Genomic DNA, 115343 nt, shown 5'->3' with positions numbered 1-115343 from the left:
ATTGGTTCACCAAAATTGGTGGAGAAAATTGTGAGTAAAATTGAAAATCCTATAATCGATTTTCCCAATATCATAGCTCCCGACACAATTATTATTGATCCGAACAATATATCGTTTGGTAAAGGAAATCTTATATGCACTGGTTGTCTTTTTTCTTGTAATGTGAATATCGGTAACTTCAATACATTCAACGGTTTTGTGACAGTAGGGCATGATGCTTCTTTTGGCGATTTTAATTCTGTGATGCCTGCAGTACGAATTTCAGGAGAAGTTAACGTTGGAAATAGGAACTTCTTAGGGGTTTCATCCGTGGTGTTGCAGCAGATTAAAATAGGTAACGACACAGTGATTGGAGCTAACAGTACAATACTTAGAAGGACAAAAGATGGGTATACCTATGTAGGTAATCCTGCTACTATAGTAAAATATTAATGACTAAAAAAATAGAAACATTATGGAATTAAACGAATTTATTGAAAATTTTGCTGTCCAATTTGATGAAACTGATGCAGCTGAAATCGCAGCAACAACAGTGTTTAAGGGGCTTGACGAGTGGTCATCCCTAATTGCACTTAGCATTATCGCTATGGCTGACGAGGAATATGGCGTTGCTCTAAAGGGTGAAGACATTCGTAATTCGAATACCATTGAAGATTTGTTTAAACTTGTTCAAAGCAGAATATAATAGATGTATAATCCATTTTCTTTAGAAGGGAAGACTATTCTTGTTACTGGAGCTTCTTCGGGTATAGGAGAAACAACAGCAATAGAATGTTCTAAATTAGGGGCCACTCTAATTATTACTGGAAGAAATGAAGAACGTCTAAAAGAAACGTTTGGAAATTTAGAAGGTAAAGAAAGAGCTCACCAACAGATTGTGGCAGATTTATCTATTTCGGCAGAAATTGAGAGGTTAGTATCACTATTACCAGTATTAGATGGATGTGTTAATAATGCAGGAATTTCAAATACTACACTTATTCAATTTTATAAAGAAGAAGAAATAAATAAGCAATATTCTATAAATGTTGTAGCTCCTATACTTTTAACAAAATTCTTAGTCAAGAAAAGAAAAATGAATAAGCATTCATCTATAGTGTTCACTTCTTCTATAGGAGGTGTTTACGTCTCTAGTATCGGGAATGGTATTTATGATACAACAAAAGCTGCTATTGCGTCTTTTGTTCGTACTTCTGCTTTAGAATTATCCACAAAAATGATACGCTGTAATAGTGTTCATCCTGGCATGGTTGAGACTCCTATGACAAAGGCTGACAAGTTATCACAAGAGCAAATAGATGACGATATCAAAAAATATCCTTTAAAAAGACATGGTCAACCAAAAGATATTGCACTTGCGATTATTTATTTACTATCAGATGCATCTTCGTGGGTAACAGGTACAGCATTAAAAGTTGATGGAGGATTTTCATTATAAAATAATTTAATTTATGGCATTTTTATCGGTAAATAACGTTGAAATAGTAGGCCTTGCAGCCGCTGTACCCAAGAATGTGGAGACGCTAGACAATCTCGAGTTCTTTGCACCAGGAGAAGCTGAGAAAGTTATGGCTTTAACGGGCATAAAAGAAAGACGCATAGCTCCCAGGGAAATGGTTTGCTCGGACTATTGTACTATTGCAGCAGAAAAATTAATGGATGAATTAAAATGGGACAAAGAAAGTATTGATACATTGGTATATGTATCAGTTTCTCGTGATTATATTGAGCCAAATACTGCTACAGTTATCCAAGGAAAGTTGGGACTTAAATCTGAATGTATCACGTTCGATATTCCCATGGCTTGTTCTGGATATTGTTATGGACTTTCGATAGTTGCATCTCTACTATCGTCAGGTTGCATAAAGCGTGCTTTATTGCTAGTTGGAGACACTCCATCAAAGATAATATCACCTTTGGACAAAACCCTTTGGCCAATACATGGCGATGCAGGAACAGCAACCGCTCTTGAATATAATATTTCAGCTAAGCCTATGTATTTTAATTTAATGAGTGATGGAACGCAATTTAATGCAATTATAGCTCCTTCAAGTGGTGTTAGAGAACCTATAACCATTGATTCTCTAAAGATTATAGAATTAGAACCTGGAATTGCAAGGAATAAAACTCATGTAGCAATGGACGGGATGGCTGTCTTTTCTTTTACAATAACAAGTGTTCCTAAATGCATAAAATCTTTATGTGAGCATTTCAATCTTGATATCCAAGATTTGGATTACTTACTATTACATCAGGCAAATAAGTATATCGATGAGAAAATTAGAAAGAAGCTAAAAGTTTCAGAAGATAAAGTTCCTTATTGCCTTGAATATTTTGGAAATACAAGCAGTGGAACAATTCCTATGACTATGGTTACACAGATTAGAGAAAAGTTATCAAATAGTCAGAATAGAATGGTGCTTTGCGGGTTCGGAGCTGGTTTGTCTTGGGCTTCAGTATATATTGAGACTAAAGATATAAAAGTATTACCACTTATTGAATATTAACAATGAAAGAGTTTTTAAATAAAGTTGTTTGCATTACTGGAAGCAATAGAGGTATAGGAAAAGAATTGGCAATAACATTTGCTAATGAAGGTGCTAATTTGATTTTATGTAGTAGAGAAGAAAATCCAGAAAGCACAGAATTCTATAAAGAATTAGCTTCAAGATATAAAATAACAGTTTATCCATGTTATTTTGATTTAGAAAGTGATGAATCTATCAAAAAAGGCTTATCTTTTATCAAATCACTAAAAATTAAGATCGATATTTTAGTGAACAATGCTGGTATCCCACATTTGGCGATTCTCCCTTTTACTAGAATTAGTGATGCTAGACGAGTATTTCAAGTTAATTATTTTGCTCAATTAATGATAACTCAATCTCTCTTGTCTATTATGACAAAAACAGGAGGCGCCGCTATTATTAATATGGCTTCAATAGCAGGGATTGACGGTGATATCGGAAATTGTGTTTATGGAGCAACAAAAGCATCGATGATTCTTTTCACTAAGGTATTAGCAAAAGAGGTAGCAAATAGTAAAATTAGAGTGAACGCTGTAGCTCCAGGATTGACCGACACCGATTTTGCGATTACTATGGGTGATAAAGCGATAACATCAATGAAAGAAATATCTACAATGCACAGATTAGGAACTGCACACGAAATATCAAATGCAGTTCTTTTCTTAGCTTCAGATAGAGCATCTTTTATAAATGGACAAGTGTTAAGAGTTGATGGATATATTAAGTAAAAAACGTAAATATTAAGTGATTATGGAAGTAGAAAACAAAATTTTTGAGATTGTGGCATCTGTATGTGAAACAGAAGTAAATAACATCAAGGGAGAAAGTACTATTGGTGATTTTCCTCAATGGGATTCAATGGGACATTTAGCTATATTATCAAAAGTAGAAGAAGCTTTTGATATCAATTTTGATCCTGAAGAAATGATGGATCTTGAAGATGTGAATGATATAGAAAAAGCAGTAAAGGCTAAGTTGTAAACTATTATGACTATTGAAGAAATCATTTATCAAAACTCGCTTAATGAACCTAATAAGATTGCTGTCATTTCAGGTGAAATATCATTGTCTTATTCAGATTTATGGCTAAAAATAGAGGAAGCTGCTTCATATTTTCTATTAAGAACAGACATTAATGCTGGCGATAGAATTATTATATCTGCCAGTAAAAACGTTAACTTCATATATTCTTATCTAGGAGCTCATTTGGCTAAGCTGATATGTGTTCCGATAGATACAGAAACTAACGAAGTAAGGTTAGAGCGTATATACAACCAGTCTCAGCCAAAACTAATCATAGGAGAATTAAGGGACTCAAAAGGTTTTGACGTAATTCCATTTGCTGAAGTATCATCAGAAACTAAACAAGTATATTCTTTTCCAGATGAAACGTCTATTGCAGATTTACTATTCACTACAGGAACTACAGGATTGCCAAAAGGAGTAGCTTTGTCATATAATAATCTTTTGTCGGCAGCTAAAAATATAAATTCCTTCATTGGCAATAACTCAAGTGATATTGAATTGTTGGCATTACCAATTAGTCATTCTTTCGGTCTAGGAAGATTGAGATGCACACTAGTGCAAGGCGCAACATTAGTTTTGCTTGGTAGCTTTGCAAGTATGAAGAAATTTTACAACGAAATTGAACGTTGTGGAGTTACTGGTTTTGGAATGGTTCCAGCTAGCTGGGCTTATATCAAGAAAATGAGCTCAGAAAGAATAGCAAAATACGCAGATCAACTGAAATACATTGAGATAGGAAGTGCGTTTATGCCAGTTGAAGATAAAAAACTATTAATGAACTTACTTCCTAAAACAAGGATATGTATGCACTATGGTTTGACTGAGGCGTCAAGAAGTGCCTTTATTAGTTTTCACGATGATATAGCACATCTAAATACTGTTGGAAAAAGTTCACCTAATACAGAAATAGAAGTTTATAGTGAAAAAGGAGAATTACTAGGACCTAATAAAGAAGGTGAAATTTGTGTAAAAGGAAATCATGTTTGTTCGGCCTATTGGGGTTTGCCTAAATCAGATTTTGATAATGATTTCAATGGAGAATTCTTCAAAACAGGCGATTGGGGATACAAAAATTTTGAAGGATACATATACTTAAAAAGTAGGAAGAAGGAGATTATCAATGTAGGTGGAAAGAAAGTAAGTCCAATAGAAGTTGAAGAATTTATCAATAAAATTGATGGCATTCTAGAGTCTGCTTGTATTGGAGTAAAAGACAATGTTTTCGGTGAAGTAGTAAAAGCTTTTATCGTGTGTGATAATGAAATCAAAGATGCTGAAATCAAAGAGATATTAAAGTCACAAATCGAAAACTACAAGATACCAGTTTATATTGAAAAAATATATGAAATACCCAAAACGAATTCGGGAAAGATTCAAAGATTAATGTTGAAATAATTTAATATGAATAATGTAACAAAAGTTGATTCTTTACTAAGTATGTCACCATACAATGATAGCGAAGAGAGCAACAATGCATATTGGGAAGCGTTATCAGAAGAATTGCAATTTCAATATCAGAATAATGAGATGTATCACAATTTTTGTGATAGAAAGGGTTTTAACCCAATGAATGGAATCAATTCTTTAGAGTCAATACCACCAGTGGCTGTTAGTGTTTTTAAGGAGTTGGGCTTCAAACTAAACTCTGTACCGCAAGAAGACCTAACAATGGCTTTGCAATCTTCAGCTACTTCAGGTATTCCTAGTACTATTGTTGTGGATAAGATAACATCAAAAAGACAAGCTAAAGCAATGGTAAAGGTCGTTAGTGAGTTCATTGGCAACGAGAGAATACCATTCCTAATAATGGATATTGATCCAAAGTCTACGTCAAGAAAAGTATTAGGAGCTAGATTTGCAGCAGTAACAGGGTATCTTAAGTTTGCTAGTAAAGTTGGGTATTTTTTAAAGACTGATGAGAATAATATCTCATATTTTGATGTTTATGGCATTTCTGAATATCTAGAGCAAATTGCAACAGGCCAACCAGTCATAGTATTTGGTTTTACATATATTTTATATCAGAATGTGTTAAAATCAATTAAAAATTCAAATATAAAATTTCAGTTGCCAAAAGGTTCAAAGGTGATACATATTGGGGGCTGGAAGAAATTGGAAAGTGAGAAAATCAGTAAAGAAGACTTCAATAAGGAACTATCTGATTGTTTTAGCATTGATCCAATAGATATAATTGATATTTACGGTTTTACGGAACAGATGGGATTGAATTACCCTGATTGCCCTTGTGGATGCAAGCATGCATCTTCTTATGTTAAGGTCTTAGTTAGAGATGTTGTTACTAGAGATATTTTACCAGTAGGAAAAGAAGGTATGCTTGAGTTTATTACTCCGATACCGCACTCTTATCCTGGCAATGCTGTATTGACAGATGACCTAGGAGAATTAGTAGAAGGAGAATGTCCTTACGGAAGATCTGGACAACGTTTCCTAATCAAAGGAAGACTTAAGAAAGCTGAAGTTAGGGGATGCGGTGATATACTTTCAAACAAACTAACATTCCAAAAGTCAAACAATTCTATTGATAATGAAGATTCAAAACTAGATATTCAATATTTCAAGAATGAAGTAATTGGAGAGCTTGGATATGCAAAATTAGATTCAATAATAGAACAATTAAAAAGCAAACTGAATTGGATTAGACAACAACCTATAGAATCGTTGATAGGTTTGATTGATTTAGCATCTAAGAGATGGATTAGCGACCCTAAATTTTCGTTCTTGAAAGACAAAGGGCTTCTGTTCTTAAGTAATTGGTGTAGCGCTACTCACCTTAATGATATTGCAAAGGAGGGCCTTCGTGGAAATATAGCTTATTGTGATACATTCCAACCATTTGCAAGTTCATCAAAGCATCTATTAAGAGCGAATTCGAGAGGATTGTGTGGACATTGGATGGCTGGAAATGTTCAGATTCTTGGCGTTTTTGCATTGGTTCAATGTATAATAACTAAGAATGTAAATCTTTTGAAAGTGTCAGGAAAAGATGATGGCGTTTTTGCAACATTACTGAGTGTCTTTGAAGGACTGGAATATACTTCAACTTCTGGTTATACAATATCGGGTAATGATTTGTTAGAAACTATAGCAGTTGTATATTTCTCAAGAAGCGCAGTTAAGTTAGGTGAAAAGATGTCAAAAGCATCAGATGTTAGAATAGCTTGGGGGGGAAAAGAATCCGTAGAAACAGTAGCAAACTATCCTTCAATGATTGATAGTGAGACTATCATATTTGGTCCTAAGTTATCTTATGCAGTTATTGCATCAGAAGAACTGTCATCAGAACAGGCTGCAAAGAAATTAGCTAGAAGGGTATCAGTTGATGTCTCTGTGTTTGATCAATCAGGCTGTGCATCTCCTCATAATTTATATATTGAGAAAAGCGGAACCGTTACTCCTGAAAGATTCTGTGAAATTCTTGCTGAATCATTTCCAAAAACAGAATTGCAGATTCCCAAACCAGCTATTTCACCTGAGCAAGTGTCTGCAATACATTCGGCTCGAGGAATATACGATTTCAAAGGTAAAGTATGGGGCAGTGATTCTATGAGTTGGTCTATTCTCTACGATGATGAGAATATTATCAATAAACCAGTATATTCACGAGTCTTAATAATTCATTCAGTTGACCATATTAATGATACGTTACAACATATTGGAGACTACATTCAAACAATAGGCATAGCTGCTCCTGAAGACAAAGCTATTGATTTCGCAAATAAGGCAACTATGGCTGGTGTAGCAAGATGCCCATTAATTGGCAGAATGTTGAATTTCGAAATGCCCTGGGATGGAATGTTCCTTATTGATAGGTTAGTTAAGTGGAATACATTATTTGGACCTTTATTATAAAATGCTGAAAATAGACACTATAGTTAATTCAATTTTCAACTCAAATACGTATATCATAAGTGACACAAAGTCTTCGGACGCTTGGCTGGTAGATTGCGGTGATCTTGAGCCTATCTTAACTGGATTAGAGAAAAGACAATTAGAACTAAAGGGTATTTTTATAACTCATACTCATTTCGACCATATCTATGGACTTAACAAGATTACTAAAGAATATCCCGAAACTATTATATATACGTCAGAAGTCGGTGTGGATGCATTGTCAGATAGTAAATTGAATTTGTCGAAATATCATGAAATGCCTTTCGTTTATGAAGGTTGTAATGATGTTGTCTGCAAAGAAGGCGATAATATTAAATTATTTTCTGAAGTTGATATGCAAGTAATAGAAACTCCAGGTCACAATCCGAGTTGTTTATCTTTTTACATCCCCATACAGAATGTGATATTTACTGGAGATTCATTAATACCAGGGATAAAGACAGTGACATATTTCCCTAAAAGTAATAAAACTCTAGCCAAAGAATCTGAAGTGAAAATTATGCATTTATGTAATCAATTTACGATTGTACATCCTGGACATAATGAATCTATTCTTCTGAAGTATTTAAAAGGATAATCATACTAAAATTAGCAACAACAACATGTTTTAATATTAAAAAACTTTTTTATATTTAATAATTCTATATACTAAAATAATAGAATGTATAATTTCAAATAACAAAAATATAGAGTACTAAAAACTAAGGTTCAGTTCTCTATGAGAACTTTTCTAATAATGTAAGAATTAATATCGAATATATTGATAATTAGGGCTTTATGAAAAATGTAAAGATTGTTATCTATTTAGTTCTTAGTAAATATTTAAACGATTAAATTTCAATATAAATGGAACATAAAAGAATTTATTTGTGCCTTGCTCACATGAGCGGCAATGAACAGAAGTATATTCAAGAGGCGTTCGACACTAACTGGGTGGTGCCTCTCGGACCAAACGTAAACGGATTTGAAAACGACCTTGCCGAATTTGTGGGCGGAGAGAAAGATATTGTTGCGCTTAGTTCGGGAACAGCAGCTGTACATTTGGCTCTTTTGGCTTGCGGTGTTGGTCAAGGTGATGAAGTTATTGTGCAGAGTTTTACTTTCTGTGCATCATCTCACCCCATTACTTATCTTGGTGCTACTCCTGTTTTTGTGGACAGTGAGGAAGATACTTGGAATATGGATCCTATACTTTTGAAAGAGGCTATTGTGGATAGAATTGCCAAGACTGGTAAGAAGCCTAAGGCTATTGTTCCAGTTTACCTTTATGGTATGCCAGCAAAGATAGACGAAATTATGGCGGTTGCCAATGAATTTGATATTCCTGTTATCGAAGATGCAGCCGAAGGGTTTGGCTCTAAGTATAAAGGTAAGGTCTGTGGCACATTTGGTAAATTTGGTGTCCTTTCTTTCAACGGCAACAAGATGATTACTACATCTGGTGGTGGTGCAATGATTTGTGAAAACAAAGCAGCTAAAGATGAAATTATGTTCTATGCTACACAAGCTCGTGAAGCATTCCCTTATTATCAACACGAGAAAATCGGTTACAATTACAGATTGTCAAATATCTGTGCTGGCATAGGTCGTGGCCAAATGACCGTTGCTGCAGAGCATATTGCGCATCACAAACACGTCTATGAGCTTTATTGCGAACTATTGAAGGATGTTGAAGGCATTAGCATTCATAAGAATGCTTTTGAAGGATGTGATAGTAATTTCTGGTTGAATACGATCACAATTGACCCATCTATTCGCGTGCAGGGTGAAGAAAACGCTTATGCCGTAGCCGTGCAAGGTGCTGTTGGTGGTGCAGCAGGTGTTACTCACAAATCTGGGTCTATCCATACTGATTGTGAACCAAACACAAACGTTGAAGCCATGAGAATTTACTTAGATGCAGCAGGCATTGAGTCAAGACCACTTTGGAAGCCAATGCACAAGCAACCTGTTTATGCTAAATCTCCAGCCTATGTGAATGGTGTGTCTGAAAGTCTATTCAAGAAAGGTATGTGCCTTCCTTCAGGACCAATGGTAACAGACGAAGATGTAAAATATATTGTTGGCAAAATAAAGGAATGTATTAAAATAGAGCAATATGGTACTTTAGTGGCATCAATTTTAAGTAAGACTCTGGTAAGGTAAGTCTCATAAATTATAAATTCTGTCAATTTTGACAAATTTCCCAGTATAATATTATCCTCAGTTGGTCATGTTTAGTCTTGACGACAGTAAACGCTACCTGCTGTGCAGTGAGCCGACGGATATGCAAAAAAGCTTTCACACGTTAAGTAAGTTTTTATATTTGCGGTCAAGAAATAGGTCGCATTATAATGAATATTGAAATTAACTATTTAAATCTATAAAAATGATTCCAAAAATCACCAATTGGTATTTCTCTAAGAAAGCACTTCCTTATTGGGGGGTACTTGCTTTGGATTGTCTTATTGTAATGTTCTCAGGATACGTTGCAAAGTATCTTGAAGTTGGAGGTTTAGAATTTGCTCAGTTATTCTGGCCAATGACAAATGGCATAATAATCAGCCTAGTGTTTTATGCTGTGTCATTTCGCCTATTTCGTACATACGCCGGTATTATCCGTTATTCATCGTTTATAGACCTTCAGCATGTAGCGTTCGCCGCATTTACAGGATCAGTGCTTACCTACATAGCCTCTTTTGCACTGGAATCTGTCAGGGGTGTCAATATGCCCGATCTTTTGGGCGTTTGTGCCATGTTCTTCGTCTCAACATTCCTGATGTGGTTGGAACGTGTGGCCGTGAAGCGTATGTTCGATGGGTTTCGTGCAGAGGATGCAACGCCTGTTGCCATCTATGGAACCAAGGCTGGTGGTATTAGCATTGCTTTCAGCATCATAAACGTAAAGGTAAAGAAATACCGTCTTGTGGCTTTCATCACAGATGGTGTGGAAATGAAGAATACTTATTTGCTGGGTAAGAAGGTTCTCTTAAATGGTAATGGTATTGCTGAAGATTTGAAGCAGATGGGCGTAAAAGTGCTCCTCGTTTCTCCGCTAAAAAGTGAGTTATTCCGCAAGAATGCAGACATGATCGATGAATTCCTTGCTGCTGGTATCAAAATCATGATGCCGTCTGCAGCGGAGGAATGGGATGGTAAGACTCCTCTGACTACCCAGAACCTCAAGGAAGTGGATATTGAAGACCTTCTACCTCGTGATAAGATTGAGGTGAATATGGATGCCATTGGTGCATTGCTCACCGGTAAGAAGATTCTTATTACGGGTGCTGCTGGTTCCATTGGCAGTGAGATGGTTCGCCAAGTGGCGGTGTACAAGCCTGCGAAGATGATTCTTATTGATCAGGCAGAGACTCCTATGCACACTGTACGTCTGATGATGGCTCGTGAGTTCGGTGACATTGAGAGTAAAACAATTGTTTCCAGCATTACTAATAAAAAACACATGGAGAAGATCTTTGCTGAGTATCAGCCGGATTACGTGTTTCATGCAGCTGCCTACAAGCATGTGCCAATGATGGAGAACAACCCTGCTATTGCTATTCAGAATAACATATATGGTACACGTTTAATTGCAGATCTTGCTGTGAAGTACGGCACCAGGAAGTTCGTGATGATCTCCACCGATAAGGCGGTTAACCCAACCAATGTAATGGGTTGCTCAAAGCGAATCTGTGAGATTTACTGTCAGTCACTCAATAAGGCTATTGTTGAGGGTAAGATGAAGGGGGTTACTCAGTTTGTAACCACTCGTTTCGGTAACGTGTTGGGAAGCAATGGCTCAGTAATTCCTCTGTTCCGTGAGCAGATTAAGAGGGGGGGGCCGCTTACCGTTACTCATCCGGATATTACTCGCTTCTTTATGCTGATTCCTGAGGCTTGTAAGCTCGTGCTTGAGGCCGGTACCATGGGTAAAGGTGGCGAAATCTTTGTTTTCGATATGGGTGAACCGGTAAAAATTACTCAACTTGCTACACGCATGATCAACCTTTGCGGAGCCAAGGATATTGAAATAAAGTTCACCGGACTTCGTGAAGGCGAGAAGCTTTACGAGGAGGTGCTGAATGATGAAGAGCAGACAAAGCCTACACACCATCCTAAGATTATGATTGCCAACGTTCGTGAATACGATTACGAGACTGCATGCCAAAACGAAACTCGTTTGCTGGAAGCATCCCGCTCGTTCGATGATATGGCCATTGTGAAGATAATGAAAGAAATTGTGCCGGAGTACAAGAGTAAATGCTCTAAGTATGAGGTTTTGGATAAAACCTTGAATGCGCAACTTATGACTGATATCTTATTAAAAATAAACTCGACCCATTGATAAGGAACAGCAAATAAAGGAATATAATCAAGAATAAAAAATAAGAGTGTTTAGTAACTAAATGCTCTTATTTTTAATAGATATACCACTAAATTAATCAGTTTTCAGCTTCTGTATAATCTGTGCGTAGAGCTGTTCAAGGAAATAGATAAAAAAGACAGTGCTGCAATTTATGAAAAAAACAAAGTTGCATATTTTATGTCTTTTTTTCTAGAATTTTCGGAATTGCAATCGTGCAGAAGACGAATTCAGTGTCATTTTCTCTGAACTAATATTTTCAATGCCAAAAGATTGAATGGTATCATTCATACCATAAGCTGCTACAGCTTTTTTGTTACTACTACGTATCACAAGATAAATTGAATCTCCTTTATGGCTAAAGGTGCCATGACATGTAGCTGCACCTTGCAACTGAACCATGTGTAGCTGGATGCAATAATAAAGCTGAACGGGCACTTCAGCCGGTTTATCTTTCTTCTCAATCTTCATTAATTGCCACATGCCATCCAAATCTCCGTTAATGGAAGCCTTCTGGCACGAGGTTATACTTATCAAAACAATAAAAGTCAGTAGAATATATTTCTTTTTCATCTTGTTCTTATTTTGTCAGTAGTCCTGTTTTGCGGATTGTAAGCATTGTACCGGTGTTATTACCCAGCAGACTACCACGATCTGTGGCACCTGAAGCGGTAAAGCTCCATCCGGTTAGTTTGCATGGTGAATAGGTTAGTTCCACTAGCGCTGAAGTATTTTTCTTAATATCTTTAAACGGTCTGTCATAAGTTCCCCAGTTGTCGCTGTGTGAAAGAAGTACTCTGTACTGCAATTCAGGGATTGGTTTGCCGGAGATACCCAGATGATGTGCTATAATGCGGTTATTAGTAAATGTAATCTGTCCGTTATTGTTATAAATAGGCGAAGTAAACAGTGGATTTCCTATTGCCATTCCCCAGTGTTGCCATCCGGTGTAAAAGCCATGATCGTAATAACCGTCACGGGCGCTGATCTGTTCATTGATCACATTGTTGTGATCCCAGTATACAGGTCCGCTTTGGTCTTTACTACCAATATATTCATAAACCACACCACTCACAAACGGATTGGCGGGAGGGGTTATCTCTATCCCAGCCATGCCATCTTTCCAGGGATACTGCATGAAGAGCATAGAATGGTCTTCAAAGTAATGCTCATAATAGGCATGCAAATTCCATCCTTTTACTTTATAGTTTAGTGAAAAATGCCAGCTTCCCAGTTGATTACCTTCAATGTTTTCCTGATCTGAAACCTGTGTCTTTTCTCCTCCGGCCATGGGTACAAATGCTTTAAAGTAATCTTCTATCCCGGAAGGCATCTTAAACATATTTCCGTTACTGTATTGTGTTCCTCCAAATTCAGATTCCATCTGCAACCCGAATTCAAATTTCAGCGGGCATATTTCTTCTTTCCCAATCTTTACATACATTGCTTTGGAATGATAAAGCACATCGGTGGTGCGTTTTCCAAGCGGTGTGGTAAACTCTTTTTGCCAGTTATCATCCGTAAAGCGACCGTAAGCTATATGTCCGCGGAAAGAGAGCCAGTGGTTGGTGCCCGGCACGGGGATATAATTGGGCAATCCGGCCCAGACTTGTGGAATGGGGCGTGCATTGCCCGAAATGGTGAGTCCGCCACTAGATAGTTGTGGGTTAACAAACTCGCCAGTGCGCTCTTTGCTTCCTATACTTAGCTCTAATTTGTGATATTTTACATCTACATAGGCTTGCTGGATAATAAAACTTGATGTGAAGTTATAGGCGCCTGCAAGTTCAAGACCGTAACCGTAAGAAATTATTTTGCTTGTATCCATTGGTTGGAATATGCCGGCTTCCATGTATCCGTTGTTCTTATTCAGTGAGGATAGGCCTTGTTTGTTGGCATTCAGCCATAAAGGGGAGTGGCTTCCGCTTGCAGTGGTTATTCCACTCTCAATGCTGTATGTAACTTTATCACTGCTTTGAGCCTGTGCTACTGTTGAGAGCAATGAAGCAGTAATAAGTATAGTTGTAATTTTTTTGATCATTTAGCAAAGATAACAACAATTTTCTTTTGTCTTGACACAAAAGAAACAAAAAGTCAAGGCTGCATTTTTTTTGCTAAAATAGTGATGCTTGTATCGGAAGGTGCTGAAACTCGCTTCGCTCAAACAGCAGCCCCTTCTTTTCGCTACAATCCTCACGATTTCTTCACGCAAAAAAAAAGAGGCCGGTCTTTCTGGTTCCTGAGCGTGCTACGGTTGTGGACCAATTAGCTTTGCTTCGCTCGCTTGTCACTTCGTGACGGTTTTTTGCTCGGCTTTGCCATTGTTTTGTACAGTAGTATATGATATATTTTTAATATTAGTAAGTAGCCTCTCATCACTGAGAGGCTTTTTTTGTTTATTCATCTTTCAGCTTCTGCATAATCTGTGCGTAGAGCTGTTCATAGTTTACCGGGCTTTCGTTATCGATCTGTTTTGTTACTTCGAAATAAACGAAAGGTTCGCAACATTCCTCTTGTTCACAACTGGTGGTGTAAATTACAGAGGGCACACGGGTGCCTTTTTGGGTGTTTCCATACATCTCTTTGTAACACCACGCCTCATGAAGAATTGGGTATTCCATGTTGGAGCTGTGAAACATTACATACCCGAATGGCGGTTTAATTTCTTCGCCGTACGTGCCGATCGGTTTCTCCGAGTAGAATTCTCTAAGCTCGCGTGGGAGGATGCTACGGATAAAAGTTGTCTTTCCTATGAATTGCTCGCCATAAATAAGTGGTACGAGGGTATTGCACTGTTTGCCGGAAAGTTCAGATTTTACCATACCACACAGCCATTTGGTAAGGGTTTCTATCCACAACGCCTGATTAGTGGTTTGCACGCGGTTAATAAAGGCTGTAAGGTGATCTGTACCGTCCCATTCAGGAAGGTTCTTGAAATAAACTTTTGGTGAAATAATTTTGTTCATTTTTTATATGTTTTTTAATACGCTTGCAAAGAAACAGGAATTGTTCCTGATAAAAAACGGCATTTTTGGTTTTCTTCTAAAGCCTTATAATTGTGTATATTACAACCAAAAAACTTAATGACAAGCGAGCGAAGCAAAGCTAATGAACGATGGCGCAGCCAAGTCCAACCCAAAAGCCGAGCGAGCAACGGCTACACGCTCCACAACCCCACCAAACGATGGCGAAGCCGAGTGACCAGCAAGACCGGCCTCATGAATTTAGCGTTAAGAAATCAGGGAGTGTGGACGTTAAGAAGGGGGTGCTGTTTGAGCGCAGCGAGTTTCAGCCCCTTTAGCTCCACGCTCCCTGATTTTAGTAAAATTCGTGCAGCCTTGATTTTTTGTTTCTTTTGCATCAAGGCAAAAGAAAAGAAGCAAGCCATTTCCAGACAGGGATAATTTCTATTGTTTTATCATTTTCCTGAATGGTTGATTCTTCATCCCAGGTTATGATCTCCATTTTTTTTGTAGCGTATACTTCAGAAAGTTTAATCAGGGCTTTTATCTCTCTTTGTCTTGTGGCATCGTCTGCAATACTGTAAGATACCTGGATGGCTCTCTTTTCGCCAGGCATGAAGAAGTCTACTTCTATGTTTTTGTTGTAGAAAAACAGTTCATCACCATAGTGCTTTTTCAGTGTGATGGCTACTATGTTTTCAAGCAATTTGGTCTCGGGATCAAACAGAAAGTTGTTTAGCAATCCGTTATCAAAGAAATATCTCTTTTTAAATGTTTCCTTGTCACTCAGTTTATCAGAGTAATTGGATATGCCAAACACTAAGTAGGCATCTTCCAGAAGCTGAAGATAATCTACCAAGGTATTGCGGGAAATGGTTGTTCCGGTTGAGTCAATGATATTTTTTATCCGGGCTAGTGATGAGGGTTGCATAACGCTTTCTGCCAGCTTCTTTACAAGAACTTTGATGGCATTCTCGTTTCTGATATCATTTCGTGAAATAACGTCGCCAAGAAGAATCTTCTGATAAAGTGAGTTCAGCCAGCTTCGTTTATCTTTCAAAGGGAATGATTCTGCAAAACCGCCAAAATAGAAATAATCATGAAAGGATTTTACTACTTGCAGACGAATGTTGCCATATTCCCAGTTACGATCTAAGGTGATTTGATGAAAGGTGAGGTATTCACTGAATGAAAAGGGGAACACTTCTTTTGCTATGAATCGGCCGCCAAGGGTGGTATGCATCTCTTTGCTGAGCATCTTTGCATTACTGCCGGTAATGAATACTCTGTATTTTGAATCGGCCAGACGGCGGGCGAACTTTTCCCAGCCATCTACATTCTGAATCTCATCCAGATAGATAATGGGTTTACCATCGAACATTTCATTATAACTCTCAATAAACAGGTTGAGTTCTTCCACTTTGACCGACGAAATTCGCTCGTCCTCAAAATTGATATACAGGATGTCTTCAATGGATGCTTGTTTTGTTTTAATCAGCGTTTGTATATGCTGATATAACAAATAGGATTTACCTGCGCGACGAAGCCCCACAAACACATAGTTGGCTGTTTCCTCCAACTCAAGTGGTCTTTCTACCAGCTCGATATTCAGAATTTCATTCTGTTTCTCAAGAATCAGACTTTTTATTACCCGCTTTTCCATAATTTATGCATCTTATTGATACAAATATAAGAATTATCTTTCAATATATTGATCAATAATATGCTTTTTCTTTTGGCTTGAACCAAAAGAAACAAAAGTTCAAGGCTGCATTTTTTTTGCTAAAATCGTGAGGCTTGTATCGGAAGGTGCTGAAACTCGCTTCGCTCAAACAGCAGCCCCTTCTTTTCGCTACAATCCTCCCAATTTCTTCACGCAAAAAAAATGAGGCCGGTCCTTCTGGTCGCTCGGCTGCGCCATCGCTCGGGTGGGGTTGTGGAATGGGTAGCTGTTGCTTCGCTTGGCTGTAGGAGGCTCGGCTTATCATATCACTTTAATAATGAGGCAATAAATAATGTGAAGTCAGTAATATCCCCATCAACACTTCCTTTTTCTATGGCTTTCATGTATTCTTGGCGTCTTTCAACAGGGACTATAGTCCAATTGTATCCGCCGGATATTAACATGGCATTCATCAAAAAACGTCCCATCCTGCCATTGCCATCCATGTAAGGGTGAATATATACAAATATAAAATGACCTAATACTGCACGGACACGTGCATCCTGTTCCTTTTTAAGCAATTCGAAAAGGACAGGCATTGCATCTCGTACTGCTTCAGGGTTTAGAGGTGTATGCAGTGAACCACGAATATAAACTTGCCCAGTACGATATCCAGCTAAATCGGTCGGCTTTAAGATTCCGGCAGTAACACTTGGAGCAAAAAGTTCTCGATACCATGTCCTATGATCGTTATCTATGACCTCTCCTGGATTTTCACCTTCCAATATGCGTTTTATACTACCTTTTACCGATTCAAAAGCCTGATAGTAACTACGGGCGGCCATTCTGAAGACTTTATGATTGCAAAACCACTCTCGTTCTGCAAATTTTGTAATACCTTCAACGATTTCGCTAGTTTTTCCTGAATTGCTGCCATATTTTTGTTATATTTTTAAAGCCCACCATTGCTTTTAAGGTCATTAAGAACATGATGTACACCCTTTAGTTTATCTTGTTGTTCAACTATTAGTTTATTCCGCTGTTTAATCATTAGTTTATCTTGTTGTTCAACTATTAGTTTATTCTGCAAATATACTATGAAATTACCAGTATAACAACCTGCTAAATCACTTTACAGCAACATAAAAAGTTAAAAATACCCTTTATGAATAAACGAAAGGTTCGCAACATTCCTCTTGGCGAATGCTGGTGGTGTAAAAGGATTACGAATATGGATGAAATAAAGTAAACAATGGCGCAGCCGAGCCCAACCCAAAAGCCGAGCGAAGCAACGGCTACATGCTCCACCACCGCAGCTCGCTCAGGAACCAAGAAAGACCGGCCTCATGAATTTTACGTTAAGAAATCTGGGAGTGTGGACGTTAAGAAGGGGGTGCTGTTTGAGCGTAGCGAGTTTCACCCCCTTTAGCTCCACGCTCACTGATTTTAGTAAAATTCGTGCAGCCTTGACCTTTTGTTTCTTTTCCGTCAAGGGAAAAGAAAAATCCCCATTACCAACAAATCAATGGTAACGGGGATTAAACTATTTAAGAGAGCTGTACTCCTTGCCAGCATCAAATGAAGGACAGGATTTCAGCCACTCATGACTCTCAATAACACCATCGCCATCGAGGTCGGGACTGAGGTCGCGATGACCCACTATTTTGCAACCGGGGTAATCCCTTAGAAGGGTGAGGAGCAGTACACGGAGTGAGTGGCGTTGCCATTCGGTGCGGGTGTCTGCCGGTTTTCCCAGTGCATTTAAGCCTCCCTCGTAACAGATGCCTATGCTGTGGGCATTATATCCCCTGGCATGTGCTCCGACTTTGTCCAACGGGCGGGTACTTTTTATACTGCCATCCCGGCGGATGTAGTAATGGTAACCGATGCCGTTGAAGCCTCTTTCCCTGTGGCTTCGCTCAAGATTGGCCTGGGTAAAGGGTTGGTCGGAGCGGGTGGCGGTGCAGTGTATCACTATCAGGTTTATCTCTCTCATACGCTACACAGGGTTTAGAGCACGCTCCTTGCAGGCGGGCACCAGGCATTGCTGCTTCAGCGCTTCGCTAAGGCGGGCGTTGAGGGTGATGATTTCCTGGTACATCTGCCGTACTTTCTCCGATAGCTCGAAGTAGTCGGTCTCAAAACGGGTTACCTGCTCCATCAGGTAGTCGAACTGGCTCTTTACCAGATCGGTGAACTCTTGCACCTCCCTGGCGCCCTTCTTCTTGAAGATGGGGAGCACCAGGGTGATTACATTCAGTAATTGGTCGATTACTTTCATTGCTGTTGTGCTTAACTAATTAATAACTGTGCCGCGATTAACCTACTTCGTTACCGCCATTGGTTACCTTCACCGGCAACTTAGGTACCTGGGTGTAATCCAGTGTTTTCAGCATTTTGCTGAGTGACTTGCCCGGGCGGAAGCTGATGCGCGCCTTTTTGATCAGGGAGCTGTTGAACTCTTCCTTGGTCACCGTACCGGTGCTGCTAACCGCGATCTGGAAGCTACCGAAGTCGCCCAGACGAATGATCTCACTTTTACCAAGTGATGTCTCCATAGTGGTGAGCAAAGCTTTAAGCACGGCTGCCACGTCGGCCGGTGTAGCGGTACATCGACTGTCTACATCTTTACAGATAGCGTCGAAGTCCATATCGCCGTGACCTTGCGCCTGTGCATAGAATTTTGCGGGTTCTGAACTTTTAGAGGGATTCTTTTTTGGAACTACAGAAAATCTTACTGCCATAATTGTTTGTTTTTTAAATGATTAATACTTTGTTTTTTGATTTCTGTACAAAGATAGGGCATGCGTATGCGGGGGGCACACGCATTGGGCAGTAATGGGTTTTTAGAGGTATTTTTTGAGCTTTTCTTTGTTCTTTTGTCTTGACACAAAAGAACCAAAAGGTCAAGGCTGCATTTTTTTTGCTAAAATTGTGAGGCTTGTATCGGAAGGTGCTGAAACTCGCTTCGCTCAAACAACAGCCCCTTCTTTACGCTACAATCCTCCCAATTTCTTCACGCAAAAAAAAAGAGGCCGGTCTTTCTGGTTCCTGAGTGTGCTGCAGTTGTGGACCAATTAGCGTTGCTTCGCTCGCTTGTCACTTCGTGACGGTTCTTTTTTGGCTCGGTTTCACCATCGCTTGGGTGGGGTTGTGGATCGTGTAGTCGTTGCTTCGCTTGGCTGGCTTCGCCATTGCTTGACTGTTCTGTACAATAAAAAAGGTGGAATCGGGTGCTTGGAAGAAAAGAAAATTATTTCCAGATTGGTTCGTGTTGCCAATTATTGAAAAAGCCTATCTTATAAATAGGAATGGTTGGATTGTCATTAAATAATTGCAGTAGTTTTGACTTTATGTGATTATTCGGGTCAATAGCATTGCAAAGATATAACATGGTAGTAATAACGTAGAATGGTTTTTTTGCTTGTACCTCAGTAATGCTGTATTGCAGCCATTGATGTGGTGGATTTAAAGGCGAAGTAGGACGCTTTACCATGTTGCGACTCCAGATGCGAGAATGGTGGGCTATAATATTACGCATATAGCTGATTGATTCTAACCAACTGGAAAGCTCGCTATGAAAGTTTAGCCCCATTTCATTTGCTATTATAGATTTTTGTGGAAGTTGATGTTTTAGGTTTTTATATATTTTTGAGAGGGTTCCCATAGTAGCAACTTCAAAAATAATCCATGCATCGGGATTAGCTTTTGGATGACGATTCCGAAAATCTTTAGCGAAAATTTCGCCACTGCGATTAAATTCGTTCTGTAACTCATCTAGCTGCTTGGTGAAAGTTTCTTTTTTTTCTACTAGATTGTCATTTTTGTACCATAATCCACCATAGGTTTGCGAAAGGTGATAAATCATTTTTGTGCGTAAGGCTATTTCTATAATTTCAATAGCATCAAATAATATTAATCGCAATTGACGATCAAAATTATAACGATCAATAGTGTCTTCAAAATAGGATCCGGGAGCAAATGTATGATTTACGCGGTCAAATTGCATATCCCACCAATAACCTTTAAGACGATAATAGCTGATGTGTTGTAGTTGCTTAAATGCTGCAGCTTCATCTCGGATAATCATTCCCCGGCTTTTTAGTAGAGCAATTTGCTCATCGATGCTTCTTGATTCTTTATTGGGCATAATAAAAAAATGACCCGATCGCAGATCTTACGGTATGCAGAACGGGTACTGTTATCTTTAAATGGGCAAAGCCCGATTTCTCTTTATGCAAAGATAGCATTAAAACTTTTATCATACAAGGAAACTAGTGCTTTTATTTTCTAAATTTATTTTTTATCATTTATATCGTTATCAAACGAAGGCAAAGCCGAACCTAACATAAAAGCCAAGCAAAGCAAAGGCAACGATGGCACAGCCAGCCGAGCGAAGCAATGACTAATTAGTACATAACCCAACCGAACGATGGCGCAGCCGAGTGACCAGCAGGACCGGCCTCATGAATTTTACGTTAAGAAATCTGGGAGTGTGGACGTTAAGAAGGGGGTGCTGTTTGAGCGCAGCGAGTTGGCCCAAAACAGCAGCTCGCTCAGGAACCAGCAGGATTGGCCTCATATTCGCAGCGTTAAACGGAATGAAAGGGTGGAGCGTTAAAAAGAAAAAGCTGTTTGAGCGAAGCGAGTTCTTTTTCTTTAGCGGAGACCTTTTATGGAGTAGCGGAGAATATGCAGCCTTGATTTTTTGTTTCTTTTGCATCAAGGCAAAAGAAAAAGTATTTGCATGAAGGCAAAAGAAAAAGCAGTTGCAATCAAGCAAAAAAGCATTTCAAAAAGTGCAAAATAGTAGCAAAAATACTAGGAAATCAACCTTTTATTTTGTAAATTTACTTCAAAATAAAAACAACCTTTATGGAGGAAAATAAAACCGAATTTAGAGTAAAAGCCTATGGAAAAGCCGAACTGGCAATGTTGTATAATCCGCAAATGTGTACGCGGGAAGCACTGCGGACACTAACCAGATGGATGGTAAGGAACGAAGAGCTGTATAGAGAGCTTCTTGTTATAGGCTATAAGAAGACCTGTAAGATTTTTACACCAAAAGAAGTCGGCATCATCACACACTACCTGGGAGAGCCGTAAAACTCCGACCGGATGTTGAACGAACTCCGACCGGAGTTGGAATGAAGTCCCGCCTGTGTTTTTGAAAAGCAGGCGGGACTTTTTTGTGTTTCTAATCGGTTGATTATCAATGCTGTTAGAAGCTGTTTTATAGCTTCATGAAGCTGCATTCCGGGACTTGCGGCAAGAAATGAATGTCGCTGTTTTTCTTAATAATGCAACCGGTTAGGGTGGGTTGGTTGGGTTAGGTTGGTTGTTTCTTATAACTTCCTATTTTTTTCTATTATATCATTCCTATAATAAGAACACTTATTCTATTTTTTTTCAGGAAAGTTATAGAATTATATCTAACCAACCCACCCAACCCACCCTGTAGTTTAATTCTCAGGGGTGTTGTAATTTAACTCCTGCTGTGTGGCATCGGGCTCTTTCTCTACCTCATCCTTGATGTGCAGGTTTAGCATAACCTCTTCATAACTAATAACATGCACCACGTATTTATAAACACCTCCCTTTGCCGGTATGCGCTCGTAGTCCTGGTCGTTCAATATCCGGCCGATGTTTACCTTTCCCCCATGATTGAGGACCAGACCAGTCCGGGTTTTAATCAGTATGGCAATTTGGCTCGCGGTGATATAGGAAATCTTGTCTCCCGTAAGTGGTTTACGAATGTTGGTGGCGATGAACTCCTCCTCTAAAGTTTGCTGCATGAAACTCTGATTGTGCTTGTTCACCTTCACCGACTCTTCCCTGGTAAACCAGTAGCGGAATTCCTCTACCATGAGCTTGTGCATTACGTGGGCATAGAGCTGTTCGTAATCCACGGCGCTGTTATTGTCGAAACTCAGTGCCTCGAAGCAGAGGTAACGGCGGTTCCCGGTTCTGTCCGTCAGTATATCATGGTTATTTGTGGTGGCAATAAACGAAGCCATGCGTTTACGCACCTGCATGATACGATCATACGGCAGGCGGATGTTCATCGTGGCACGGGTGATGAGGGCCTTGTACTGGTTCAGCTCGCGCCCGTTCATTGCCTCAATCTCCTCCGTGTTGATAAGCAGGCTTTGAAACACCTTTATCATGTCGTCCTTACTTTCTGTGTTGATTCTGTCCTCGCAATAGTAATCACGGAGAGCGGGTGGAAGTATGCTGCGCACGAAGGTGGTTTTACCCTGGCTCTGCGGACCTTCGAGGATAACCACGGTGTGATTCTGCACATTGGGCTTCACCACTGCTGCCACCATGGCACAAATCCATTTCTCGAAGCAATAAAACCAGTGATCCTGCCGGGTGGTTCTTACCTGCGAGGCAAACGCCCGGATGTTGTCCTTGCCGTTCCACGCGGGCAGGTTGAGGAAATATTCCTTCAGTGGGTTGTACGACGGACTGAAGTCGGAGTTGAGGATGGAGTAGAGCTGCTCTGCCGAACATTCCGATCCATGCTCGGCGAGCTCTACCCAGAGTGAGTTCCGGATGCGGTCGTCCACCGCCTCAAATACGGCATCGGGCTTGTTGGGGCAATACTCCAGTATTCCCTTGATTTCGTTGAACCGGAATTCGTACTTCTCCTTGAGGTAGCACTGTGCAAAGAGTACCCGGATTGCCTGACGGGTGAGCGGATGAATGCCGTGATTCTCCGTATTGCCGTATGCACTGCCTATAATGCTCTCCAATTCCTGTGTAGCAATGTCATCGTAACTGTTTGCCATGAGGTTGAAGAGAGCATCCTCGGGTATTCCTGCCTCGTTGCACTTGCATGCCAGGGTGAACAGGAAGTTATTACGGTTGCCGGGCTCATAGCTCTTGCTGCGTTGCAGCTGCATCTCGAGCACACGAAACAGCATGCTGCACGACTTCTTTGTCAGCTCACTTTTTCCCTTGTTTCTCTCAACGGGAAAATCTCCTGTATGGGTCTTTCCTGTTCCGCGGGCTCCTTTACCTCTTTTCCCGCTGTGTGCCCCCGCCTCCGGTGCAGAGGCAGAGAGGGGGAAGAACACGGAGTCCGGGTTGTAATAAGCTTCCGGATCGTGACACAGGTAGGTGATGCGGGGCAGGTCACTGCCCGAGGTATCTATCTTTACGCCTATCAGTGCTTCGTAATAGGGCACCAGTGAGCGGAACAGCCGCAAGTGATACTCGTTTATCACTGCTGTCTTCTCTTGCTGCGTGAGTGCTGCGGAATCGTCCAGTACCAGCGGTTCGCCGCACACAATAATCTTTACTCCCCGTTTGGGACTGGCATAGCGCACATGGGTATGCTTGTCCGCTTCAATTTTACGGCAAATTTCATCGAACTGTTCCGGCTTCACGCCGTCAACATCCAGCACGATACGTGATGCATACTCACTGATACACTCCGCCTTTCTCCTTCCCAGGAATGTGCCGGCGGGAGTGCAGCCCGGCAGCGTACCTTTCAGGCGGTTGGCCCCCTCGGTCTCGCCGGCACTGCTCAGCTGCCTTATCTGCGCTGTTTTTTCTTTGTGTTTGTCACTTCTGATCTCTGCCACGGCCTCTTCCATGGTGATCTGGGATACAATTTTTGAGTGGTTGATGATGTAACTCATCTTGCTCGAATTTTCCATGTTAAATGTGTTGTTATTTTAAGCTTTTTTAAAAGCTATTTTGTTTAATTGTGTGTTGCCGGTCAACGTTTGCAAAGTAACATTCTTTGTTTTTGATAAAAAACGGCATTTTTAATTATTTTCTAACACGCTTATTTTCATAGTTTAAATTGGCTTTTCCTTTTTTAATTCCCTCGTGAATGGCTGTGTGTTTAAGGTTTTCTTTCTTTCCATTTGCTCTTTTTACGTTTAAAATGCATGCTATAATAAGTCCGAAGTGATAGGAGTCTGTTCCTTTGTCATGAGTTATTAACCCACTGTGAATCAGTTCGGCAATGATTTCTCCGAACCTGTCGTTTGTGCCATGCCAGGTAATACATCCAAACTCTTTTTCAAGGTATTTTCTTGCTTTTGTTATTTTCTCGTGAAATTGTTTTGCATTGAGCCTTTTTTTCTTTTTACTTCTTTTGTTCATAGTTTGTTGATTGAATTAAAAAGGCAAATGTCTTGGTTTTTTTGTTCTTTTGGCTTGACTCCAAAATGCTTTTTCTTTTGGCTTGACTCCAACTGTCCTTTTCTTTTTGCTTGATCAAAAAGAAACAAAAAATCAAGGCTGCATTTTTTTTGCTAAAATTGTGAGGCTTGTATCGGAAGGTGCTGAAACTCGCTTCGCTCAAACAGCAGCCCCTTCTTTACGCTACAATCCTCCCAATTTCTTCACGCAAAAAAAAAGAGGCCGGTCCTGCTGGTCGCTCGGCTTCGCCATCGCTCGGGTGGGGTTGTGGGATATGTAGCCTTTGCTTCGCTCGGCTTGTCACTTCGTGACGGTTCTTTTTTCGCTCGGCTTCGCCATCGCTGCCGTTGCTTTGCTCGGCTTGTTTTTTAGTTTAATTATGTTACCTTTGTGGGCTAAAATTTTAATCAATACTATGGATAAATATCAGGAAATTTATATGCTTAGGAAGACAGATAAGGATAAGGCTTATGAGGTGGCAGTTGGTTATCATAAAAAGAATCCCGGGGATAAATATATAAGTGTTGCTTATGCATGGACTTTATATGATCAGGTGAAGAAAAGAATAGCGGAAAAAGCAGTGTATAAGGATGTTTCAATGTATATTGATGCTTATCTGGAGCTTGATTTAGAACGCCCATCTATGGTGCATTCTCAGTTTTTGTATCTTTTTGAAAAATTGCATTCAGATTTTCGCTTTCCATTAAGTAAGATTTTAGGCGGATATGAGAATTTTGATGATAATGATTGGAACTCGTCTATGTGGCAAGGAAAAAAGGTTTATGGAATAGCATACCGGATAACTGTTCTTTGGGCTAAAACTTTTTCAGCCAGAGGAAGAAATGATAATTTGCTTGATGTATTGGCTGAGGTTGAAACGGCTTTTGAAAAGGGTGAGTATAAAGATGAATTGAATCATCTCTATGTAAATTTGCTATTATTGGCAAGATGCTTTGACGAAGCAGAGGAATTTTGGATTTCTTATATAAAAAATAAAAACAAAATTGAAAACTACAAAGATTGGCTTACTCTTGCTGAAATCTACGCAGCAAAAAGGGAAGAAGAAAAAGAGATGTCTTGCTACTGTAAAGCACTTTCTTTTCAAGTAGATGAAAAATATCTGTCGAAAACAAAGAATAACTTCGGACAACTACTTTATCGTTTAAAAAAGTACGACGAAGCGAAAACTGAAATTGTTAAGTCGAAAAAAATCAGAGAGCTAAACATTGCCAAATATCAGACTTCATTTGTGTACAGTGATAAGTATAAATGGTTTAAAGAGGCAAATGAAAAAACAGACAACATTTCCTTTTATCATGAAAATAAAGAACTTGCTGAAAGTATTGTATATTCAGTAGAATAAAGAACACCACATAAAAGCCGAGCGAAGTAAAGCTAATTGGAGAACAATGGCGCAGCCAGCCGAGCGAAGCAAAGGCAGCGATGGCGTAGTCAAGTGACCAGAAGAATCGTCACGAAGTGACAAGCAAGCGAAGCAAAGCTAATTGGAGAACAATGGCGTAGCCAGCCGAGCGAAGCAAAGGCAGCGATGACGCAGCCAAGTGACCAGAAGAACCGTCACGAAGTGACAAGCGAGCGAAGCGAAGCTAATTGGTCCAAAACAGCAGCTCGCTCAGAAACCAGCAAGACCGGCCTCATGAATTTTACGTTAAGAAATCAGGGTGTGGGGAGCGTTAAGAAGGGGCTGCTGTTTGAGCGCAGCGAGTTTCAGCCCCTTTAGCTCCACGTTCACTGATTTTAGTAAAATTCGTGCAGCCTTGATTTTTTGTTTCTTTTGCATCAAGGCAAAAGAAAAGGACAATTGTATCAAGAGCCCAGAACTTTGTCTAAATTCCATGCTGATAGATGTTCGATACCCTCGTTTGTGGGAATTTTATAGTCGTCCATACTCACCACATATTTATCAAAATTATCATCTATGAGCTTCAACGAACGATATTCTCTTTCGACGGTCTGTTCTTCTGTCAATTGAAGTGTAACTTGTAAGTAAAGTTTTCTATCCCCCTTAATAGCTACGAAATCAACCTCTGCATCTTTAATTGTTCCTACGTAAACCTGATATCCTGCACGTCTTAAACTTAGATAGACAGCGTTTTCCAGGAGATAACCAAGACCATAGCCATACCCCGAATAAAGATAGTTGCGATAACTTAAATCATTGAGGTAGAATTTACAGTTGCCTGAAATGGTATCCTTTCCCTTGATATTATATCTCTCTGCACGATGCACTAAGAAAGAGTTTTCAAGATAGGTTATATATGTTGATAATGTTTCGTAATTGGTCTTTCTTTTTTTTGATGCAAAGAAATTTATGATGTTTGTAACCGACACGATGTTTGCAGCACTATTTACCAAATAGACAAACAGGTTATCCAATAGTTTGATATCTTTAACTTTATATCTACTCACAATGTCTCGCAACATAACAGTATCTTTAATTGAAGATATATAGTTCTGTTTCATCTCATCGCCGGATAAGTTAAAGAGCTCGGGCAAGGCTCCGCTTTGAAGATATTTTTTATAACTGTTAATACCTACTTCCTGCTCCGTTATTCCGCAATACTCTGTATAGCTAAATGGAAATACCTCAAACTTTACATAACGACCAGACAAAAGAGTTGCCAACTCACCCGACAGCAGATTGGAATTTGAGCCGCTAATGAATAGTTCACAAGGTTCGGCAAAATCTTGTGAATGGGAGTTTACAAATCGTTCCCACCCTTCAATATACTGTATTTCATCAATAAAAAGATAGACTTTACCCTCTGGCTTTAACTCCTGAAGGTATGCTTTGTATAATTCCTCTAATTCAATAACACTCCGTAGTGTTATAAGCTCCATATACTCTTTGTTTATGTAGAGTATATTTTCGCTTTTAACCCCTTGTGAGATTAGTTTAGATGCTATTTGACGCAAAATATAGCTTTTGCCTGCACGGCGTTGTCCAACCAATACTTTGATTAATTTATTGCCAATGCATTGCCCGATTTTGTCGGTATAGGCTGTACGTCTGTAACCTGTATCAACAGGGTTAGCATCCCAGAAATTATACTTTCTGATGGAGTTTATTAATTCAATCATAGCCGAATATTTTTTGTAAATATAGGAATTTTCAAATACACTTGAATATTTTAGATGGTTTTTTATTTGTGGTTTTTTGAATATTGCAACTGTCCTTTTCTTTTTGCTTGATCAAAAAGAAACAAAAAATCAAGGCTGCATTTTTTTTGCTAAAATCGTGAGGCTTGTATCGGAAGGTGCTGAAACTCGCTTCGCTCAAACAGCAGCCCCTTCTTTTCGCTACAATCCTCCCAATTTTTTCACGCAAAAAAAATGAGGCCGGTCCTGCTGGTTGCTCGGCTTCGCCATCGCTCGGGTGGGGGGTGTGGACCATGTAGCCTTTGCTTCGCTTGGCTTTTAGGTTAGACTCGGCTTCGCCATCGCTGCCTTTGCTTCGCTTGGCTTTTAGGTTAGACTCGGCTTCGCCATCGCTGCCTTTGCTTCGCTCGGCTTTTAGGTTAGACTCGGCTTCGCCTTTGCTTGGGTGGGGTTGTGGACCAATTAGCGTTGCTTCGCTCGGCTGTTACTTCGTGACTTTTTTTTGGTGAGTTTGTATTGTTATCGACTGAAGATGAACTTATTAAATGTACGGAAAATGCTAGGATGGTTAAATGGTAAGTTTAAAAAAAAATCCTCTGAATAAATCAAAGGATTTTTAAATAAATGAAAGATATTTTGCTGATTAGTTTGCTTCTTCTTTGTTCTTTTTTGCAGCCTTTTGATAAAGTTCTTCTTGTAGCATCATAAACTCTGCTATAAGTTCAATTGGTATACATGGGTCATTCTCGTCAACGGCATTACTCATCAAATGTTGAATTTCATCTGAGAGAGAGAGGTATTGCTGTATTTCCGGTTCAAAATGACTTAACGAACTTAATATTATTTCTTTTTTCACTGACTTTGTGTAATCCATTTTTTTTGTTTTTGTTTATTTAATTTTCGGCAAAGATATAATTATTTTTAAATTAAGCTATAAAAATAGATAAGTAATATTGATATTACAAAGATGCCAGAACTTCGTATAAATTGCCAGCCGAGCGAAGCAAAGGCAGCGATGGCGCAGCCAAGTGACCAGAAGAATCGTCACGAAGTGACGAGCGAGCGAAGCAAAGCTAATTGGAGAACAATGGCGCAGCCAGCCGAGCGAAACAAAGGCAGCGATGGCGCAGCCAAGTGACCAGAAGAACCGTCACGAAGTGACAAGCAAGCGAAGCAAAGCTAATTGGAGAACAATGGCGCAGCCAGCCGAGCGAAACAAAGGCAGCGATGGCGCAGCCAAGTGACCAGAAGAACCGTCACGAAGTGACAAGCAAGCGAAGCAAAGCTAATTGGAGAACAATGGCGCAGCCAGCCGAGCGAAGCAAAGGCTACACGCTCCAAAGCTGTAGCTCGTTCAGAAACCGGAAAGACCGGCCTCATGAATTTTACGTTAAGAAATCAGGGTGTGGGGAGCGTTAAGAAGGGGCTGCTGTTTGAGCGCAGCGAGTTTCAGCCCCTTTAGCTCCACGCTCACTGATTTTAGTAAAATTCGTGCAGCCTTGACCTTTTGTTTCTTTTCCGTCAAGGGAAAAGAAAAGAATATTTATATTTGTCATTGCTTTTCCAATGAAATGTTAATCCCAAATCTATATGAAAAAAATTGCATTGTTATTTACCTGTATAGTGCTAACTGCATTAATCTCGGTTGTAAAAGCTCAAACACCGTTTTCAAGAGGAGTGAACCTTACCGGATGGTTTCAGACGGCTTCAGCTCACGATATTCAGTTCTCAAAATACACAAAGAAAGATTTTGTTAATATCAAAAGTCTTGGATGTGACGTTATCCGCCTTCCCGTTAATCTGTTTTACATGACCAACGGAAATCCTGATTATACAGTGGATCCGCTGTTTTATGATTTTATGGACCAGGCGGTAAGTTGGGCTGAGGAGTTACAAATCTATCTGATTCTGGATAATCACTCCACCGATGATATTGCCAGCAAAAACCCTAATCTGGAGACGGCTCTTACAAAGGTGTGGTCTCAGGTGGCTATGCATTACAAGGATCGCTCTTCTTATATTCTATACGAGGTTTTGAATGAGCCCAACGGATTGACAACATCTGCCTGGGGAGCTATTCAGCAAAAAGCAATTACTGCTATCAGGGATGTTGATACTAAGCATACTGTTGTGGTGGGACCCTCCGGCTGGAATACCTATAGTGAGTTGAATCAATTGCCATACTATACTGATACGAACTTATTGTATACTTTCCATTTTTACGATCCGTTTGTCTTTACGCACCAGGGTGCCAGCTGGCCATCTCCGTCGATGACTTCCCTTGCCAATGTGCCTTTTCCATATAATGCGTCGGCTATGCCAACTGTTCCCGCCGATCTTGCCGGTACGTGGGTGGCCGGTTCGCTGAATAATTATAAGAATGAAGGTACGGTTGCTAAAGTTAAATCTCTGATTGATATTGCTGTGGCTTTTAAAACGGCACGTAATGTAAATTTGTATTGTGGTGAGTTTGGTGTGTATATTCCAAACAGCAATAATACTGACAGGGCGTATTGGTATGGACAGGTTAGCAGTTATCTACAGTCTAAAGGTATTGCCTGGACTACCTGGGATTATCAGGGAGGGTTTGGACTGTTTAACAAGGGTTCCAATCAGCAATTCGATTATGATTTGAATGTGCCGTTGCTTAATGCTCTTGGTCTGACAGTTCCCCCGCAGCAGGTTTATACGCTGAAACCCGACTCGGTGGGATTTGATATCTATACTGATTATACGGGTGAGAATATGCTGGAGTCGGGCGCTAATGGTGGGGCTGCAACTGATTTCTATTCCGATAGCAAACCTAACAATGGGAAGTACTGCCTGAGCTGGCGTGGTAGCAGTCAATATGGATCTGTGGGGGTGGATTTTGTGCCCGACAAGGATTTGTCGAAGCTCAGAGCACAAAATTATGCGTTGAGTATGCTTGTGAGAGGAAATACTCCGGGTACTAAATTTGATCTTCGGTTTATGGATACTAAGAAGGATGCTTCCGACCATCCGTGGCGTATGAATTTTACTATAGACGAAAATACCGTGAAATGGGATGGTAAATGGCATAAGGTATTTATTCCGCTAACCCGTTTTGTGGATGGTGGCTCGTGGGATAATGGTTGGTTTAATCCAACAGGGGCATTTGACTGGAGCGCAACGGATAGGTTTGAAATTGTGGCCGAACAAATGAATATGACGGGAAAAACGTTGTGGTTTGATAATATTCAGATTAGCAATATAGATAGTGCGCAGGTTTATGAATCGTCTGTTTTTACGGATATCAGGAGAATGCAGTCGGATGATTTACTTTTGAGAGTGTTTCCTAACCCTGTGCAAAACTCAACTGAGATAAGCTACACTCTTACTGGTGATGAAAAGGTGGATGTTGGTATTTACAACCTGAACGGACAAAAAGTAAGATCGCTTTTAAGTGCCCGGCAGTCATCGGGCAATCATCTGTTAGCCTGGAATGCAGATTCGGATGGCGGAAGCAGGCTCTCTAAAGGAATTTATTTTTGCCGGGTTATAATTTCCGGGCAAATTACTGTAGTTAAGGTTATTCTTTTGTAACTGGCCTTTTCTTTTTGCTTGATCAAAAAGAAACAAAAAATCAAGGCTGCATTTTTTTTTCTAAAATCGTGAGGATTGTAGCGGAAGGTGCTGAAACTCGCTTCGCTCAAACAGCAGCCCCTTCTTTTCGCTACAAACCTCCCAATTTCTTCACGCAAAAAAAAAGAGGCCGGTCCTGCTGGTTTCTGAGCGGGCTACGGTTGTGGAGCGTGTAGCCGTTGCTTCGCTTGGCTCTTAGGTTAGACTCGGCTTCGCCATCGCTGCCTTTGCTTCGCTCGGCTGTTGGGCTCGGCTTCGCCTTTGCCATTTGCGAAGGCTGAAAATAATTAAGTGAATTAATTGATAAACAGATTTGTTTATCAGGATTTTATTATTAGATTTGTGTCTACTAATAGAAATAATATGTTACCTAAAATAGAAAAAATAAAAGGGGTCCATCCTGGTGCTGTTCTTAGAAGGGAATTGAAACGAAGAGGGATAGAAAGTAAATTGTTTGCTTTATCTTTAGGTGAATATCCTCAAACAATTAATGCTATCAGTAAAGGTAGAAGAGGTATTAATCCGGCGTTGTCTATAAAATTAGGTCATGCGCTGGGTGTTGATGATGAATATTTTGCACTTTTACAAGCTTATTATGATATAGAGAAAGAGCGTAAAATGTTACTTGAAAACCAAACAAAACCTGACCTGGCAAAAATTCGCAAAATCTTATTTTGGGACACTGATATAAACAAAATTGACTGGCAAAAAAATAAACGAGCTATAATCAGACGAATTTTTGAACGTGGTAGTGATTCTGAAATAAAAGAAATTATTTCATTTTATGGAGAAGAGGTAGTAATTGGAGAATTAAAAGAACTACCTCAATTCTTACCAACACTTTCAATGAATGCAGATAAATATTTTGGCATAAACCTAATCTCCACTAATGATGCAAACAAAACTACATAAAGAAACAGTATCCGATGCACTTTGGTGGACATTAAAGCAATTAATGGAGATTGAAGTACTTTTACCTTTCAGGCTGGTTGGAGGAACTTCTTTAAGTCTTCAGTTAGGTCATAGAATATCTGTAGATATAGATTTATTTACTGATGTAGAATATGGAAGCATTGATTTCGATCAGATAGACAGAAAATTGCAGGACAAATTTTCTTTTGTAGAAATGCAGTATGAAGGAAATAATAGTTTTGGTAAAAGTTATTTTATAGGCCAAAATGAAGATGATATTGTAAAGGTTGATTTATTCTATACTGATAAATTCATTCGTCCAGTACTTGTCTATGATTCTATACGTATGGCTTCTATTGAAGAAATTACTGCAATGAAAATGGAGGTTATTGGACAAAATGGTAGAAAAAAGGATTTTTGGGATATCCATGAACTTATGGATGTTATGTCAATTAAACAAATGATTGAACTCCATTCAGAACGTTATCCGTATACTTTTACTCCAGAATATTTAAAAAATAAATTAATTGATTTTCAATATGCTGATGCTGATTTCGACCCTATCTGTTTGAAAGGGAAATATTGGGAGTTAATAAAACAAGATATTGAGGAGGAAGTCAGTCTTCTTTAAATACAATTACTGTTGTTATACCAAGAAATTAAGGATAGTTTGAGAACCATCACGAAGTGACAAGCCAGCGAAGTAAAGCTAATTGGAGAACAATGGCGCAGCCAGCCGAGCGAAGCAACGGCTAATGAACGATGGCGCAGCCAGCCAAGCGAAGCAACGGCTACTTCGTTCCCCAATCCCACCGAACGATGTCGCAGCCGAGTGCCCAGAAAGACCGGCCTCATGAATTTTACGTTAAGAAATCAGGGTGTGGGGAGCGTTAAGAAGGGGCTGCTGTTTGAGCGCAGCGAGTTTCAGACCCTTTAGCTCCACGCTCCCTGATTTTAGTAAAATTCGTGCAGCCTTGATTTTTTGTTTCTTTTGCATCAAGGCAAAAGAAAAAGCAGTTGCACATTTACATTAAAAGCAAATTATTAATCTTAAAACCTCTGTATAGTCTATTGGTGATATACTGAATATTTCTTGTAGATGAAAATTCTCTCGAAATAGATAAAAGGTTGATGTTAATTGGTGGTGATTATGGAGCAAAAAAATAGCACCAGATTGCTCTGATGCTATTTTTTTGTTTTAAGTTTCGATAAGTACCCATGCTACTAATGAAAAAAAGGTTACAGCTATAAGAAAGCCTGCTCCAATCATGAGATACTTTTCTAGTTTTTCGTGCTCTTTATTAATGAAGCCAGCTTCATTACGTTTATAGAGCCACTTGTTTAATTTACTCATCTCTACCTCGAATAATTTAGTTAATTTTTAGACTAAAATATCAGAGGGAGTTGTTCCTTCCAAATATTGAATGGTTATTTAACTAATTTTTAAGTTTTAGTAGTGGTTTTTGATTTAGTTAAGCCATTATTCGGCTTTTTCTTTATTATTGCGGTATTTTTGCCTTATTGAGCTTTGTCTCTTTCTTTCTTTTCAAAAAAATGAGCAATTGTATGAATGCAAACCAAATAATCATATCAATGGCAAATACGATATTGACATTTAAGATTTTAGTCAAGCTGATATTTAAAATAACAAATATCTCGGCACAGGTTACCAGCCATAAAATTGTTTAAAGAGATTTTCATTTGCATTATTGTTTTAGAGTTGTTCTTTTCTCTTCGCTCGGCTTAGCCATTGCTGGCTAGTTGTGGAGTATGAAATGACTATTATATATTATGTAAAGATGTTATTGCCAGTTTAAATAACATAACATAAAATAAATGATAATGTTATGACTAAATTCCTAGTATTTAAGGGTAAAATATATGCTATACATTATTATTGATATTATCAATTTGATTTACATTTAAAATATTTTTTTCACTTAAAAACTGTTAATATGGTTAACGGGTAATTCAAAAGTGCTATATTTGTCAAGAAAATAATCTTAAAAAGATACTAAAACATAATTATAGAATGAATAGTTTTGCGGAAAGATATGGTTATATAACACCAACTAAAATCTACCTCAGGGAAAAATTAACACCTGAATTAACAAATGCAATATGTAATAATATTGAACTGTTACGGGATAGAAACTATGCATTATTCTATAGTCTGGAAAGATATATGTGGTATAAGGTACTGAACAAGCGTTTAAAAGACTTTGGAAATATTACAAAGGGCTTTAAAACCGTTACCATTGAATATATAGAAAATCCGGCTTGTTTGTGGTATGAAAAGTTTAATTATCTCGAAAGATTTATTGCCTGCCTGAAAGAACAGGATGAAAAAGAATATATCTGGTTTACAAACCAATTAAATTCAAGCTTCAAATCTCAATATTTTGTTTACCGCATTAAGAATGGACTAATTGTAGAGATTAATCCGGATGAAGAGGATAATCTTCAAATTCCTCTCGCATTACCTCAATTACCTGTAAATAAAGGAAATTATATTCGAAATACGTTAAGAACTCTCTTTCAATTGTTGCCATTATAAATTTTTGCAACTGGCTTTTTCTTTTGGTTTGACTCCAAATACCTTTTCTTTTTGCTTGATCAAAAAGAAACAAAAAATCAAGGCTGCATTTTTTTTGCTAAAATTGTGAGGCTTGTAGCGGAAGGTGCTGAAACTCGCTTCGCTCAAACAGCAGCCCCTTCTTTTCGCTACAATCCTCCCAATTTCTTCACGCAAAAAAAAAGAGGCCAGTCCTTCTGGTCGCTCGGCTTCGCCATCGCTCGGGTAGGTTGTGGACTAATGAGCTTTGCTTCGCTCGCTTGTCACTTCGTGACGGTTTTTTGCTTGGCTGAGCCTTTGCTAGTGGGTTGTGGATCAATGAGCTTTGCTTCGCTTGCTGTCACTTTGTGACGGTTCTTCTTGGTTTGGCTGAGCCTTTGCTGGTGGGGATTGCTTTGCTCGACTGGCTTCCTTATTTCTCGGATTTACCATCGTTAGGACAATTTTTGCTTGTTTACTCCAGACAGAAAAAGATGATATGATGCTTGTTATTATGCTAAGTAAACATTATCTTTGCGAAACATAATTATTGCAGATATGAAATTTGTCGATAGAATAGAAGAGAGTGGGCGACTGACTAAAGCACTTGCAGCAGACAACACATCGTTTGTTGTTGTTTATGGTCGTAGACGTTTGGGTAAATCAACGCTGATAAAACGTGTTCTGACCTCAAAAGATGTCTATTATCTTGCAGACCAAACTGAGGCAATACACCAAAGAGAAGTGTTGGCTAAGATGATTGCTAGTGTTATTCCGGGGTTCGATAAAGTTATTTATCCGGATTGGGACTCCTTGTTAGATACATTGAATGACAGACTGGACAAACGGTTTACATTATGTATTGACGAGTTTCCATACCTTGTTTCGGCTTGTCCGGAGTTTCCGTCTATCCTGCAAAAGAAGTTGGATTCAAAGGCGTTAAAGTATAATTTAATCGTGTGTGGATCATCTCAACAGTTAATGTATGGATTGGTATTGGATAGCACATCTCCTTTATATGGGCGTGCAGATGTAATACTTAAAATTGCGCCAATTAAATTGCCATATATTCAGCAAGCACTGAAACTGTCAGACGTAGAGGCAGTAGAAGAGTATGCTGTATGGGGTGGTGTTCCCCGTTACTGGGAGTTGAGAGAGGGTGATAAAAATCTCCTTGATTCGATAAAGCATAATATGTTATCGGTAAACGGCACTTTATATGAGGAACCTATGAAGTTGTTTAAAGATGATATGAATGATATTGTAAAAACCGCTACCATCATGTCTTACGTAGGATTAGGAGCTAATAAGCTCTCTGAAATTGCGGGTCGGTGTGGGGAAGTTTCTACAAATCTTTCTCGTCCGTTATCTAAATTGATGTCTTTAGGTTATCTCGAAAAAGAGTTGCCATATGGGGAAGATGAAAAGAACTCCAAAAAAAGTCTCTATAAAATAAGTGACCCTTTCATGAATTTTTATTTTCGATTTATCGTACCCTATCGCTCTTTCATAGAGTTAGGAAGAATAACCCCTATCTTATCAGCTTATGAGAATCAATTTTCAGCCTTTGTGGCTCAGTATTGGGAAAAGTTATGTCGTGAATCTGTTTCCGGCAATGATATAGACGGTGTTACTTATGGTATAGCTCGCAGGTGGTGGGGGAATGTTTCCCGTACTGAAAAAATTGAGATAGATGTTGTTGCAGAATCGTTAGATAAGAAATATTTGTTCGTTGGTGAGTGTAAATGGACAGCAGGAGAAAATACTGACAGATTAATGTCTGAGTTGAAAAAGAAAGCTGAAAAATTGCCATTTGCCAAAAACCATATAATAGTGGCAAAACTATTTCTAAAAAATCACCCTTCCGGCGAAAGTAAAGATGTACTATCGCCGGCAGATGTAATACGCTTGATGAGACAATAGAATACTAAGCCGAGCAAAACAAAGAAAAAACAACGATGGCACAGCCGGGCCCAACCCAAAAGCCCAGCGAAGCAAAGGCTACACGCTCCAACCCCCATCAGCGATGGCGCAGCCGAGTGCCCAGAAAGACCGGCCTCATGAATTTTGCGTTAAGAAATCTGGGTGTGGGGAGCGTTAAGAAGGGGGTGCTGTTTGAGCGCAGCGAGTTTCACCCCCTTTAGCTCCACGCTCACAGATTTTAGTAAAATTCGTGCAGCCTTGATTTTTTGTTTCTTTTGCATCAAGGCAAAAGAAAAGGCATTTGCAATCAAGGCAAAAAGCAGTTGAAATCAAAAAAAAAGCAGTTTGACCCCAAGACCAAAAAAAGCCTAAAAAATCAAACTGCCAACTCAAAAAAATAAGATTATTTCTTTATAAGTAAAGACTCAATAGGATCATCATACTGAATCTGAAGTTTTACAAGCTCCTTTTTCAAAAGAGCGGTAATCTTCTCAACCCCCTTAGTACCATAAAGATTAACCATTTCGTGAGGATCATTCTTGAGATCATAAAGCTCCCATTTATCAATATCATTATAAAAATGAATAAGCTTATAACGTTCCGTGCGAACACCATAATGACGCTTCACAGCATGCTCTCCCGGATATTCGTAGAAGTGATAATAGAGCGACTTGCGCCAGTTTTTAGGCTTTTCACCTTTGAGCAGTGGTAACAGAGAAACGCCCTGTATGTCTTGCGGAATCTTAACGCCGGCCAACTCGAGGAACGTAGGAGCATAGTCGATGTTCTGCACCAGTTGAGGAATTTTTGCTCCTTTGCGTGCAGCAGAAGGATAGCGCATAAGTAGCGGGGTGCGGAAAGACTCCTCGTACATGAAACGTTTGTCGAACCATCCGTGTTCGCCCATATAGAATCCCTGGTCGGAAGTGTAGACGATAAGCGTGTTATCCAGCAAGCCTTCTTTCTTGAGGTAATCGAGCATGCGACCAATGTTGCGATCCACCGAACGGATTACGCTCAGGTAATCGTGCATGTAGCGCTGATATTTCCATTCTGCCAGTTCCTTTCCGGAGAGTTTTCTGGCTTTAAAATCCTTGATGATGGGTTCATAGTAAGCATCCCACTTTGCCTTTTGAGCAGAATCCAGGTTACTGTAGAGTGCACGTCCCCAGCCTTCCAGTGAGGTGTTTGAATGAATCTCATTTTCCTTATCCGCCATTTTAAGGTCGTAAACAATATCCATGTCTTTGAATATGCTCATTTCCTGTTCCGAGGCAGCCACCCTTCCCAGGTATTTGTCGTAGAAGTTTTCGGGTAGGGGGAATTTTACATCATCGAATGCACCCAGGTCGCAGGTATCGGGCATCCAGGTGCGGTGAGGTGCTTTGTGGTGCAGCAGCAGACAGAACGGTTTGCTCTTGTCTCGTTTTTCGCCAAGCCAGTCGATAGCCAGATCGGTGACAATATTGGTGGCATAGCCGTGAATCTGTTTTTTTACCCCGTTGTCTATAAAGTGTGGGTTGTAGTAATCTCCCTGTCCGATAAGGATGTTCCAGTAATCGAACCCGGTAGGATTGGAGGTGAGATGCCATTTTCCTACCACGGCAGTCTGGTATCCCGCTTTCTGTAACAGCTTGGGGAATGTTTGCTGACTGCCATCGAACTTATGTGCATTGTCTATAAATCCGTTTTTGTGACTGTGTTTGCCGGTGAGCATGCAAGCGCGACTGGGACCACTGATGGAATTGGCCACAAAGCTGTTGGTAAAAACGGCTCCATCGTTGCCAATACGGTCGATGTTGGGTGTTTCAATAAACCTGTGATCGTATGCACTGATGGTTTGAAAAGAGTGGTCATCGCTCATGATAAAGAGGATGTTCATGGGTTTTTTGGTGGCTTCTTTGTTGGTTGAAGCATGAGAGGTAGCAGCTACTGCTGTGATACCCATCAATAAAATCTGTTTTCTGTTCATTATGATATTAGTAACTAAATTAAGTTAGTGTTATGCTCCTTGTATGATGGTAACCGTAACGGGTGCAAGTCCGAAAGTTGGGTGAAATGTTACAGTCTGGGTGCGCGACTCACCGGTTTTATTTGCCGCAATGTAAATGGTAATGGTTTTATTGCCCGAGCCATAAATAGTGTAGGAGGTTACGGCAGCGTTAAAACCGCACCAACTACCGGTAGGCACATCAATCCACCAGCCATCTGTTCCGGCTGTAATGGTGGCTGTTATTTGGGTGGCTGCCGCACCAACGGTTGTGTTTTCATTGACCTTCACGCTGAACGGTGAAGGTTCTGGTTTGTAATTAACTGATTCGTCTTCGTTGCTGCAACTGCTCAATGCCAGGCAGGTGATAAGCGTTAGCAGGATGTATTTAAGATATGTCATTTTTACTCTTCTTTTAGTTATTAAACAATTACCAGCCCGGGTTTTGTTTCCACATATTTCCGGTTAATGCTATTTCGTCCAGACTGATGGGGTAGAGGTAGTCTCGGTTAACATTAAATGTCAGCCCATTGGGGCATACTCCCTTGTAAGGACTGATGTAGCGTTTGGCATCGCCGGGTTTACCCGATAAATAAAGGTTGTTGCCTGTTGGCTTGTCATAGATAAGGTTGCCTTTGAAGTATCCGCCGGCTGTATTGGCAGCTTCCATGTTACTGCCTGTGAAGAGAGCCCCAAGCATCTCTTTATTGGCAATTAAAATATCGGCAGCTGCCCAACGGAAGATATCGAACATGCGTATACCTTCGCAGGCAAGTTCGATGCGGCGTTCACGGCGAACCACCTGAAGCGTTGCCTCTAAATGATGGAAAGGATAGTCGGGATCGGTATTATATTCGCGTTGGAAATCGATGCCCGGCATGCCCACACGATCTCGCAAAGGCTGCAGCGCCTTAGCTATTTTCTCCTGAGCAGATGCACCTTCGAGCTCGGCAAGCGCTTCGGCATAATTGAGCAATACTTCTGCATAGCGGAACTGAATAGCCGGGCATTCGCCTTTAAGTTCATCATCGGCTGCTGCATCCGTGCAGTCTACTTCGATAAATTTCAGCAAGGAATAGCCTGTAGGGTTGGCCCACATAACCGGAAGGGCTATCTCGGTAATGATGGGGCTGAACTCCGGCATATAAATATAAGCAGCATTGGATGTGAGCGGACGCAAACGTTCGCCCGGACGAGCTACAGTCTGACACAGACGTGGATCACGAAGTGTCGGATCTAATTCCTTTCCGTAAGTTTTCTGAGCTTCATCACGCTCAGCTCCGGTAAAGATGCGGCCGTCTCGGGTTAGGTAATCATTTACCAGAGAAAGCGTGAGTCCGATGTTGCCTCCACCCTTGTTGCAATAACGGGTAACGTTGTTCCCGACCACTTTAGCATCGTATTTTTTCCAGAACAATACCTCGGAATTAGTGGAGAGATCTTTGGTGATAAACAGATTCTTGTAGTCAGTAAGCGGATTTGATGTGCTGTATATTTTCCATCTGCCACTCTGAATAACCGCCAGGGCGGCATCTCGTGCCTGCTCCAGGTAATTGTTAATCCGGGCATCGGTGATTCCGGCGGTAAAGAACGGATCGTTTTTTGCTTTGTGATATTTTTGCCAGGTACCTTCGAACAAAGCCACGCGCGACTTAAATGCAAGTGCTACATCCTTGTGAAGCCTCATGGTGGAGCTGTTGCTTTTTGTGCTTAAAAGATTGATGGCATTATCCAGATCACTTAAAATATGATCGATAACATCGGCACGTGAATCGCGTTTCAGTTTCATTTGTTCACTGCTTGCATCCAGCACTCTGTCTATCCAGGTGATATCGCCATATTTGCATACCATGTTGAAATAGTAATATGCGCGGAAGAAATAGGCTTCGCCGGTATACTGGTCGATATCTGCCTGATTGCCTTTGCAGTTGTTGATGTTTGCAAACAGGAAGTTCAGGCTGCGAATCTTTGTATATTCGGCAGGGCTTGCGGCAGAACTGACCGAACGGGTGCCATCGAGTAATGACGGAACCGACGAACAGGCCATATTATCACTATACTGATCGTCGAATGCTATACCGATAGTCTGCAGATTGGCTGGCTGTATTCTGAACGTTTCCTCGTAGAACTGATTTACATACTTCTGAAGTTCGGAAACGGAACTGATGGGGTTTGAAGATGTGAGTGCACCTTCCGGTTCCTGATTGAGGTCGGCACAACCGAACGATAAGGCTATTACCGCAAACAGTATCAGGTGTTTCATTATGTTTGTTTTCATCATCATCGCTTTATTTACAGGTTAATACTCAGTCCAAAGGAGAAAACTTTTGTTAAAGCATAATTCTTTCCTCCTTCATTGAATGTAAATACAGTTTCGGGATCGAACATTTTTGCCAGTTGGGTGAATGTGAGCAGGTTTTCACCGGTAACATATACATTTACCCGTTGCAGACCAATATTCCTGGTAATGGACGAGGGCAGTTCGTAGCTTAAAGTGAGGTTCTTTAAACGGAGATAAGCTGCATTCTGCAAATATCTGTCACACGCCTGATGAGTTTTGCCTGTATAAGAGCTAATGTTACCGGCTGTTGAAATGTATGGTCTGGGGTAATAGGCATCCCGATTATTTTCTGTCCAGTAATCCAGGTGCTGAGAGAAAACCGTAACCTGTGCTTTTGAATGGCACCCCCAGAAGTAAACTGAAGCCGAAGGATCGTAGTCGCGTTTTAAAACACCTTGCCACAACGTACTTAATGTGAGCCCTTTGTAACTGATGCTGCCGTTGAAAGAGTACTGGTAGCGCGGTGCCGAGTTGCCGATAATCTCTCTATCGCCCATATCGCCCACTTTATTACTGCCTGTATTGATGGCATTGTCTTTATTCAGATCGAGGTATTTTACATCTCCGGGAACCCACGCTCTGTTGGTGAGGTAACTGTGGTCTAACTGATTAAACTCATCGGCTTCTTGCTGATTCTGAATTAAGCCGGAAGCACGGTATCCCCATATTTCGCCAACCTTACGTCCCGGGTACCACAGATTTGAAGGGTTGAATTTTGAAGGATTGACGTAGTGCAGCACTTCGGCTGTATAATCGTAAATCATGCCACCAATGGAGTAGGTTATATCACTGTTGATGCGTCCTTTATAGTTGATGGAGAATTCCCAGCCCCTGTTGCGCATATCGGCATTGTTTGCCTCGGGAGCTGTGGTTCCGTACATGCTTGCCAGACTTTCGGTAGGGCCAAGCATGTCACGCGTGGTGCGCTGGAAAATATCCAGACTGCCTGTTAAGTTATTATTGAAGAATCCATAATCCAAACCAAAGTTTATGCTTTCTATTTTTTCCCAGGTAACATTGGAGTTATAGGACCCCGGTGCAAAAATAATCATCTGGCGGTTGGTACCATCAAAATACCAGGAGCCTTGAGTCTGGGTATTCATGGTTTGAGCAAATGTGTAAAGAGCAGCACCACTCTGGTTGCCCAGCAAGCCATAAGAAGCACGGAGTTTAAAATTGCTCACTGTTGCACTGAGTGGTTCCATAAAATTCTCCTGGGCAATGTTCCATCCCAGGGAGGCCGAAGGGAAAAAGCCCCAGCGGTTGTTGTGTGTAAATCGGGAAGAACCATCATAACGCCCGTTCAGCTCCAGCAGATACCGGCCCTGATAGTCGTAATTAATTCTGCCGAAGAAGCCTCTGGTTGCCCATCCGTTGCGGGTTTCGCCGGTAGTCTTATCGCCGGTGGCGGTGTTGATTCCCGGATTGTTGAAGTTGAGCAGATCTGTTACGTTGCTCCATAAAAAGGAGTATTTATTGTTCTCTTCCTGATAGCCGGCCATGATATTGAAATTGTGTGACTCCGCCAGTTTCAGAGAGTAATTGGAATATAGATTGAACGAATTATAGTCTGACTGTGACATGGAACGGTAATAACTACCGGTGATTGGAATTCCTAATTCCGTGCGGGTCATATAGGTTACCGAACCATCGAGCATGGTAATGGCAGCCGGTATAGCGGCTTGCTCGTTTTTAGCCGGGTTAGTGCGGTAGCTGTAGTCGAAGTTTATTTTCCAGTTTTTTACAGGCTCGGCCACTAAACCGACGGTGAGGCTGTAATTGCCTGAGTTATTGTCATTCCGGGAGCCGGATTGCAGGTATGGAACCTGAGACAATTCCGTAAAATTTCCATTCAGATCGTACATGGAATTGGTTGGCCGGGTACGAGCCAGGTTATGGAAGAACCCGATTTCATAAATAGCATGATCGCCAAACGGAGAGGTGGATATCTGTTTGTTATATTTGGTTTTTATATTAAACCTGAGCCAGTCTGTGATAGTGGAATTTATGTTTGCAGTAAAATTAAAGCGTTTAAAATTGATATCTGCATATCTGATAAGCCCCTGTTCCTGATACAATCCTCCGGAGGCATAATATTTAATTTTGTCTGTACCACCGGTTACCGAAACATTGTGATTTTGCCTGATGGCCGCATTTTTATAGAAGAGTTTAAAGTTATTGGTATTACCAATGCCTGTTGTGGAATTATCGGCTAAAAACTGGTTGGTTGACTGTTCCGGCCATTGGTTTATGCCTTTGGGATTTTCGCAGAACCGGCGAAGCTGTTCGATCTTTGCATCAGAATACTCCGGTGTGTGATCTGCATTAACCCAGCCCACATTGAAATATCGGGCAAATTCGTAGCTGTTGACCATATCCGGCAAACTAACAGCAGAGGTAGCTCCGATGTTGCCGTTATAGCTGATGGATGTTTTTCCTTCCTGACCCTTTTTGGTTGTAATCAGTATAACGCCATAAGCGGCACGCGCTCCATAAATGGAAGCTGCTGCCGCATCTTTTAGAATAGATATGTTTTCAATGTCATTGGGATTGACCATTGAGAGAGTGCCCTCCAGTCCGTCTATTAACACATAAGGTACATCCGAGTTGCTTAAGTTGCCCTGCCCGCGCAACTGAATGTTATAACTTGCGCCCGGCGTACCTCCTTTATTGGTTACATTGGTGGTTAAGCCCGGCACTACTCCCTGCAGACTCTGGGTGATATTCGCAACGGGCCTGTTTGCCAGCTCCTTACCATCGACAACAGCCACAGAACCGGAAAGGTTTACTTTTTTCTGTGTGCCATAGCCTACTACAACCACCTCATCGAGTCATTTGGAGTTCTCTTTTAAAACAATAAGAAGTTCACTTTTACCTTTGGTGTTGATACTTAGCGGAGCGAATCCGGTGAAGGAGACCTGAATTACCGGGTTATCTTCCAGATTCATGGAGAACCGGCCATTAATGTCGGAAATAGTTCCTTTGTTGGTTCCCTCTTCAATGATGTTGGCTCCGACGATTGTTTCTCCGTTTTCGTCAGTGATTCTACCGGTGATTCTTCTTGTTTGCTGCGACCTTTCAGGCTCATTGTTCTTATTCCTGTAAATATTGATGTACCGGTTCTTTATTTTGTAGATAAGTCCCGTTCCCTTTAAGGCTTCGTTCAATACATCGTTTATAGATTTATTCCGTGCCTGTACCCTGACATAGATATTCTGCACATCGGCATTTACGTAGAAGAATAGAAAATCGGTCTGTTTTTCAATTTGCGAGAAAAGCTGAGTGAGAGATATTTTATCGGCTACAACCGTTATTTTCCTGGAACTTGCATCAATATCTGCAGCCTTTATTTGCATCGGTTGCATAATCGATGCAATAATAAAAGCTAATTTTATCAACAGGTTTCGTTTAGTGTGTTTATTCATAGTTTATTTTTAAAAAAGGAACAAAGGTGTTGTTATACACAAATGGCATTCATTTATCGGATATAAAAAACATCCTCTTTTTTCTCCCATTTAACAGGCAGACTTCCGGAGATAACATCTAATGTTTCTTCAATGCTTTCTTCGCTGCTGAATGATCCGGAGACAATTATTTCCTTAATCTTTGGATTGAGAATAGCAATTTTAACGTTATAGAGTTGCTCTAAAGATTTTACGACATCGCCCAATGGAAGCGACTGGTATTTTATCAGTCCATCTTTCCATGCAGTGAAACAGCTGGTTTCCACATTCTCTACTCCAACTTTGCGGCTTTTACGGTTGAATTTGAGTTGCTGGGAAGGAGAGAGCTGAACTTTCTGCTCGCCGCTTTCGAAACGGATACATCCCTCTACCAAGGTTGCAACAATATCGTTCTGCAAATTGGTGTTTACGTTGAACTTAGTACCCAGTACCCTGATTGCCGCATCGTCCATTTGTACTTCGAACACACGTGACGGATCTTTAGTTACTTCAAAATAGGCCTCACCAGTTAACGTTACCCCACGAAGCTTTTCCCCAAATAGATTGGTGTAAGTAAGCTTGCTGTTTTTATTTAGCGTTACTTTGGTGTGGTCGGGCAAGGTAAAGGTGGATATATGGTTACCGCTTATATAGGTAAAATATTCAATAGGTTTGGATTCTTTTTCATGTTGCAGATAAAAAACAGAACTGATTAATAAAAACAGGGTTATTACCGCGGCTATGGGAGCAACTCTGATCCATAACTGCCTGTTCTTTTTGCGCTGATCGTTTTTGCCGATCTTCTCCTCAATCCGTTTCAGTTCCAGCGCCTGGCCAATGTGATTGGAGTAGGAGACTTCCGCATCCCAGTAATCTTTCAACTGACAGAACTCTGTTCTGTTTTTCTCATCCATCTGCAGCCATTCGCTGAATTTTAGAAAGTCGTCACTTGAAGACTCTCCCGAGAGGATGCGTGCAATTATGTTGTCAATATTATGAATCATGAAGTTGTAGTTTATATTTACTCAGTCGCATGAAAGTCAGAACTCCCTTAGTTACTGATTGTTATTTTAAAAATAGAAACTTATTTTAAATTTTTTTAAACAGAAATATCTCCCGAAAGAGTTTCTCTCAGCTTTTTTACTGCCGTGGTTATGTGAGCCTCCAGTGTTTTTACGGAGATTCCCAATAGCTCGGCAGCATCTTTGTATTTCATCTTGTCTTCCCGTACAAGCTTAAAGGAAAGCTTGCATTTATATGGCAATGAATTAATAGCGTTATTGAGTCGGGCAACATTCTCTTTGGAAATAAGATCCATTTCGGGAGTGGTCTCCGACTGTACAAAGAAATCGACCAGTGTTTCATCAATGTCTACGTTGGTTACATGCTGACTCCTGAAATATGAGATACATTTATTACGGACGATTGTATAGAGGTAAGAGTCGAAATTGGCGATATCCGGTAAACTCTTCCGACTTTCCCAAACTACCATAAATGTGTCTGATACAATCTCTTCGGCCACGGTAGTCAGTCCCGTTTGAAGGATAGCAAAGCGCATAAGTCTCCCATAATAGATCATGTATAATGACCTGAATGCCGTTTGTGAGTCGTTTGTGGCGAGCTCGCAAATAATTGATCTGATATTCCCGGAGGCGTTATTACTCAATAATGAACTGTTTTATTTAGGCTTCTTTAATAAAGGTCGCAGAATTAAATATTATCCCTTAGCCGGCAACTATTTTTTTCTTTTTTCTCTTTTAAAAAAAGAGCTCTTCTTGCTGCTATAACGACTTTTGATAAAGATGTATAACCGCTTAAAAGTTAAAAACGGGAATACTCCATTAAAAAAATACATTATCAACTAAGGGGTATTTTAATTATTTGCGTCTTAGTAAATGCAATATTAAATAATTAATTTAATAATATATCCATTTTAAATCTAATTTATATATTAATTAAAGTCTATTCACTATTGAAACTATGAAACAGAACACAACTAAAAGCAACTGAAACCTTGTTCTTTTTGTGTTTTTATAATAACTATAAATAATCTAATATGTTAAAACATCTAAAGTTAGTCGGTACGCTGCTTTTTCTCTCATCAATATGTGGGGAAACGGTTTACGCAGCATTAGCAAAAGAATCCGACATGGAAATCGTGCAGCAAAGCGGGAAGTGCACGGGAGTAGTAAAAGACAAAACAGGAGAGACCATTATTGGTGCATCTGTTGTAGTTAAAGGAACCACCAATGGTAGTGTTACCGGAATGAATGGTGAATTTTCGCTGAATAATGTTCCCCGCGGGAGTGTAATCGTAGTATCTTTTGTTGGTTTTCAGGCTCAGGAAGTGAAGTGGACAGGCGGTTCACTGAACGTTACGTTGAAAGACGACGAGAAAGTACTGGATGAAGTAGTTGTAGTAGGTTATGGCACACAGAAAAAGGTAAATGTGACCGGTGCCGTAAGTATGGTAGGTTCTGAAGTGTTGGAATCCAGACCGGTAGCAAATGTGACTCAGGCATTGCAGGGAACAATCCCAGGACTTAACCTCAACGCCAGTAGCAGTGGTGGTGACCTGAACTCGAGCATGAGTATTAATATACGTGGTACAGGATCTATCAGCTCGAGCGACAAACCGCTGATTCTGGTTGATGGAATTGAAGGCGACCTGAACCTGGTGAACCCGAATGATATTGAGAGCGTATCGGTACTGAAAGATGCTGCATCGGCTTCTATTTACGGTACAAGAGCTGCTTTCGGTGTGATTCTGGTAACTACAAAGAGTGGCAAATCGGGCAAAGTGAAAGTTGCTTACTCAGGCGATGTACGTTTCAGTACAGCTACACAGGTTCCTGAAATGGTAGACTCTTACAATTTTGCCTCTTATTTTAATGCTGCCAATACAAACGCGGGATCGGGTAACTTTTTCACCAATGAGATTATGGAGAAGATCCAGAATTTTATAGGTGGTAAATATACAGACCCCACACAACCAGAATATTACGGTACAACAGCAGGTACCGATGGAAAATGGTCGCTATATAGCGGATCGTTTGCCAATACCAACTGGTTTAATGAGTTCTATAAAAAGAATGTGCCTTCTACTCAGCACAACCTGAGCTTAAGCGGTGGTACAGAGAAACTGAACTGGAGCCTTAGTGGAAGTTTCTTCAATCAGAACGGATTGATAAAACATGGTCACGATGAGATGAGCCGTTACACCATGAATGCAAAAATTGGAGCGATGCTTGCTGACTGGATTAAGATGGAATATTCTACCAAGTGGACTCGTAAGGATTATACCAAACCACAATATCTTACTGGTTTGTTCTTCCACAACATAGCACGCAGATGGCCGACCTGTTTCGCGAAAGATCCTAACGGACACTGGGGTGAAGGTATGGAAATTGCTGAACTGGAAGATGGTGGTATCTATAAAGAAAACAACGACCTGTTTACACAACAGCTGAAGTTTATTTTTGAACCGGTGAAAAACTGGCACATCTACGCTGAAGGATCTATGAGGAACACTTACAATAAGACAACTCAGAACAAGATTCCGGTATATCACTACACAGTGAACAATACTCCGTTTATTCGCGATAGTGGGTATGGTACAGATACGTATGTGTACGACGACCGTTACAAACAGAATTACTATACCGTGAATGTTTACTCGGATTATGTAAAAAGCTTCGGTAAGCATAATACAAAGGTGATGGCGGGTGTGAACTATGAACGTTACGACCAGGACGACTTGTGGGGAAGCGGTACTACACTGACTACAGCAGAAAAACCTTACCTGAGCCAGACACAGGCTAACAAGAAAAACAGTGATAACTACTGGAACAGAGCTACAGCAGGTTATTTCGGACGTTTGAACTATGACTATGACGGACGTTACCTGCTTGAGTACAACATGCGTTACGATGGATCTTCACGTTTTGTTGGTGACAAACGTTGGGCATGGTTCCCTTCTGTATCTGTGGGATGGAACATTGCACGTGAGCAGTTCTTTGAAAAATTATCTGATAAGGTGAACTTACTGAAAGTACGTGGATCGTGGGGACAGTTAGGTAACACCAGTTCCAACTACGGATCGTTCAGCGATTGGTATCCGTTCTACCAGCAACAGGCTATCAGTTCGGCAACGGGTGGATGGCTGATTGGTGGAGCAAAACCTAATACAGCGTCTTTACCAAGTATTGTGAGCTCACAACTTACCTGGGAAACTGTTGAAACATGGGATATCGGTCTGGACTGGGCTGCATTGAACAACCGGTTGACAGGTACATTCGACTGGTTTAGCCGTAGCACTAAAAATATGATTGGTCCGGCTCCTATATTGGGTTCTGCTTTGGGAACAAGTGCTCCACAAATTAACAACTGTGATATGCGCTCTACAGGTTGGGAACTGGAAATAGCATGGCGCGACCAGATTGGTGATGTAAAATATGGTGCTCGCTTTAACTTGTCTGATTCTCAGCAAAAAATTCTGAACTATCCTAACCAGACAGGTTCATTGAGCAGTTATTACAACGGAAGAATGCTGAATGAAATTTGGGGATACACATCAACAGGTCTTGCAAGCAGTAAACAAGAAATGGATAACTGGATTGCTAAAAATAAGCCAAACTGGGGATCGAACTGGGGCGCAGGAGACGTGATGTTTAAGGATTTGAACAATGATGGAGTGATATCAAGCGGTGACAATACACTGGCTAACCATGGTGACCTGAAGATTATTGGTAACAGTACTCCTCGCTACCGTGTAGGTTTGAACCTGGATGCTGAATGGAAAGGATTTGACTTCTCTGTGTTCTTCCAGGGAGTGTTGAAACGCGACTGGGCATTTGGACAAGGAGATGCTTACTTCTGGGGAGCTACCGGAAATGTTTGGCAATCGGCTTGTTTCAAGGAACACTTAGACTACTGGAGAGAGGATAACCAAAAGGCTTACTATCCAAAACCTTACTTTGGTGGCATTAACAAGAACCAGGTGACACAGACACGCTATTTGCAGGATGCATCTTACATTCGTTGCAAGAACATTCAATTGGGTTACACTTTGCCTCAGGCATGGGTGAAAGGTGCAGGAATTGAAAACTGCCGTCTATACGTATCATGCGATAACCTGTTTACTTTGACCAGCTTATCAAGTATTTACGATCCTGAAGCATTTGGAGGTTATGGTGACGAAGGCTGGGGATCGGGTAAAACATACCCTATGCAACGTACAGTAGCGTTTGGCGTTTCTGTTAATTTCTAACTTTATTAAAGCAATATAACTATGAAACTAAATATAAAACAATTAGGGCTTTGCGCAATGCTGGGAGTGGCTTCTTTGGCTACCACTTCCTGTAACGATCTGCTCGATATGGAGCCGGTGAGCCAGATTACTCCGGTCGATTTTTATTCAACAGCCGATCAGCTGGCTACGTATCTGAACAATTATTATAATTCGTTTTTGCAATTGCCATACAACGGATATATGTACCACGAACAGGCGTACAACGATGGTATGGCACGTTCTGACCGAAATACGGATATCTTTGTTCAGAGCATAGGCGGTAACACACAACTTTTTGCCGATAACTATTGGGAAGTTCCTTCCGATAAAAATCTTCAGAGCAACTATTTTGCGTACATACGTATATGTAACTATTTCCTGGAAACGGTGCTTCCTAAATACGAAGCGGGACAGATTTCGGGAAATGCAACGCTGACAAAGAACTATATTGGTGAGATGTATTTTATGCGTGCCATCACTTATTTCAGAGCATTGGCCGTATTTGGCGATTTCCCGATTATCACTACCGTGCTGCCCGACCAAAGCACTGTAATTGTGGATGCCAGCAAACGTGCTCCACGCAACGAAGTGGCTCGTTTTATCCTGGAAGATATGGACAAGGCGATTGCATTACTTGCTCCACGTACTCAGTTTAACGGTCAGCGCCTGAATAAAGAGGCTGCCTTGCTGTTTAAATCGAGAGTTGCCCTTTTTGAAGGTACGTTCGAGAAATACCACAAAGGCAGTGGACGTGTGCCGGGTGACAGCAACTGGCCGGGAGCAACAGCTTCTTACAACAGTGGAAAGACATTTGATATAAATACAGAAATCAGATTCTTCCTGCAAGAAGCGATGAACGCTGCCAAACAGGTGGGCGACAATGCACAGCTTACTGCCAACAACCACGTGATGAATCCAGCTGTGGGAGTAACTACAGGATGGAACTCTTACTTTGAAATGTATAGCCGTCCGTCGTTGTCTAGTGTTCCTGAAGTTTTGCTTTGGAAAGAGTACAGCAGCGCACAGAACATAAAGCATGATACTCCTTACAGATGTAAAGTGGGTTGTGCCGACGGATATACCCGTACGTTTGCCGAATCGTTCCTGATGAAGAATGGTTTGCCAATTTACGCAAGCGGTGATTACAAGGGAGATGTTACGATAGACAATGTAAAATCGGGACGTGACGAACGTTTGCAGTTGTTTGTGTGGGGTGAAAGCGATTTAATGGATTCAGATCCGGCTGCACCTGGTGTAGGTAAACTTTTCAAATCTCCTGCTATTACCGAAGCTACCGACGAAAGACGTTGTATTACCGGTTATCAGCCACGTAAGTACTATACTTACGATTATAACCAGACTACCAACGACGAGGTGAGAGGAACCAATGCTTGTCCGATTTTCCGTACAGCAGAAGCGATGTTGAACTACATTGAAGCATCATACGAACTAAACGGAACAATAGATGCAACAGCGAGAAGCTATTGGCAGTCATTGCGTGCACGTGCGGGTGTAAGTACCGATATTGATGCAACAATTACAGCTACCGATTTAAGCAAGGAGAGCGATTTTGGTGTATACTCGGGTACAGCCATGGTGAGCAAGACATTATATAACATCCGTCGTGAAAGAATGAACGAGATGTTCAGTGAAGGTCAGCGTTACACCGACCTGATTCGCTGGAGATCATTTGACAGAATGCTAACCACGAAGTGGGTTCCGGAAGGAGTGAATTTCTGGGACAGCATGTATCAGAATTATCTGGTAGACGCAAGTGGCAAACCAGTGACTATTATCTCCGACGGATCAAACAATTCAATAGTAAGCAGTAAGGACTTAAGTAAGTACCTGCGTCCGTACAGCCGAAGCATGTCATCAACCAATGACCTGAAGAACGGTTACAACTGGCACGAAGCATACTATCTGAATCCGATCTCCATATCGGATATGCAATATGCATCACCCGACAATACAAAAGAAAATACATACCTGTATCAAAACTTATATTGGCCAACAACCGGAGGTGGACATGCCGATAAATAAATTGAATTGAAAAAAAATATAGATTAGGTTTCACTTAGAAGCAGCTGCGGGATAGAGTTCGTGAGAATACTTCCCGCAGCTTTTTTTATTTAAATGCAACAGCGCAGCCTTTGCTTTGCTGGTTTAATAAATTTAATAGTGTATTGTTGTTTCTTTAACAGATTTTCGTTACATTTTTAACAGTGTTTTTCTGCTTTTTTTAATTGAGTTTTGTTCTTATAGAGTTGTTAAGTATTTGTTGCTGATGTAACTTTGGGTTCATCGGGCATGGCATGCGGTATATTTTATTGATTGCAAATATGCGGAATTCCCGAAAACCGCTTTACAAAGTAGGGAAAATACCTGAGTATTATGAACAATGATTTTAACGGAGACAGCAAAGCTGATATTTTAGTGACTAGCCCTTGGGGGCTGGGTATTCTAAGTCTTACAAACAGTAAACTTACATTGCATAGAATGTATCCTAATGGAAGCAGGTTTGGTGGTTGGTTATTAAACACCAAAGACAACTATGTCGAGATTAAAGCAGATTTTGATGGTGATGGAAGGACAGAAGTATTAATGTCGAGTCCATGGGGAATAGGGATATTGAAACTCCTAAACGGAAATCTTACATCTATAGCAATGGGGCAAAATGGTTCAAGACATGGAGGTTGGTTAATTAATACTGCCGATAACCAGTTTTTGTATGCGGCCGATTTTGATAAGGATGGGAAAAAAGAGATATTGGTAACAAGTCCATGGGGTATTGGTTTGTTAAAATATGCTAATAATGATTTTTCATCATTAATGCTATCACCTAATGGTTCGCGTTTTGGTGATTGGCTGCTCAATACTGCAGATAATTATTTTACCTTAGTGGGTGATTTTGACGGTGATAAACAGACGGAAATTATTGTAACATCGCCTTGGGGATTAGGGGTACTTAAATTCAATGGTTCAACACTTAACTCAATTGCTATGGTTGCAAACAATACAAACATTGGCGGATGGGTATTAAATACTGCCATAGATAGATTTGAGGTTGCAGGTGATTTTGATGGAGATGGTAAAGCCGAAATACTAGTAAGTAATAGCAATGGCATAGGAATTTTAAAGCTACAAGGAAATACACTTTCTACCCTTTGTATGCATAAAACAGGAACTAAATTGGGAAATTGGGTACTGGATAGCAAAAAGGATAAAATGAACATTACAGGTGATTTTGATAAGGATGGTAAATTAGATATTTTAATTACCAGCAATTGGGGTTTGGGTGTTTTAAAATTAAAAGGAAATACATTGCAATCTACAGTAATGGCGGCCAATGGTACTCGATTTGGTGGCTGGCTATTGAATACAAGAGACAATCGTATAAATTATGTTGCGGATTTTGACGGTGATGGAATTCCCGAAATTCAAATTACTTCTCCTTGGGGTATTGGTATTCTAAAACAATCGGGTGGTACTTTCAATGCAATTACAATGTTGCCTAATGGCACTCGAATTGGTGGGTGGCTGCTCAATACAGCAGATAATGATTTTGAAGCAGGTATAGGTCAATCTTATGGTTTAATTATTTATCACTCTCAATGGCAAAATTCGGTTAATACCACAACATCATTTTTAAGAAACAGAGGTTACACCATGTTTGTAATTCCTAATGCTACAAATGGTATAACCATTTTGAAACAATTGTCATTATATCTTAGAGCCGGCGACAGACTTTTTGTTTATCTTGCAGGACATGGTGGTAGTAGCAGGGCTTTGGGAGATACAACTAAAAGTGTTTCACTATCTCATATTTTTCAATTTGAAGATGGAATGATTGTAGGATATGACCAATTTGCTCCATCATTTGAATTATTAGGCAACAAAGGAGTTGATTTATCAGTATTTGATGGTAGTTGCGATGCTGGCGAGTCTGTATTAAACGCGATTGGTGAAAAATATTTAGCAATGTCAACCACTTCTGTTTATGCACCAGGGATTACAGACACCCCCAATCCATCCGAAATAATGCAACTTTTTGGTAAACCTAATAAATTTGGTATGTGGTGGTCTTCTTACTATACTGCCAGTTTGCTGACATCTAAAGCCCCTCACAGATTTCATCAGAAAATTTATAGAAATGATAATACTGAAATCAATACTCAATCATTATTCTATAAACCTGCAATACCTTTTTATGCTTCGTTAGGCGGTGGATGGGATTTAATGGTAAGACATTGTTATCTATATCAGTACATCTACACTACTGAGTTTAACACTATGAGTGCGGAAGAAAAAGCAAAAATAACGGAAACAACAGCTGACTATTTAGCTTCAATGAAAGCAGATTACAATGCTTTTTCTCCATCTATTCTTCATTTAAAGAATATTCTTTCTAATACATCAATAATCAATGCTGCAGCTAATATTTACACAGGAGCATTCCCAAGACCATGGCAAACAATTTTTGGCGATATGAATTGGGATGTTGTTGCAGACCCTATCAGACATACTAGTTTAAATAATGAACTAAAACCGGGTTCATATACCGGTACTGAAGGATTTATTCGTATGGTAAATGAAATATTGAATCTGTTATTTTTGTTGGAACAATCTTATACTAAACAAGAAGTCTTTTTAAATCAAATAGATGCTAAAATAAAACAAAAAGGATTATATTCTGGAATTTTCAAGAAACAACCTTTGCCTGTTAAGAAAATTACTGACTATTTAATATATAATCAATATGAAAACAAGAGGACTGTTGAGACCAATAATATATTGAATAACTTAAATATTGACAGAACGCAATTATTTAAAAATCTTGGAGAATCACCACGAAATATTAAAATGGAAGAAATTGCAACAAATTTCACCGACGCTAATATAAGTGTTATTAGTAAAAGCATTATCAAAAATATATATGGTTCGGATACGCTTAATGAATTGATTGCAAATTTAAAAAGTCTTTTGCTGGAAGACTCTGTATATTTAGACAAACTCTTTTACTTACTTACTATTGTGGAAGAAGCTATATCTAAAGCTCAGTCGACCAATGCAGAATGTGGGGATCTGGTATCTTATTAAAAGAACCACCACAAAGTGACAAGCCGAGCGAAGCAAAGACTACTTCGTTCCAAAACTGCAGTGAGTAATGGCGCAGCCGAGCGGAAAAAAAACCGGCCTCATGAATTTTACGTTAAGAAATAAGGGAGTGTGGAGCGTTAAAAAGAAAAAGCTGTTTGAGCGCAGCGAGTTCTTTTTCTTTAGCTCTACATTCCCTTATTTTAGTAAAATTCGTGCAGCCTTGACCTTTTGTTTCTTTTCCGTCAAGGGAAAAGAAAAGGACAGTTATTTATTAGAAGTAACCCACTTCTGCCCCTCACGACAAGAAACAGTCAACGTTTGACTACCCGTTTGAATACGGAAATCACCTTTCTCCAGAATCCACTTACCGTCGAATCCAACAAAAGCCAGATCGGAAGCTTTTACCTTAAAAGAAACCGTTTTAGTCTCACCGGGTTGCAGATCAACCTTATCGAATGCACGCAGACGGCGGATATCGGGAGTAAGAGAAGCAACGAGGTCACTGCTGAACAACAGCACACTTTCCTTGCCCGCATATTTGCCGGTATTTGTAACATCTACACTGAAAGTGAGCACATCATCGGCAGTAAAAGAAGACTTGTCTGCTTTCAGGTTACTGTAACTAAAGGTAGTGTAGCTCAATCCGTATCCGAAAGGCCATTGAACAGACATCACCGCATCGTAATTGTAAGCACCTTCCATTTTATCCAGGTCCTCACAAGGCTTATAGTCGTACGTAAACAATGAATTGATCTCCTTTGGATAAGTATAAGGCATCTTTCCGCTGAAATTAACATCACCGGTTAAGAGATTAGCCAGCGCATCGGCACCATAGTTACCCGGCAACATGATGTTTACCACAGCTTTTGTGAGGGGCTCGATTTCGTTTAAGATGCGTGGACGACCTTCGTTCAGGATCAGAATAACCGGTTTGCCGGTGTTGGCAAGCGCCTTAATGAGGTCGAGCTGATTCTTTGAAAGAGAGAGATTGGTGAGATTGCCCGGAGTTTCGCAATAGGAATTTTCGCCGATGCACGCAATGATATAATCGGCATTGGCAGCACTGGCTACAGCCTTATCAATCTCGGGCGCATTTTCTTCCCAATAGAGACCACCCTGTTTGTAGGTAACTCCCGGTTCGTAGATAACCTGATCCTTACCAAACTTGTTGCTGAGAGATTCGAGGATGGTGTTGTACTGAGTGGCACACATATCTGCTTTGTCGCCCTGCCAGGAGTACGACCAGCCTCCGTTGAGCGTACGCATGGAGTTTGCGTTTGGTCCGGTTACCAATAATTTCTTTCCGGTGCTTAAAGGTAAGATATGATCGCTGTTTTTCAACAAGACAAGCGATTCCTGAGCAGCCTTCAAGGCAGCATCAGCATGCTCTTTGCATCCGAACAAAGGAAAATCTTTGTTGTTGTAAACAGGTTTTTCGAACAGGCCCAGACGGTACTTCATGCGCAGAACACGGCGTACGGCATCGTCGATACGAGTCATGGGTACTTCACCTTCCTGTACCAGTTCTTTGAGATAAGTGCAGAAGCTCCATTCGTAAGGTACCATGGACATATCTATCCCGGCATTGATAGCCAGCTTGATGGCCTCTTTTTTGCTGGATGCAATCTTATCACGAGTATAAAGGTTGTTGATATCGGCCCAGTCGGTTACAATCATTCCGTCCCATTGAAGATCTTCCTTCAGCCATTTTGTGAGCAGTTCGTAGTTGGCATGGAAAGGCAGACCGTTGTTACTGGCCGAATTGACCATGACGGACAGTGCACCTGCCTTGATACCTTCGAGGAAAGGAGCAAAGTGTTTCTCGCGCATATCCTGCAGGGTGATGGACGATGGTGTGCGGTCTTTTCCGGAAACAGGAACACCGTAACCCATGTAGTGCTTTAAGCAGGCAGCAACGTGGTTATTATCGATATGGTTTGGATCTTCACCCTGGAAACCCAGAATAGATTCGCGTCCCATTTCGGCATTGACATAGCAATCTTCTCCATAATTCTCCCACATACGAGGCCAGCGGGCATCACGTCCGAGGTCGAGAACAGGAGCGTAGGTCCATGGAATACTTCCGGCTTTGGTTTCGTAGGCTGATATGCGTGAACCTTCGCGTACCAGCGAACGGTTGAACGTAGCCGCCATGTTGATACCCTGCGGGAAGAAAGTACCCCCTTGAGTATAAGTAGTGCCATGAATCTGGTCTACACCATAGATGCAAGGGATACCGATAGCTTTCATCGATTTATCCTGTATTTTCCGGATAATAGCTTCCCAGCCCTCTTTTGTCTGCGCAATGCTGTTGGGTACATTCAGGATAGAGCCAACCTTATACTTACTTATCACACTGTCCAGCAAAGCTTCATCAATCTGGAACCCTTTTTTATTCTCTATCTCCATGATGGCCATATAGATTCTCATCATGTTTTCTTTGTCGGGCATGCCTTTGGATAAGTCGAACTTCTTCTCCAGGTTATATTTCTTCAGTATCTTTTTCAAATCGTCCACTTTGGGATTCTGCTGATTCATTCCCTCGAACGGGTTAGTCCGTTTTGCTAGGATATCGATAGTAAGCTCAGTCATCTGCCCAATTTTCTCCTCAAGAGTCATTTTTTTTAGCAGTGTTTCTACTTGCTGTTCAATCTTCGGATCCCTGGGGATCGCGGTTTTAACAGTTTGTGCCGAAGTGGTGAGGATACTCCCGGCAGCAAGCAGTGAAAAGAGAAATTTTTTCATGATATTGATTTTTATGTAGTTATTTGTTTAAGACAGACAAATATAGAAAAAAACGTCACAAAGGACACAGTAAGTATACATCTTTTTCTTTTTGTGATACACTGTGTCCTTTATGACAGGAATATTATTTCTCTAAAATGTTTATTGGCTTTTGCAAATTCAGTATGTTATGCATTTTTTGAGAAGATGCAGACAGATTTGTTTTCAGGGTGGCTTTGATGTCACGTGAGGAAGCACCGATTAAAAACTTATATGATCCTTCATCTACTACCCATGCCGATTCCTTTTCGCTATATGATGCCAGATCTGTGGCATTTAATTTCAACGAAACAACAACTGTTTCTCCCGGCTTCAACTCTTTGGTTTTGGCAAACGCTTTCAGTTCTTTTTCCGGTTTTGGCAACTTTGCATTAACTGGGGCGGAAACATAGAGTTCTACAATTTCTTTGCCTGCAACCTGACCTGTGTTTTTTACGTTTACTGTAACTGTATAAACATTGTTTTCAGTTTTGAGGGTTGGATTTGTATACTGGAATGTTGTGTAAGACAATCCGTAACCAAACGGATAAGAAACCCCTTTGTTGAAGCTGTCAAAGTAGCGGTAGCCAACATAGATATTTTCTTCGTAATCCGAATAGTCCCACAGCTTTTCTTCAGATTTCTTTTTACCGTGGTTAGTGAAATCCATACTGCTCATTTTACCCTCTGTTGGAAAATTGGCAGAAGAAGCCACATCTTCGAACTTTATAGGGAAAGTCATTGGTAGTTTGCCCGAAGGAGATGTTTTGCCACTCAATACATCGGCAACACTGTTTCCACCTTCCTGACCAGCCTGCCATGCCAGCAGGATTGCATCGGGTGTTTCTTTCCAGGAAGCTGTTTCGATTACACCTCCAATGTTTAGCACTATCACAACTTTTTTACCTGCTGCATGGAATGCCTGGCAGATGTCTTTTAACATCTGTTGCTCTTCCTTGCTCAGATTAAAATCGTTTAGTTTACGATCGAGAAACTCGCCTGAGGTACGTCCCAACGTGATAAGGGCAACATCCGATTTTGCAGCCTGTTCTTTCAGTGTTTGCTGAGAAAACGTCATTTCCGTAGGACGTGGCAGAGGCATAAAGGTAGCATACTTGTTGGACTTGTCGGGAGTGTTACGCTTGTTCTCGTAAGCAATGTGTTTCTCATACGCAACTTTCAACGTATTGTCAATGATGTACCCAGCGCTTTTTAATCCCTCTAATAAAGAAACTGTATATGCCCGGTTTACATTACCCGAGCCAGTACCACCAGCAATAAAGTCATAAGACGTGCATCCAAACAATGCCACATTTTTTACATCAGCCGAGAACGGTAATGCTTTATTATCGTTTTTCAATAAGACCATACCTTCTGTAGCCGACTGGCGCGTAACGGCTGCATGCGCTTTCAGGTCGGGCTTGTTGGAATATTGATAACCTTTGAAACGCGGAGTTTTGATAATCATCTCCAGAATGCGCCTTACATTACGGTTTAATACAGATTCACTGAGTTTACCTTGTTTTACTCCGTTGATAATCATTTCCAGTTGTTTTGGGGTACCCGGTTCCAGTAAATCGTTACCAGCCAGCATTTGCGCAATAGGATTCTTGCCGCCAAACCAGTCTGTCATAACCATTCCTTTATAGCCCCATTCATTACGAAGGAGGGTGGTTAGTAATTCAAGATTTTCGGAGGTATAGATGCCGTTCAGATAGTTGTAGGAAGACATTACGGTCCATGGTTCAGCTTCTTTCACGGCAATCTCGAAACCTTTCAGATAAATTTCACGCAAGGCACGGGGAGAGATACGGGCATCGGTTGCCATACGGTTGCTTTCCTGATTATTTCCTGCAAAATGTTTGATGGAGGTTCCTACGCCATTGCTTTGTACTCCCTTTACATACGAGGCTGCAATTTTTCCGGCTACTACCGGATCTTCAGAATAGTACTCGAAATTTCGTCCGCACAACGGATTGCGGTGTATGTTCAGAGCAGGTGCCAGGAGTACGTCTGCGCCATACTCCAGGACTTCATTTCCGATAGCCGAACCAACTTGCTGTACTAATTCCTGATTCCATGTAGAAGCCAGCAACGTTCCGATAGGGAAGTGGGTACAATAGTACGTTGCACTGTCTCCCTCGCGTTTAGGGTTTATGCGAAGTCCGGCAGGTCCATCTGCCAGTACTACTGCGGGAATGCCCAACCGATGAATTGGATAAGTAGTTCCCGCTGCACCGGGAACTAAACTTTTTGTTTCACCGACAACTGCGCTGTCACCGGAAAATCCTTCCATACCGGTACCTACTACCAGGTGCGCTTTTTCTTCGAGCGTCATGGCAGCAATCACATCGTCAATGGAAGATTTTCCTAACCTGGGAGTGCCGGGGCTGCAGGCTACTAATGTGCCGGAAATAAGAATCGTGCTAATTATGTGTTTCTTCATAATAAATTCCTTAGATATTATTTGAATAATAGAGGAGTAAATTCTGTAAGATATATGCGCCAGTTTTTCCAAATATGTCCTTCACCTGTTTCGTAGTAAGTATATTTGTATCCTTTTTCATCCAAAAGTTTGCGATAATCTTCATTAGCCTTATAAAGGAAGTCGGCTTTGCCGATAGCGATCCAGTAAAGGGCCGGTTTTTTGGAGAACTGAACTTTTAATTTACCTTCAAGATTTTCATAAACAGGAGACTTTGCGTCTTTGTTTGGTAAAATGGCTGCAGAGAACAAACCAACATAATTGAACAGATCGGGGAACTGTTTAGAGATATGCATGGAATGAAAACCTCCCATTGAAAGACCTGCAATGGCACGACCGGATTTACTTTTAATGGTGCGATAATTATTATCGACGAATTTTACTACATCTGGAAATGCCATTTCGAATGAACCTTCCATAGTTTTTGGTAATTGTGTATTTGGAGGAACCAGACCGGCAGAAGACTCTCCTGGAGCGGCTTCCTGAGAGGCATTACCGTTCGTCATGACTACAATCATAGGTTTAGCTTTACCTTTTGCAATGAGATTATCAAGAATCTGTGCGGTGCGTCCAAGAGCTATCCAGGCCTCTTCGTCACCACCCATACCATGTAACAGATAAAAAACAGGATAGCGCTTTCCACTGGCTTCGTATCCGGCAGGAGTGTAAACTGTCATTCGACGCTCCATGCCCAGTGTGGGACTGTTGTACCAGATACGGGATACGGTTCCGTGAGGTACTTTGTTTACTTTATATAAATCAGCGCGTTCTCCACCAATGATAAATATATTGGTAATTGAAGCAACATCACGGTTAAGATATACATTATTCGGATCGATAGTTTTCAGCCCGTCTACAATAAATGAGTAGCTGTAAAGTTCCGGTTTTAATTGATTGGAAGTGGTATATTCCCATAATCCATCCTTTCCTTCTGTTAAATCGGCAAATCCCGGGGCATCAAATTCTCCGTAAGGAGTCTTAATTTTTTGTGTAGGAAGAAAATCTCCCGTAACTTGTACTTTTACAGCCTTAGGAGCCTTCAGCCGGAAAGTAACCGTGTTGTTTTCGTGAATTTCAGGAGAGATAACTTGTGGTACTCCCCAAAGGGCTTGTTGCGCAAAACTCATTACGCACATCAGCAACCCTGCAGCTAAAATTGTTAATCTTTTCATGATACTTTTATAATTAAATTAATAAATTTCTTTTTTTTCCTAATTTCCTTTGATTGATAAATTTGCGTATTTATAATTAAAGGTCCCTGTTCCCAGAACGTCTTTATTGGTTGAGGTTGTTAATTCACTACCTGAAAAGCTATACAGCATATCACCTTCTATACCTTGTACAGCAGAAATTGTAATTTTTCCAGCTGTAATGTATTGTTTGACTTTGTTTGCATCTGTATAGTAAGATCCACCAGCCATATTATATTGTGACAGTACCCAGCCACTGTCCATCAACCAGCTTGTTGTTGGACTTCCTTGAATAGTATATGTCCCTGTTACTTCGCTGATATTGGCATTGGCTTTATTTATTGCATTTAATGAAGCAACTTCCTGACCATTTGGATCACTGACTGTAAACGTGTATTTTGTCAATTCAGGATAATTAGTTGTTTTACCGGTTGTCCAATCTGTAACTGATACGGCTGAAGTTGACATAATTACAGTATAACCACTGGCTTCGGGATCATCTACTCCTACTGTAAAAGTAGTAGTTCCCCTATAATTAAATCTGAAGCGTTGACCTGTGGAAGTTGTCAGCAAACCATTTATTAAGTACTGTCCATTTATGATTGCCACGTCTATATCACCTGCAGTTATATTCACATTACCATTCAGTGTTGCCGAATATTGTTTGCCGGCGGAAACTGTATTAGCGTATACATAAGTCCCTGCAGGTAGTATCCATTCGTCACTTCCTAAACGGAGTGCCAGCGAATTTCCAGATGCATCGGTGAGTGTCATATTGATAGCCTTAACCCCCTTTTTAAGTTTATCTGTTGTCTGATTTTCAACCTTGTTGAAAGTATAGCCATCCATTGCATATTTACCCGAAAGCGAATCCAGCGCATTTTCATTACAGGCTGTCAGAAGACATAACACATACAATATAAATAATGAATTTATTGTTTTCATAACTATTCTGTTTTTAAATAAAGATTACCAGTTATTATTCTGATGCATATTTGGATTTACTCGTAATTCCTTTGCAGGGATTGGTAATAATTTATGTTTTTCTTTGAAACCAAAGATAGTATTTTTATTTAAGTATTCAATGCCCTTAGCTGAATAGCTTGGAACTTGTTTACCTTGTTCACCCATAACAGATGAAGCGTCTCCCCAGCGGATTAAATCCTGATAGCGTACACTTTCCAGACAAAGTTCCAGACGTTTTTCTTTCTTTACGTCATCCAACGAAACGGAAGTTAATGCTGGTAATTGAGCACGGGTACGTACTTCATTGATATATTTTAAAGCTTTAGCCTGACTAACGCCACCTTTAATATGAGCTTCTGCTGCCATTAGCAATACTTCGGCATAACGCATGATACGCAGATTGATATACTGTAAAGACTGAAATCCTGGAAAATCTTGTACACAATCTTCTTTTAACGGACGATTTTTCCACATGAAATATCCTTCACAACCATATAAGTAAGCGCCACTTTGCAAGGTGATTCCTGCATTCTCCATTTGTTCATATGTGTGTATGGTGCAATTTAGACGATAACCATTTTTACCTTCCATGGCTACAAATGCATCGTAAAGATCTTTACGTGGGTTAGCAAATCCGTAGGTTCCTGTTGCAATATATGCCTTAGCACCGGTACTGTAATTCAATTTGTCGGTACGCCAGCCTTGCATAATATGCAACATGGTGAATATAGACCATATTTTTTCTGGATCGTTACGCATCTGACATTCAAACATAGATTCACAACTATTATTTGCTACAGCATGGAGCAGTTTGTCATAACCTCCTTGATATAGACTATATTTGGCAGATTCAATTACTTTGTCTAAGGTTGCAGCAGATTCTGAATATTTACCCTGAAATAGTTGTGCTTTTCCGAGATAGGCTTCTGCCACCTCTTTAGTAATACGTATGCTGGTTGTCTGGTCGTTTACATCACTCTTGGAAGGCAATGCCCCGGAACCTATCGCTTCATTTAAATCACTTTCTATTAGTTTCCAAGTAACTTCAGGAGTTCCGTTACTTTGACGATATTCATTTGATTGTAACAGATGATCAATAGTAGGGGCTGTTCCAAACATGGTGACCAACTCAAAATGTGCCCAGGCACGGAAGAATTTAGCTTCGGCAATAGCCCGCTGCTTTACTTCAGAGTTTGCTTCGATCTTATCTATAATAAGGTTGGCATTATAAATGATATTATAAAGACCGGAATACAAACTTTCAATCATTGAATGGTCTGTTCCAAAATTGTATTCATTCAGCTTCTCCATGGAAGCATTGTCACCACGCGAACCACCACCACACCAAACATCATCGGAAAGCATGTTTTTGGTAAAGAACCAGTTAAAATACTGACTTCGTACACTACTGTAAAGATTTGCAGAAGCTTGTTGTGCATCGTCATCCGTTTTATAGAAACTTTCTTCTGCACCTAAGTTGCCATGCTTTAGTATGTCTAAACGGTCCTCGCAACCGGTACCTACAACAGAAAGAAGGCTTATTAGCAATAGATATAAATATTTCGTTTTCATATTATTATTCGTTAAAGGTTAATTAAAATTCAATGTTTAAACCGAATACAACTTTCTTTGAACAGGGATATGAACCTTTATCAATACCCATACCTGAAGTTGTGCTTGCTGCAGCCTCCGGATCAAATCCCGGATAACTGGTAAAGGTGATAAAGTCGTCTAAAGAGCCATAAATACGGAGGTTATTTACAAAGATTTTCTTTAACCATTTTTGAGGGAAAGAATAGCCAAACTGAATTTGCTTGATTTTGTAGTATGATCCATCATATACCAATGCATCGGAAAGTTGATATTTATCCATTAACATAGCACCAGCACGAGGTACTGTTCCTGCTTTATTATCAACAGTCCAGCGATTGTCATAGAATACTTCCTTTAATTTATTGGAAGCCTTGAAATCCGGACGATTGATGCAATTGAAAATGTCATTTCCATGTGATCCTGTTCCAAAAATGGTGAGATCAAAGCCTTTCCAGGATGCTGCAAGTGTAATACCATAAGTAAAATCAGGTATAGCATCGCCAATATATGAGATATCACCTTCTGAGAGTCCGCCGCTTTTGTCTAAATCGGCAAAGGTTGGCTCGCCAGTCTCCGAATTAACCCCTGTGAATTTGTAACCTCTGAAATAGTATACAGGATATCCCTTTTCAAAGTAAGTTACGTAACTTGTGTGAAATTTGGTACCCTCAATACGATTAATGGAAGGATCAATATAAGTTACTTTATTCTTTAAAGTAGCTAAATTTGCACGAACGCTGTAATTGAAATCGCGGATATGATCTCTCCAGCTCAATTCAAATTCCAAACCTTTATTACTTACATTGCCTGCATTCATAGGTGAGGTATTACCACCGATAGCTAATGATGGGGTAGTGTTCCATACCAATAAGTCTTTCGTCTTTTTGTCAAAATAATCCAGACCAAATGTCAGTCGGCTTCGTAAAAAACGAGCATCAAATCCAATGTTGATCTGCTCAGATGTTTCCCACTTAAGTTTTTCATTACCCATTGTGGAAGGACGTGCACCGGTAATGTAATAATTTTCCAGAGTGAAAGGATAAATACCACTTGATGTCATATCTGTACTGTAAGGATAACCGCTTAATGCTGAAAGACTACCATTTTGTCCCCAGCTTGCGCGTAGTTTTAAGCTGTTTATTTTTTCTTTCAGAGGCATAAAAAACTTTTCCTCGGAAACAGACCATCCTGCTGAGACTGCAGGGAAGTATCCCCAACGATTTGTTGATGGTAAAAATGAAAGGTCGGCAGCATCTGCCCGAAGTGATGCCTGCAACATATATTTCCCTGCATAATCATAGCCAACACGACCAAAATAAGACATTTTTGCAGAACGGGTTTTTTCACCACCCACACTTTTTGTAGCAGAAGATGCCCCATAGTTGAGATAATAAAATAACGGATCGTTCTTTTGCAATGCATCTTCTCCATTAGCCGACAGACTACCGCTGACATAATCATAAGTGGATTCCTGATAAGACATACCCACCATAGCAGAGACTGTATGTTTATCGAAACTCTTCATATAATTAGCAAAATTTTCCCATTGATAATAGATTGAAGTAGAAGACTGACCGCTTTGACTCAGATAATCCTTGCTCTGCACAGAGTTCCCGTAAAAAGGTAAAGAAGTTGTTGAGCTTCTTGCTCCGGATAAACGGTATCCTAAACGGGATGTTATTGTGAGGTCTTTGAATGGCTTGAAGTCTCCATAAATAGAACCGTTTACATTGAAACCACTATTTCTGTCAATGTTATTGTCGCGCATAATCATTGGATTATATTGCTCACATGCCAGGAATTTGGACACGGCATAGTAATTACCGTTTTCATCCTGTAACAAATGCTTGCCATCGTTCAAGGCTGTAAGCATGTTAGCCGGCAGATTCTCATAGGTATAAGTATCTGGAGTAAGTGGGTCGAGCTGCAAAATAGAGGTAAGCAGACTTCCGTACTCATTATTGGATGAAACTGTACGTACATTATATTTTTCAATCTGATTAGTTGTTCCAACTTTCAGCCATTTCTTAATCTGATATTCAGAATTAATAGTAGCAGTCATACGGTTATATGTATCAGCATTGCCTTTTACAATACCGTTATTATCGAGATAAGTCAATGATAGATAGTAGTTGCCTTTATCTCCGCCACCTGTGAAGGCTAAGTTGTGTTTTTGCATCTGACTATTTCCGAATGCGACATCAGACCAGGAGGTATTTGTGACACCATCCCAGTTTTTTAGTAAATAGTCTCTTGTAAAGGTAGAACCTTCAACCATATAATCGATGTATTGTTCAGAATTTAGCATCTTAGGAATACGTGCCAACGATTGAACTGAATATTGAAAATCGTATGCAATTTTGCCTTCGCCGGATTTACCTTTTTTAGTTGTGATAAGAACAACTCCATTGCCGGCTTCGGCACCATAGATTGCTGCTGATGCCGCATCTTTTAATACTTCCATTGAAGCGATATCGTTTGGATCAATACCCGAAATATCAGATAAACGGATACCATCGACCACATACAAAGGACTGGAAGCCGCGTTGGAGGAGTATCCACGTATGCGTATGGTTGGTGATGAACCCGGAGCTGCAGAAGTTTGAATAATCTGCACACCGGCTGTTTTACCTTGTAATGCTTGTTGAGCATTGCTGATGGTGCGGTTTTGTATATCCTCGGTTTTTACCTGTGAAATGGCACCGGTAACAGAGCTTTTCTTTTGTACGCCGTAACCGACCACTACAACTTCTTCCAGAACTTTCTGATTTTCTTTCATTGTAATGTTCATTGTTCCTGCAACAGCCTTTTTCTCTTGTGTAATGTATCCGATGTATGAGTATACAATTGTTGCACCTTCATGCACGAATAACGAATAATTGCCGTTAAAATCTGTTATGATACCATTATTAGTACCTTTTTCCATTATACTGACCCCAATCATTGTTTCATTAGAGTCGTCGGTAATTTTTCCCGATACCTTTACTGTTTTTTGAGCCATCAAGAAAGGTATGCCCATTAAAAGAAAAAGAATTAAGGCTGTCAGCCTTTTCATTTCATTGTGCTTCATAGTTTTGTTTTCATTAGTTATTATTATAGATTTGGTAGTTAATAAAAGAGCTTGTTTTTAAAATCCCCGGGTTGGAAATGCCATGATTATATCCAGTAAATCCTTGTCGTGGTTATATTTCATTTCACATGTATTATTGAAAAACATCGTGGCACCTTTTTCCTGAGTATAAGGTTCCCATTTCGGTAAGCCTTTTACATTGGGATTACCGGTTCTTGCAAAATTTATCCAGGCACTACTCATTTTGTCACTTAATAATTGCGCAGATTTGCCACCTCCGGTTATGCTGGCATGACGAACTATATTATTGAAAACAAAGGGAATTTCCATGCAGTGTGTACTGCGGAACATACCATCGAGTACCGGTGATTCCCAGGCGAACATATACATATAAACCGGTGCACCGTGTTGATCTGTTTTTAGCTTTGCTTGGGCTACTGCACTAGGTCTGAATATAAAATCAACATCAATCAAATCTTTTGGCTGATAGTTCGGATACGCTTTTTGGAATGCTTTAAGGAAGTCGTCCATACGATCTCCATATTTTTTCTTAAGGTTTTCAACAGCTTGTTCTTTAGTGATTGAGCGCATAGCAGGTACATATGTACTCATTGTAAATTCATTTTGTGTTGTTCCGATAATCATAGGTATATTACGGGATTGTGCCGGTGCTTGTGGATCAAAAGGTTGAGTAGGCAGCACATCTCCGTCTACTGTTGGTGCCCAGCCAAATATAAAGGAAGAAACTCCTTCTTTATCAGCCTCTGCACGTACTTTGACTATAGCCTTTTCGCCAGCTGAGAGTAGTCTGTCATAAGGTATTTTCTGAATTTCGTCGATCTGCGAAGGTTTCAGTCCCAGCTCTTCAACAACGGCAGTACCAATGCGACGTGAATACCGGGATTCCATTGTGCGTAGCATGGATCCGCTTTCTACAATTGCTTTATGAAATAATTTATCCGCAGCAGGAGTAGCTAGTAACGTAGAAACTTTACCACCACCGCCAGATTGTCCGAATATTGTAACATTAGATGCATCTCCTCCAAAGGAGGCTATGTTTTTGTTTACCCATTGAAGCGCTGCTATTAAATCCAGTAGTCCGACATTTCCGGATTTTGCAAATTTATCACCATAAGCGGACAGGTCTAAGAACCCCAGAACATTAAGACGATGGTTTAATGTAACTACTACTACATCACCTTTTTTAGAAAGATTTGTACCGTCATAGGATGGAAGTTCCTGTCCGGAACCAGCTGAGTAACCACCTCCATGTAGCCATACCATAACGGGGCGTTTCTTACCATCGTTCAATCCGGTTGTCCAGATATTTAATCGTAGACAATTTTCATCGGGGTAACCGTCGTCCCAATGAAACGCAAATGCCTGTTCATCACTGTACCACCCCATGCGTTTACCTTGAGGACAAGTAGGACCGTAAGAGCGTGAACTACGTATTCCTTCCCATTTGTCAGGCGCTGTTGGCGGCATAAAGCGCTCTGCTTTTGCGTAAGGAATACCTTTATAGATGTATACACCTTCTTCGATGTATCCTGAAACCTTTCCCGATTCAGTTTGAGTTACTGCTGTTTGGGATGAAGCTGTTATTTCTCCTGAATCTGTTTGTGATGGTTGCTTACTTGCTATCGCTACTCCACAACAATAGACAAGTAGTAAAGAAGTGAACGCAATGACTGATAGAAATTGTTTTTTCATATATGTATTAGTTATGGTTTTTACACTTGCAATATTATCTTATTCTTTAGAGAACGAGTTTTTGATGTGTTTGAAAGATTTGTCTCTGCGTTCAAAACCGCTTTTTTATTTGTTCAAATGTTTATCTCTGTGTTCAAAACCTGTTAGAAAATACTTTTTCTGCTGAATTCAGCTCTTATTTGTTTTTGTCCGTACTCTTCTTATATCTATATTTGTGTACTCATTAACCTTAGAACACACTATGCAAAAGTTACTTTCTTTTTTTATGTTATTACTTTTCCTTATATATGTTACCTCTTGTAGGCCAAAAGAGAACGCGAATGAGAATAAAACAGCTATTGCAAGCCCTGTTATTGCGAATGACATTTCCAATCAAAAGATATCTTCTTTCGCAGAAGATGCCCAGGGACATATCTGGATAGGAACTTTCAGGGGGCTGAATAAATATAATGTACATGAGTTTCATCAATATTTCTGTACGGATGACTCACTTGATTTACCTGACAACCAGATACAGGATATTTTTCGGGACTCGCAGAACCGGCTATGGATTTCTACAGTTAATGGAGCTTGTTTATATACGGATAAAGATAATTTTCAACGAATACCGATTACCATTCCAAACCAAAACGGAACGCAGTTTCTGGAAGATAAAAATGGAAAGATTTTCCTGAATATGGTTTTTCAGCTCTGTGTATATAATTCTGAAAAAAAACAATTTGACTGTGCTATCAAGGCTTTTGATCCACAAGGAACCTTTAGTGGAAGATGTTATATTGACAATAATAACAGGTTGTGGGCTGTTAATCCGCTAGCTTTGAGATGTTATAATTCTTCTACAATAAAACTGGAAGATTCTATCCCTACAAAACATTCTGTTTATTACTCATATATGCGGGACAATGGTGAGTTATGGCTGGTGGGAGAAAACTCTTTGTCGGTTTTTGATACACGCACACGAAAATATATAGATGTTCCGAAGGTTATAAGAAACCATCCGGTATTGTCTAAATCTACCATCAATTATATATATCCTTACGAGAACAACAGTTTACTAATAAACACGACAGAGAACGGTATGTTTCTCTACAATTACATTGAAGGCTTTGTAATTCATCAGGATGAGAATGGTTTTCCATTTGAAGTTCCGCATTTTAAAATAAGCAAAATGTTTACAGATTCGCAGAAAAACTTGTGGATTGGTTCGGTGGATCAAGGTTATGTTGTTCGCTATAATTATAAAAAACGATTCAATAACAATAATTATCTTTGCTCATGTGTGAAACAGAAGTCTGTAGTGGCTGTAGCGATTGATAAAGAAAAGCATTTATGGATTTCGACCTTAATGGACGGATTGTATATGTACGATCTGGACAGCAGGAAGGTAGAAAAGATTAATATGCAGAAAATTCTTCCGCAGGATAACCAGGAAAATCATGATGTCAGTTATCTCTTTGTAGATGAAAGTAATGCAATATGGATGGTTGTTTCTTCTAATAAAGTGATGCGATGCCGATATAAGAACGGCATGTTGCAGGTTGAAGCTACTTATCCCATTCTTTTCCCTATGTGTATTACTCAGGATCGTAACAATACTATTTGGGTAAGCACAGCCAGTCAATTTGTTTATGCCTTACGACAAAGAGAAACAAAATTCAAACCAATTCAACTCTATAATAAGGGGTTCATATTTATTCCGGGTATGCTTCCATTGAGTACAGGTGAGATCTTATTTGCTGCTTTCAACAATTCAATGCAGTTGGTTGACCCAAATACCTGGAAACCTAAAGAACTTAAAATATCGAAAGAAGATATAAAGAGTTGTATCCCTCGCTCTGTATTTATTCCGACTAAACTTTACGAAGATACGAATGGCGATATATGGATAGGCACTGTGAGCAATGGACTGATGCGTTATTCTCCCTCCACCAAAAGAATGTATCCGATATCAGGCATTTCATGTACAGATATTAGTAGTATTGAGGAAGATAGACAAGGAAATATTTGGGTAAGTACGCAATATGGCTTATATAAGTATGACAGAACAGTAGGTAAATTTACCAGTTATTATGCAGCGGACGGTATTGGCGGCAATCAGTTTTACGAGCGGACTTCGTGCCGGCTTCCTAATGGTGCTCTGGTATTTGGTGGTACACATGGGTTGACAGTTTTCGATCCCATAGATGTGACATTTAAACGGAATATACCTCTATTATTCGAAGATTTAAAGATTCACAATAAGTTGATACGTCCGCAAAATGAGTCTTGTATTGACAAGCATTTGTCTTACAAGCCGGATATTCATTTGGATCATGACCAGAATAGTTTTAGTATATCATTTGCTGCACTTGATTATTGCGAATATGAACGAGTACATTACTGTTACAAATTAGAAGGTTTTGATAAATATTGGATTGATGCAGGTAATAATCGTGAGGCATATTATGCTAATCTACCGGTAGGAACATTTACATTTAAAGTAAAGATTACAAATAATGATAAGACCATAGTAGAAGCCGAAAACTCTCTACAGATTATTGTATCACCGGCACCATGGGCAACATGGTGGGCGTATTGTATCTATTTTATTGTGATAGCAGGTGTTATTTATTTACTTTTCAGTGCTTATCTGCGCATTAAAACGGAAAAGGAAGCAGCTTTGCGTGCAGAACAGGAAAAAGCTCAGGAGCAACGCGTGAATAAAATGAATATGAGTTTTTTTTCCAATATTTCTCACGAATTTCGTACTCCGTTGACTATGATTTCAGGACCTGTTGCACAAATGTGCGATAGTCCCGAAATAAAAGGAGAAAATAAAAAGTTACTTTATATAGTGCAACGCAGCGTGGACAGAATGTTGAAACTTGTAAACCAGTTAATGGACTTTAATAAACTTGAAAACGATACATTACGATTGAAAGTAAAGCGAATGGATGTTATTTCTATTTTGCAACAATTGACAGATGTTTTTAAAGTAAATGCGCAAAACAAGAATATTACATTAAGCACATTTGGTTTGGAAGATTCGTTTATTCTTTGGTTAGACGAAGATAAAGTAGATAAGATTATGGGAAACTTATTGTCCAATGCACTCAAATTTACGCCTATAGGTGGAAAAATTGATATAGATTTCGATGTTATAACCAGAGATGATGCCTTAAAACAATTTTCGCTTACAGATAAAGATGTAGATATACAATATATTAAGGTAACGGTGACCGATACGGGTAAAGGTATTCCCGAAAATCAAATGGAGAAGATTTTTATTAAATATTATCAAGTGGAGGATCAATCGGAAGGAACCTATAACTGGGGAACAGGTATTGGTCTTTATTATGCACGTAGTCTTGCGGAACTACACCATGGCTATCTTAAGGCTAGTAATCGTAAAGTTGGCAATGGTGCCATATTTACCCTCATTCTTCCGATAAATGAGATCTCCTACACTGAAGAGGAACGATCTGTGGAACAAGGGACACAAGAAGACGTATTTCCTTTATCGGACAAAAAGCCATATAAACAGGTGGAGAATTTAAATTCGACAGGTAAACAACAGACTTTATTGGTAGTTGATGATGATACTGAAGTGGCATATTATTTAAAAGCGATGTTATCGTCTTACTATAATGTTATTTGTCGTTTTGATGCTAATAGTGCGTTAGAAGCCATAAATGAAGAAGTGCCGGATTTGATATTAAGTGATGTTGTTATGCCTGGTGTTGATGGATATCAGCTTTGTCGCCAAATAAAAGAAGATTTGTTGTTATGCCATATTCCAGTTATTCTGGTAACGGCTAAGACAACTGTTGAAAATCAGGTTGAAGGTCTGGATATTGGTGCTGATGCTTATGTAACCAAGCCTTTTGATCCGAACTATTTGCTGGCACTTATCAAATCACAACTTAAAAACAGGGAAAAAATACGTAATATACTGGGAAGTACTACTCAGACAAACAATATTTCAAAGAATGTTCTATCTCCTCAGGATAACGCATTTATGACCGATCTTTACCATTTAATGGAATCTGAACTCTCTAATACTGAATTAGATATAGTCCATATGACAGCACGGTTAAAGATATCTCGCACCAAATTGTACTATAAAATAAAGGGACTGACTGGTGAAAACCCTGGTGTTTTCTTTAAAAAATACAAATTAAACCGTGCTGCAGAACTGATTTCTGAAGGGAAATATACTATATCAGAGATTGCTGATATGACTGGTTTTACTACGTTGTCTCACTTTTCCGTAACGTTTAAGAAACATTTTGGAATAGTGCCCAGTGAGTACAAAGGGATAAATTAACTATAAATTATCTGTGCAGAAATAAATCTTGTATACAACGATTGAATTTTATTTTTTTTCTAATCACTGAGGCTGCATTCTAGATTTCTAAATCCTTGTGTACAAAATAGTAGAAAGTATAGTTAGTGATTTAATAACATTTCCGTTCAGAAAGAACCGAAAGAAATTTTGTAGAGGATGTTGCTTGATTTTAATAGAAAAATGATTAAAAAAGAAAAATGAGCGGCGTTAGAATGCGAAAAAACACGAATAAAAATATATATAAATAAAAGAAATCTTAAAATATCAATAACGAAAAACCTATTTCGGTTTTTTGTGTTTATAAGTTATGGAGCTGCTCCTTAACAAAATAAACATTAATTATGAAAATAGCAGTAATAGGCGGATCTGGTTTTGTTGGAACACGTCTTATTGAGACATTAAAAGATCATACTATTCATCAATTGATTAATATTGATAAACAACAAAGCCCATTTTTCCCGGAGATAACAACAATAGCAAATGTACTTGATCAGGAAGCTATAAATAATTTGCTGAAAGGTACTGATTTGGTTGTTTTACTTGCAGCCGAGCACAGAGATGATGTTTTTCCGAGAACATTATATTATGACGTAAATGTACAGGGTATGGCGAATGTACTTGCTGCTATGGACCTGAATGGTGTAAAGCATATCGTATTCACAAGTTCGGTTGCAGTATATGGATTAAATAAAGATAACCCTAACGAAGAATGTCCGATTGATCCATTCAATGATTATGGCAAATCAAAATGGATGGCGGAATTATTGTTGCAGGAGTGGTATGCCAAACATTCCGAATGTAATGTGAATATTCTAAGGCCTACAGTGATATTTGGTGAACGTAACAGGGGAAATGTTTTTTGCTTACTGAAACAGATATCCAGCGGTAGATTCCTGATGGTTGGAAATGGAAAAAACAAAAAATCTATGGCTTATGTGGGTAATGTTGTTAATTTTATTCGCTATCTGATCTGCAATAAGTCTTTAGGTTATGACGTTTATAATTATATAGATAAACCAGAAGTTACGATGAATGACTTGGTAGCTCATGTTAGTAGGGTAATGGGGAAACATATTCCATCTAAACATTTTCCATACTGGATGGGGCTATTAGGCGGATATTGTTTTGATTTTCTAGCTTCAATTACAGGAAAGAAACTAGCAATCAGCAGTATTCGTGTGAAGAAGTTTTGTGCAAATACACTATATGATTCGTCGAAAGCAATGACAACCGGATATGTGCCTCTCTATACATTGAGCGAAGGACTTGCTCGTACGCTAAATTATGAATTTCTTGAGAAACGTACGGTTGATGATGTTATTTTCCTAACGGAATAATTAGCTTAGTTATTAACAGGGAACCTTAAATCTAATAATATGCAAGCAATAATTCTGGCAGCAGGAATGGGTAAGCGTTTGGGTGAACTTACCAGGAATAATACGAAGTGTATGGTTAAGGTCAATGAAGTTACTCTTATAGACAGGGTACTTTCACAACTGGCCAAACTGCATCTGAAGAGGGTCGTGATTGTTGTAGGATATGAAGGACAGAAGCTGATTGATTTTATAGGTGACAGATATAGCAGTGAAGTGAAGATTGAGTATGTTCACAATCCGGTTTATGAAAAAACAAATAATATCTACTCGCTGGCATTGGCTAAAAAACAATTGCAGGAAGATGATACTCTGCTGATTGAGTCGGACCTTATATTTGATGATAGTCTTTTCCAGATGATTATTGAAAATCCTCATCCTAACCTTGCTCTTGTGGCCAAATACGAGACGTGGATGGATGGTACAATGGTGCAAATAGATAACGATTGTAACATTGTGAACTTTATACCCAAGAAAGCTTTCAATTATAATGAAGTAGATTCTTATTACAAAACTGTAAATATATACAAATTCAGCAAGGAGTTTTCCAGAAGTTATTATGTTCCGTTTCTGGAAGCATATAGCAAAGCACTAGGTAATAATGAATATTACGAACAGGTGCTACGGGTAATAACATTGCTTGACAGGACTGGATTAAAAGCACTTCCGCTGACTGATGAGAAATGGTACGAAATTGATGATGTGCAGGATCTGGATATTGCTGAGACAATATTTGCGGAGGAGACAAAATTGCAGATGTATCAGAAAAGGTATGGAGGCTACTGGCGTTTTCCTAAACTGATTGATTTCTGTTACTTGGTAAATCCTTATTTCCCTTCTCAGCGAATGAAGGATGAATTGAGGGCTAACTTTGATACGTTGCTTACTGAATACCCATCGGGAATGTTTGTTAATACCTTGGTGGCAGGAAAATATTTTGGGGTGAAACAGGAATATGTAGTTGTGGGAAATGGAGCTGCTGAACTTATAAAAAGCTTGATGGAGAGGTTGGAAGGTTATATTGGTATTACTTGCCCTACTTTTGAAGAATATTCCAATCGGATTGTGAAGGAGAGAATTGTGCAATTTATTCCTCAGAATCCAGACTTTTCTTATTCGGCAGATGATTTGATCGAATTTTTTACAGGAAAAGAACTATCGTCACTTTTACTCATTAACCCGGATAATCCGTCGGGTAATTATATCTCCATGGAAAATGTACTGTTACTAGCTAATTGGGCTAGTGAGGAAAATATAACCTTGATAGTAGATGAATCATTCGTGGATTTTAGTGATGATTATTTGAACAATACTCTTTTGAATAATGGTATTCTCGAAGCATATCCAAATTTGATTGTAGTGAAAAGTATCTCTAAATCTTATGGGGTTCCCGGCTTGCGTATTGGCGTTCTTGTTACTGCCTGTAAGACATTGATTGATTGGATGAAAAAAGATGTTTCTATATGGAATATAAACTCATTTGCTGAGTTTTATCTTCAGATTTTTACAAAATATGAAGATGACTATAAAATGGGATGTGAAAAGTTCCTGATAGAAAGAAGACGTTTTTTTAATGAATTGCAGACTATTCCTTTTCTTAGAATAATTCCCTCTCAGGCTAATTTCTTTATGTGTGAGGTGGTATCTTCGTTTACATCAAAGGAATTAGCTAATGTTTTACTAAGCAGATTTAATATTCTTATAAAGGATTGTGGAACTAAATCTGCCTTCTCAGGTACAAATTATATTCGGATTGCTGTTAAAAATATATCGGATAATGACAGGCTGCTTCGAGCTTTGAAATTACTTTAATCGGGCTTCTTTTGAGTTTTTATTTATTTTTCTGCTTGTTATTGGAAGAAATTAATTGTTTTTCAGGAAATGGAAGAATTTCGTTTGCTGGTTTAAACAAATCGACCTTAATAAGATCTTTCTGACAAACAAACTGAGGGAAATAGCGAATAAGGAAAAGAACTACAGGAATCTCAATAAAAGCCACAAGAACAACCAAGACGGAAGTTAACAACCAACCATTTGATATAAAAGAAAGAAATCTATTTAGAATTAGCAATATAAACCAATGTGTACCAAGTACAATAATGCTGTACCGACCAAGGAAAGAGATAACTGGAACCTTTCTATTGATAAGCTTGGCCATGAGTAAAACAAATAATGTTCCGCTGATAGCTGTTGCATAAAACGAAATAAAATCTCCTTGATAAGTGTTAGTAACCAATTCAATTTTTTGAGCCAGGAAATAAACCAGCCCGGCTAGCAAAACCAGAAAAACAGGAATAAGACGATCTGATTTGTTTGGGATCAGAAAATCAGTCTCTTCCTTAAAAAAATAACCTAAAAAATAGAAAGGTATTGCTGTAAGACTTGTGTCGATCCACAAAGGTAAGTTGATGTGATAGATTCCTAGCTCAAAACCACAGATCCCTACTGTGAAACAGATTACTGCCATTACTACATTTCTTGCACTTTTATTCTTTATATCCAGCTTATCAGAAATAATGATGAGCAAGTAGAAAATCAGAGAGGTGTTAAACAATGTCATCAGAAACCATAATGGAGGATTAAGATAGACAAACTCTTCTCGAAAATTGACTGTTATATCTTTTAGAAGTTCTGAAATAAGATCGAAGCGACCTTTTATAAACCAGCCTGCTACATAGAGGATATAGGCTGTTATAGTGAAAAAAAAGAATGGAATAACTAACTTATTGACTTTTCTTAGAATAAAATTAATTAATCCGGCATATCTCTTAAAAAATAGACCAGATAAAAAAAAGTATAATGGCATTCTGAAAGACCCCAACATGGTATTTATTTCGGTATTGTTCAACGGACCAAAGGTGTGACCTAAGATTACCAGTAATATGCAAAACCCTTTTGCCAGATCAATATATTCTAACCGGTGTTCCATTTGTTTTCTGTTTTTGGTTAGGAGTTTTATACTATAAATAATAAATTAATAACAAAACATGATCTGTATTTGTTTAATAAATAAGGTATTCTACTTAAACTGTAATTTTATGAGAACTAATTTTAAAACGCTGCTTTTGATACTTTTTGCGGGTCTTAGCAATAATGATTGCAGGGATGATGCTATAAGTATTGAATATACAAAACAGATTCCCAATAAGAGTGTTACTTCTAGTATCATTTTTGAAGATAATTTTGACAAGAATGGAATCCCTGATAAAAACAAATGGCGGTTTTATTATCGGCTGAAAGATGATGGATGGGGCAACTGGTTTTCTGAAAGCTATGATCAGGCATACGTAAAAGATGGGGTGCTGGTATTGAAGGCTGAAAAGGTTGGAAATGTTTATAGAACGGGAGGCTTAACCACGCAGGATCTTTTTAAATTTACTTACGGAAAATTAGAAATTAGAGCAAAATTTAAAACATTTGAAGGTGGATCTCCTTCCTTGTGGATATTAAATACAACAGGCCAACCCATAAATGGCGAAATAGATTTAGCTGAACAGTATAACAATGATGATTTTGTTTATCATACTGTATGGAATAACTACACGCTAAAGCTGAAACAATATGATCCTGTAAATAAGACAACGGTTAAATATAATGTGAATGAGTTTAATGTGTATGCCATTGACTGGACTAGTGAAAAAATTGTTTTTTCCGTTAACGGTATAAATACCATGACTTATCCGAATATGCATCTTGCCAATGAAAAGGTTATGGGACAATGGCCTTTTAATAAACCGTTTTATATTCTGATTACTTTTCCTGTAAGTCTTACAGGAGTAAATGACTCTGAATTACCGGGATATATGATGATTGACTGGGTGAAGGTTACACAATAGGCTAAATGTGCAGGAGAAACAAAAAAATGGCAACAGAATGAATGGGTTTATCTGTTGCCATTTTTATGTGGATATATTAATATTTATAATGCTACCTTGAATACTTTTCCAGTGACCATAATTAGATAGATATGGTTTGCAGGAACATATATGATGGTCGTTTCATCTGTTACCCTGATACTTTGAACAAGAGCTCCGGTTACATCATAAACGGAGATGATATCACCAATGTTGGTACCTTCAACAATGATACCTCCCTGCACAGTGTAAACCTTTATGGAATTAGCTTCGAGCTGTGGTACAGAAGTTCCTTCTTCATTTATATATTTAAAAGCACTCCATCCTGTTGCCGATTTATAGCTGGAATAGCTTCCTTTTGGAACATATACAATGCATGTACTTGTATTTACAGAGGTGAAAGTGGTTGTTGTGGCAGATGGCGCAGTGGTTCGGTAACTGTGTATGCTTGTTAATCCTGAGCATAAACCGAATGCTCCGGAACCAACAGAGGCGACACTGGCCGGAATAGAAATTGTATTGAGGCTTTTGCAATTATAAAAGGTGTTTGCTTTGATAGAAGGTGTTTTATTACTAAGTGTAGCTGAGACTAACCCTTTACAGCCATAAAATGCACCTTCACCTAGTGAGTTTACATTATTATTAATAACTACAGATCCTAAATCTTCGCACCATTCAAAAGCATAGTCTTCTATTCTGGTAGTAGACTCTGGCATGGTGTATGAAGCCGATTTAGCATTGGGATAAGCCAATATTGTAGATTGATCTTTGCTGAAAAGTACTCCGTCAATATCGCAGACTATGGGATTTGCACTGTCGACAATGAATTCTCTTAATCCGGTACAGCCCGAAAATGGACTCTTTCCCAATTTGGTTACACTGGCTGGAATGGTAAATGAGGTGAGTGAAGAACATTCAAGAAATGCATGATTGCAGATTTCGGTAATGTTGCCAACCGTAGTTATGGATTTTAGTCCGGTGCAATAGGCGAATGCCAAGGTGTCAATCTGAGTTACACCACTTGGAATGGTGATACTAGTGAGCCCTTGGCAGTCCTGAAACGCTTGGTTTCCGATAGCAGTAATAGTTGTAGGAAGCACTAAAGAGGTTAAACCACTCATACTATAAAACATACAAGGAGGGATCTTGTTGTTTTCTACATAGATGTTTCTGCCGAAATAGAAGAATCCTCCTTCTACCGGTTTCGCTTGTGCAATATTTAGTTTTGTTAATTTGGCCATTTCGTGTAATGTGCTAATATCCCATCCATTAAATGAACCTATCAGAGTTAAATCTGTTACAACATCTTTCTGATTTCCCAGATAATAACTCAGAGCACCACCGGTAGTGTTTAGAGTAAGCTGAACTTCCTGAGCCCTGATTCCCCAATTAAGAAACAGGCTGAATACGAATAAGGTGTATTTGCAAAGAGTAGTTGTTTTCATAATAAGTTGGTTTTGGAAATTAAGTTCAATGTGTAGATCTTGATTTTAAAACAATCTCTTATTAAAGAACAACTTAGTATGAAATTAGTTTCTTAAAAAAAAAGAAGATAGATTAACAGGTTATATTCATATGCAAAACGGGAATTGCTCATTATTTGTGAAATAATGAGCAATTCCCGTTTTTGCCAATTAAGTAAGCAGTTGAAATCTTTAGTTTTCCTGAGTAATTTTTACCCAATCGATCATTACATATCCAGGTAATTGGGAATCATTGATTCCAGAAGAACTGATAGGGAATGTAAGTAAAACATTAAATGCTTTATTAAAAGGCCATTGTCCTTTTGTTGATTCGTCTGATAAATGTAAGTTAGGATAGGTCATTGTCACTTTTCCATTTACATAGAATGTCAACTTCTCTGGTGTCCAGTCTAAAGTGTATGTGTTGTAATCATCCTGAATAAACTTAGCTCTATATTGGCGTACAGGATCATACTGTTTCAGATTCAATGTATAGTTATTCCATACAGTGTGGAATACGATATCTTCATTGTCATATTGTTCCACGAGATCTACTTCTCCGTTAACTGGCTGGCTTGTTGTATTTAATATCCACAAAGAAGGAGATCCTCCTTCAAATGTTTTAAACTTTGCACGAATTTCTAATTTACCATAAGTATATGAGAATAAATTTTTAGTCCAGACTCCACCTGTTTTATAGGTGCTTCCTACTTTTTCTGCTTTCAGTATAAGATTTCCATCTTTCACATACGCCTGGTCATAGCTTTCCGAGAAATAATTGCTCCAGTCACTTCCTGGAATTCTTGGATATAATGTCCATTTGGTTTGATCGGGGATTCCATTTACATTAAAATCATCAAGGAAAAGGACTTTTTCATTTGAAGTAGCTTTTGTGCTATCGTTTGTGCTGATGTCTGTCTTTTCTCCTGTGTTTGTGCTAAGCAACTCATCTGGTGCTTCATTTAATACGGAATTTTCACTACATGCACTGCTGATAGCCACCGTAAATGCTATCAACAATAAAGTTTTGAGGTTGATCTTCATAAAAAGTTTATTGAGTAATTAATTTAAAATAAGATTAATGATTCGTGATAAATAACTTCTCTGCAAAGATACGACTGAATGAGCTATAAATTATATGAATATACATAAATTAGTGATTATTAGTGTTTTAAATATTCGCTTTTGTTTACGCAGTTTTAAAGATAGATGTGTGATTATTATTCCTGAAACAAAAAAATGGGGCGACAAATATGATGTTATGAGTAACTTTTAGAAATAAAATAATTGTATTTCTAGATTTTTGTTTTTTCATAGTTTTACATAAGATTAGTGAAAAAATATCAGATTTCAGTTGATTAAAAGACAAATTCAGGTGATTAGGGAAATAAAGCATGGATCTGTTAATTGTGTGTTGATCTAACTAGCTATTATACAGATTGCTAAAGTTAATATGAAAATGTGAATTTATTTTTTTCTAAACATCTAAAAGTAATAAGAGATTTAAGAACCAGGAGAAAATATTTGTGTTTCAGTATAAATAGATCTAAATAACCTCTTTATAATAATACATAATTAGAGATAAGCATTCGTATTTATATATTCCTGTTTCTTGAAATAATAAGAAAATGTGTTTGTCAGATTGTTTTTTTATTGTCGAAATTTCTGTGAAGTCAGAACAATACGATGAACTTGAATGTTATAAAGCTATAATTTATTAATTAAAAGCTAAAAGTGAGTTAATTGTATTTTTTTATTTTAATGTTACTACACTTGTTAGTGACCACCTTCTGCATATATTGAAGAATCGTAATTAAGAGATTTTATTTGTGTATAAATGTTAGTAAACTTAAAAATAATAGTAATATGAAAGCTGTTATTCTGGCAGGTGGATTTGGCACACGTTTGAGTGAGGCTACAACCTTGATTCCTAAGCCTATGGTAGAGATTGGGGGGAAACCTATTTTGTGGCATATTATGAAAATATACAGTTATTATGGAATTAATGAATTCATTATCTGTTGCGGATATAAAGGGTATTTGATAAAAGAATATTTTGCCAACTATTTCAGACATAACAGCGATATGATAGTTGATCTCTCTAATAATAGGGTGAAGACTTTGACAAACAATGCGGAGCACTGGAAAGTGACGATGATTGATACAGGGCTGAATACAATGACGGGAGGACGTATTAAGCGTATACAAAAGTACATTGGAAATGAACGCTTTTTGCTTACTTATGGCGATGGAGTTTCGGATGTGAATATTACAAAGACAATAGATGAACATGTAAAAGCTGGTAAGATTCTCTCTGTAATGGCTTTTCAACCAAGTGGCCGTTTTGGGGCATTAGATATAGCTTCTGATGGTATAGTTAACTCTTTTTTAGAAAAACCAGCAGGAGATGGTGCATGGATTAATGCCGGATTTTTTGTTTGTGAGCCAAAGATATTCGACTATCTGAGTGGTGATGATAGTGAAATTTTTGAAAGAAAACCGATTGAAAAAATTGTTGAAGAAGGGCAATTACATGCTTTTAAACATGATGGCTTTTGGAAAGCAATGGATACGCTCAGAGATAAAACTGAATTGAATACTATATGGGATTCGGGAGCTGCACCCTGGATGAGTTGGTAATAACTAGATAATTATGTACTTATGTTTGGAAATGTTTTCTCTGGTAAAAAGGTCCTGATTACTGGTAATACCGGTTTTAAAGGGACGTGGCTTTCTTCTTGGTTATTATTATGTGGTGCGGAAGTTTATGGCTATTCGCTGGATATACCTTCCAAACCGTCCATGTTTGAGCTGTTGAGTATGGAAGGAAAGATTAAGCATCATTTTGGCGATACTAGAAACAGAGATGAGTTGAATGAGTATATAAGAAACGTGAAGCCTGATTTTATTTTTCATCTGGCTGCACAAGCTATCGTTTCAATTTCTTATTCTCAACCATTTGACACTATTACGACTAATGTAATAGGTACAGCTTCTGTATTGGAGGCTTTGAAGGATATGGAGAATAATTGCGTTGCTGTATTGATAACTAGTGATAAAGCTTATGATAATGTGGAGTGGATATGGGGATATAGGGAAAATGATATGCTGGGTGGAAAAGATGTATACTCTGGCTCAAAGGGGGCGGCAGAGTTGGTTATAAAATCATATTGGCACTCTTTTCTGAAAGCAAAGCCAAATATAAAACTAGGAGTTGCAAGAGCTGGTAATGTGATTGGAGGTGGTGACTGGAGTGCCGACCGTATTGTTGTGGATTGCATTAAAGCTTTTTCTACAGGTCAATCTGTCGAAATTAGAAGTCCCAATGCTACTCGTCCGTGGCAGCATGTGTTGGAACCCCTGAGTGGCTATCTTCGTTTGGCTCAATATTTATATGAAGGGGAGGTACAGAGTGGAGAGGCTTTTAATTTTGGTCCGAGTGCGGAGCTTACTAAATCTGTTCTTCAACTTGTGAGAGATTTAGCAGCACAGTGGCGATTAGATGTAAACAAAGTGGTGAAGGTTACTGGACAAGTGCCGTTTGAAGAGGCTAAATTACTGAAACTTAATTGTGACAAGGCATTGGCATACTTGAATTGGCATTCTACACTACAGTATGAACAGACGGTAAGTTTGATTGTAGAATGGTATAAAGCGTTTTACGAAATGAAAAATATAAATATGTATGCTTTTACAATAGATCAGATTAATTATTATCTGACTGAGGCGCAAAAGCAGAAATTAAACTGGACAGCATAGTATGGAAGGAGTAAATAAATATCCATTAAGGCATATAATGGTTCCCAAAGGAGATATCTATCATGCATTAAAGGCTACGGATGATGGATTCAGGGGATTTGGTGAAGCCTATTTTACCCGAATACGTCATGGTGAAGTAAAAGGATGGAAAAGACATAATAAAATAACGCTAAATCTGGTGGTAGCTTTGGGATGTGTGAAATTTGTAGTATATGATGATAGAGAGGATAGCCCTTCGAAAGGTGAATTCTGTGAGTTGATATTATCTCCTGATGACGATTATTGCAGGTTTACACTAGCCCCCGGACTTTGGATGGCTTTTACAAGTATAAGTGAAGGTGAATCGATTGTGCTTGATATTATTAATATGCCTCATGATCTGAGTGAAACTGATAGTAAGACTCTGGATGAAATTCCCTATAAATTTGATGGTTGATAGCGACAAAAATTACACATTAAATCTTCATAAAATGAAAACGATATTGTTTACTATGCCTGTTTTTAAGGGAGAGACTTTTGATTACAGACTAAATTTATATAAAAATGATCTATATCCCGGACATCTTCTTTTTGGAGCACCTGAGTTGAGTGACATGGGATATAATGTAATTTACAGTTCACCAAAGGGATTTTTAGAAATAAACGGGCGTTTGTCCAAATTAAGATTCCTTATTAACTATACCAAAGAGATTCTGAAGAATAAATCTGTGGACCTGATTTATTCCTCGTATCCTGAAGGTCTGGATTTAATTATTTATCTCAGAGCTCTGAAACTATATTCAAAAAAAATGATAATCAGACAGCAATGTACTATACAGAGAAAAAAGGGTCTATTGAATACTTTCAAACAAAAAATGTATTTTAAAGGTATTGATAAATTGCTTTTTTTTGATACCAAATCGGCTAAAGATTCTTTGGCTTCTGGGATAATTTCAGAAAAACAAGTATTTGTGGATAATTGGGGTCCAGATGTTGCTCAGTATAAAAGAATTATTAATAATGCTGGGGTAAGAGAAGCTAATAGAAAGGTTACATTTATTTCCACAGGTAAGGATAGTAGAGATTATGAACTCATGTTTGAGGCATTTAAAGACCTGGAAGTTCCATTTGAGCTTTATCTGGTAGATGAAAAATTAGTAGAAAAATATAGTGGAAAATCGGCTAATATTCATGTTCACTACTTGGAATCGGGCAAAGATTCTCCTCAGATAGCCTTAAAAGCTACTATGAATGCAGATGTTAGTTTACTGATTTGCAAACCTACACGACCAACCAATAGTGGATTCACTGCTTTGTGTGAGGCGATGGGACTAGGTATGCCAGTGATAGTTACTAAAAACCCTTACTATTCTATTGATGTGGAAAAAGAACGAATGGGATTTACTGTTCCTATTGGAGATGTGGAGGCTTTGCGTAAGGCGGTTATGACTTTCTACAATAATCCTGAGATGGTAACGGAGTATGGTAGGAATGCTAGAAAGTATGCAGAAGAAAAATGTAATTCCCAGATTACGGCAAATATTCTTGATAACTTGTTTCAAAAACTATAGAAACAGATGCCAGACGAGAGAAGTAGAAGGATAGCAAAAAATACAGCTATGCTCTATGTTAGAATGATTTTTATAATGTTTGTCTCATTATATACATCCAGAGTTGTATTGAGTACTTTGGGCGTTTCAGATTACGGTGTATACAATGTGGTAGGTGGCGTAGTTTATATGTTCTCTTTTCTGAATGCAGCAATGACCAATGGTACTCAACGATTTCTTTCGTACGAACTTGGAAGAGGTGATATATCTCAATTAAGAAAAATGTTCAGTATTACACTTTCCATTCATATATTTATTGGACTGGTTATTGTGATTCTCGCTGAAACTATTGGCTTATGGTTCCTGAACACTCAACTAAATATTCCTGCTGAAAGAATGATGGCGGCTAATTGGGTGTACCAGTTTTCTATTCTTTCTTTTTTGATTTCGGTGATCCAGGTTCCATATAATTCATTAATTATTGCACATGAACGTATGAATGTGTATGCTTATGTAAGTATAATTGAAGTAATATTAAGATTGTTGGTTGTATTTATACTTACTCAGATTGATTATGATAAGCTTACACTATATGGTTTTCTTTATTTTTCAGTAACTCTTATTGCTGCTGTTATATATGCAGTTTATTGCAAAATTAAATTTAGTGAATGTACCAGCCATTTTGTATATGATCATTTACTATTTAAAAGATTGCTAAGTTTTGCCGGATGGAACTTATATGGAAATGTGACTTGTGTAGTGGCCGCCCAAGGGGTAAATCTTATTTTAAATATATTTTTTGGACCAGTGATTAATGCAGCCAGAGGTATTGCTTATCAGATAAGCAGTTCAATATATGGCTTTGCAAATAATTTTCAGATGGCGGTAAATCCTCAAATCATAAAATCTTATGCTGCAGGTGAGAATGAATACATGATGAACCTTATTTTTCGGAGTGCCAAATTTTCTTTCTATCTACTATTTATAATCGCCTTGCCGATTTTTATTGAAGTAGATTTTATATTGAAGATATGGTTAAAGGTAGTACCCGAGTATACTTCTTTATTCTGTAGGTTAATTATTATAAGTGGCTTGCTTGATGTGTTTTCTGGGCCTTTACAAACAGCTGCAAATGCTACGGGTAAAATTAAACTCTATCAGTTTACTGAAGGAACGATTATTTTGTTATTAATGCCTTTGTCTTATCTTCTTTATAAATTAGGGTTTGCACCGCAGGCTACATTTTATGTGGGCATATTGATCTCGATAGCTTTGCAGTTTGCACGTCTAATGATATTGAGAGGTCTGATTCATGTGGATATGAAACATTTTGTAATGGATATCTTTTTTAAATCGCTATTTGTTGGCTTTTTAGCATCTCTGATTCCATTTATGATCAAAGATCTATATGTAAATGAAGTGATACGCTTCTTTGTTGTGTGTTTTTTTAGTGTAGTTTCATCGTTTACTGTTATTTATTTTTTAGGGCTAAATAGGTCTGAAAAAATATTTGTGAAGGAAAAAATGAGTCAAATTTACACAAAATTAGAAAGAAAATAAGATTATGACTTTAACATTCATAACCAATCTAATTATTCATCATCAAGTTCCTATAGCTGATGAATTCTATCAATTTCTTGGGAAGGATTATACATTTGTGGCAACGCAAGCTGTACCTGACTCTTTTCTAAAAAACGGATATCCTGATCTTTCAGATAAGCCCTATTTGCTAAAGGCTTACGAGTCTAAAGAAAATTATGAGAAGGCAATGGAGTTAGCAGAAAAGTCAGATGTTGTGGTATTGGGTATTTCTCCCTTTGAATTGATTGTAAAAAGATTAGAACAGAATAAACTGACTTTTATCTACTCTGAACGTTGGTTTAAAGATGGGTATTATCACTTGTTATCTCCAAGAGTGTGGAGAAATCTATATAATCATCATACCAAATACCGAAACAAAAATGTATATATGCTCTGCTCTAGTGCCTATACTGCCTTTGATGTATCTCTTGTGGGTGCTTATCCGGATAAATGTTTGAAATGGGCTTATTTTACAAAGATAGAAGAACTAGATATTGAGGCTTTGTTAAAGCTTAAAATCGATAAGGATATCCAGATGTTGTGGGTGGCTCGTTTTTTGAATTGGAAGCATCCCGAGATGCCTGTTAAACTTGCAAGAAGACTTAAAGATAAAGGGTATAAGTTTATTATAAGAATGGCTGGAAGTGGTGTTTTTTTTCAAAAGACAAAGAACCTTATTGAAAAGTTGAATGTTGGAGATTGTGTTTCATTGATTGGAAATATGCCCAATGATGAAATCTTAGCTCTAATGCAGAAATCTCATATTTTTATTTTTACAAGTGATAGGAATGAAGGATGGGGAGCAGTACTAAATGAAGCTATGAGTAATGGATGTGCAGTGGTTGCTTCTAATATGATTGGAGCTGCACCTTATCTAATAAAACAAGGGGAGAATGGATATATATTTAAATCGGGCGACGTAAAAGATCTTACCAATAAGGTGGAAGATTTGATTAATAATCCAATACGAAGAAATGATTTTTCGCGAAAGGCTTATCAGACATTAAAGGATGAGTGGTCGCCAACAAATGCTGCACGTAGTTTTTTAATGCTTTCAGATTCGTTGATCAAAGGAATTAGTGTTGTGATTACTGAAGGTCCTTGCAGTAAAGCTGAGGTAAATTGTTCTTTTAAAGTATAACTTAAAAAACACTTTAATGATAAAGCGACTTGGTTTCAAAGATGGCTTTTTTAGGCATGAGAAGCTTATTTTACTTATTCTAATGGTTTATTTAATAAATCCGTTGGGCTATGGAAATTATGTAGGTTTTTTATTGTTTCCTATTTTGATTAGCAATAAAGCTATAAAGGCTAATTTTGATAGAAATTCTTTGATTCTTCTAGCTTTTTCATGTTCTTATGTGTCTATTATTTATCAATATAAGGGTGCCTATACCATTGGATTTTCTAATATGATAGAGTCTCTGCTATTTCCTATTATGATGTATTCTCTTGGTAAATATTACCAGAAAAAATATGCAAAAGAGTACTCTTTTTATAAGATTGTTTTTACTGTTTTGTTTTTATTTTCTTTAATAGCTTTTATATCAATTGCCATTGATATTTATCATTCGGGATTTAATGGCAACAGAAATATTCCTTTGATTAATTACGATTCAAAAAAGAGTATGGCTGCTACACTAATCAGCTCTTCTGTCTCTCTTTTTTTGGCATTTTGTGGTACTCTTTTAATCCCGGCTCGTTTTTTTGAAAAAAAATATAAATGGATTTTTCTCATATTTTCTTTAATAGCATTGATTTTTACTATTAGATTAGGTAGTAGAACTGGCTTAGGAATATTTATGTTATCGTTTATATTGAATTATCTCATTTTTATTCGATATATATCTTTTAGGAATAAACTACTTAGTTCGTTTATACTACTGATCATATTCTTTTTTATATTAAAAATTCCATTTTTTGAGAATTCTGAAATCTTTAGCTCTTATGAATGGCGTGTGGAATCAGAAGAATTTGGAAACAGTACAGTGGGTGGAAGAACTCAGTTGTGGGCAAAAGGTGTAGAGAATCTTATTAATTATCCGATGGGAGCTGCACCTTATTTTAAAGAGCTCTCCTATTCACATAATTTCTGGCTCGATATAGGACGCGTAGCTGGTGTTATTCCAATGTTTTTTATGTTAATATTTTGTATCAGAATGTTATATGTATTATTAAAAACAATAAGAATACGATCTGTATCACTTTTTAAGAGATCTGTTCTTCTCTCTTTAAATATAGCTTTTTTATCTGTATCGAGTGTGGAACCTATTTTAGAAGGAAATTTTGCTTTTCTTTCTGTTTATTTTTTCCTTTCAGGTGTTATATATGTTATCTATAAGCAATCTTACAAACCACCATCAAAGTTGCAACGGATATTCCCTGAAGAACATAGTTTTAACTGACATTAAATTAAATATGAAAAAGATGGAAAAGGAACAATTAACAAACGTTTCTACGATGTTACCTCCTTTGGATGGGATGATCAAAAACATCGAAAAGAAATTAATTACGGTAACTTCCCCATTGATACCTCCACTAGAGGAATTTGTTACTTCTTTGGAGGATATATGGAATAGGAAGTGGCTAACCAATAATGGTGTATATCATCAACAACTTGAAAAAGCATTGTGTGAGTATTTGGGAGTTGATTATATTAGTTTGTTTTCAAACGGGACATTAGCTTTGATAACAGCCTTACAAACGTTAAGGATTACAGGAGAGGTAATTGTTACTCCATTTAGTTTTGTGGCAACAACCAATGCTATTTGGTGGAATGGAATAAAACCTGTATTTGTGGATGTGGATCCACTGACATTAAATCTGGATCCGGATAAAATTGAAGCTGCTATTACCCCTAATACAACAGCCATTGTACCTGTGCATGTATACGGCAATCCGGCTAATATAAAGAGAATTGAGGAAATTGCTGACATATACGGACTTAAAGTAATTAATGATGCTGCTCATGCTTTTGGGGTTGAACAGGACGGTCATTCTGTTCTGAATTATGGCGACTTGAGTATTTTAAGCTTTCATGCAACCAAAACTTATTCTACCATTGAAGGAGGAGCTATTATTTGTCACGACGAAAAGATGAAAAAACGGATTGACTATTTGAAGAATTTTGGATTTGCCAATGAAACAACTGTTGTGGCTCCGGGTATCAATGCTAAGATGGATGAAGTGAGGGCAGCTTATGGATTGTTGGGCTTGAAGTATGTGGATCAGGCCATAGAAAACAGACATAAAGTGGCTATTCGATACAGGGAGGTATTAAAGGATATTCCTGGTATATCATTTATGAATGATATGCAGGGAGTGAAACATAATTATTCTTATTTCCCAATTTTTGTGGATGAAGAAATATATGGTATGAGTAGGGATGCGCTTTATCAGAAAATGAAGGATGACAATGTGTTAGGAAGAAGATATTTTTATCCATTAATTAGTACATTCCCAACTTACAAGGGACTTGAATCTGCTAAACCTTCTAATTTGCCTGTTGCAACGAAAGCAGCAAATACTGTAATTTGTTTACCGATGCATCATGAACTGAGCGAAGATGATGTGGAACGTGTTTTGAATCTTATAAAAAAATAATGATGAAGATAGGAATAATGCAACCCTATTTCCTTCCATATTTAGGATATTTTCAACTAATAAAGGCGGTTGATAATTATGTTATTTATGACGATGTAAATTATATTATGCGTGGATGGATTAATCGGAATAATTTTTTAATCAATGGTAACGCGAAAATCTTCACAATTAGTCTCAAAGGCGCTAGTCCAAATAAGTTGATTAATGAGAGTGAAATAGATGATGATTTTGGGAAATTTTTAAGAATGATTTACTATAATTATTCAAAAGCTCCTTTTTTTAATAATGTATTTCAACTTATAGAAGGAATTGTGGAATATGAAGATAAATGCTTATCGCGGTTTATAACAAATTGCATAAAAGAGATTTGCAACTACGTGAATATAAGAACCAACTTACTGATTTCGTCCGAATTGCCTAAAGATATTTCTTTGAAAGGGAGTGATAAGGTTATTGATATTTGCAAACAATTGAAAGCTGATATCTGTATTAACCCCATTGGCGGTTTGCAAATGTATAGTAAAGGATATTTTGCTTTGCATGGCATTGATTTGTTTTTTCTGCAAACAAAAGAGACTCCTTACAAACAATTGAATAATAATTTTGTTTCGGGACTCTCTATTCTGGATGTGTTAATGTTTAATTCTGTAGAACAGGTTGAATGTATGCTAGATAGATATAATTTAATATAATATGAATCAAAATGAAAGTGGGAATAATGCAACCCTATTTTTTGCCTTATATTGGATATTTTCAACTAATAAAGGCGGTTGATCAATATATAGTTTGCGATGATCTTAATTATATAAATAACGGATGGATTAACCGGAACAATATTCTGATTGATGGAAAAAAAAGACTGTACACCATTCCGTTGAAAAAAGCAAGTCAGAATAAGTTGATTAACCAAATAGAAATAGTGGACGATTTTTCTAGATTGTTTAAAATTGTAAAGGTGAATTATGCAAAAGCGCCTTATTATAAAGAAGTTATTGGCATATTAGAAAAAATATTCTCCTATAACAATAGATGTTTATCAGATTTTGTACTTAATAGTATGAAGGAAGTGCTTTATTCTTTGAGAATAGAAACTCCAATTATTATCTCATCAACATTGAATAAAGATTGTTCATTGAAAGGGAAAAATAAGGTGATTAATATTTGCAAAGAAATGGGAGCAGAGGTTTATATCAATGCAATAGGAGGTCAAAAATTGTACAATAAAGCTGAATTTGCAGCTCAAGGGATAGAGCTAAGGTTTCTGGAAACTGAAATAATTCCCTATAAACAATTTGGAAAGGAGTTTATACCGATGCTCTCTATTTTAGATGTCATGATGTTTAATTCGATTAAAGAGATTGATAGAATGCTGAATAGATATAGATTTGTTTAGTGATATGAAAATTATTAGTAAGAATTGGCAAAAATATTGGTTATGAAATTAGGAATAATGCAACCTTATTTGTTCCCTTATATCGGCTATTTTCAGTTGATAAAGGTTGTAGATAAATATATAGTTTCGGATGATTTACATTACATTAAACATGGATGGATTAATAGAAACTATATATTGGTAAATAATGAAAAGAAAATGTTTACCATTAAATTAAAAAAAGCTAGTTCGAATAAATTGATCAATGAAATAGAAATTTTGGACGACTTTAAAGATTAGCTTAAAACAATCCAATTGAATTATTCAAAGGCGCCTTATTATAAAGAAATATATGATTTGTTAAAAAGAATAATTAATTATGACAATAGGGTCTTATCTGAATTTATTATTAATAGTTTGAGAGAAATTCTTCAATATCTACAAATAAAAACTCCGATATTGAAGGAGTCTCAATTGAATAAGAATCATAATTTGAAAGGACAGGATGAGGTTATAGAACTTTGTCATATAATGGGAGCTAATTGCTATATTAATGCTATAGGTGGACAAGAACTGTATAATAAAACCAACTTTAATGCGCACGGAATAGAACTGAATTTTATAAAAACAGAATTTGTTCCCTATAAACAATTTAAAAATGAATTTATTTCTTCTCTTTCCATATTGGATATTATAATGTTCAATTCTGTTGAGGAAGTTAACTACATGCTGGATCAATATCAATTAATATAAATATTATGAAGCTAGGAATAATGCAGCCTTATTTTTTGCCTTATATTGGATATTTTCAATTGATTAAGGCTGTTGATAAATACGTTATTTTTGACGATGTGAATTATATTATGCGTGGATGGATTAATAGGAATAACTTTCTTGTTAATGGAGAAAGAATACTTCTGACAATATCTTTGAATAAATCTAGCTCAAATAAGTTGATTAATCAGGTAGAAATAGTGGATAATTTTACAAACTTTATGAAGACGGTACGGCAAAATTATGGAAAGGCTCCTTATTTCAAAGATGTATATCCATTACTTGAAAGAATTGTACAATATGATGATAAATGTTTATCGAGGTTTAATGCTAATAGTATAAAAGAAATTTGTAATTATCTAGGTATTGATACAACATTGTTAATTTCCTCTGATTTGCCCAAGGATTGTTCTTTAAAAGGAATGGCAAAAGGTCTTGAAATATGTAGGCTTCTTAAAACTGATGTTTACATTAATGCAATTGGTGGACAGAAGCTTTACAAAAAAGAAGATTTCTCATTGTACAATATTGAGCTGTATTTTTTACAAACGGACAATATATCATATAAACAGTTTAACAAAACTTTCATCTCGAATCTTTCTATTTTGGATGTCTTAATGTTCAACTCGGTAAAAGATGCAAATACATTATTGGATAAGTATAAACTAATATAAAATTGAATAGCATGAATGCTGAGATTGTTCCCAAAGTAAGTGTTATATGTCTGGCATATAACCACGAGTCTTTTATCAGAAAATGTATGGATGGCTTTGTGATGCAGCAAGCAAACTTTTCTTTTGAAGTGTTGGTTCATGATGATGCATCGACAGATAATACAGCCAGCATTATTCGTGAATATGAAGTTAAATATCCGGATCTTATCAAACCAATTTATCAGACCGAAAACAAATATTCACAAAAAATAGATATTCCTAGGACCTATCAATATCCAAGAGCAAAAGGTGAGTATATTGCTATTTGTGAAGGTGATGATTACTGGATTGACCCATTGAAATTGCAAAAGCAGGTGGATTTTTTGGATGAAAATCCTGATTATGGACTGGTATGGACTGATGTGAACTGTTTGCACCAGGAATCGCAGAAATTGCAGGAAGGTTATTTTAAAAAAGATGTATTTGATTTTTGTAACAGCTTTAATGACTACTTGTTGTATGCACCTTTCAGGGCACCTTGTACCTGGGTCTTCAGAAAAAAATGTATTTGTGCTAAACACATGTCTTATGTTGCCGGAGATTTGCCTTTGATTCTTGATGTACTAGCTTGTTACAAAGTGAAGAAAATGGATGATGTCACAGCAGTATATAGGGTGCTGGATAAAAGTGCCAGTCATTTCTGTAATGTGGATAAATTTTATGCTTTTATGAAGGGTATTTATCGAATAAAAATAGATTATGCCTTGAAGTATAATGTAAGTGAAAAACTCGTTGAAACGATTAATTTGAAATATTGTAAAGATTCTTATTTGTATGCTGCGGCGGCAGGGGATATGGAACAGGTTATAACGGCTCGTAAAATGCTTCTGGGAAGAGATGACTTGACTAAAGAATTAAAACTGAGAATGTTACTGTCTAGATTTAGAACAGGACGATTATGTCTTAAAATCAGAGTTAAAATTTTTCTGATAAAAAAAAGACTGACTTCATAAAAATAATACCTTAAATGAAAATACTTTGGATTACTAATATATTATTTCCTGATCTGTGTAAAGAATTGGGAATGAAAGAACTTGTTACCGGAGGATGGATGTATTCCTTGGCAAAATTACTAATATGCGAATCTTCTGTGAAGTTGGCAGTAGCTACTGTTTACTCTGGCAAAATTTTAATGAGCAAGGAGATAAATGGCATTTCCTACTTCTTGTTGCCTTTACAAAGAGATAATAAAAGATATAGCAAGAATATGGAGAAATACTGGTTAGAGGTGCAGGATGAATTTCAACCAGATGCTGTTCATATACATGGCACTGAGTTTGCTCATGGATTGGCTTATATAAGGGCTTGTTCCCCAAAAAATGTGACAATTTCCATTCAGGGATTATTGAGTGTGTATGAACGGTATTACTATACAGGAATTACAAACGCTGAAATATTTAAAAATATATCGCTTAGGGATATACTGAAAATGGATACAATTTTTCAGCAAAGGGTGAAGATGCGAAAACGGGGTATGCTGGAGCATGAATACATTCAATCTGTAGATTATGTGATTGGAAGGACCAGCTGGGATATGGCACATGTTTTGACTATTAATCCTAAGGTGAACTACCTTTTTTGCAACGAAACACTAAGAGGAGAGTTTTATCAGCATACATGGTCTTTGAAGAGTTGCGAAAAGCATTCTGTTTTTGTAAGTCAAGCAGCTTATCCTATAAAAGGACTGCATCAGGTGTTGAAAGCTTTGCCTAGTGTGTTGAAGAAATATCCGGATACGAAATTATATATAGGAGGAAGTGATTGTATTCCGCATAATTTGAAAGAGAAGCTTCTGCAAACTGGGTATGACAAGTATATTCTGAGGTTGATGAAAAAGTTAAAAATCAGAGATAAGGTGATATATACAGGAATTCTAGGTGAGAAGGAGATGTGCAACAGATATCTTAAATCTCATCTTTTCGTTTGTCCTTCTTCCATAGAAAATAGTCCTAATTCAGTGGGTGAATCTCAGTTGTTAGGTGTGCCGTGTATCGCATCTTATGTGGGGGGTATTCCAGATATGATAGAAAGCGGGAAGACTGGCTTATTGTATAGGTTTGAAGAAACTGAAATGCTGTCAAAAGCGATTTGTGATATTTTTGGGAATGATGATCTTGCGGAATTACTTTCATTCAACGAACAGGCTGTTGCTGCAGGAAGGCATTCGGGAGAAGTGAATAGGAACACAATGATAGCTATTTATAAGGCTATTTGTTAATCTGAATGAAAATGGAAGTACTAATATACGATATTTACAGGGCTTTTATGAAAATAAGAATCGCCTACTATAAGATAGTGAACTTTTTTTTAGCTAAAGTTCATTTCGTGAAAGTTGGAAAGCATTGTAAGTTTGATGGTAGGACGATTTGGCGTAAACTTCCTGGTTCGAAAATTATAATAGGAGATAAATGTATTTTCAACTCGTCTCATGCATCGAATAGGATTGGGGTTTATACTCCATGCATGTTTTCTACACTTTCAACGGAGGGGGTTATTGAAGTGGGACGTAATTGTGGCTTTTCAGGTACTGTAGTGGCTGGGGCTGTTCATGTTAAGCTGGGAAATAATGTTAGATGTGGTGCAAATACATTGATTACCGATTCGGACTGGCATTGTGATGATTACCGAGCAGGTGTGAATGCCGGAGTGGTGATTGATGATAATGTGTGGCTGGGTTATGGAGTGAAAGTACTGAAAGGTGTGCATATTGGTGAAAATTCGCTGATTGGAGCAGGTAGTATCGTGACTAAGGATGTTCCGGCCAATGTAGTGGCGGCGGGTAATCCCTGTAAAGTGATTAAGATAATTGGTTGACCATGAAAAATAAAATTATCTTTTTGGAATGCACCAGACACTATAGTTATAGGTTTTCTGCATTTAATACGAAAACGGAGCTGTTGGCTAAAGGTTTGCAACTGCAAGGTGATGATATTTTTATTATTGACTCAATTATCGGAGAGATAGAATTGACAAAACCATTTTCTGATATTCGAAATGGACTAAGGTTTCAGTTGTTTCCAAGAAAGGGCTTTTTATTTTGGTGTATGGCTAAGAACTTTATCAGGCTGGCTAAACTGATGAAAAAGGAATATACCCCTGAAGCTAAGAATATAATCGTTTTAACTTGCCCTTTTTATCTGTTGTTTTTGCTTTATATATTGTTGGCAAGGATTTACAGATATAAAGTAGTTTCTATTATAGATGAATGTCATACCGCATTAGAAATTACAGGCTCTTTTGCAAATATGGTAAAAATTTCCCATTATCTGAATGATCGGACTTTTGGCTATTTCGTGGATGGAATACTTCCTATTTCTCATTTTTTGATGGATAAAATCAGTCATTTCCACAAACCCTTTTTCCTGTTGCCGATACTGGCAGATTATGACTTTGTTCCTAATATACAGCAACCGCAATCAGACTATTTTCTCTACTGTGGAGTTTGTGGATATTACAGGGTTATATCAACTATTATAAAGAGTTTTGCACACTTTGTTCAAAAAGGAGGACGACAGAATTTGATATTGATACTATCGGGCGATAAAAGATTAATTGAAAATGATATTAATGCTTGTAATTTATCTGAAAGAGTTACTATCATGCAAAATGTTACTTATTTAGAGCTACTGCAATTATATAGTAATTCATTAGCACTGCTAATTCCCCTATCTCCTAGTTCGTTGCAAGATAAGGCTAGATTTAGCCAGAAAATTGCAGAATATCTCTCTTCATCTAGACCTATTATAACAGTGAATGTAGGAGAAATTCCTTATTATTTCGAAGATAAAAGAAATGCTTTTGTACTGAATGAACTGACTGATAATTCCTTATGTGAAGCTATGCTCTTTGTTGCTGCTCATTTATCTCTTGCAGATGAGGTGGGTGCCAACGGATATAAAACAGGGAAAGAATCATTTAATTACCTTACTGTATGCGAAAAATTGCATAATTATCTTTCTATTATTTGATTAATAAAATGATGTTTTATGATTGCTAGTAGAGCTGATTTGAACTATTATTTGAAAGAAGATGCCAAACGAATAGGACGTAAAGTGGGACTTCTGAACTTATTATCAGGTAGTGAAACTTATCGCGTTTTCCGGTATTTTCATAATTTGAGATATTTGGAATACTACATGAATGTGACGACCCCGTGGTATCATATACTGTTTTACTATTGGCATCTGCTTATACATCGTCATTTTTCTGTAAAATTCGGCATGACAGTAGCTCCTAATGTGGCAGGCCCTGGATTTTTATTTGTCCATCCAGGTTTTTTGCGAATGGCTGGCCCTCCTATTCAAATAGGCAAAAACTGTACGGTACTTCCTAACGTGTTAATAGGAAAGCGACGACCAGATTTGGAAAACACGGAAGTGGTGATTGGAGACAACTGTTATATCTCAACAGGGGTAACAATATTAGGACCTGTACGCATTGGAAACAATGTAATTATAGCAGCTCACTCGGTTGTGACAAAAGATGTTCAGGATAATTGTCTTGTAGCAGGAATACCTGCAAAATTTATTAAATATATAGATAAGCCTTTGATCTAAAGTTATTATTATGAAAAACACACTGCTAATTGCACCAACAGTAGAAAGAGGAGGTATCTCGACCTGGGCAAATAAATATCTAAAATGTTTTGCTTCAACCGATTTTCGGCTAGTTTCTATTGATAGCACGGCGAAACACCGTGGGGAAGAGAGTGAAAAGTCTCAACTGAAGCGAATACGTGGAGGTCTACTTGACTTAAAAGGTTTGAGAAAAGAGGTAAAGGCTGTTATTAAAAATAGACGAATAGATATTATGCATACTACTACAAGCGGTTCTTTGGGTACTTTTCGGGACTATGTACTAGGTAAAATATGCAAGAAGAATGGATTGAAAACAATTATGCATTGCCATTATGGAAATATTCCAGAAGTGTTAAATTCAAAAGGATTATTCAAATATTTCCTTTTATATACGATGGGAATGTATGATGAGCTGTGGATTCTTGATTCAAAAACAGCAGGTGCACTAAAAATATATGATAAGCTTAAGGATAAAGTTTATATTATGCCCAATGGTATTGATGTGGCCGATTCTTTCGATAATAGATTGAAAAGTTTTAAAAAGATTGCATTTGTAGGAAGTCTGATTCCGTCCAAAGGCATTTTTGAATTAATTGAAGCGGTGCTGAAAATAAAAAGAGATGATGTTATTCTCTATATTATTGGAGCAGGGGATAAAGAAACGAATGAAGTGATAAAGTTGATGTGTAAGGAACAATTAGGTACAAAGGTACAGCTTTTAGGAAAAATGGCTAATAAGGATGCTGTGAATTTTATGAATAATATTGATATCTTGGCACTTCCTACCTATTATAAATTTGAAGCTTTTCCTATATCTATATTGGAGGCTATGAGTCGTGGAAAACTGGTGATAGCAACAAACAGAGCAGCAATTCCCAATATGCTTACTGCTTTGGACGGTTCAATGTGTGGTATATTGGTTGAAGAAAAAAGTGTTGATGCAATTAAAAATGCGATTGAATATTGCATTGATCATCCGGACGAGGGAAACAAAATGTGCGAGAAAGCTTTTCAGAAAGCTAAGGAATCATACAGTCTGGATGTTGTATATAAAATGAGTGAAGAGAGATATAGATCTTTATCAGGAAATTAGATTAAAAAAGATTATATGATACGTTATATCCTTTTATATATTATTTATCTGATAAGAAAAATCAAGGATTTAGGTAAGGTGCAATATCATGGCTTTACAGTTTGTTTTGCCTTCAAAAATTGTGAGGTTTCAATAGGTAAAGGAACAGATATTTCCAGCGCACCAATGAGTAACTTATTAGGACTTTATCAGAAAACAATTATTGTGGCCCGCTACGGAGGTAAAATTAGTATAGGAGAAAGATGTGGAATTTCAGGTTCTACTATCTATTCCACATCTAAAATAAATATTGGGAATTATACCAGGGTAGGTGCTAATTGTAAAATAATTGATAATGATTTTCATCCGATGGAATTGGATTACAGGCGAAAAGCATTAAATAAAGAATATGCTCGTAGAAAACCTATAAATATTGGTAATGATTGTTTTATAGGTATGAATAGTATTATTTTGAAGGGAACCACATTGGGAAATAATGTGATTGTTGGAGCTGGAAGTGTCGTTATAGGCGTGTTTCCTGATAATGTTGTTATAGCCGGTAATCCAGCCAAGATTGTTAAGTATTTGAATGAAATAGATCATCAAATTCCTGAATAGATGAAAAAAAAGAATGTATTAATCATAACAGGAGTGTTTCCGCCTGAACCGGTAGTTTCTGCCACTATAACAAATGATGTTGCAATTGAGCTATCCAAAAAGTATGTGGTTACAGTTCTTTGTCCCAGGCCAACGCGTCCTTTGGGCTTTAAATTTAATAATGAAGAACACATTTTAAATATGTCCTACAAACGTGTGGTAGTGAATTCTTATGTCTTTCCTGAATCAAAACTTCTGGGTCGTTTTAAGGAGAGTATTAGTTTGGGAAAACATGCCGTGCATTATATAGAAAAACATCACGATGAGATAGATATAATTTATAATGCACCTTGGCAACTATTTGGACGTTATATGATTAGCAAAGCCGCAATGAAATATAAAATACCTTATATTACCCCTGTTCAGGACTTGTATCCCGAGTCTTTACTGGCAAAAATTCCTGCGTGGAAATGGATTCAAAAGATAGTTGTTTCTATTTTATTACCGATTGATAAAGTTACGCTTTGTAATGCACAGATAGTACACACAATCTCTGATAAAATGAGAACTTATTTAGCCAAAACGCGTGGAATTGACAATAATCGTTTTGCTGTTATTCTTAATTGGCATAATGAAGAGCAATTTGTGAACTATCTGAATATACATCAATCAGAACATAATGAAGACGACCCTTTTACCTTTATGTATTTGGGAAATATAGGTTCTTTGGCAGGGATAGATGTTGTCATTGATGCATTTGCAAAGGCTGATATATCAGGTACACGCTTGGTGATTGCAGGAGCGGGTACAGAAAAAGAAAACTTGCGAAGACAAGCTATGCAATTCGCTGGTATTGATATACAGTTTTGGGATGTACCAAATGGCAAAGTACCCAATATTCAAGATAGAGCAGATGTTATGATACTTCCTGTAAAGAAAGGATTTTCTTTATCTTCCATTCCCAGTAAACTACCTGCTTACATGTTTTCGGCTAAGCCTGTTATTGCTTGTGTGGATGATAATAGTGATACAGCACTAGCAGTGATTGACAGTCGGTGTGGCTGGGTAGAAGAACCAGAAAATATCAATAAATTAAAAGAATGTATGCAAAAAGCAGCAACAACAGAAAAAAAAATATTGCAAGAAATGGGGGAGAATGGATTCAATTTTGCCATGACTCATTTCTCTCGTAGAAGTAATCTTCCTAAACTATGCAAAGTATATGAAGATATCCTTGACTCTTGATGTGAAAGAATTAAATATGTAATTGGCAATATAAATATAGGAGTGTCAGATATGAGAAAGAGATTAGAATATATTTTGAAACACAATCTGATTATTCAGCAGGTTTATAGGTTGATAATGAGTAATTTATTCAGATTAGTCGGTTTGTTTGTGAAAACTGATGAAAATCTGGTACTGATAAGCTCGTTTGCCGGACTTCGTTATAATGATAGCCCAAAGGTTATTTCTGAATATCTGACTAGTCATGATGAATATCAGCATCTGGATATTATATGGGCATTAGAGAAACCAGATGAGATTGAAATTCCTGGATGTAAAAAGGTGAAAATTGATTCTCTCAGCTATTTTCTTACTGCTTTGAAGGCTAAATACTGGATTACGAATGTAAATATAGAACGTGGCTTACACTTTAAAAAGAAGAGCACTAAATTTTTAAATACATGGCATGGCATTTCCTTTAATAAGTGTGGAAATGCAGTTAATGGGCGTAAAGATTTTGATTGCTCTAATGTTGATCTGTTTTTATATCAATGCCAATATGAAAAAGATATATTTATTCGTGACTTTAATGCTTTGGAAGAAAAACTTGCATTAACAGGATTACCTCGTAATGATGAACTGTATCATGTAACTGATTCAGAAGTTGCTTCTTTAAAGAATAAACTAAATATACCACATGACAAAAAGGTTATTTTGTATGCGCCAACTTGGCGTGATAGTACTGATGCTGGAAAGTCTTACGAGTTTAATTCTCCGATGGACCTTAAATATTGGGAGGAAAAATTGGGTGATGAGTATGTTCTTCTTTACCGGATACATCATTTTGTTACAAAACTTCTTGGAGTTCAATTTAATGATTTTGTTCGTGATGTCTCTACTTATTCAACGATTAATGATCTGATGATTGTATCGGATATACTAGTGTCTGACTATTCAGCAACATTAGCTGATTTTTCTATTTTGGAAAGACCTATTATCTGTTTTGGATATGATTATGAAGAATATGCTGCAAATCGTGGATTCTATGTGGATATGAATATTGTGATGCCAAGTGGCGTTCTTCACACTCAGGAAGAGGTTGTTAACTATATAAAAAATATGGATTATAGAACCGAATGTGAGAAAACTGTTAAAGTGAAAAATTACTTTCTTGAAGAAGGTGGAAATGCTACAGAAAAAAGTGTAAATCTATTCTTTAATGGGGCTTAACTTTCTTTAAAAATCATTTTAATTATTACGATGTCAGTAAAGGTGTTGTTAATGTTGTTATTTTTATAATAGAAAAGCATTTTGGTGAACTTTTTTTAATTAGATATTTGTCTTAGGTTTTTTTTCTTTACCTTTGCTGATATGAATAAAAAATGTTTAGCAATACTTTTTACTGTATTATTGTTTTCTTTCTCTGTTAAAGGGCAGATAGATAAAGACTTGACTTACACTATTGAAAGTGGAGTAACTGCAGCATCAGGTGAACATTCACCGCTTTGGATAAACGCCAATAAACAGGGCCTTTCTTCTATTTCAAAAGAAAATGGTTACCTGTCTGCGGGAATCTTTCGTCCGCTTGAGGATAATAAGAAAGTGGCTTACGGCTATGGACTAGAGTTGGCCGGAGCCTATAACTTTACTTCCAGCTTTATTGTGCAGCAGGCTTATGTTGATTTTAAGTATAATAAAATACGAGCTTCTATTGGTAGCAAGGAACGATATGGGGAGTTTACAAATTCTGAACTTTCCAGTGGCGGACTTACTGTTGCCGGAAATGCACGTCCTGTTCCTCAGGTGCGTGTGGAATTGCCCGATTATCTAGCTATTCCCGGTACCGGAGAATGGCTATCTTTCCGTGGGCATGTTGCTTACGGTCGTTTTACCGATGATAATTGGCAGAAGGATTTTACCACTCCAACGGGAAAGCGTACCACGGATGTGCTTTACCATTCCAAAGCTATTTATGTAAAGGTGGGAAAGGAACATCTTTCTCCCTGGAAGTTTGAATTTGGATTGCAGATGGAGGCTGAGTTTGGCGGAACTCAATATAGTAACGGCAAAACATTTAAGATGCCTTCCAAATTGAAAGATTACTTTAAAGCTCTAGTTCCTATGTCGGGAGGTGAAGATACACCTGTGTCTGATCAGGCAAATATCGAAGGTAATCAGTTGGGCAGTTGGCATTTTTCTCTGAATTATAAACTTAAGGAATGGAACCTACGTGCTTACTATGAACATTACTTCGAGGATCACTCTATGTTGGTGATGGAGTATCCGTGGAAAGATAGAATGCTTGGGTTTGAGATTACTCCGCCAAAGAATCCTGTTGTGAGCGGTGTTGTATATGAATATATCGGAAGTAAAGATCAAAGCGGTCCGGTTTACTGGGATCATAATAATGTAATCAACGAACAGATCAGTGCTCGTGATAACTATTACAACCATAGCTTTTATACCGGCTGGCAGCATTGGGGACAGGCTATAGGTAATCCGCTGTTTACTTCACCAATCTACAACAGTGACGGACGGATCGCATTTACTAATAACCGTATTATTGCACATCATCTGGGAATCTCCGGTAAACCCACGGATGAGTTTCAGTATAGAGTTCTTCTCTCGCACAGTGATAACTGGGGAACATATGGTGCCCCCTTTAAAGAGGTTAAACAGAATACCTCTGCATTGGTGGAACTGACCTATGCTCCCGCAAAAATGAAAGGCTGGAGCTTTACAGCTTCGGGCGCTACGGACCGTGGTTCGCTGTTGGGTGACAACACCGGAGGAATGATCACTATTCGTAAAACAGGTTTGCTGACCAAATAAAACGTTATAATGAAAAAGATATATATATTTCTGCTAGTGCTTCTTACAGGCATAACTTCTTGCCAGAAAGCATCTATTAATGGCGATTTAGATGGTATGTGGCAGTTGATGAAGATAGAGTACAAGGATCAGACTTCCAAATCTCCCGATCAGTTGTATTATTGCGTTCAGTTACATATGGTTCAGTTGCAGGGATCTGCAATGTGTCGTGGTACTTTTTCCCGCTCCGGAGATTCGCTTCGGGTGATAATCCGTAATCATAAAGCAGCAGACGTATCTGCTTATGGAATGAATGATACGATTCAGAACTTTTTCATAGAGAAACTATCTTCCGAGAAAATGATTCTTAATTCTTCTTTTGCCCGTTTGTCGTTTCGTAAATTCTAATTCCTTATTTCGTAATATAACTTGCGATTAAGCACTATATCTTTGCCCATCCGGCAATAAATTAGACTTCTTTTATTCATTAATATGCCCCTCTGACTTTAATTTTTTAAAGATATAGAGGGGTTTTTTATCACCTGCTTATTTTTTTATTTTCTTTGGAGTTACCTCTATAAATTCTTGTACAAAACAATTAATTCTTCTGTACAGAAGAATTAATTGTTTTGTACAGAAGAATGCAATCTTTTGTACAAGGAAAAATAAACCATTCAAGTTGTTTTAAAAAATAAGCCCGGGCTTTACTATATCCTTGCACAATCTTTATCAAAACCTTTATTAATAATCCAAGTGAGATTCTTATTTTTCCCATTATTTCATGCAATTTTATATGAATCCGGAACCTTTTGTTTTTGTTAATTGTTCTTTTGGTATTATTGAACCGAATACAGAAATTTTATAATTATAATAGAAATAGGAATGCTTTTTGAAGTTTCAGGAATAAAACAAAAAGTTTTTTAATATTATTTAAGTTATAGGAATATAAATATAGTAAAATGTCTTTTCTTTTCTTAATTTTGTGTTTAGTAAACTGTTGGCCATGAATCAATACCGGAACTAATTCATTAATAGTATGATTGGTGCGAGAAACATATCTCTTTTATGCCTGTTTTCAATCTTTTTATTAAGCTGTGGAAATAGCAAAAATATCAACCCTGATAATTACGTATTATTTGACGATAATGGTGGGCTGAGAAATTGTCCTGTGCCTGATCCGATTTATAAAACAGGCAAAATAAAATGCTTTATTGAGAGCTCAGGTAGTATGGCCGGATTCTTTCAGGCCAATAAGATTACAGGGTTCAAATCCGACGTATGGTCGGTTTTGAATGAATTTTACGGCAAAATTGATTCAGTACGGTTGTTTCGTGATGCCAGTGAACCCGTTGAAAAGATGGCATTAGCAGATTTCAGAAGAGATATGAATACAGGTAATTTCCGCTTCGCTGGCTCTACCCAGATTCCTCAGATGCTAAAAGATGTGGTTCTTTCTCTCGGTAAAAACGATGTGGGAATGTTTATCTCCGATATGAAATATTCTCCTATGGGAAGTCAGGCGGACGTACTTCTTACCCAGTATGGCACGGATGTGAAAAATGTAATCAAGAATACACCCTATGCTTTCTCTATCATTGGACTAACCTCTTCTTACATAACCGGAAGAGGCAAAACAGTTGAAAATAGTCCATATTACATTATTCTGATTGGTAATGATCTTCCGGTTAATAAAATGAAGCAGAGAATTATGCAGAGCATCCGGAAAGAGAATCTGCTGGGCGAGATTTCATTTTATAGAACGGAGTTTCCAACGCCTATGTACACTTTGCTTGCTAATAAAGGGATAGTGAATGGTATAACGTACGAATCCAATAATAAGCTGTATTATACCATTGGTGATATAAATAAAGAATCGGATGTAACTTTCTATCTGGCAGCAGATCTGACTAAATTGCCATACTATTTATTTTCTGATAATAAGCTATTAATGCAGCAACTGGAAGTAAAAGCCGATGGCGCACGGGCCACAATAGAAGAATTGACAGATAGTGCCTCGTTTGATTTTGGGAATGGAAGTCGCGAAGCTGCGAATAAGGTGCATGCCACTCATTTTATAAAAATTAAAGTCTCGGATATTTTAGATGGATCTACTCAGGTAAGTGTATCTGTAAAGAGGAAAGAAGCCGGTTGGGTTTCTGCTGTTTGCGGTGCAAAGTATGAGGCAGAATACGATAAGACAATCAGTTTTGAACAACTGATATCAGGTTTAAAGGGTGCGTATAGCGCGGATAAACAAAGTAAATATTATTATAATTCTCCCTTCATTGTTTTAATTACCGAAGGGAAAAGATAACGCTAAAAATATAGATTATGTACGACTTCTTATTGGAACAATTAATAGGGAAATGGTCTAAGTTTATCAACAGCTTTTCTCCCGATGAAGTAGATATGGAAGCTGCAAAAAAAGTACAGATCCTGTTCGAAAATCAATATTTCACGCTTGGTGCTGTAATGTTTGTACTGGCTATTGCGGCATGGGCTATTTATTATCTTTGGCTCAACAGTTTGCCCGGCTTGTTTTACAAAAGCAAATATTGGGTACTAAGTGGGGCATGTTGTACTGTGCTAACTGGTATAGCCACCTACTTTATCATAAAATCGAAGGTGACTATCAATTTCCCGTTTGGAGAGTATACGGCTGGAATTGTGGCGATTAATTGTCTGTACAGCATAATTGTATTTTTTCTTCTTTCTGTTTTTTTCAATGGCTTTACAAACGCAAAAACTACTCCCTTTAAATTATTCTGATTATGAGTACATTTCTGTTTTGTATCGGTGGAACCGGGCTCAGGGTAATGAAATCTCTGACAATGCTTCTTGCTTCGGGTTATAAAGCCCTCAACGAGAAAGGTGAGAACGAGGATATTATCCCTGTCCTTATTGATCCGCATAAATCGCTGGACGAATTTACCAATTGCAAGAAGTCGCTTGATAGGTATTGCCAGATTAGGAGCATGATTGCGAGAGGTGCTTTGATGCAGGATAATTTCTTTCATACCCGGATTGTGTCTTTAGGTAATCTAGGTGCAAACGATGATGAAAACTCTAATTTTGATTACGATCTTCGTCTGGATTGCAGTTTCGGTGAGTTTATAAAGAAGAGCAAGTTGTCTACCGATTCCGTGAGTCAAGATCTTATTAATCTGCTTTACTCAGAATCGAATATAAATAGATCGCTTGCTGTTGGCTTTAAGGGAAGCCCCAATGTGGGGTGTGTGGTGCTGGACAACTTTGAAGACCAAAACTGGTTTCAAGACTTAACTTCTAAGTTCGGTCAAGGGGACAAGATATTTATTGTTGCATCTGTTTTTGGAGGTACAGGTGCAAGTGGTTTTCCTTTACTGGTAAAGAAAATACGTTCGTGTGGCAATGCTTATCTTCAGAATGCCAGCATTGGCGCCATTGCTGTAATGCCTTATTTTGAACTGACTCCTCCCAAAAAAGAAGATCCGAATAATGATATTAATTCCAGTTGCTTTATCACAAAAACAAAGGCTGCGCTAAGTTATTATGATAAAGAACTGAAAGTAGACAGCCTTTATTACATAGCCGATGATAAGCAACAGAAACCCTATACCAATGATGAGGAACTGCAAAAGAACGGTACTCACTTTATTGAGTTTATGGCAGCTACTTCGGTCTTTCATTATATTAAAAGCACTCCGGCAGAGCAGAATAAAATGCCGGCCGACAGGAAGACTGAATATTACAGCATTTGCATAGATAATAATTCAGAGGTGATGAACTGGGATAATATTGGTATGGCTCATCAGGAATATATCTATTCATTGCTGAATTATTACACCTTTACAATGGTGAATCAATTGGCAAAAGGAGAAAGGGATTTCCCGCTAAGAAAGACTTCCGGTTTTAATGATACTTTCTACAACAGTGGATTCTTTTTATTACTTGATGAGTTTAATGGAGAATTCTATAAGTGGCTTCATGAACTAAGTGATAACGACAGATCGTTTGCTCCCTTCCTGCTAGAAGGAAACAATGTTTTGAAGAGTTTTCCACTTCTGGGGCATGAGTTTACAAATAAGAAGAGATGTTTGTGGTCTAAAATCCCGTATGGACTATCTTACTATTTGCACGAAATGATTCTTCTTGAAAAGAAATATAAGATGCGAAATATGGATAATCTTTACGAGAAGTATACGGAGATGATGTATGAGGCGATTGATAATATAAATAAGTTTGTAAAGTGATACGGCTATGAAAGAACTGAATATATGCGCAACCGGTGCTTCCAAAAGCGAATGGAGTCCATGTGGACCAATTAATCAGGGGATGATTGCCGGAAAGGTGAAGGATAAGAGTACTAAGAACGGCAAAGCACTGAATGCTGTTCCTTCTCCGTTGGCCCGACTTTATGTGGTGAACGATGCGTTTTCCATGCTTACCTATGACTTGCTGAACAAAACAAATAATTGCGGAGAATGCTATAAATTTATAGTATCCGACTGTCTGGATGCATTCGAGATTCTCTTTAATCTAAAGTATCACGAAGATAAAAAAGAGGAAGTCAGAATTAGGGTATGGAACAAGCAGAAAGGACTTCACGAACTTCGGAGTGTGGAATCAAATCATTTCGCTAACTCCCTGGAGAGCTATCTTACAGATAACTCCTTTGGTGAAGTGAATGAGTTTGTTCTAATAAAATATAAAAATCAGATTCTGGCAGGTTCATCACCTTTTACATTCTTCTTTACTACTCCAAATCTTGATAAATACGAGGATAAAACATTTATGAATCCCGGCTATCAGGAGAGTTTTGACTTGGTAAATCCGAATAATAAAAAGAAGTACTTTACAGGTATTCGTTTGTTCGAAGAGAGAGATGTTTTGTTTCAGAAGTATGTGCTCAACATTGTAGAGAAATGTACTTCCGATCATATTGCTAATTTTAGAAATTATATAAAATACTGGGCCTCAAGAATTGATTTGAGCACTATTGATCCGGTAGAAACAAAATCTGTGGTGAGTGAAGATAATAGTACGGTTTCTATAAATGGAGTAGAGATTGGTAAAAGTACAGGAGTCAACTCAATGAATTTCTTTACCGACCATCTTATAAAAGTTCGTTTTAAGATTGACACAGAAAGTTTTGTTTGTGGTACTTATATTAATGATAAGGAAGAACGGAATTACGATTATTTATTGCCTTTACGTGTTGAGGCTCTAAATAGTATTGATTACCATAAACTTAAAATTGAATATCAGGAGTCGGCTAAAGAGGTAAAGGTTCTGCTGACATTACCTGGCGATAATAAACAGAAAACTCAGGTGTACAGAACACAAATCAGCACTGATAATGCTGAAGAAAAGTATACTATTATAGCTCTCGAAGAATATGTTGCCAATGTCAATCTGGGTATATTCCCATTTTTACAGGTGGTAGATGCCAATGACAAACCAACTCAGGATAATGATTATTACAAGGTAATGCTCGCTATTGCAGATGCCGAAAAAAGAATGCCTGTTTCTTTATATAACCTCACTTTTTTCCGGAAAGTGAACGACTATTATCAGCCTATTCAGGAGGTAGATAAAAATGACTCGATGAACATTTATTGTACCCGTTATGAACGAAGAGCAATTGATGAAAACAGTGATTTGGGATCGGTGTTCTATCAGGTTAATAATACCACTTTTTCTTTAATGCGCTTATCATTCCCGATTGATTTTACGCATAAGGCTGAGAGTTTGATTATCCCGAAGTGGAATAAAAAGAAAATTGGTCCGAGGGAGTTTCACGTAGCAGTTGATTTTGGAACAACAAATACGTTTATTGCATTTACTGGGGATAATGGTTTTAAACCTAAACCATTTATTATCTCGCCTGATGACCGTCAAGTGGTGATGTTGCATTCTCCGGCTAATAACGAAGGAAACGAAAAGAAGATAACCTCTTTGTACGAGGAGTTCTTTGGATTTGACGAATCGGCACTTGATATTCAGGCTTCGGAATTTATTCCTTCTGTTATCATGAGTAAGGAAAATGAGAAATACAGCTTTCCTATTCGTACTGCCTTGTGTGAGAAGGTTAATGAAACCGGTGATCTGAAATTACTTGATAACAGTAATATCTCATTTACTTACGAGAAGCGTGAAATAAGGAAAGAACAGCATATAGTCAGCAATATAAAATGGAGTGAAGTGGAAAAGGATAAAGAGCGGGTATCCATCTTTATCAATGAAATTCTGCGAATGGTGAAGTATAAAATACTGTTGAACGGTGGAAATCCTGAATTGACAAAGATGACATGGTTTAACCCGCTGAGTTTCTCACAAACGACCAAAGAAAACTATAAGCGAATGTGGGAAAGAAATTATAAAGAACTCTTTGGAAGGAGGGCTGAGCTTTACAATGTAACCGAATCTGAGGCTCCTTATTACTATTACAGGAACTGTGGCATCCTTGAGGATAATAACTCCGTGCTAACTGTTGATATTGGAGGTGGATCTACCGATTTTATGATCTTTAAGAATGAAGTGCCGGTAAAAGGTACCTCTGTAAACTTTGCCTGCAATGATTTGTGGAGAAATGGGTATAATGCTTTCTCGAATGTGAAGGAGAATGGTATATACAAGAGTATTCAGAAAAAGATTACGGAAAACTTTAAGTCCACCAATCTGAATGGACTAAACAAACAATATCTGACGAATGAGAAATATAGTTCGGCCGAGATTATTAATTTCTGGTTTGCCAATGAAAATGCTTCTAAGATCAGTGATCAGTTATCTAACGGGGTATATAAAAAGATATTTCTTTTTCACCTTTCGGCTTTGATGTATCATGCGGCTCAGTTTATGAAAGATTCCGGTGAAGATTATCCTTCGTGCATTATATTCAGTGGCAATGGCAGTAAGTATATCGACTTATTAAGTCGAAATCAAAAGATTATCGGTGAATATTGCAGCTTTATATTCGAAGAAATATTTGGTGTAAAGGGGCGTAAAATCCAGATTGTTCTTCCTACAACCGACAGAAAAGAATCTACTTGCTACGGCGGATTGTACAAGGATAATCCGGTAATATTATCAAATTCACTTTTTTTGGGATGTCAGCTTGATTATTCGGATAAACATAATTTCCATACCTACAAAGAAGTTCGCGGAGAGAAAAGAGACGAATTGAGAAGCAGTATTATCGAAAATGTGAAATCTTTTATCGGGTTGTACTGTAAAATGTTTGTTGAATTGCATCTGGGCAGAGAATTTAATGAGAATATAAATCTTAAAGCGTTCGAAGGCTTGTTAATAAGTAAAGTTGAGGGGTATTATAATAACGGTTTCTCCAAATATACAAAGATTCTGGCAGATGATGCAGAACTTTCAGAGACTTTGTTCTTCTATCCTATAGTAGGGCTAATAGATTTTATGACTGGTTTCACTAAAGAAGATCTTGATTTATTTATCAATAAAGAGATTTATTATGCCAAGAATATGGATGGTTATGGATTCTTCTATCATAAAAATCTGTCGAAAGAACAACGTCTGGATTCTATTTATAGAATTATGGTAGAGACGGAAAAACCGACGGTAGCCTCTCTTTCTCTTATTTCGAGTGATAGTACGTCGTCAAAGATGATTCCGAATGTGGAAAACTGGATAAAACCATTTCATGAATTTGACGAATATCCTACATCCGATTGCAAAGTCGTGAAGGAGATTGAACCGGCCCGATTGCATTTGAATGATAATAAATGGGAAGTTCAGAAAAAGGGAAAGGTTATTTTTAAATAGTACGAATAAAATATTTAAAGGCTGCAACGCTTGCTTGAGGTCTTTCTTAAAGTGTAATTATGGATATAAGTGTAACAATAATTATCATATCTGTTGTTGTATGGATTCAGCTGATCTTTTTTTTGAAGACAGCTGTTGGAATAAGAACCCTTAAAAATATATATCCTTCAATTGGCTCGTTGGGGATATCGAATGAATTTGGGACTCAGATAATTAGTGTACACAGTAAAATTTCCAAAGAATTTGGGGCTATTATTCATGCTACCAATACTTATTTGAAAGAAAATCAGGGAACAGTCGATTTCTATGTTATTCAGAATCTTTCGGAAAGAATTTCGACTTCGAAAGAATCAGAGGTTACATCTGAGATTCCTATACCTTTGTATGTGGGACTAATGGGAACGTTCGTTGGTGTGGCAGTGGGATTATTCTCTATGAACTTTCTTGGTATTTTCAGTGAAGATGGAATACATAGTTTTTTATGGGGAGTAGTTATTGCTTTGGTGTCTAGTTTTCTAGGGTTACTTTTATCTACCGTTGCCAACTATAGACTAACCAGTGCGGTAAGACACAGAGATAGAAAGAAGAATCACTATTACACTTTCGTTCAGACAAAGTTATTACCCGGAATGGGAAGTAATATTGTGGATGCTTTGGGGCGATTGAAAGGTACGCTCGATAATTTTAATACAGTCTTTTCTGATAATATTGGAAACATAAACAACATCGTTGTCAGTCTTGCAGCTAACATGCAGACAATTGCTGAAGGGATGGGAACTCAGAAGCAGATTCTGAGTGAGCTGTATGGCAGTAAATTCCAGGATCTGATCAAGGTTAATACGGAAACATTCAACCGGGTTGAGAAAATACTGCCAGAAATGGATGATTTTATCCGCAAACAAAAAGACTTAAATGAATTAATGGCGAATAGTACGCAGTTTGTAACAAGCATGCACAAACTGCTGGACCGTGTTTCTACATTTGAAAACAGTGTAAACGTACTAGGCGAAACAATTAATGAAAGTCAGTTGCTGGGATCTAGGCAGTTGAATCTGGTACAAAGACATCTGGATGATCTGGATAAGAAACAATCTCTGATTGAAAACTACACAAATCAGAGTAATGAAATGGTTGAAGAATATCTGAAAGCAAATGTGAAACATGTACGCTCTTTAGTTGACAACTTTGAAACAGCTATAAAAAATGCCTTTGAAATAACCAATAATGATAGTCCGTTCCAAAAATTAACCAAACTTGATACAATCTCCGAAGAGATTAAAAGACTGAATGAAACATTGGATTCTTATACAAAGAAAGAAGAATCTCTGATAAACGTAGTTTCTAACATTAGTAATGATGTGAAATCAATTAGATCAGAGACAATTTTTACCGATGATGTTGATAATGATGCGGAAGGATAAAGTATAATATGAAGAGGAAAGATCTTTTTTGGCCGGCTTTTGTAGGCTTGTTAACAATTATGTTTGTTATCATGCTTGTATTGTTTGGCTTAAGTTTTAAGGTATTTACCCAAAATACGATAGAGATAACAGAGCAAAATAAACGTTTAAAAGGGTTGGAAAAAGAATATCTACATACAAGAAGAGTGAATAATGAAATTGAATCATTAGCCTCGGATACAGTATTTGAGTATTTGCCATCTTGTAATAAATTTATAGTAAGAGCCTTAAAAGGAAAAGAAATTTTTGTCTGTAACAGTTCAGAACTTAAAGAAGCGTATTTAAAGGAAATGATTGTTGCTGGTCATTCTCTTGAAGCTTATATAAACAGAGTAAATAAGGCCGATTGGAGGGCTTCTTTTTTATTAATTGTTGAAGGACATTTGGGAAGCTGGTGTGATAATAATATCCCACGTAACTCTGATCAGGCTTATCATTTGTCATACCAACGAGCTCTTGGAATTTTTAGATTGTGGGAAAAAGCTGGAATTGTATTTAAAAAACAAAATGTTGAGATTTTGATTTCCGGCAGAGCTTTTGGGGGACAATGTAGGACTATACATGGTAAGGATAATTATTTTGTAATTCAACTCCTTTCTAAAAGAGTCGGTGATAGACTTTAACTCTTTTCTCCTGATACTTATATTATTATTTGTAATTATAACTAACTCTAGAATTTTACTGTTTATAATTTAGAATGATCTTTTATGTTTTTTGGGGCTTTTATACTCAAGTTGAATGTCTGTAAATAAAATAATTGACAATATTGTTTTGTTTATTTTAGCAATAAGTTCTTCTTATCTATTTTAAATTGGTTAGTTTGTTTTATTTTTTTTTTGTATCTTCGTTCAAAATTTAGTTTAATCTGATAGATATAATATTGATTATATTATGATAATATATAACCTCTCTTTCTTAATTGGATTGTTAATTTTTTCTTTATTTTCTGCTGTTGTATTGGAAATGATGGTTTTGCCTAGTATCATTTATATTGCTAAGAAGAAAAATCTTTATGATTTACCCAATGCAAGAAAGTCTCATGAACAACCAATACCACGATTGGCGGGTGTTTCTTTTTTCCCTATAATGTTGTTTGTTTTTTCGGTGAGTATATTAATTCTTGTTAAATTTCAAGCGGATGATTCTTTAGCTTCTTTAGAACCGGCTTTGAGAAAAATGTTTGGACTAATTATCGGTAATACATTACTTTTAGGAGTTGGCTTTAAAGACGATCTTGTTGGATCTCGTTATCGTCATAAAATGATTGTTCAATTTTTAGCGGCTACTCTTTTGGTATCAGGAGGACTTTATATTAATAATTTCAATGGTTTGTTTGGCATTTGGGAAATTTCTGATTGGATAGGAATGCTATTTACAATATTTCTTATTGTGTTTATTACGAATGCAATCAACTTTATTGATGGAGCGGATGGTTTAGCATCTGGTATTTCAGGGGTAGCACTTATCTCATTTGGAATATTGTTCTTCTTAAGAGGAATGTTCTTTTATTCATTGATATGTATTATCTTAGTCGGAATTCTGATTCCGTTTTTCTATTATAACGTATTCAATACATCAAGAAAGGTCTTTATGGGGGATACAGGATCACTAACTTTAGGATTTTTATTAGCATATCTAGGGATAAGATTTGCTATGGCTGATTTGGGACATAATTATTCTTTGTTTGATTCTCCAGTGTTAATAGCTTTATCAGCACTATTTGTTCCTGTTTTTGATGCTTTAAGAGTTATGTTGGAGCGTGTTTTTGTAGGGAAATCAATGTTTTTACCAGATAGAAGACATATTCACCACAAATTACTTGATTTAGGTTTTTCTCATCGCAAAGTAATGGTAAGTCTTGTGGTTTGTGCTGGCTTGTTAGTTTTTATGAATGTAATGTTATTACATCTCTTAAATATTAATATCATGTTTGTCATTGATATTCTTCTTTGGTTAGGCTTTGTGCAGATTTTAAACATTATGTTAGCTATGAAGAATAAGGCTTTAAACTGATTTCTTTAATATTTTCGAAAACACAAATTTTATTTTAATGCTATATGAACACAAGAGAAAGCGGATACAATGTTAAGGACTATCATCAACCTGTTAAACGTTATTGTCAGACATTAGATCTAAAAAATGATTCAGCATTGATTGCTGAATATGTAAAACGTCATGCAGATATTTGGCCTGAAATTAAAACGGGAATTTGTGAGGTTGGTATTCTTGAAATGCAAATATTTCTTTTAGGTACAAGACTATTTATGATTGTAGAAACTCCTTTGGATTTTGATTGGGATAGTGCAATGTCTAAGCTTGCTACTCTTCCCCGGCAAGCTGAATGGGAAGAGTATATGTCGATGTTCCAGATTTCTTCTCCTGGTGCTACTTCTTCTGAAAAATGGAAATTGATGGATGAAATATTTCATTTATAAAGATTAGTCTTTTATTAGTATATGTAGCATCCCAAACCTCACTTTACCCTCGCAAGAAGTACCTGCTCTCACTTTTTCGAGACCTTTTAGAGCATTCGGAGTAATAAAATATGCCAAGATCATGCCCAGTTTATTGCTGCTGCTTCATGGTAAAGCATAACGTTGCACTAAAACTGCAAAAAATTAGCTTAAAACAACCCGAAATAGTGAGGGTAGCCCCCAAAAGTGAGAGTATAGTTAGGGATGAAAATGCTACCATCACTTATTTATGTATCATAAAATCAAATTGTTACTTTCAAAAAGTGAGGGAGTGAGGGTGTGTGCCGTGAAAAATATTGCTGGCAAGCAATATTTGCAACTATGTACAAGATGAGGGTAGGCCCCTCGTGACCGGCT

87 protein-coding genes and 2 pseudogenes (1 of these 89 running past the window's edge) are annotated in these 115343 nt (G+C 37.9%); 58 read left to right on the top strand and 31 right to left on the bottom strand.

The window, feature by feature from the left end; genetic code table 11:
• The 11 genes from BUC21_RS03835 to BUC21_RS03785 all read left to right on the top strand — a co-directional run.
• Positions 1-432, top strand: the 3' portion of a protein-coding gene (locus tag BUC21_RS03835; RefSeq protein WP_073399377.1) for a NeuD/PglB/VioB family sugar acetyltransferase. The gene continues 210 nt to the left of window position 1, outside the view; 432 of the gene's 642 nt are visible here — the last part of the coding sequence; its start codon lies beyond the left edge, outside the window; it ends in the stop codon at positions 430-432.
• A gap of 22 nt (positions 433-454) precedes the next feature.
• Complete coding sequence (locus BUC21_RS03830) at positions 455-685, top strand: acyl carrier protein (RefSeq protein ID WP_073399375.1); 231 nt, start codon at positions 455-457, stop codon at positions 683-685.
• A gap of 3 nt (positions 686-688) precedes the next feature.
• The gene (locus BUC21_RS03825) at positions 689-1438 is read left to right on the top strand and encodes an SDR family NAD(P)-dependent oxidoreductase (RefSeq protein WP_073399373.1); all 750 of its coding nucleotides are present in this window, start codon (positions 689-691) and stop codon (positions 1436-1438) included.
• Between the two features lie 13 nt (positions 1439-1451).
• Positions 1452-2507: a 3-oxoacyl-ACP synthase III family protein gene (locus tag BUC21_RS03820; protein WP_073399371.1), complete on the top strand. Its 1056-nt coding sequence runs from the start codon at positions 1452-1454 to the stop codon at positions 2505-2507.
• Between the two features lie 2 nt (positions 2508-2509).
• Entirely contained in the window at positions 2510-3256 is a 747-nt protein-coding gene (locus tag BUC21_RS03815) for an SDR family NAD(P)-dependent oxidoreductase (RefSeq protein ID WP_073399369.1), read from the top strand.
• A 22-nt stretch (positions 3257-3278) separates the two neighbouring features.
• Positions 3279-3509, top strand: coding sequence for an acyl carrier protein (locus BUC21_RS03810; RefSeq protein WP_073399367.1), 231 nt, complete (start codon positions 3279-3281; stop codon positions 3507-3509).
• Between the two features lie 6 nt (positions 3510-3515).
• Positions 3516-4949, top strand: a complete 1434-nt coding sequence (locus tag BUC21_RS03805; RefSeq protein ID WP_073399364.1) for a class I adenylate-forming enzyme family protein — start codon at positions 3516-3518, stop codon at positions 4947-4949.
• Positions 4950-4955: 6 nt separating this feature from the next.
• Positions 4956-7424 carry a LuxE/PaaK family acyltransferase gene (locus BUC21_RS03800; protein WP_073399362.1) on the top strand — a complete coding sequence of 823 codons (2469 nt, stop codon included), beginning with the start codon at positions 4956-4958 and terminating at the stop codon, positions 7422-7424.
• Between the two features lies 1 nt (position 7425).
• Positions 7426-8043, top strand: a complete 618-nt coding sequence (locus BUC21_RS03795) for an MBL fold metallo-hydrolase (protein ID WP_073399360.1) — start codon at positions 7426-7428, stop codon at positions 8041-8043.
• A 269-nt stretch (positions 8044-8312) separates the two neighbouring features.
• Positions 8313-9611, top strand: coding sequence for a DegT/DnrJ/EryC1/StrS family aminotransferase (locus BUC21_RS03790; protein WP_073399357.1), 1299 nt, complete (start codon positions 8313-8315; stop codon positions 9609-9611).
• Positions 9612-9834: 223 nt separating this feature from the next.
• Complete coding sequence (locus BUC21_RS03785) at positions 9835-11790, top strand: polysaccharide biosynthesis protein (protein WP_073399355.1); 1956 nt, start codon at positions 9835-9837, stop codon at positions 11788-11790.
• 210 nt (positions 11791-12000) lie between these two features.
• Here the strand turns inward: BUC21_RS03785 and BUC21_RS03780 are convergent, their stop codons facing one another.
• From BUC21_RS03780 to BUC21_RS03730, 9 genes and pseudogenes are all read right to left on the bottom strand, one after another.
• Entirely contained in the window at positions 12001-12381 is a 381-nt protein-coding gene (locus tag BUC21_RS03780) for a lipocalin-like domain-containing protein (protein ID WP_073399353.1), read from the bottom strand.
• Positions 12382-12388: 7 nt separating this feature from the next.
• Positions 12389-13846 carry a capsule assembly Wzi family protein gene (locus tag BUC21_RS03775; RefSeq protein WP_073399625.1) on the bottom strand — a complete coding sequence of 486 codons (1458 nt, stop codon included), beginning with the start codon at positions 13844-13846 and terminating at the stop codon, positions 12389-12391.
• Between the two features lie 358 nt (positions 13847-14204).
• Positions 14205-14774: a VapE domain-containing protein gene (locus tag BUC21_RS03770; protein WP_073399351.1), complete on the bottom strand. Its 570-nt coding sequence runs from the start codon at positions 14772-14774 to the stop codon at positions 14205-14207.
• Between the two features lie 394 nt (positions 14775-15168).
• On the bottom strand, positions 15169-16434 hold the full coding sequence (locus tag BUC21_RS03765; protein ID WP_073399349.1) for an ATP-binding protein: 1266 nt from the start codon (positions 16432-16434) through the stop codon (positions 15169-15171).
• 326 nt (positions 16435-16760) lie between these two features.
• A pseudogene (locus tag BUC21_RS03755) lies at positions 16761-17279 on the bottom strand (Fic family protein); the annotation flags it as partial.
• A gap of 698 nt (positions 17280-17977) precedes the next feature.
• On the bottom strand, positions 17978-18430 hold the full coding sequence (locus tag BUC21_RS03750; protein WP_073399343.1) for an N-acetylmuramoyl-L-alanine amidase: 453 nt from the start codon (positions 18428-18430) through the stop codon (positions 17978-17980).
• 3 nt (positions 18431-18433) lie between these two features.
• On the bottom strand, positions 18434-18715 hold the full coding sequence (locus BUC21_RS03745) for a hypothetical protein (RefSeq protein WP_073399341.1): 282 nt from the start codon (positions 18713-18715) through the stop codon (positions 18434-18436).
• A gap of 37 nt (positions 18716-18752) precedes the next feature.
• On the bottom strand, positions 18753-19178 hold the full coding sequence (locus BUC21_RS03740; protein ID WP_073399339.1) for an HU family DNA-binding protein: 426 nt from the start codon (positions 19176-19178) through the stop codon (positions 18753-18755).
• Positions 19179-19687: 509 nt separating this feature from the next.
• The gene (locus BUC21_RS03730; protein WP_073399335.1) at positions 19688-20584 is read right to left on the bottom strand and encodes an Abi family protein; all 897 of its coding nucleotides are present in this window, start codon (positions 20582-20584) and stop codon (positions 19688-19690) included.
• Between the two features lie 316 nt (positions 20585-20900).
• Here BUC21_RS03730 and BUC21_RS16380 point away from each other — a divergent pair, with 316 nt between their 5' ends.
• Together BUC21_RS16380 and BUC21_RS03720 are read left to right on the top strand one after the other, a co-directional pair.
• The gene (locus BUC21_RS16380; protein WP_175550471.1) at positions 20901-21185 is read left to right on the top strand and encodes a hypothetical protein; all 285 of its coding nucleotides are present in this window, start codon (positions 20901-20903) and stop codon (positions 21183-21185) included.
• 124 nt (positions 21186-21309) lie between these two features.
• A complete protein-coding gene (locus BUC21_RS03720; protein WP_073399330.1) occupies positions 21310-21540 on the top strand; it encodes a DUF4248 domain-containing protein in 231 nt (76 codons plus the stop codon).
• Between the two features lie 356 nt (positions 21541-21896).
• Here BUC21_RS03720 and BUC21_RS03715 read toward each other — a convergent pair whose 3' ends face one another.
• Together BUC21_RS03715 and BUC21_RS03710 are read right to left on the bottom strand one after the other, a co-directional pair.
• On the bottom strand, positions 21897-24101 hold the full coding sequence (locus BUC21_RS03715; RefSeq protein ID WP_083547584.1) for a VapE domain-containing protein: 2205 nt from the start codon (positions 24099-24101) through the stop codon (positions 21897-21899).
• A 115-nt stretch (positions 24102-24216) separates the two neighbouring features.
• Complete coding sequence (locus BUC21_RS03710) at positions 24217-24555, bottom strand: hypothetical protein (RefSeq protein ID WP_073399326.1); 339 nt, start codon at positions 24553-24555, stop codon at positions 24217-24219.
• 454 nt (positions 24556-25009) lie between these two features.
• On the opposite strand from BUC21_RS03710, the gene BUC21_RS03705 reads away from it, so the two are divergent.
• The gene (locus BUC21_RS03705; RefSeq protein WP_139261243.1) at positions 25010-25957 is read left to right on the top strand and encodes a DUF7017 domain-containing protein; all 948 of its coding nucleotides are present in this window, start codon (positions 25010-25012) and stop codon (positions 25955-25957) included.
• Positions 25958-26421: 464 nt separating this feature from the next.
• Here BUC21_RS03705 and BUC21_RS03700 read toward each other — a convergent pair whose 3' ends face one another.
• Both BUC21_RS03700 and BUC21_RS03690 read right to left on the bottom strand, forming a co-directional pair.
• Positions 26422-27696: an ATP-binding protein gene (locus tag BUC21_RS03700; RefSeq protein WP_073399322.1), complete on the bottom strand. Its 1275-nt coding sequence runs from the start codon at positions 27694-27696 to the stop codon at positions 26422-26424.
• Between the two features lie 661 nt (positions 27697-28357).
• Positions 28358-28588, bottom strand: coding sequence for a hypothetical protein (locus BUC21_RS03690; protein WP_073399318.1), 231 nt, complete (start codon positions 28586-28588; stop codon positions 28358-28360).
• Positions 28589-29304: 716 nt separating this feature from the next.
• Here BUC21_RS03690 and BUC21_RS03685 point away from each other — a divergent pair.
• From BUC21_RS03685 to BUC21_RS03675, 3 genes are all read left to right on the top strand, one after another.
• Positions 29305-31278: a cellulase family glycosylhydrolase gene (locus tag BUC21_RS03685; protein WP_073399316.1), complete on the top strand. Its 1974-nt coding sequence runs from the start codon at positions 29305-29307 to the stop codon at positions 31276-31278.
• A gap of 402 nt (positions 31279-31680) precedes the next feature.
• A complete protein-coding gene (locus BUC21_RS03680; RefSeq protein ID WP_073399314.1) occupies positions 31681-32229 on the top strand; it encodes a helix-turn-helix transcriptional regulator in 549 nt (182 codons plus the stop codon).
• The gene (locus BUC21_RS03675) at positions 32210-32860 is read left to right on the top strand and encodes a nucleotidyl transferase AbiEii/AbiGii toxin family protein (RefSeq protein ID WP_073399623.1); all 651 of its coding nucleotides are present in this window, start codon (positions 32210-32212) and stop codon (positions 32858-32860) included. Before BUC21_RS03680 ends, BUC21_RS03675 begins: the two co-directional genes overlap by 20 nt.
• A gap of 567 nt (positions 32861-33427) precedes the next feature.
• Here BUC21_RS03675 and BUC21_RS16375 read toward each other — a convergent pair.
• Complete coding sequence (locus tag BUC21_RS16375; protein WP_175550470.1) at positions 33428-33583, bottom strand: hypothetical protein; 156 nt, start codon at positions 33581-33583, stop codon at positions 33428-33430.
• Positions 33584-34261: 678 nt separating this feature from the next.
• Here BUC21_RS16375 and BUC21_RS03670 point away from each other — a divergent pair.
• The 3 genes from BUC21_RS03670 to BUC21_RS03660 all read left to right on the top strand — a co-directional run bounded on the left by BUC21_RS03670 (position 34262) and on the right by BUC21_RS03660 (position 36706).
• On the top strand, positions 34262-34786 hold the full coding sequence (locus BUC21_RS03670) for an AbiJ-NTD4 domain-containing protein (protein WP_073399312.1): 525 nt from the start codon (positions 34262-34264) through the stop codon (positions 34784-34786).
• 51 nt (positions 34787-34837) lie between these two features.
• Positions 34838-35155 carry a hypothetical protein gene (locus BUC21_RS03665; protein ID WP_073399310.1) on the top strand — a complete coding sequence of 106 codons (318 nt, stop codon included), beginning with the start codon at positions 34838-34840 and terminating at the stop codon, positions 35153-35155.
• A gap of 186 nt (positions 35156-35341) precedes the next feature.
• Complete coding sequence (locus tag BUC21_RS03660) at positions 35342-36706, top strand: ATP-binding protein (protein WP_073399308.1); 1365 nt, start codon at positions 35342-35344, stop codon at positions 36704-36706.
• 403 nt (positions 36707-37109) lie between these two features.
• On the opposite strand, the gene BUC21_RS03655 is transcribed toward BUC21_RS03660, so the two are convergent.
• From BUC21_RS03655 to BUC21_RS03630, 7 genes are all read right to left on the bottom strand, one after another.
• The gene (locus BUC21_RS03655) at positions 37110-38678 is read right to left on the bottom strand and encodes a sulfatase family protein (RefSeq protein WP_073399306.1); all 1569 of its coding nucleotides are present in this window, start codon (positions 38676-38678) and stop codon (positions 37110-37112) included.
• 30 nt (positions 38679-38708) lie between these two features.
• Positions 38709-39098, bottom strand: coding sequence for a BACON domain-containing protein (locus BUC21_RS03650; RefSeq protein WP_073399304.1), 390 nt, complete (start codon positions 39096-39098; stop codon positions 38709-38711).
• 28 nt (positions 39099-39126) lie between these two features.
• Entirely contained in the window at positions 39127-40959 is a 1833-nt protein-coding gene (locus BUC21_RS03645) for a RagB/SusD family nutrient uptake outer membrane protein (RefSeq protein WP_073399621.1), read from the bottom strand.
• Between the two features lie 29 nt (positions 40960-40988).
• Positions 40989-43859 carry a SusC/RagA family TonB-linked outer membrane protein gene (locus BUC21_RS03640; protein WP_245797058.1) on the bottom strand — a complete coding sequence of 957 codons (2871 nt, stop codon included), beginning with the start codon at positions 43857-43859 and terminating at the stop codon, positions 40989-40991.
• A gap of 9 nt (positions 43860-43868) precedes the next feature.
• Positions 43869-44462 carry a carboxypeptidase-like regulatory domain-containing protein gene (locus BUC21_RS16580; RefSeq protein ID WP_245797057.1) on the bottom strand — a complete coding sequence of 198 codons (594 nt, stop codon included), beginning with the start codon at positions 44460-44462 and terminating at the stop codon, positions 43869-43871.
• 53 nt (positions 44463-44515) lie between these two features.
• Positions 44516-45484 (bottom strand): FecR family protein, encoded by a 969-nt coding sequence (locus tag BUC21_RS03635; RefSeq protein ID WP_073399302.1) that lies wholly within the window; start codon positions 45482-45484, stop codon positions 44516-44518.
• A gap of 95 nt (positions 45485-45579) precedes the next feature.
• Complete coding sequence (locus tag BUC21_RS03630; RefSeq protein ID WP_245797056.1) at positions 45580-46146, bottom strand: RNA polymerase sigma-70 factor; 567 nt, start codon at positions 46144-46146, stop codon at positions 45580-45582.
• A 390-nt stretch (positions 46147-46536) separates the two neighbouring features.
• Here BUC21_RS03630 and BUC21_RS03625 point away from each other — a divergent pair, with 390 nt between their 5' ends.
• The 3 genes from BUC21_RS03625 (at position 46537) to BUC21_RS03615 (ending at position 54870) form a co-directional block, all read left to right on the top strand.
• Positions 46537-49749, top strand: a complete 3213-nt coding sequence (locus BUC21_RS03625; RefSeq protein ID WP_073399300.1) for a SusC/RagA family TonB-linked outer membrane protein — start codon at positions 46537-46539, stop codon at positions 49747-49749.
• Positions 49750-49770: 21 nt separating this feature from the next.
• Positions 49771-51813 carry a RagB/SusD family nutrient uptake outer membrane protein gene (locus tag BUC21_RS03620; protein WP_073399298.1) on the top strand — a complete coding sequence of 681 codons (2043 nt, stop codon included), beginning with the start codon at positions 49771-49773 and terminating at the stop codon, positions 51811-51813.
• A 351-nt stretch (positions 51814-52164) separates the two neighbouring features.
• A complete protein-coding gene (locus tag BUC21_RS03615) occupies positions 52165-54870 on the top strand; it encodes an FG-GAP repeat domain-containing protein (RefSeq protein ID WP_073399296.1) in 2706 nt (901 codons plus the stop codon).
• Between the two features lie 264 nt (positions 54871-55134).
• Here BUC21_RS03615 and BUC21_RS03610 read toward each other — a convergent pair whose 3' ends face one another.
• The 7 genes from BUC21_RS03610 to BUC21_RS03580 form a co-directional block, all read right to left on the bottom strand.
• Positions 55135-57615, bottom strand: coding sequence for a glycoside hydrolase family 3 N-terminal domain-containing protein (locus tag BUC21_RS03610; protein WP_083547582.1), 2481 nt, complete (start codon positions 57613-57615; stop codon positions 55135-55137).
• A 124-nt stretch (positions 57616-57739) separates the two neighbouring features.
• On the bottom strand, positions 57740-60079 hold the full coding sequence (locus BUC21_RS03605) for a beta-glucosidase (RefSeq protein WP_073399292.1): 2340 nt from the start codon (positions 60077-60079) through the stop codon (positions 57740-57742).
• Positions 60080-60096: 17 nt separating this feature from the next.
• Positions 60097-61290, bottom strand: a complete 1194-nt coding sequence (locus BUC21_RS03600; protein WP_073399290.1) for an esterase — start codon at positions 61288-61290, stop codon at positions 60097-60099.
• A 39-nt stretch (positions 61291-61329) separates the two neighbouring features.
• Positions 61330-62253 (bottom strand): hypothetical protein, encoded by a 924-nt coding sequence (locus BUC21_RS03595; protein ID WP_073399288.1) that lies wholly within the window; start codon positions 62251-62253, stop codon positions 61330-61332.
• A gap of 24 nt (positions 62254-62277) precedes the next feature.
• Positions 62278-63846 (bottom strand): RagB/SusD family nutrient uptake outer membrane protein, encoded by a 1569-nt coding sequence (locus tag BUC21_RS03590; protein WP_073399286.1) that lies wholly within the window; start codon positions 63844-63846, stop codon positions 62278-62280.
• A gap of 22 nt (positions 63847-63868) precedes the next feature.
• Positions 63869-66937, bottom strand: a complete 3069-nt coding sequence (locus tag BUC21_RS03585; RefSeq protein ID WP_073399284.1) for a SusC/RagA family TonB-linked outer membrane protein — start codon at positions 66935-66937, stop codon at positions 63869-63871.
• Between the two features lie 57 nt (positions 66938-66994).
• Positions 66995-68650, bottom strand: coding sequence for a carboxylesterase/lipase family protein (locus BUC21_RS03580; RefSeq protein WP_073399282.1), 1656 nt, complete (start codon positions 68648-68650; stop codon positions 66995-66997).
• Positions 68651-68891: 241 nt separating this feature from the next.
• Between BUC21_RS03580 and BUC21_RS03575 the strand changes: the two genes are divergently transcribed.
• The 3 genes from BUC21_RS03575 (at position 68892) to BUC21_RS03565 (ending at position 76162) form a co-directional block, all read left to right on the top strand.
• Positions 68892-72956: a hybrid sensor histidine kinase/response regulator transcription factor gene (locus tag BUC21_RS03575; protein WP_073399280.1), complete on the top strand. Its 4065-nt coding sequence runs from the start codon at positions 68892-68894 to the stop codon at positions 72954-72956.
• 362 nt (positions 72957-73318) lie between these two features.
• The gene (locus BUC21_RS03570; protein ID WP_073399278.1) at positions 73319-74314 is read left to right on the top strand and encodes an NAD-dependent epimerase/dehydratase family protein; all 996 of its coding nucleotides are present in this window, start codon (positions 73319-73321) and stop codon (positions 74312-74314) included.
• A gap of 39 nt (positions 74315-74353) precedes the next feature.
• On the top strand, positions 74354-76162 hold the full coding sequence (locus tag BUC21_RS03565) for an aminotransferase class I/II-fold pyridoxal phosphate-dependent enzyme (RefSeq protein WP_073399276.1): 1809 nt from the start codon (positions 74354-74356) through the stop codon (positions 76160-76162).
• A gap of 19 nt (positions 76163-76181) precedes the next feature.
• On the opposite strand, the gene BUC21_RS03560 is transcribed toward BUC21_RS03565, so the two are convergent.
• Entirely contained in the window at positions 76182-77279 is a 1098-nt protein-coding gene (locus tag BUC21_RS03560; protein ID WP_073399275.1) for an acyltransferase family protein, read from the bottom strand.
• A 109-nt stretch (positions 77280-77388) separates the two neighbouring features.
• Here BUC21_RS03560 and BUC21_RS03555 point away from each other — a divergent pair, with 109 nt between their 5' ends.
• A complete protein-coding gene (locus BUC21_RS03555) occupies positions 77389-78186 on the top strand; it encodes a glycoside hydrolase family 16 protein (RefSeq protein ID WP_073399616.1) in 798 nt (265 codons plus the stop codon).
• 83 nt (positions 78187-78269) lie between these two features.
• On the opposite strand, the gene BUC21_RS03550 is transcribed toward BUC21_RS03555, so the two are convergent.
• Together BUC21_RS03550 and BUC21_RS03545 are read right to left on the bottom strand one after the other, a co-directional pair.
• Positions 78270-79649 (bottom strand): leucine-rich repeat domain-containing protein, encoded by a 1380-nt coding sequence (locus BUC21_RS03550; protein ID WP_073399273.1) that lies wholly within the window; start codon positions 79647-79649, stop codon positions 78270-78272.
• A gap of 210 nt (positions 79650-79859) precedes the next feature.
• Complete coding sequence (locus BUC21_RS03545; protein ID WP_073399271.1) at positions 79860-80711, bottom strand: glycoside hydrolase family 16 protein; 852 nt, start codon at positions 80709-80711, stop codon at positions 79860-79862.
• Between the two features lie 822 nt (positions 80712-81533).
• Here BUC21_RS03545 and rfbF point away from each other — a divergent pair.
• The 31 genes and pseudogenes from rfbF (at position 81534) to BUC21_RS03390 (ending at position 114947) form a co-directional block, all read left to right on the top strand.
• The gene (gene rfbF, locus BUC21_RS03540; protein ID WP_073399269.1) at positions 81534-82307 is read left to right on the top strand and encodes a glucose-1-phosphate cytidylyltransferase; all 774 of its coding nucleotides are present in this window, start codon (positions 81534-81536) and stop codon (positions 82305-82307) included.
• A gap of 21 nt (positions 82308-82328) precedes the next feature.
• Positions 82329-83426: a CDP-glucose 4,6-dehydratase gene (rfbG, locus tag BUC21_RS03535; protein ID WP_073399267.1), complete on the top strand. Its 1098-nt coding sequence runs from the start codon at positions 82329-82331 to the stop codon at positions 83424-83426.
• Between the two features lies 1 nt (position 83427).
• Positions 83428-83862: a dTDP-4-dehydrorhamnose 3,5-epimerase gene (locus BUC21_RS03530; RefSeq protein ID WP_073399265.1), complete on the top strand. Its 435-nt coding sequence runs from the start codon at positions 83428-83430 to the stop codon at positions 83860-83862.
• Between the two features lie 34 nt (positions 83863-83896).
• Positions 83897-84976, top strand: coding sequence for a glycosyltransferase (locus BUC21_RS03525; RefSeq protein ID WP_175550468.1), 1080 nt, complete (start codon positions 83897-83899; stop codon positions 84974-84976).
• A 6-nt stretch (positions 84977-84982) separates the two neighbouring features.
• The gene (locus BUC21_RS03520) at positions 84983-86515 is read left to right on the top strand and encodes an MATE family efflux transporter (protein ID WP_073399261.1); all 1533 of its coding nucleotides are present in this window, start codon (positions 84983-84985) and stop codon (positions 86513-86515) included.
• Between the two features lie 4 nt (positions 86516-86519).
• Positions 86520-87677 carry a glycosyltransferase gene (locus BUC21_RS03515; protein WP_073399258.1) on the top strand — a complete coding sequence of 386 codons (1158 nt, stop codon included), beginning with the start codon at positions 86520-86522 and terminating at the stop codon, positions 87675-87677.
• 16 nt (positions 87678-87693) lie between these two features.
• Complete coding sequence (locus tag BUC21_RS03510) at positions 87694-88941, top strand: O-antigen ligase family protein (RefSeq protein WP_073399256.1); 1248 nt, start codon at positions 87694-87696, stop codon at positions 88939-88941.
• A gap of 88 nt (positions 88942-89029) precedes the next feature.
• Entirely contained in the window at positions 89030-90139 is a 1110-nt protein-coding gene (locus tag BUC21_RS03505; protein WP_073399614.1) for a DegT/DnrJ/EryC1/StrS family aminotransferase, read from the top strand.
• Positions 90139-90831, top strand: coding sequence for a WbqC family protein (locus BUC21_RS03500; protein ID WP_317043338.1), 693 nt, complete (start codon positions 90139-90141; stop codon positions 90829-90831). Before BUC21_RS03505 ends, BUC21_RS03500 begins: the two co-directional genes overlap by 1 nt.
• A gap of 11 nt (positions 90832-90842) precedes the next feature.
• Positions 90843-91532, top strand: a complete 690-nt coding sequence (locus BUC21_RS03495) for a WbqC family protein (RefSeq protein WP_073399254.1) — start codon at positions 90843-90845, stop codon at positions 91530-91532.
• 42 nt (positions 91533-91574) lie between these two features.
• Positions 91575-92264 (top strand): annotated as a pseudogene (locus BUC21_RS03490) (WbqC family protein).
• A 5-nt stretch (positions 92265-92269) separates the two neighbouring features.
• Complete coding sequence (locus tag BUC21_RS03485; RefSeq protein WP_073399252.1) at positions 92270-92959, top strand: WbqC family protein; 690 nt, start codon at positions 92270-92272, stop codon at positions 92957-92959.
• A gap of 11 nt (positions 92960-92970) precedes the next feature.
• Positions 92971-93951, top strand: a complete 981-nt coding sequence (locus BUC21_RS03480; RefSeq protein WP_073399249.1) for a glycosyltransferase family 2 protein — start codon at positions 92971-92973, stop codon at positions 93949-93951.
• Positions 93952-93965: 14 nt separating this feature from the next.
• A complete protein-coding gene (locus tag BUC21_RS03475; RefSeq protein ID WP_073399247.1) occupies positions 93966-95216 on the top strand; it encodes a glycosyltransferase family 4 protein in 1251 nt (416 codons plus the stop codon).
• Positions 95217-95263: 47 nt separating this feature from the next.
• On the top strand, positions 95264-95812 hold the full coding sequence (locus tag BUC21_RS03470; protein WP_073399610.1) for an acyltransferase: 549 nt from the start codon (positions 95264-95266) through the stop codon (positions 95810-95812).
• A 2-nt stretch (positions 95813-95814) separates the two neighbouring features.
• Positions 95815-96966, top strand: coding sequence for a glycosyltransferase (locus tag BUC21_RS03465; protein ID WP_073399245.1), 1152 nt, complete (start codon positions 95815-95817; stop codon positions 96964-96966).
• A gap of 18 nt (positions 96967-96984) precedes the next feature.
• Complete coding sequence (locus tag BUC21_RS03460; protein ID WP_073399243.1) at positions 96985-97554, top strand: LbetaH domain-containing protein; 570 nt, start codon at positions 96985-96987, stop codon at positions 97552-97554.
• Positions 97555-97564: 10 nt separating this feature from the next.
• Positions 97565-98668, top strand: coding sequence for a glycosyltransferase family 4 protein (locus BUC21_RS03455; RefSeq protein WP_073399241.1), 1104 nt, complete (start codon positions 97565-97567; stop codon positions 98666-98668).
• A 15-nt stretch (positions 98669-98683) separates the two neighbouring features.
• Positions 98684-99265: an acyltransferase gene (locus BUC21_RS03450; RefSeq protein WP_073399239.1), complete on the top strand. Its 582-nt coding sequence runs from the start codon at positions 98684-98686 to the stop codon at positions 99263-99265.
• Positions 99266-100489, top strand: coding sequence for a glycosyltransferase family 4 protein (locus BUC21_RS03445; protein ID WP_073399237.1), 1224 nt, complete (start codon positions 99266-99268; stop codon positions 100487-100489).
• Between the two features lie 51 nt (positions 100490-100540).
• A complete protein-coding gene (locus BUC21_RS03440) occupies positions 100541-101698 on the top strand; it encodes a CDP-glycerol glycerophosphotransferase family protein (protein ID WP_073399235.1) in 1158 nt (385 codons plus the stop codon).
• A 141-nt stretch (positions 101699-101839) separates the two neighbouring features.
• Entirely contained in the window at positions 101840-103300 is a 1461-nt protein-coding gene (locus BUC21_RS03435; protein WP_073399233.1) for a capsule assembly Wzi family protein, read from the top strand.
• A gap of 9 nt (positions 103301-103309) precedes the next feature.
• Positions 103310-103687, top strand: a complete 378-nt coding sequence (locus BUC21_RS03430; RefSeq protein ID WP_073399231.1) for a lipocalin-like domain-containing protein — start codon at positions 103310-103312, stop codon at positions 103685-103687.
• Positions 103688-104315: 628 nt separating this feature from the next.
• A complete protein-coding gene (locus BUC21_RS03425; RefSeq protein ID WP_073399229.1) occupies positions 104316-105593 on the top strand; it encodes a hypothetical protein in 1278 nt (425 codons plus the stop codon).
• A 17-nt stretch (positions 105594-105610) separates the two neighbouring features.
• Positions 105611-106048 carry a hypothetical protein gene (locus BUC21_RS03420; RefSeq protein WP_073399227.1) on the top strand — a complete coding sequence of 146 codons (438 nt, stop codon included), beginning with the start codon at positions 105611-105613 and terminating at the stop codon, positions 106046-106048.
• A gap of 2 nt (positions 106049-106050) precedes the next feature.
• Complete coding sequence (locus BUC21_RS03415) at positions 106051-107511, top strand: FtsZ/tubulin family protein (RefSeq protein WP_139261240.1); 1461 nt, start codon at positions 106051-106053, stop codon at positions 107509-107511.
• A gap of 7 nt (positions 107512-107518) precedes the next feature.
• Positions 107519-111052 (top strand): acetate and sugar kinases/Hsc70/actin family protein, encoded by a 3534-nt coding sequence (locus BUC21_RS03410; RefSeq protein ID WP_073399223.1) that lies wholly within the window; start codon positions 107519-107521, stop codon positions 111050-111052.
• A 59-nt stretch (positions 111053-111111) separates the two neighbouring features.
• A complete protein-coding gene (locus BUC21_RS03405; RefSeq protein WP_073399221.1) occupies positions 111112-112473 on the top strand; it encodes a hypothetical protein in 1362 nt (453 codons plus the stop codon).
• Between the two features lie 8 nt (positions 112474-112481).
• Entirely contained in the window at positions 112482-113135 is a 654-nt protein-coding gene (locus BUC21_RS03400) for a hypothetical protein (protein WP_139261237.1), read from the top strand.
• Between the two features lie 268 nt (positions 113136-113403).
• A complete protein-coding gene (locus BUC21_RS03395) occupies positions 113404-114525 on the top strand; it encodes an MraY family glycosyltransferase (RefSeq protein ID WP_073399217.1) in 1122 nt (373 codons plus the stop codon).
• Between the two features lie 44 nt (positions 114526-114569).
• Positions 114570-114947 carry an L-rhamnose mutarotase gene (locus BUC21_RS03390; RefSeq protein WP_073399215.1) on the top strand — a complete coding sequence of 126 codons (378 nt, stop codon included), beginning with the start codon at positions 114570-114572 and terminating at the stop codon, positions 114945-114947.
• Positions 114948-115343 lie beyond the last annotated feature (396 nt).

Source organism: Bacteroides luti, from assembly GCF_900128905.1.
In the GTDB taxonomy this organism is placed as follows: Bacteria; Bacteroidota; Bacteroidia; order Bacteroidales; family Bacteroidaceae; genus Bacteroides; species Bacteroides luti.
This window is presented reverse-complemented; position numbering and strand designations above follow the sequence as displayed.

Excerpts from the sequence above, each read along its gene's own strand:
- BUC21_RS03830 (WP_073399375.1), top strand. The coding sequence starts at position 455 with ATGGAATTAAACGAATTTATTGAAAATTTTGCTGTCCAATTTGATGAA.
- BUC21_RS03825 (WP_073399373.1), top strand. The coding sequence starts at position 689 with ATGTATAATCCATTTTCTTTAGAAGGGAAGACTATTCTTGTTACTGGA.
- BUC21_RS03820 (WP_073399371.1), top strand. The coding sequence starts at position 1,452 with ATGGCATTTTTATCGGTAAATAACGTTGAAATAGTAGGCCTTGCAGCC.
- BUC21_RS03815 (WP_073399369.1), top strand. The coding sequence starts at position 2,510 with ATGAAAGAGTTTTTAAATAAAGTTGTTTGCATTACTGGAAGCAATAGA.
- BUC21_RS03810 (WP_073399367.1), top strand. The coding sequence starts at position 3,279 with ATGGAAGTAGAAAACAAAATTTTTGAGATTGTGGCATCTGTATGTGAA.
- BUC21_RS03805 (WP_073399364.1), top strand. The coding sequence starts at position 3,516 with ATGACTATTGAAGAAATCATTTATCAAAACTCGCTTAATGAACCTAAT.
- BUC21_RS03800 (WP_073399362.1), top strand. The coding sequence starts at position 4,956 with ATGAATAATGTAACAAAAGTTGATTCTTTACTAAGTATGTCACCATAC.
- BUC21_RS03795 (WP_073399360.1), top strand. The coding sequence starts at position 7,426 with ATGCTGAAAATAGACACTATAGTTAATTCAATTTTCAACTCAAATACG.
- BUC21_RS03790 (WP_073399357.1), top strand. The coding sequence starts at position 8,313 with ATGGAACATAAAAGAATTTATTTGTGCCTTGCTCACATGAGCGGCAAT.
- BUC21_RS03785 (WP_073399355.1), top strand. The coding sequence starts at position 9,835 with ATGATTCCAAAAATCACCAATTGGTATTTCTCTAAGAAAGCACTTCCT.
- BUC21_RS03780 (WP_073399353.1), bottom strand. The coding sequence starts at position 12,381 with ATGAAAAAGAAATATATTCTACTGACTTTTATTGTTTTGATAAGTATA.
- BUC21_RS03770 (WP_073399351.1), bottom strand. The coding sequence starts at position 14,774 with ATGAACAAAATTATTTCACCAAAAGTTTATTTCAAGAACCTTCCTGAA.
- BUC21_RS03765 (WP_073399349.1), bottom strand. The coding sequence starts at position 16,434 with ATGGAAAAGCGGGTAATAAAAAGTCTGATTCTTGAGAAACAGAATGAA.
- BUC21_RS03750 (WP_073399343.1), bottom strand. The coding sequence starts at position 18,430 with ATGAGAGAGATAAACCTGATAGTGATACACTGCACCGCCACCCGCTCC.
- BUC21_RS03745 (WP_073399341.1), bottom strand. The coding sequence starts at position 18,715 with ATGAAAGTAATCGACCAATTACTGAATGTAATCACCCTGGTGCTCCCC.
- BUC21_RS03740 (WP_073399339.1), bottom strand. The coding sequence starts at position 19,178 with ATGGCAGTAAGATTTTCTGTAGTTCCAAAAAAGAATCCCTCTAAAAGT.
- BUC21_RS03730 (WP_073399335.1), bottom strand. The coding sequence starts at position 20,584 with ATGCCCAATAAAGAATCAAGAAGCATCGATGAGCAAATTGCTCTACTA.
- BUC21_RS16380 (WP_175550471.1), top strand. The coding sequence starts at position 20,901 with ATGAATTTTACGTTAAGAAATCTGGGAGTGTGGACGTTAAGAAGGGGG.
- BUC21_RS03720 (WP_073399330.1), top strand. The coding sequence starts at position 21,310 with ATGGAGGAAAATAAAACCGAATTTAGAGTAAAAGCCTATGGAAAAGCC.
- BUC21_RS03715 (WP_083547584.1), bottom strand. The coding sequence starts at position 24,101 with ATGGAAAATTCGAGCAAGATGAGTTACATCATCAACCACTCAAAAATT.
- BUC21_RS03710 (WP_073399326.1), bottom strand. The coding sequence starts at position 24,555 with ATGAACAAAAGAAGTAAAAAGAAAAAAAGGCTCAATGCAAAACAATTT.
- BUC21_RS03705 (WP_139261243.1), top strand. The coding sequence starts at position 25,010 with ATGGATAAATATCAGGAAATTTATATGCTTAGGAAGACAGATAAGGAT.
- BUC21_RS03700 (WP_073399322.1), bottom strand. The coding sequence starts at position 27,696 with ATGATTGAATTAATAAACTCCATCAGAAAGTATAATTTCTGGGATGCT.
- BUC21_RS03690 (WP_073399318.1), bottom strand. The coding sequence starts at position 28,588 with ATGGATTACACAAAGTCAGTGAAAAAAGAAATAATATTAAGTTCGTTA.
- BUC21_RS03685 (WP_073399316.1), top strand. The coding sequence starts at position 29,305 with ATGAAAAAAATTGCATTGTTATTTACCTGTATAGTGCTAACTGCATTA.
- BUC21_RS03680 (WP_073399314.1), top strand. The coding sequence starts at position 31,681 with ATGTTACCTAAAATAGAAAAAATAAAAGGGGTCCATCCTGGTGCTGTT.
- BUC21_RS03675 (WP_073399623.1), top strand. The coding sequence starts at position 32,210 with ATGCAAACAAAACTACATAAAGAAACAGTATCCGATGCACTTTGGTGG.
- BUC21_RS16375 (WP_175550470.1), bottom strand. The coding sequence starts at position 33,583 with ATGAGTAAATTAAACAAGTGGCTCTATAAACGTAATGAAGCTGGCTTC.
- BUC21_RS03670 (WP_073399312.1), top strand. The coding sequence starts at position 34,262 with ATGAATAGTTTTGCGGAAAGATATGGTTATATAACACCAACTAAAATC.
- BUC21_RS03660 (WP_073399308.1), top strand. The coding sequence starts at position 35,342 with ATGAAATTTGTCGATAGAATAGAAGAGAGTGGGCGACTGACTAAAGCA.
- BUC21_RS03655 (WP_073399306.1), bottom strand. The coding sequence starts at position 38,678 with ATGAACAGAAAACAGATTTTATTGATGGGTATCACAGCAGTAGCTGCT.
- BUC21_RS03650 (WP_073399304.1), bottom strand. The coding sequence starts at position 39,098 with ATGACATATCTTAAATACATCCTGCTAACGCTTATCACCTGCCTGGCA.
- BUC21_RS03645 (WP_073399621.1), bottom strand. The coding sequence starts at position 40,959 with ATGAAACACCTGATACTGTTTGCGGTAATAGCCTTATCGTTCGGTTGT.
- BUC21_RS16580 (WP_245797057.1), bottom strand. The coding sequence starts at position 44,462 with ATGAATAAACACACTAAACGAAACCTGTTGATAAAATTAGCTTTTATT.
- BUC21_RS03635 (WP_073399302.1), bottom strand. The coding sequence starts at position 45,484 with ATGATTCATAATATTGACAACATAATTGCACGCATCCTCTCGGGAGAG.
- BUC21_RS03625 (WP_073399300.1), top strand. The coding sequence starts at position 46,537 with ATGTTAAAACATCTAAAGTTAGTCGGTACGCTGCTTTTTCTCTCATCA.
- BUC21_RS03620 (WP_073399298.1), top strand. The coding sequence starts at position 49,771 with ATGAAACTAAATATAAAACAATTAGGGCTTTGCGCAATGCTGGGAGTG.
- BUC21_RS03615 (WP_073399296.1), top strand. The coding sequence starts at position 52,165 with ATGAACAATGATTTTAACGGAGACAGCAAAGCTGATATTTTAGTGACT.
- BUC21_RS03610 (WP_083547582.1), bottom strand. The coding sequence starts at position 57,615 with ATGAAAAAATTTCTCTTTTCACTGCTTGCTGCCGGGAGTATCCTCACC.
- BUC21_RS03605 (WP_073399292.1), bottom strand. The coding sequence starts at position 60,079 with ATGAAGAAACACATAATTAGCACGATTCTTATTTCCGGCACATTAGTA.
- BUC21_RS03600 (WP_073399290.1), bottom strand. The coding sequence starts at position 61,290 with ATGAAAAGATTAACAATTTTAGCTGCAGGGTTGCTGATGTGCGTAATG.
- BUC21_RS03595 (WP_073399288.1), bottom strand. The coding sequence starts at position 62,253 with ATGAAAACAATAAATTCATTATTTATATTGTATGTGTTATGTCTTCTG.
- BUC21_RS03590 (WP_073399286.1), bottom strand. The coding sequence starts at position 63,846 with ATGAAAACGAAATATTTATATCTATTGCTAATAAGCCTTCTTTCTGTT.
- BUC21_RS03585 (WP_073399284.1), bottom strand. The coding sequence starts at position 66,937 with ATGAAGCACAATGAAATGAAAAGGCTGACAGCCTTAATTCTTTTTCTT.
- BUC21_RS03580 (WP_073399282.1), bottom strand. The coding sequence starts at position 68,650 with ATGAAAAAACAATTTCTATCAGTCATTGCGTTCACTTCTTTACTACTT.
- BUC21_RS03575 (WP_073399280.1), top strand. The coding sequence starts at position 68,892 with ATGCAAAAGTTACTTTCTTTTTTTATGTTATTACTTTTCCTTATATAT.
- BUC21_RS03570 (WP_073399278.1), top strand. The coding sequence starts at position 73,319 with ATGAAAATAGCAGTAATAGGCGGATCTGGTTTTGTTGGAACACGTCTT.
- BUC21_RS03565 (WP_073399276.1), top strand. The coding sequence starts at position 74,354 with ATGCAAGCAATAATTCTGGCAGCAGGAATGGGTAAGCGTTTGGGTGAA.
- BUC21_RS03560 (WP_073399275.1), bottom strand. The coding sequence starts at position 77,279 with ATGGAACACCGGTTAGAATATATTGATCTGGCAAAAGGGTTTTGCATA.
- BUC21_RS03555 (WP_073399616.1), top strand. The coding sequence starts at position 77,389 with ATGAGAACTAATTTTAAAACGCTGCTTTTGATACTTTTTGCGGGTCTT.
- BUC21_RS03550 (WP_073399273.1), bottom strand. The coding sequence starts at position 79,649 with ATGAAAACAACTACTCTTTGCAAATACACCTTATTCGTATTCAGCCTG.
- BUC21_RS03545 (WP_073399271.1), bottom strand. The coding sequence starts at position 80,711 with ATGAAGATCAACCTCAAAACTTTATTGTTGATAGCATTTACGGTGGCT.
- rfbF (WP_073399269.1), top strand. The coding sequence starts at position 81,534 with ATGAAAGCTGTTATTCTGGCAGGTGGATTTGGCACACGTTTGAGTGAG.
- rfbG (WP_073399267.1), top strand. The coding sequence starts at position 82,329 with ATGTTTGGAAATGTTTTCTCTGGTAAAAAGGTCCTGATTACTGGTAAT.
- BUC21_RS03530 (WP_073399265.1), top strand. The coding sequence starts at position 83,428 with ATGGAAGGAGTAAATAAATATCCATTAAGGCATATAATGGTTCCCAAA.
- BUC21_RS03525 (WP_175550468.1), top strand. The coding sequence starts at position 83,897 with ATGAAAACGATATTGTTTACTATGCCTGTTTTTAAGGGAGAGACTTTT.
- BUC21_RS03520 (WP_073399261.1), top strand. The coding sequence starts at position 84,983 with ATGCCAGACGAGAGAAGTAGAAGGATAGCAAAAAATACAGCTATGCTC.
- BUC21_RS03515 (WP_073399258.1), top strand. The coding sequence starts at position 86,520 with ATGACTTTAACATTCATAACCAATCTAATTATTCATCATCAAGTTCCT.
- BUC21_RS03510 (WP_073399256.1), top strand. The coding sequence starts at position 87,694 with ATGATAAAGCGACTTGGTTTCAAAGATGGCTTTTTTAGGCATGAGAAG.
- BUC21_RS03500 (WP_317043338.1), top strand. The coding sequence starts at position 90,139 with ATGATGAAGATAGGAATAATGCAACCCTATTTCCTTCCATATTTAGGA.
- BUC21_RS03495 (WP_073399254.1), top strand. The coding sequence starts at position 90,843 with ATGAAAGTGGGAATAATGCAACCCTATTTTTTGCCTTATATTGGATAT.
- BUC21_RS03485 (WP_073399252.1), top strand. The coding sequence starts at position 92,270 with ATGAAGCTAGGAATAATGCAGCCTTATTTTTTGCCTTATATTGGATAT.
- BUC21_RS03480 (WP_073399249.1), top strand. The coding sequence starts at position 92,971 with ATGAATGCTGAGATTGTTCCCAAAGTAAGTGTTATATGTCTGGCATAT.
- BUC21_RS03475 (WP_073399247.1), top strand. The coding sequence starts at position 93,966 with ATGAAAATACTTTGGATTACTAATATATTATTTCCTGATCTGTGTAAA.
- BUC21_RS03470 (WP_073399610.1), top strand. The coding sequence starts at position 95,264 with ATGAAAATAAGAATCGCCTACTATAAGATAGTGAACTTTTTTTTAGCT.
- BUC21_RS03465 (WP_073399245.1), top strand. The coding sequence starts at position 95,815 with ATGAAAAATAAAATTATCTTTTTGGAATGCACCAGACACTATAGTTAT.
- BUC21_RS03460 (WP_073399243.1), top strand. The coding sequence starts at position 96,985 with ATGATTGCTAGTAGAGCTGATTTGAACTATTATTTGAAAGAAGATGCC.
- BUC21_RS03455 (WP_073399241.1), top strand. The coding sequence starts at position 97,565 with ATGAAAAACACACTGCTAATTGCACCAACAGTAGAAAGAGGAGGTATC.
- BUC21_RS03450 (WP_073399239.1), top strand. The coding sequence starts at position 98,684 with ATGATACGTTATATCCTTTTATATATTATTTATCTGATAAGAAAAATC.
- BUC21_RS03445 (WP_073399237.1), top strand. The coding sequence starts at position 99,266 with ATGAAAAAAAAGAATGTATTAATCATAACAGGAGTGTTTCCGCCTGAA.
- BUC21_RS03440 (WP_073399235.1), top strand. The coding sequence starts at position 100,541 with ATGAGAAAGAGATTAGAATATATTTTGAAACACAATCTGATTATTCAG.
- BUC21_RS03435 (WP_073399233.1), top strand. The coding sequence starts at position 101,840 with ATGAATAAAAAATGTTTAGCAATACTTTTTACTGTATTATTGTTTTCT.
- BUC21_RS03430 (WP_073399231.1), top strand. The coding sequence starts at position 103,310 with ATGAAAAAGATATATATATTTCTGCTAGTGCTTCTTACAGGCATAACT.
- BUC21_RS03425 (WP_073399229.1), top strand. The coding sequence starts at position 104,316 with ATGATTGGTGCGAGAAACATATCTCTTTTATGCCTGTTTTCAATCTTT.
- BUC21_RS03420 (WP_073399227.1), top strand. The coding sequence starts at position 105,611 with ATGTACGACTTCTTATTGGAACAATTAATAGGGAAATGGTCTAAGTTT.
- BUC21_RS03415 (WP_139261240.1), top strand. The coding sequence starts at position 106,051 with ATGAGTACATTTCTGTTTTGTATCGGTGGAACCGGGCTCAGGGTAATG.
- BUC21_RS03410 (WP_073399223.1), top strand. The coding sequence starts at position 107,519 with ATGAAAGAACTGAATATATGCGCAACCGGTGCTTCCAAAAGCGAATGG.
- BUC21_RS03405 (WP_073399221.1), top strand. The coding sequence starts at position 111,112 with ATGGATATAAGTGTAACAATAATTATCATATCTGTTGTTGTATGGATT.
- BUC21_RS03400 (WP_139261237.1), top strand. The coding sequence starts at position 112,482 with ATGAAGAGGAAAGATCTTTTTTGGCCGGCTTTTGTAGGCTTGTTAACA.
- BUC21_RS03395 (WP_073399217.1), top strand. The coding sequence starts at position 113,404 with ATGATAATATATAACCTCTCTTTCTTAATTGGATTGTTAATTTTTTCT.
- BUC21_RS03390 (WP_073399215.1), top strand. The coding sequence starts at position 114,570 with ATGAACACAAGAGAAAGCGGATACAATGTTAAGGACTATCATCAACCT.